Genomic DNA, 115,343 nt, shown 5'->3' with positions numbered 1-115,343 from the left:
AATCATTTCGCCTGTTTTGAAGCGTTTACCGCACAAGAGCGTTACCTATGTACTACGCTATGCGCCTGCTTATCGGCAATCCGCTTTCGATCACTTGAATCAACGGTGTTGATCAAGCCTTAAATCAGCCATATGTACACCCAGTAACCTCCCTCCGTCTGCCCGACGTGTCGGGTACGTTGCTCCTCCCATCAGCTGTTGTCATACTGCTGTCACAACCTGCCCGTGCGGGCAGTTTACCAATCAATTCATTTCGCGATTCAAGCTGAGCTATGTCTATCTGGTAGCCTCCCTGTTGCTGCACATTCCGCTTCAATTCAAAAAATTCAACGTGTAAAACTGATTCAGTTATGTCGATCGATATAAAAAAGGCAAAGAAAGTTGTTGCCAAAGGGGCCAAGGCCGGGCACAAAGTCCCGAAGTACGAACAACGCGAAACCGACTCGGTCGTTGTTGCGCCAAAACCTGCTCCGAAAGGAAGCAAATAGCTTTTCAGCAATGGGCCGGCAGTTAATTGGTCTGCATTGATCTGCCCGGAAGTGTGCACCTCGGCACGCTTCCCCAGGGTCATTCACGTAACTCCGCCATGAATACACTCATCGTAGAAGACGAGCCCGCAATGGCTGAAGAAATTGCTCACTTTCTGCGAAAAGTAGGGTTCGTCTGCGATGTGGCGCGTACTGGCAAAGAAGCGTCTGAACGAGTCTGGATGAACAATTATGATTTCGTACTGATCGACCTGGGCCTTCCTGACTACGATGGCTTCGAGCTGCTGCAGGAAACCATTCTATGTCAGCACGATGCTTCGTATCTAATCCTGACGGCTAGTGGTGAGCTGGGCAATAAGCTGAGGGGACTGAATCTGGGGGCCGACGATTACATGACCAAGCCATTTTCATTGCTGGAACTGCATGCCCGCATGCTGGCCATTAATCGCCGCAAACACGGACTCACGGAACCAGACATCATTTTCTCTGGATTTGTGCTCGATCCGCTGGCTCGTCGGGTTCATTATGGGCTGCGGGAAGTGGAGCTTACCCGTCGTGAATACGATCTGCTACACTATCTGCTTCTTTACCGGAATCGGGTGCTGACGCGATTGCAACTGGCCGAACACATCTGGGGAAATATGGCCGATGATGGGCCTGACTCAAACTATATCGATGTGCATCTGAAAAATCTGCGCCGGAAGTTAGCTGTCTATGCATCGACAGACTGGCTGGAAACGGTGCGGGGTGTAGGGTATCGAGCCAACTTACCCCATTTATCATGAGGTTAGCCGTCAAAATATCGCTTTACAACACATTCGTGCGCCTATTGCTGGCGGCTGGGTGCTGGCTAGCCTGGCCAGCACCAATCCCCTCGCTGTGGTATATAGTGGTAACCGTAACACTTGGGCTAATGATAAAAGTTGACCTTGGTTATGCCCATTTTTTGCTTCGTCCCATGCGCATACTCATCCGCCGGAAACTGCGAATTATTCAGGATCCGGGCCAGTTCGACTTTGTTCCGCTGAAAACGTCAACAACCGATCTACGTCAGCTCGATAAGCGGATCAATAACCTGATGAGTCAGCTTGATATCCGGTTTGCCTGCGAAAAAGCGTTTACCGCCTATGCCTCGCATGAGTTGCTCACCCCTATTGCTGTGTTGCGCAACCGCTTCGACAACATCATTGCCGACGAGGAAACACCCGATCATATTGCAGCACGCCTCGTCGACTCGCAACAGACGCTGCTTCGGCTGAGCCGGATTGTGCAGATGCTGCTCTGTCTGGCGCGGATCGAAAACCACCAGTATCTGAAAAATGAAACAATATCGATCCGGTCTGTCCTGCTGGAAGTGCTCCACGCGCTCGACGATCGAATTGCGATGAAAGAGATCACCATGACCCTGGAACCCGACACCGACATTGTCAGTATCTCGGCGAATCACTCGCTGCTGTACACAATGCTAGTGAATCTGATTGGCAATGCAGTTCGGTATAACACTGACCAGGGGCATGTTACCATTGGTTGGGGACGATTTGGCAATCGGCCAACGCTGACAATCACAGATAGTGGCCCAGGTATGACCCCCGAGCAAATTGCCATGCTCACACAGTATGGTCGACCGGTTAAAGCAACCGGCAATGGCATTGGTCTTCAGGTGATCCAGACGATTAGCCGGTTTCACCACATCGGTATTTCTGTGGATCCGTCAACGACAAAAGGAACGCTCATAACACTTAAATTTACTGACATTCAATAAGTTACAATTCACGTTCTCTTTATGTTTGAGTAGTATGTTTAGTGGATTTAAACCACCTAACAGAAATTGACCGTGAAATTCTTCATTCCGTTTACCGTTGACCCGATTCAGGCAGAGCGTGTCTATCACCGTATTGCCGAACGAATAAAAAGCCTGGGGTACGACATTAAATCTGAGCGTATTTACCAGGTTATTTTCAGACTTGGAGACAAGCTTGTAAGCGAAACCATCGGAGCAGCCTCTGATAATGGAGAGATTGTGCTGACTATTTTCAAGGACCATGTAGGGTACTTCATCTGTACTTATAGCCATGGAGTAGTTTGGGGTGAACCCACTATGGCACGTTATTCTGAAATAGAATCGGTCGATTTTTTCGAGAAAGCAGATATCATTCTGACAGTCCATGAAACCCGCCTCTCGGCCATAGATGTACCGCCCATTTCAGCTGAGTAACCTGATTCATTTATACCAACTCAACCATGGAAACTCTCCCGATACGCTCTCTCAAGTCAATACCAGGTTAGGCACAGAAGGCTACACTCTGTATGCGCTCTCATCTGATCAGTACAACATAAAGGGCATACTTATAAACGGATCTGTTACTCGGCTGACCCGATCACCGCGGCATAGAAGAGCTGCCTCATCGCTGGCCTGTCAGTTAAGAAAGTCAGACATCGTCCCCTCATTGATGGTACTCAATCAGCCTGTTAGCTGACGGGTATCATAGTTTTCCCATTGCTTCAGGCTGATCTTTATCAAGAAAGAAAAGCCGATTACCTGCACACGAATCACTTAACGTCAGTCTACTCATGAAAACCATCCTTTTAGCTACCGATTTTTCGGAAAATGCCACACTGGCAGCCCATTTCGCAGCCCAGCTCGCCAATGACCAGAAAGCCACCCTCGTGCTGGTTCACGCCTATCAGGCATGGCCTGACAATCCCGCCAAGACAGGCGACTTTCCCCTGTCGGTAAACGCAACTCGGGATATCAGCGAGACCGAATTACAAAAACTTGCCCATGAATTGACTAAAAAGCACGGTGCGTATATACCTATCCGTTTTGTGGCTCTGGAGGGGAGCGCCAGAGAAGTTATCCAGCGCGAAACGGTGATTGAAGAGGCAGATCTGCTGATTATGTCAACGGTTGGAACGGCGCCCCAAAGTGCCCAGGTACTGGGAAGTCTGGCAACAGATATGATTACCCAAATAGCTGTTCCTCTCCTGCTCATTCCGCCTGGACGTACATACGAAGGCATTAAAAACGTGGTGTTGGGCATTGACCTTGCCTCGCCACCCAATGCCTTTGCGCTGTCTACAGTACTGGACTTTACGAAAGCGTTCGGATGCGCGCTTGACGTCTTGTGTATCAGTAATAAACTGGACGACCCCAACACCCAGGATCAGGCCGAACACATACGTCATCTGCTGGATCAGCAACATTATTCGCTGACCATTGAAGCCCAGGAAGGCGACATCTACAATACGCTGCTGACCTATGCCCATACATCAAAGGCAGACCTGATCATGATGCTGCCACAGACCCGAAACTGGCTGGACAGTTTATTTACGGAAGGTGAAACCAAACACCTCGCCCGCCTGACTGACATTCCCGTGCTGGCTGTTGTCTAATTCAAGCCTTAACCTACTCAACATGACGATCGCATTCTTCAGCTGTCAGACCTACGAACAGCCTTTTCTGGCAGCGGCCAACAGCAACCACCGCCACGAGTTAACGTTCTTTTCAGAAGCTTTGACAGCCGACACCGTTCAACTGGCGGCGGGTCAACAGGCTATCTGTGTGTTCGTCAACGACCAGCTTAACCGATCAATACTTACGGCGCTTGCCAGTCTGGGCATTCGGTTGGTTGCGCTTCGCTGTATCGGCTACAATCAGGTCGATGTTCCTGCGGCAAAGGAATTTGGCATTCGCATCCTCCGTGTCCCAGCCTACTCGCCCCATTCGGTTGCCGAACATGCTGCGGCCCTGCTACTATCGCTAAACCGGAAAACGTATCTGGCCTATCAGCGCACCAATCAGCATGATTTTAGGCTCGACGGACTGATGGGATTCGATCTGTTTGGCAAACGCATCGGCGTTATCGGCACGGGCAAAATCGGGGCGGCTTTTGCCCGCATTATGCTTGGATTTGGCTGCCGGGTACTGGCCCACGACAAGATGCGCTCGGCTGTTCTCCAGCAACTTGGAGTGGAGTACCTGCCCCTGAATGAGTTGCTGGCCGAAGCAGACGTGATCTCGCTGCACTGCCCGCTGACCCCGGAAACGCACCACCTGATCAACGCCGCGGCGGGCTACTCGATACACCCGCCGTGCTGGATGCCCTTGAAAGCGGCCGGTTGGGCGCCCTGGGAATCGATGTATACGAACTGGAGGACGATTTCTTCTACGCCGACTGGTCAGAAAAACCCATGCCCGACGCCGATCTGAACGCGCTCACCCATCTGTCAAACGTGCTTGTAACGTCGCATCAGGGCTTTTTCACGCAGGAAGCCATGGAACAGATTGCCCGCACTACCCTCAACAACCTAACGTACCTGGAGCAGGAGCACCTGCCAGCCGATTGTGTTGTGGTGGGTTAACAGCCACCGCTCGCTACAGCCAACTATGGAGTATCATCTAACACCAGTTGCCGACGTAGCCCATTCGCTGGGTACGTCGCCGGGTGGCCTCGATACCGATACCGCCCAACAGCGGCGGGCAGACTATGGCCCGAATCAGATCGACAAGGCCAAACAGAACACGATCTGGCGGATGGTGCTGCACCAGCTCTCAGACGTGATGATTCTGGTGCTCCTTGCGGCGGCAGCCATATCCGGCCTGGTGGGCGAGTTGAATTCTGCCTATGTGATTCTGGCTATCGTGGTGCTGAATGCACTGGTTGGTTTTTTTCAGGAATACCAGGCCGAACAGGCCATGGATGCCCTAAAAAAAATGGCACCGAGCCATGCCAAGGTTCTACGGGGCAAGCAGTTAGCAAGTATACCGGCGGCAGATCTGGTACCCGGCGATGTGATCCAGCTGGAATCTGGCAACGTTATTCCCGCTGATGTTCGCTTCTTCGACACGCACGCTCTAAAAGTGGATGAGTCATCGCTTACGGGTGAATCGGAGAATGCCGAGAAAAATGCGGATGCGCTGCCTTCTGGCGACTACCCGCTCGGCGACCGGCTGAACACCGGCTACAAAGGCACCTACGTAACCAACGGCCGGGCATCGGCATACGTGGTGGCAACCGGCATGAAAACCGAGTTGGGAAAAATCGCCAAACTTGTGCAGACTGATGGTATCAGCACACCGCTTCAGAAACGGCTGGGTACGTTCGGAAAAAGCCTGGCAGCAGCAGCCATTGGTATCTGTATACTCTTTTTCCTGGTTGGCTGGCTGCGTGGCGAACCGGTAGTAGCTCTGCTATTGATTGCCATTTCGCTGGCGGTGGCCGCCATTCCGGAAGCACTGCCCGCGTTGGTCACGGTTGCCCTTGCGCTGGGCGCGAAACGGCTGGTAAAAAGCCATGCGCTGGTTCGTAAACTACCCGCCGTAGAAACTCTGGGGTCTGTCACCTACATCTGCACCGACAAAACAGGTACGTTGACCCTCAACAGGATGACGGTTCAGGAAACGTATGAATCGCCGACGGGGAGCCTGCCTGTTTTAGCTGACCAAAATAGTCTGCTTACGGCCATGACGCTGAACAACGATGTCACGGCCGACGCCCAGGGAAGCTGGATTGGCGATTCGACCGAGGTTGCGCTAGTGCAGTATGGCGCTGCCAAAAGCTATGACCGCACAGCACTCGAGCACCAATACCCTCGTATTGCCGAACTGCCGTTCGATGCTGAGCGTAAGTGCATGACCACACTGCATCAGACAGGTAACGGTATTCTGGTGATTACCAAAGGCGCCGCTGGTTCATTGTTCACCCAACTCACTACTGCCGAAAAAGCCAACGTACCTGACTTGACCAGGCGGGTGAATGCGATGGCCGAACAAGGTTTCCGAACGCTGGGTTTTGCGGGTAAACTCCTACCCGAATTGCCTGAAGGTGTATCTCCCGCCACGATCGAATCAGATCTGACTTTTATCGGGTTTGCCGGAATGATTGACCCACCCCGCCCCGAAGCCCAAAAAGCCGTTGCCAAGTGTAAACGGGCGGGTATTGTAACGGTCATGATCACCGGCGACCATAAGCTGACGGCCAAAGCCATTGCCGAAACCCTGGGTATTGTGTCGTCAGCTGATGATCTGGTGCTAACCGGACCGGAATTGACCAACCTGAACGAAGCCGATTTCGATGCTATCGTCGAACGAGTTCGGGTATACGCCAGGGTTGACCCTGCCCAGAAACTACGCATTATCAACGCCTTGCAGGCCCGTCACCAGTTTGTAGCCATGACAGGCGACGGTGTAAATGACGCCCCGGCCCTTAAAAATGCCGATATCGGTATTGCCATGGGCATTACAGGGACCGAAGTAGCTAAAGAGGCCGCCCACATGATTTTGCTCGACGACAACTTCGCCACGATCGTCAAAGCAGTCAAGCACGGGCGGCGCATCTTCGACAATATTCTGAAATTTATTCGCTACATCATGTCGGGCAACGCGGGTGAGATCTGGTCTATCTTCCTGGCGCCTCTGTTCGGGCTGCCCATTCCGTTGCTGGCCATTCATATTCTGTGGATCAACCTCATTACTGATGGCCTGCCGGGGCTTGCACTCGCCTACGAACCCTCGGAGGTAAACAGTATGAAACGGCCACCCGCCAACCCAACGCTGACCATTTTTGCCGATGGCATGGGGTGGTTTATTCTCTGGGTTGGTTTGCTGATCGGGGCGGTAACGATCGGCATACAGGCCTGGGCCATTGCAGAGGGCATTCCACACTGGCAAACCATGACTTTTACCGTACTATGCTTCAGCCAACTGGGCAATGCCGTTGCCATTCGCTCACGACGGGCTTCTTTTTTCAGCCTTTCTGTGCTGGCCAATAAGCCTATGCTCGGCGCCCTGGTGCTGGCAGTAGTGCTCCAGTTGCTGGTCATTTACCTGCCTTTTTTCAACGCACTTTTTCATACGCAGCCGCTCACCTGGTTTGAAATGGGGGTAACCGTTGCAGTATCGAGCCTGGTGTTCTGGGCTGTTGAACTCCAGAAACTGATCGGCAGAAAACGCACAAAAAAACCGGTTCGCAGTCACCATATTCTTCCGGCAAAACGCACCCAGTTTGCTACTGTCTTCGATTCGCTACCATGAAGACGATCACACAAGAACCACAGATCCTGGGACTAACCGACAACGCCGTTGCGCAGTCGCGGGTGGAGCATGGCCGAAATGTACTGACCGTTGACGCTGGTTCTGGGTTGTTGAGCACAGTAAAGGAAGTAGTGCTGGAACCCATGTTTCTGCTACTGGTGGCGGCCTGTACCATCTACTTTGCCGTTAGTCAGATCGAAGAAGCCATAACGCTCATCGCGGCCCTGTTGCTGGTCTCGGGCATTTCAGTTTACCAGTCCATTCGAAGCAACAAAGCGTTAGGTGCCCTGCGCGATCTTACGCAACCGCGGGCACAGGTCCGGCGAAATGGTACGTTGCTTTCTATTGCTGTCGAAGACATCGTTGTGGGCGATGCCGTGCTGGTTGAGGAAGGTGAACAAATTTCCGCCGACGGTTTCCTTGAGAATACCAATGATTTCTCGATCGATGAATCTATACTGACCGGCGAATCTATTTCAGTGTCAAAAACAGCTACCGCTACAGTTTTTGCCGGCACAACTGTGGCGTCGGGTAGCGCCTGGCTAACGGTAACGGCAATCGGTAAGGAAACGGAACTGGGCCAAATCGGGCACAGCATCGAGAAGATCCAGACCGAAAAAACACCTTTACAGATCCAGATCAGCCAGTTTGTGCTGCGAATGGCTTGGATCGGTGCAGGTGCTTTCTTGCTGGTGTGGGGCATCAACTTTGCGCATTCCGGCAACTGGATGACGGCCTTACTCTTCGGCCTGACCCTGGCCATGTCTATTTTACCCGAAGAGATTCCGGTGGCCTTCAGCAGTTTCATGGCTCTGGGAGCCGTTCGCCTCAGTCGTATGGGCGTGCTGACTAAACAGCCCCAAACGGTAGAAAGTCTTGGTTCAGCCACCGTTATCTGCACCGACAAAACCGGCACCATCACACAGAATGGCCTGGCCGTCAGGCAGCTATACGACGGAGCTATTGATCAGCTGGTGCCCCTAAACCCGACACAGCACAACTCCTTATCAGAAACAGCATCAACAGTACTGGCCTTTGCGCGGTGGGCCAGCGAAACCGTCCCCTTCGACCCGATGGAGAAGGCTATTATTGATGCCTGCTCTGCCGCAAATCTGCCCGACGCCCCAGGTACGTACCCGCTGGTTCACGAATATCCGCTGGCTGGCACACCACCCATGATGACGCATGTTCGGCAAGCGCCAGGGGGTGAACTGGTTGTGGCGGGGAAAGGCGCCGTTGAACACATACTGGCCGTCTGCTGCCCAGCTCCTATTGTTGCTGAACGCATTCGACACGTTACCAAATCATTATCTGAACAAGGCTTTCGGGTGTTGGGCGTTGCAGAGGGAACGTACCTGGCACCCGATTTTCCGGCACAGCAGGATGAGTTCAGCTGGACTTTTTTAGGCCTGGTGGCGGTCGAAAATCCACCAAAGCCAAACGCAGCCAGGGTTATCAATGCTTTCACCCAGGCGGGTATTCAGGTAAAGATGATCACCGGCGATTACCCGGAAACAGCCCAGGCCATTGCCAGGCAGGTAGGTCTTGCTGGTGCAGACACGTTTGTGACCGGACAGCAGATCATGGCCATGGACGATGCCACGCTGCAACAGCAGGTGATCACCGAAGCGGTATTTGCCCGCATGTTCCCCGAGGCCAAACTCCGGGTAGTAGAGGCCCTTAAGCGCAATGGCGAAGTTGTGGCGATGACCGGCGACGGGGTGAATGATGGGCCAGCCCTGAAAGCGGCGCACATCGGTGTGGCAATGGGTAAACGAGGCACAGAGGTAGCCCGTCAGGCGGCGTCGCTGGTACTGGTCAATGACGACCTGAGCAGCATGATCGACGCCATTGCGCAAGGGCGACGTATCTACCAGAACCTCCAAAAAGCCGTTGCTTACATCGTTTCCATCCATATTCCGATTATTCTCACGGTTGCTATCCCGTTGCTTGCCGGCTGGAAGTGGGAGAACATCTTTAGTCCAATTCACGTCATTTTTCTGGAACTGGTGATGGGCCCAACCTGCTCGATTGCCTTTGAAAACGAACCCGCTGAACAAGGCCAGATGCAACAACCACCCCGCCTGTTGACCGACACGTTTCTGGCCGGTTCTGCACTGTTTCGGAGCGTCGCGCAGGGAATCGGAATCACGCTGGCAGTGCTGGGTGTATACTACGTGACCATGCATCAGGGTGAGTCGGTCGAGGTTGTCAGAACGCTGGTTTTCACCACGCTGGTAATCAGCAATATCCTGCTCACACTCGTCAACCGCTCATTTACCCGGTCAGTTTTTGAAACAATCAAGACACCAAACTGGCTGCTCTGGCTTATGCTTGGCCTGACACTGGTGCTCTTGCTGGCCACGTTGTTTATCCCGCAAGTGCAGCAATTATTCGGATTTGCGACGGTTTCGTCAGCCAGCTTTGGCTGGTGTTCACTGGCTGCTCTGGCTGGCGTTGGCTGGATTGAGGGCTACAAAGTCTACAGCCATTAGCGTCATTAGGTGGTCCGTTTATGGTTCATAAGCGTGGTCATTCCTTCGTAAATACCCTGTTTCAGCAAGCTTCAATGGCCATGAATCACAACCTACTGACTATAAATGACATTTTCATCATTTCTGTGTTATGAACACGATCCTGGTTGCTACAGATTTTTCATATGGTGCCCACTGGGCTACCGACTATGCGCTCGCGCTGGCTCGACACCTTCATACCCGGCTGGTATTGATTCACGCGTATGATCCGTTGCCCAACGACGCTCCGGCGCAGGAATGGCTCACCTCAACTGCCGAAGCTCAGCACATGCGGGCGTTACACCAGCTAAATCATTTGCGCGAGCAGATGCTTCAGCTTACCGATGGCTTTATCGATATCTCGGTGGTTGCCAGGCCCGGCTCACCATCTGCCAGCGTTGTGGAAGAGGCAGCCAGCCAGAAGGCCGATTTACTGGTAATGGGCGTGGCGGGCGACGAACCAAAACTGGCCAGAGAGTTGGGCAGTCTGGCCACCGACCTGATTCCGCGCACCCACGTACCTATGCTGCTGGTACCACCCTGTGCGCTATTCCAAAAACCACAGCATGCTGTGCTGGCTATTGACTTGTCAGACTCAATCGATGCGCTGGCTTTTGATACAGTCCTGCGGTTTGCAACATTGTTAAACGTATCCCTGGATGTGGTTTGTATCGAAGACGATCCAACCGAATTGGATCAGAACGCGGCCCATAAAATCCGGGATCTTCTTCGCCATCAGCCACATACGTTCAGCTTTTTACCAGGATACGACCTTCCGCTGGCCCTGGAAACCTACTTCGACCAGTACAAGGCAGATCTGATCATGATGCTGCCCAAACCCCATAGCCGGTTACGAACATACCTGCTTGAATCGGTTACTCAGGAAGTGGCCCGCCTGGCTACAATCCCGGTTCTGGCTGCTTTCTGACCCCCTTACGTGTTGAATCCCTCTCCCTAACATACATGAAAAAAGTACTCCTGCTGACCAATTTTTCGCCAGCCTCCCGCCATGCCGTTGCCTTTGCCCGTGCCTTTTTTGGCGATGTCGCCACCGACTTTCACCTTCTGTATCCGCACCCGGATACACCAGACGGCATTCATGAACCCAGGTACGATGCAGACACAACCCGAGTCAGTTACATGTCCAGACTGCACGAGGCAGTTGGTACGTTACGCGATGAAACCATTACCGACTGGCATACCTTCCGGTCTTCCGACAAGCCGGGGCAACCATATGATATTGTGGAAGAATCGGTCGACGCTGAAGCCTACGACATTGTTGTGATAGGGCCCAGCGACGAAGGCACAGACATTGTCTTTGGCAACAGTGCCATTGCGTTGATTCGCAAGCTCAAAGCAAACGTGCTGGTCGTTCCCGATGCGGCACCAATCAGGCCGATCCATCAGATTGTGCTGGCCATTGATTTTGCCAATCTAACTGACTATCAGCTACTAGACACGGTAAAAGAACTGGTATTACGCAAAGGGGCCACCCTAACCTTGCTGACAATCGACACGCCTGACAAAAAAGTCATTCATGTTGAACAGGAGGCACTAATCAGGCACCATCTCCGCCCAATTGATCCGACGATAGCCCATATTCAGGCTTCAAATGCCAAACAGGGTATCGACGATTTTCTGGCTGGCCATACGGTTGATCTGCTTGTAACGATTCCCCGGTATAAAGGTCGACCAAATCCGTCGGCAACAAATAGCCATGTTCGGGCAAAGGCATTTTCGCCCGCTGTTCCACTCCTGACCATATATGACGATGCCCGCACTGAAGCCCCTGAGCATATCGAAGACCTGTCAAATCTCGATTTCGCGCTTTAGACAAGCGCCTTAGGTCGGGCGCGGTTGAACAGGCACAAGCCGCTTAATCAATGAAGTTAACAACAAAAAGCATTCTGACACTTAATGGTGGCTCATCGAGCATCAAGTTTGCCCTGTACCGGGCGGGGGGAAGACTGGAACGAACGCTACACGGCCAGATCAGCCGCATTGGGTTGCCGGGCACTCAACTGACGTATTCGCACTCTATAAATGCTCAGCCATTAAGCTGTGCAATAGCCGGTAGTGATCATCAGTCGGCGGTAATATTCCTGCTCGACTGGCTGGAAAAACTGCCCGACTTCGTTTCGGTAGTTGCCATTGGTCATCGGGTGGTGCATGGCATGAACCATGTAGCTCCCGAACGGGTATCCACTGATTTACTGACCGAACTACGTCGAATCAGTGTGTATGATCCTGATCACTTGCCAGCCGAAATTGAGTTGATCGAAGCATGCCAGAGACGGCATCCGACCCTCCCCCAGATTGCCTGCTTCGACACGGCTTTTCACCAAACCTTACCCCGTGTGGCTCAACTGCTCCCCATTCCCCGCCGGTTCGACAGGCAGGGAATTCGCCGCTACGGATTTCATGGCCTGTCATATACGTACCTGATCCAGGAGCTTGGCCGGGTTGCCGGTGAAAAAGCGGCGACTGGTCGGGTGGTGCTGGCTCATCTGGGCGGCGGTGCAAGTCTGGCAGCCGTATTGGGCGGAAAAAGCATCGACACCACGATGGGATTCACTCCGGCTGGTGGTTTACCCATGGGCACCCGCCCGGGCGATCTCGATCCGGGTGTTGCCTGGTTCATGATGCAGTCTGAACAGTTAACGTCCGGGCAGTTCAATCAGCTCATCAATCACGAATCAGGCATGCTGGGCATCTCAGAAACAAGTTCAGACATGCTCGACCTGCTACATAAACAAGCCGATGACATTCGGGCCGCAGAAGCCGTTGACTTATTCTGTTACCAGACCAAAAAAGCAATTGGAGGTCTTATGGCCATTCTCGGCGGCCTCGACACGCTTGTTTTTTCTGGCGGTATCGGCGAACACGCATCGGAGATCCGGTCCCGTATCTGCGCCAATCTTGGTTATGCGGGCATTGTTCTGAATGAAAAGCAGAACGTTGACCATGCAGCTGTGATCTCAGCGTCAGATAGCCAGGTTACTGTTCGTGTTATCGCCACCGACGAAGAGTTGCTCATTGCCCAAACCGTCTGGCAACAGCTGGCAGACTGACCAATCCTACTACTCATCCTACCTATTTTTATGGAAACCGACTCAACGACACAAAAACACCTGACAGCAAACGAACTGTATCTGATTGATGCGTACTGGCGGGCGGCCAACTATCTGTCGGTCGGTCAGCTGTATCTTCGCGATAACCCATTGATGCGCATGCCATTACGGTTTGAACATGTCAAATCACAACAGCTTGGTCACTGGGGCACATCACCTGGGCAAAATTTCATCTATGCTCACCTCAATAGAGTCATCAAGGCCTTTGACCTAAACATGATCTACCTGTCGGGGCCCGGTCATGGAGGCCCGGCTGTCGTTGCCAATACCTATCTGGAAGGCACCTATTCTGAGGTTTATCCAGCTATTACTCAGGACGAAACGGGCCTTAAAAAGCTGTTCTGTCAATTTTCATTCCCCGGTGGCATATCAAGTCATGCCTCGCCGCAAACGCCCGGCTCAATTCATGAAGGAGGCGAACTGGGCTACTCGCTCAGCCACGCCTTTGGGGCGGTATTTGATAACCCTGACCTGATTGCTGCCTGCGTCATCGGCGATGGTGAAGCCGAAACCGGCCCATTAGCCACCGCCTGGCATTCCAATAAGTTTCTAAATCCTGCCACCGACGGGGCGGTGTTGCCCATTCTTCACCTGAACGGGTATAAAATTTCGAACCCAACCGTACTGGCCCGCATTTCGCACAATGAACTGGATCAACTACTTCGAGGCTATGGCTGGACACCTTATTATGTAACCGGAAACGAGCCCAACCTGATGCACGAAGCTATGGCAACGGCGCTTGATGAGGCTATCAACCACCTGCAACAGTGTCAGTTTGCCGCCCGGCACGAGGGAGATACGACACGCCCCCGCTGGCCAGTTATCGTGTTAACATCGCCCAAAGGCTGGACTGGTCCGAAGAAGGTAGACGGCAAGCCCAATGAAGGCACGTTTCGGGCCCATCAGATTCCCATCACCATATCAGCCACCTCGCCCCCAGAGCACCTAACACAACTCGAAAACTGGCTACGCAGCTACAAACCTGACGAACTTTTTGATGAGCATGGACGCCTGGTGCCCGAACTGGCCGCGCAAGCCCCGCGAGGTAACCGCCGGATGGGTGCCAATCCGGTAGCAAACGGCGGCCTTCTGCTGCGCGACCTGCACATGCCAGACTTTACCGATTTCGGCATTGGCGTACCTGCTCCGGGAAGCGTATTGGCCAGCGATACGCAGGTGGTCGGTCAGTTTTTGGCGAAAATCATTTCCGACAATCAAAGCCCCCGAAACTTCAGAGTATTTGGTCCCGACGAAACCCTGTCGAACCGGCTGGAGGCCGTTTTCGGCGTTACAAATCGTCAGTGGATGGCCGACGAACGGGAGAACGATCAATTTCTGGCTTCATCGGGAAGTGTTATGGAGATGTTGAGTGAACACCAGTGCGAAGGCTGGCTGGAAGGCTACCTGCTCACCGGCCGTCATGGCCTCTTTAATTCGTACGAAGCGTTTATTCATATTGTTGATTCGATGTTCAATCAGCATGCCAAATGGCTGAAGACATCGATGGAGTTACCCTGGCGACGAAAAATTGCCTCGTTGAATTACTTTCTGACATCGACTGTCTGGCGACAGGACCACAATGGATTCACGCACCAGGACCCTGGTTTCATTGACCATGTGATTAACAAAAAGGCATCTATTGTTCGCGTTTATTTGCCTCCAGACGCCAACTGCCTCTTGTCGGTAATGGATCATTGCCTTCGCAGCCGTCATTACGTGAACGTGATTGTGGCGGGTAAGCACCCTGCCCCCCAATGGCTAACCATCGATGCCGCCCGACGACACTGTACCGAAGGTATTGGTATCTGGGCATGGGCCGGTACTGATGACGGTGCCGAGCCAGATGTTGTCATGGCGTGTTGCGGAGACGTACCTACCCTTGAAACATTGGCCGCCGTTTCCATCTTACGCGAACATCTGCCCGACGTTAAAATTCGGGTCGTAAACGTAGTTGATCTGTTAAAGCTGGAACGGAATACAGCACACCCGCACGGCCTGAGCGACGCCGATTATGATGCCCTGTTCACCAAAACCAAACCGGTAATTTTTGCTTTCCACGGCTACCCCTGGCTCGTTCACCGACTCACTTACAACCGGGCTAATAACAGCAACATGCATGTTCGTGGCTATCAGGAGGAAGGCACCATCACCACGGCATTCGACATGACCGTTCTGAACGAACTGGATCGCTTTCACCTCGTGATCGATGTGCTGGATCGGCTCCCTCAACTGGGAAACAGAGGGGCATACCTGAAACAAAGTCTAAAAGACAAACTCGTTGACCACCACTACTACATCACCCGCCACGGCAAAGACATGCCAGAGATTCTTGACTGGCAGTGGAAAAGTTAATTACCGGGCCGGGGAATCAGCCAGGCGGTTAGTGGCAACGTACCTGGCCGGTTCTACACCCAACCTTATACTGAAGGCGACTTATCTGCCCGGTGCAGCCCATCGGTAAACCAACAGCTCGAACTCGTCGATTTTTACACAAACGAACCAATTTGACCTACCTTTATTTGAATTTCACAAATAGAGAAATGGAAACTACGTCGCTGGAAGACTTTTACAATGAGATTGCCACGCTCATTCCGCAGGGCCTCGGTAAAGAGATTGGGCACTTCAATGTATTCAGTGTGGCCGATCTGATTGCCGCAAACAAGAAGAAACCGATCGGGATGCCCTACAACCGGCGAGCCTATTACAAGATCAGCTTTATCAGCGGGCATAACCGGGCGGAATATGCAGACAAGGTCGTCGAGATCGAACAGAATGCGCTTTTGTTTGGCACACCTAAAGTGCCGTATCACTGGCTTCCGCAAGATGACAATCAGGCCGGCCATTTTTGCCTGTTTACGGAAGAATTCCTTGTGCAATCGAAGAGCGGCGTTGTGCTGGATGAACTGCCCATCTTCAAGCCCGGCGGGTACCCCATCTTTCAGCTCTCCGACGAGGAAGCATCAGAGATAGCGTTTATCTTCAGGAAAATGCATAAAGAGCTCTCCTCAGACTATGCGTTCAAGTATGATCTGCTGCGGAATTATGTGCTCGAACTGATTCATTACGGCCAGAAGCTCCAGCCTGCCACATCGATGTATCCGACCCATACGGCGTCGGCCCGCATCTCATCGCTGTTTATCGAACTGCTTGAACGACAATTTCCGATCGAGTCACCGCAACAAAAGCTCAGCCTGCGTACGGCCAATGAATATGCCAACCGACTGTCGGTACATGTTAATCACCTCAACAAAGTATTGAAAGAAAATACGGGTAAAACAACCACCGTTTTAATCGGCAGCCGGGTTGTACAGGAAGCCAAGATTCTGCTAAAACAAACCGACTGGACCATTTCAGAAATAGCCTACTGCCTGGGCTTCGAAGAGGTAGCCCATTTCTCGAACTTTTTCAGGAAGCAGACCTCTTTTTCGCCACTTGCCTACCGGGCTTAAGCGGAAGGATTTGATTTTTGCAAGCAACCGATTGATGTTTGCAACCAATTGACGCCATTCCTGGCTGACCTTTGTTCCATTAATTACACGACTAAAAATGGAACAAAACCCGAAAATTGCCCTGGTAACCGGCGGTAGCCGCGGACTCGGAAAAAACATGGCGCTGAGCCTCGCCAGGAAAGGAATCAACGTTATTCTTACCTACCACGCCAGAGCCGATGAAGCCCTGGCTGTTGTCGCTGACATTCAGCAGCTTGGCCAGAAAGCCGCCGCCCTGCAGTTGAATACCGGCGATGTATCTGGTTTCGATACGTTCGTTAGTCAGTTTACGGCCACGTTAAAGGAAACGTTCGGCACTGACCGGTTCGATTTTCTGATCAATAACGCGGGTATTGCGGCCAACACCCCGATTGGCAAAACCACTACTGATGACTTTGATTTGTTGACAAACATTCACTTCAAGGGCGTCTTTTTCCTAACCCAGCACTTACTTCCTCTCCTGAATAACGGTGGGCGGATTATCAATATCTCAACCGGATTAGCTCGTTTCACCAGTCCTGGCTATGCCGTTTATGCCTCATTGAAAGGCGCTATCGAAACACTGACTAAGTACATGGCCGCCGAGCTTGGCTCTCGCAGCATAACCGTCAACGTGGTTGCACCCGGTGCCATTGAAACCGATTTCGGCGGCGGCATTGTGCGCGACAACGAACACGTAAACAAACACATAGCCTCAGTAACGGCACTCGGTCGTGTCGGTCTTCCCGACGATATCGGCGGCGTAGTTGCTTTCCTGTGTACCGAAGAAGCCCGCTGGATCAACGCGCAGCGTATTGAGGTGTCGGGCGGCATGAATCTGTAAGCAGATGACCAGCCTCACCATGAAACTCATCAGTAGCGCGCTTATTCTGGTCACGGCCTTGCTTAGTGTTAAGCACGGCTGGGGCGGAATATCGGGAAACGTCAGCCCCGAAGAGGCGAAGATGATGGCTGATTTACAGATCAGTAGGCCAATTTTGCTGGTTATCAGCATCGCATCGCTGGCAGTTGGTGGCCTGGTACTGTTTCCGCAAACGTTCTTTGTCGGGAACCTGCTAAATGCCATCATCATTCTGCTCATCATGGCCTATTCCCTGCGGGTTGGTAACCTCAAAATCGCCCTGACCGAGATTCCTTTTTTACTGATGCCCCTACTGCTCATCTGGTTAGGTCATCCATTCAGGAAGTAGTTTTGTGTATTGCTGACGCTGAGCCCTCTGATCAGAGGGCTCAGCGTCAGCAACTCTCTTCAGTGCGAATCAACCATTCTAACCTTGCTTGTGCACATAGTCCGGCTCCATGAAGAATACTTCCCAAAGGTGCCCATCCAGATCCTGAAAGCCATGACCATACATAAATCCGTGGTCTTGTGGAGGGGTCGGCGTTGTGGCCCCGGCATCCACCGCTTTCCTGACCAGTTCGTTCACCGCCTCACGACTATCGGCAGACAGCGCTATGATCATCTCGGCAGTTTGAGTGGTATCGGCAATAGCTTTCTTCGTGAATGACTTAAAAACCGGCTCTTCCAGCAGCATCACATAGATATCATCACTGATAATCATGCTGGTTGTGGTTTCATTGGTAAACTGGGCGTTGAACTGATAGCCAAGTTTAGTGAAGAATTCGACAGAGCGCTTGAGCTCTTTAATGGGAAGGTTTACAAAGATCTTCGTTGCCATGTATCTGTTGTTTAAGAGATTACCTGACAAAAATACCCGTAACGGCCGAAGCGACAGACCTGCAAAAACGCCAACATGAGGGGGGTATCATGACATTCCTGACACCCTTTCTTACTCCTTTGTAAAATCAATGTTGTAGACCAGATTCAGCCGAAAGCCATTATTGATCTCGAAGACCGGCTTGCCAGTCGTCTGGTCAAGGTCAGCATGCTGAACCACCTGATTCAGGTAATTTAGCTCGATCTGCAGGTTGTCGCCGAACTGGTAACCTAGCCCGCCGGAGAGCCGGTTTTGATTGAAAATATTCTGCCCGACGTTTTGGCCAAATCCAATAAACACTTCATCAAAGAAGTTCAGGTAGAACTCCCCATCGTCGATAGTGGGGCCACTCAGCGGCAACTCACCGGCAATCTGGTACCGAATACGGTTCTGAAATTCCCAGTCAGCTACCTGTCGAGGATTTTGTTCCGACAAGGTCGCAAGCCAGCGCTGTTCCAGCCGGAAACGCTGCGTCAGGTCAAGCGTTCCGTAGCTGCTTTTAAACTGAATATCCTCGTGTATGCGATGTTCTGAATAGGGCACACCCGCATCGGCCTGCGGATATTTACCATATGGAAAGGTTGTAAAATAGGTATAGCCCACACCAGCCTTTACGCGGTCACTCAGGCTGCGAACCAGCCCCAACCGGGCCAGCGATTGTTGCCAGGTACGTATCAGCTCGATGCGCCTCCATTGATATTCGGTATGTATTGCCCAGTTCTTGCTGATTTTATGATCGCCATTGTACGTATACCAGCCAATGGCATTATGATCAAGAACACGACTCTGTGCCGCAACAACTCCTCCACTCAGCCACAGCAGTATCAGGAGCCAAAGTTGGCCGATACCTATTCGTTCACTTGTCATTTGTATGCCTCCGTCAGGCGTCGCGGTCCATATCCGCGTTATCCTGGTTTTAGTATCCGAACGATAGCCCCGTTGTATTGTTCAGCAATGCGCGTCAGTGGCGTGTTTATGCAGCCATAAAGCCCATATTACCCCCAGCTACACTACATCAGGCTCTTTAAGTAACGTATCGATACGTACCTGAAGGCGGCGGCGGTCGTGCGTAATATCCAGGAGCGGCAGGTAATTTTTATGCACCACGTGTAATAAGGGTACCGGGCAAAGTGACCTGGGCAGCCATTCGGCCAAGGTCAGCGCTTCTTCGTATAACGCCACCGACTGGCGGCGCTGGCCGTCTCGCCGGTAGGCTTCTGCCAGTCGGACAGCTACTTCTATGCTTAATGGCGACGGGTCGGGCAGGGCGGATGCGAAACGGTGCGTATCCTGCCACACGCGTAAAGCCTGGGGGTGCTTTCCGGCCCGATAGTACGTTTGCGCTTCACAAAGCATGGCCTGAACGCACAGCCAGTCTGCGCCTGGTATCGCCAGCGCATAGGCATCTGAGTAAACTTTGTTTCCCTGCTGATACAGCGTCCGGGCGTCGGCATACTGCTTTTGCCGGAGGAAATAATGGCCGGCCATCATAAACATACCACCGCCCAGGATCGGATGAGCCACCACCTCCATACTCATCAGGCACTGGCCGACCGCCTGCCGTATAGCTGACTCCTTCTCCTGCCCGAGGGCATGCTGAAGGGCTAAAATTGCGACTGGGTACGTTGCCGTTTCCATTAGTTCACCATCACCATCGAGCCTTTCACCGTGGTGATACCCGACGATTCCAGAGTTGCCATGCCCGTTCCTGCCACTTTGGTCATGGCCCCCGTGGCGTTGAGCGTACTCGTGGCTTTTATATCAACCGTTGCCCCTTCAAAAGAAGCTGGCCCTGTGGCTTTTTCGGCAATTTCCCCTCCTTTTACGTCTACTTTGATACTACCATTGATGTTCACATTCTGCCCCTTGATGTTGATGGTCATGGCCTCGATGTCGATCTGGTTGGTGGCCTCGATTCGTATTTTATCGTTTGATTTCACCGTGATGGTACCCATACTGCTGTCGACCTTGATGAAGATCGTATTTTGGGGGTTCACCTCCATATGAAATTCATGTACCGTGGCGGTGTCAACAAAGCGGAGAATGCTGCCACTCATTACGCTGATGTGGTGCTCTTTCACGGCGGGGGTATCCATGCCCGCGTTGACGTAATGAGGTAATGCACCCATTACCACCGGCCGGTCGGGGTCGTTCTGCTCATAGGCAACCAGCACCTGGTCACCCACATCGGGCACGAACTGGAAGCCACGGTTTTTTACGGGTCGTTCTCCTTTGCCGAAACTGGGCATGACCGTCCTGATCCAGGGGGTTGTGCCGCTATCCATCCATTCCAGACGAACCTTTACCCGGCCCAGGTTTTTGGGATCTTTGTTGTCTGTCACCTCACCCAGCTGAGGGCCAACCTGAGGGCGATGGAGCACGTCTGGAGGCATGCGTTTAAAATCGCCCGAGGTAGCTTCAAATTCATTGTAGTAATCGCCCATCTGATCCAAGACATGCCGCACCGACAGCACGTGTAACTCGCCAATCTGATCGCCCGACAAGGTTGCGCCAATCTGAAGCGACGTACCTGGCGATATGCCGGGTATAACGGTTCGTCCAGTGGTAAACTGGGTCAGTGATTTCTGTGACTCAGATCTGTTGAGCGCCAGCGGAGCCACATCAGCCGCTAAATTCGATTTCCGATGCCCCGTCTGAAACAGCTCGTCCATAGTAGCAAACAGGAGTGGATTGGCCATTCCTTCGGCTGTCTGATTCGTGTGTGTTTCGGAGAAATAATCGATCTGTTTATGGTGCAGTGCTACCGCACGGCTCCCGGTTCGTAGCCAGGTTAGGTCGGCCCCAAAAGTCAACTTCACGGGTGGTGCCGAGCCTGGAGTCTGCGTAAAATTCAGCACCTGCCCGTCGTAATAAAACCAGGCACCGTAGTCGTAGGCCAATCGGCGTAAGAAATTCCAGTAGGTCTCCCGGTAACGAACGCAGTACGGAATTGCCGCTGTTGGGCCAACAACTGAGACAACTTTTTTCGTCTTCTTATACCCGGCAAGGCACGCGTTGGCAATATCGGTAGGTGATTTATCGACGTACATACTGATACCGGGCAGGCTATCCAGCTGATACGGTTGCCCGTGCCCCCGAAACACAATCTCACCCCGGAATTCATCATCGCGCTGAAATAGACCTTCCTCGGCAATGATTCCTTCGAACGTTAGCTTGGGCATGTTCCCTTCTCCGGCAATACTTATAGAGATGTTCTTGCCTAGAAACGGACCAAACTTCGGATTAATGGAAAAGTGGTCATTCAGTCGTTCGTGCTCGATAGCCAGTTCAAACGTATGATACGTATGAATCGACTGCTCGATGATCAGATGGCGAATCCCTTCTATCCGGGTACCTTCTATAGAGATGGTTGCGGTCTTGCTCATATCAGAAACAAAGTTCACCTTATTTCCGGTGTCGTTTCAGCGTAAACAAACCGCTCAGTATATACTACCATACCGCCCAATATATATCAGTAACATGGCAACTGTGTTAACCGCAAATAGGCCAATTTAGGCTATTATTTCGGCCATTAGCTGCCACGTAACCTGCCCTCTTCCATCCTATGAGCCACGTATATTACCGCTACCCCATTCGGCTAAGCAGGCTGATGACGGGTACTGATCTGCCTACTTGCGACATCGGCGCGTCGATCGCCCAGTTTCTGAACATGTTGCTGCATTCACGCTTCAACGAGCTGCGAAGCGATCCGGCTTTTGGTAATTCGATCTGGGATACCGAGTTCGACCATACCGTGAACCAATATACCTGGGAGGCTGAACTGACCAAATCGCTGACGGAGGCCATTAAACAGCAGGAGCCCAGACTCCGGGATGTTACCGTGCGCGTTGTCATACAATCGTCAGCCGGTATCGACGGACTACCAGGGAATACCCGTCGGCTGGCCGATGTGAGTGTGTCTGCTACCGTGCAAATGACCAACGAACCTTTCCGATTCACCACCCGTCTGCTGCTGGGCACCCTGTCGGGCCGGTAGCCAATTTCCTGTTTCAGTTATGCCCTTCAGCACCTACCGCGATCAGTTCACGAAAGAATCCATTCGGCAACGGATGCTCCAGCATGTGATGCATCTCTGGGGAGTGCGTAGCCTGAGCCATCTCGATCCGTTCGTTCGCCTGCTGATGGATACGCTGGCGAACGAGCTTAATAAAATCAGTAACGAATACCTCGATTCGGAAGTGGGCCTGCTCGATAAGCTGGCTTCGCTGCTTACACCTGACTTACTGACCGTTCCACGCCCGGCCCATGCCGTTATGCAGGCGAAACCCGCCGAAGCCGTAGGGTACTTATTGCCCGATCATCACTTCTACACGTCGAAACGATTTGCCTCCAAGCCATACGGCGAACTCGACAGTCGGCAAGACCTCTTTTTCAGTCCCGCAGATACGGTTAAACTCATTGATGGAGAGGTGCAGTACATTGCCGCGGCCGATTGCCTGTTTCGCAATGATCCGGAAGTAGGCAAGGTTTTGATGGCCCGGTCCGGACCGAACCGCCAGCGACTGCAGCCGCACACACTCTGGCTCGGACTGCGACTGACTTCAGAACTTACCTCACTCGACCGGCTTACATTCTACATGAACTGGCCCAACCAGACGGGTCCCGTACGCACCGACACTATCTATGACCTGCTGGCTCTGAGCCACTGGTATCTGAACGGCCAACGCATCAAATCAGAAGCCGGCTTCAACTATGATCCATCGCCGAATCTGGTTACGCCCGGAATGGAGATTCCCGCCGTTGAACTGGCAGGTACGTCGAGTTTCGAAAACAGGAGTGCGTCGCACCAGCACGATAGGCTACTGACGCCCTTTGAAGTTGATCAATTGCTGGAAATGGATGTGAAACGTACCTACCATAGCCGGTTCGTTCACCTGCGCCAACCACTCGGCGATTATTCAGAGCAGATCAACGCGGCTCGGCGCATGTATCCTGCCGAGTTTTCAGGCTGCTTCCCGCCTGAAGCCCTGATGAACCTCAACGATCCGGAGATTGTCTGGCTGTCGGTTACGCTGCCGGCACTTTTTGATGAAGATGCCCTGCGATCGGTTGACATTTGCATCAACGCGTTTCCGGTGATGAACCGGAAGCTGAACCGACTCACCTACCGCACCCGGATTGTTCATAACATTCTGCCGCTACCGGTTAATCAGAACGAAACATTTCTGGCTGTTCGCTCACTGATCGACAGCCGGAACCGGGTGTTTACACCCTTTCCCTTCAGGCAGGCAGATCGGTTGCCAACGGGTTGTTACGCCCTTCGGCGAGGTGGCGTAGAGCGGTTCGATGCCCGCGACGCCCGTGAGCACCTTCACTACCTGCTGGAAGTCCTGCGCGATGAGTCGGTAGCATTCACGGCCTACGGACAGGATGCTGTACTATTGCACGCCCGTGATTTGAACGAACGGTTACAGCAACTGGAAATGCTGTTGCTGCAACAGGAAGGAGCCACGCGGGAATTGCCCCATTACCTGATGGTTAAACCTCAGGAAGACGGCGACACGCTGGAAGTCAGCTACTGGACAATTGACGGTGAACCAGCCAATAACATTCCTGCCGGAACCGCACTGCTGCCGCATAATATGGCCGATTTGCTGGTGGACCATTGTCGGCTGCTTACCTCTACCCTCGGCGGCCGCAATCAGCTGAAAGCAGCCAATCAGCTCGATGCATACCGGTATGCGCTGATGAGCCGCGACCGAATTGTGACGATGGAAGATATACGGTCGTTCATCAAAGCAGAACTGTCTGATCTGCTCGCCGACGTAACCATTCGAAAGGGCGTGGCCGTTGGCACCCAGCCTAAAGAGGGGCTGCTCCGTACTATTGACCTCTACCTGACTCCTGCACCAACCTGTCAGCTTACTCAAAAAGACTGGTACACCCTAAACTCCAGCCTGAAAGCCAAGCTTATCAGTCGCTCAGGGCAGGTCAATCAGTACCGCTTCTTTGTGACCGAACCAACTATAGTTTCATGATCGCACTACCGCTACACCGGCTACTGATGCTGGCCTGCTGGCTGGGGTGCGCATCGGTAGCCAACGCCCAGTTTTCAACCGACACCTGTTGCCGACACCTTCCAACAACCGTCGCCGCCGGCCTGCCGCCGTTTCATGGATACTGGGAATTGGGGCTGAACGTGGGCCTGACCAGTCAATACCAGCGCACCATCTATACGAATAAGTTTTTTGGTGCACCGGGGCCATGGCTGGCTTTCTCGGCCGATTATTTCCTGAAACGCAAGTTTGGGCTGGGCCTCGAAGCGGGCTATTTTGGTTTTAGTCTTCAACGGCAGAATGAAGCTTACATTCGTGAGGCGCTGGCTCTGTTAAACCAGCCGCTTGATCAGGTCGGATTGCTGGAACCGGCCAATCTGCACTCTTTTCATCTGGTTACAGGGCCCGTTATTCGCCTGCCGTTGGGAAGACGGATAACAGGGTCGGCAAATCTTCGGGGAGGTCTTTTTTTCAATGATGCACCCATTACCGGGGCCTATGATAAAACCAACGAACGGCTACTTTTTCGCTTTTCACCCGCTGCTGATCGGTTTAGACCCGGCCTCACGGGTGGTCTTGCCCTCGAACGAACCATGTCACAATCAGTTCGGCTGGGCCTTAAAGCCGTTGGATTCCTGAGCAAGCTAACCTACAATGCCGACGGTCCCGAGGGTGAGTTTTTCTCCTTTTCACGAGCGCTCGTTGGCTACTCGGTTCAGGTAAGTGCGTCGCTCGCCATTCGTGGTCGCCGATCGGGTAGCGTACCCCCTATTCTGCCCGGCTGCTATTCACCCATTTTGCCAAATCAGGTGCTTACGTACGATGTGGATAAGCAGCCGGAGCCCAGTTTTGTCTGGTATAGCGGCGCGCCGGTTTACACCTCCGATGAATCGTTCACGCTGCGGCTCTATTCACTGCCCGGCAATAAACTGATTGACGAACGAACCACCAACGGGCGGGCTTTACCCTGGTTATCAGGTATGAAAGTTCCCGACTCTACGGCTCAATTTTACTATACTATTCAGGCCTCCCGTCGCGATCAGACCGGCCAATCCTGTGTTAGCCCGGCGGTATCAGGCACCATCCGTTTTTATAAACGTGAAGCCGTACGCGTTGATATTGTCCGTGAGCGCAGTCCACTGACAGTCGATATTTATGAGGTTCGCCTTGCCAGATCAGCCCCAGCCACGGCCAATCCCAAAACGGCTGTTTCCGGTTCGGGTAACCGGCATTCGACGGTAGTAAGGCGGAGCAAAAAGGGCGCAGCGACGAAAAGCAACGTACCTGCAAAACCGCAGTCGGTTTCGGCCATACCGCCAGTACCCCCAACTATCGACGTGCTGATTTTCAGAGAGATCACGCGGCGAAATGACGTTGTGTGGCCTTCGGGCATTCCGTACCCTGACAAACCGGCGCTCTATCTGTATGTACTCCGAAACGAAGCGGGGGTTATTCAGGAGAAATATACGTTGCTGGTAACGCCTGGTATGCCCGGAACAGTACGTGTGCTTACAGACAGTGAACGGGGCCAATGGCTTCGAAAAGCGGCGGCTTCAAAATCAATAACTCCCTGATAAACAGTAGTATGTTACAAATAACTGTTAAATCCAAGGAAATCAACCCGGTTCGGAGCCGGGGTTGTGGGGCGCTCAGTCAGCACGACTCGCGATACCTCGTTGGTGGCAGGAAGAAAATAGGCCAGCAGATCGTCGATGAGGCGCATGGTGCCGGTGTGGGGCAGGAAATCGACTACACGCTCGTCGGGAACGGGGCCGATCGTCAGCCGAATTCCGTTCCGGCCGTCATCGAACGAATTTCCCATGATCGCATCAATGCCCAGACGACATCCATCGAGCGACGATACGTTGTCGGTAACCGCGGGACGGTTCAGGTGTCGACCGCTATCGAGGCGCATGGGTACCGCAAAGAGCATACTCAAAAATCGGCCAACCCAGTTGAGATTACTTCTGAGCTGGTGGATCAGAGGGAGCAATTGCACGAACAAACCGCGCTGCAGCGGATCCAGGCTGTTCAAAATCGGCCATCCAACCGCAAACTGGTCAATCAGCGTGTCGGCATTTTCGAGACGGTCGTTTTGCTGGTCGCGAAGGGCACGCAGCACCCGCAGGTAATTCAGTTCGGTGTCAAACGGAAGAAAAAACTGCCGTGCCTCCCGTTCAATTTCATGGGTTCGCTGAACCGAATCAAGAATACTGTCGACATCGAACGTATCGCGCATTGTTCCAGCATCACCTGGGCCGGGGGCATGGAACAGGTAAGGAGGCAACTGATCGTAGAGTCCTTCGCGGGGTGTATCAAGCCGCCAGTAGGGAGCCACGGAGCCATCGATAAGCCAGGATGTAAGCGGATTATGGTCTTTCGAATAGGAACGGGCATCCGGACCAGTCGGATTCATAATCAGCTTATCGAGCGGCAACATCCGGCTCAACAGATCAGCAGCGACCAGATCGGCCCGAAGGTCGAGGTCAAGCTGGTCGAGCACATAGTCGGGCTGCGGCGTCTGGGAAGAAGCGGGCTGGGTCATAATCAGAAAGGAAGCCAATTGGATACCGAACTAAAAATACAGTCAATACCCCCAATCCAACGCCGGACGGTGCCAGGCATCGGGCTTTATTCGCTAAACGGTCTATGAGCGCATTGAACAACCAGGCCATCATGAAGGCCTATTGGCATTTTCTCTGGCGATTTATCCTGCTCATCTGTGTGGTGCTGGCCAGCGTCTACGGGTTTCTGCGCGCACTGTCGCAACAGATCAACCAATTAAGCGCCGACAAAGCCCGGTATGATGAAGTGCTGTATGTGCAACGGCAACTAGCCGAACAGACCGACTCGCTGTATAAACACATGCGGTTACTGAATACAAACCTGATTCGCTATGATCGCCCTATGCAACGGCTGATCAGCCAGCAAAAAGAGTCGATTGGTCAACTCATCGCCGATCATCCCGGCAACGAAAAAGCCTTTGCGGTATACCATAAATTAAATGGCTACGTGAACCAGATGCTTTTACTGAAAGATTCGATCCGCAGCGTTGAAACCAATGTACTGGGTATTCGCCGCGAGCTATCGAACTGCGAACAACGCGAGCGACAGGCAAGGTAACCAGTATCAAGTGGTCATCAGGCTGCGCTGTCATTGGTAGCCATGAATCGTTTTGCTACCAATGACCACCCAATGACCACCACCGACAGCGCAGCCTGACGACCACCTAATGACTACGCATTATGCTCACGATTTTTGGATTTCGGGTTAACGAACGGCAATTCCTTTTTGCGTATCTGCTCGCAGGTACGTTGATCCTGGGCGGCCTGGCAGGATGGGTTCTGTATCGTTCCTATGACTTTCCGACAACGAATGCAGTCTATCTGGCCGACCGGATACGGCGGCAGCAGACCATTCTGCAACAGCAGGAGCGATACCTGCCTTTGCTCGACTCGGCCCACCACACGATCGCTACCTACCGCCCTGCCATGACCGCCCTCTTCGTAGAGGCCGACATCGATAACCAGATTGATGATATCCGACGCATCTACGGCCAGAATCCAGACGTAGCATCATACCGGGCCTTTGCGCAGGCGGCTGATTTTTACCGGATGATGTATGATGATAAACGGGTGCTCTGGACCAAGCAAGACAACATCATCCTGTTCAGTAAGCAACTGGAAGAATGCGAAGTGGGTTTCCAGCCCGTTGCCGCCGGTACGGCCTCTGCCCCTGCCGCACCGGCCCCCAGTCTGACACCCCGTTTCCCTGCCCGCTAACCGTTGATATAACCGCCCATGCTTGAACGCAAATGGATACTGACAGGAGCCACGTTTGTGGCAACGGCGCTTCTGCTGGCACTGTTGTACTGGCGTAACCGCGGACCGGTGGTTCGGGCGGGCGTGATGCCGTTAGGCGTGATGGTGAATCAACCGATTTACTTTGCCGACAGCACTTCCGGGGCTACAGACTGGCACTGGGAGTTTGGCCAGGGGGCAGACGACCGGGCGCAACGAGGTCAGTTCTTTTACACCCAGCCCGGCCTCTATCAGATCCGGCTAACGGTCAATGGCAAACAGAAAAAAATGTTTACGGTTAAAGTCCGCCCTGCTCCTACCCGGCGCGATTCGTTGGTTCGTTTGCTGGGGCCCAAAGTGGCTTATCAGGACGAGAAGCTCAGTTTCACCACGTTCGGGGCTAGCCCCGGTAAGTTTGCCTGGCAGTTTGGCGAAACCGGCCTGGTCGACTCCCGCGAACCAACTGCGCTCTACAGCTACCTGAAACCGGGGGTTTATACTGTGACGCTGACAACCGATATAACCCAGCGGCCGCTGACACAGAACGTTCGGGTGCTGCCACGCTATAGCCGGTTTACCGTGCCCGTTGATACCACGGCAGAAGACATTCGCTGGCGACTTCAGCGAATCGCAAACGGCCAGCAGGTGAACTCACAGTACAGTTATCTGGTGGGTCATTACCTCTGCGGCAACCCGGATTTTCCGGTCATTGCCAACGGCCAGCCCGCCCGCGACTTCTATTCCTACTGCATGGCCTTACAATTTGAAGGCAAAAACCTGATCGATGCCGTAGCACTGGAAGGCGGCCTCAACGGAGGTTGCCTGACAAAATTGACCATTACCCAACACAAAAGATAACCTCACGGCCTGTATGCGCCTATTTTACCTGATACTCCTGTTGCTTATTACTGGCTTTACCAGCCAGGCGCAGGGTGTATTACCGCCTTTTGCAACCCTGAAGAAGGCCCCTTCACAGACGACTACAGAGAAAGGGCCGCAAACCCAGTCGTTGGTCAGTCAGGGGAAGTCAGCCCTGGCCGGGCCACCACAATTGGGGGCCGGCCCGTGGATCGTGTATGCCGATCGTAACAACATACCTACCTACCGCTACCCCCGCCCCACAACCCGCTACAAACAGATCAATTTTCTGGATGCTTTTTATGTACTGAAAGAGAAGAACGGCTACCTGAACCTGGTAAAATATGAACCTGCCATGAAAGTGGGGACATGGTACGCTACCCGTCTCCTGAAAGATCGGAAAGTGGCCGTTGGTTATGGATGGGCACCAAAATCTGCTTTTCTGACCAAATCCAAAGCTCAGACAGCCGCCAACAGTGATCAGCCTGCGCTGTATTGTGCTGCCCTTACCAGCGGCCGCCTGTTGAACAAACCCAACCCCTATCTGATACGTGATTCACTGCGTCTGTTCAGCGATCCGGCCGGGCAGAACGTTGTGGGACCAGGCCTGAAACTCTACGATCTGGCCTATATCTACAAGTTTTCCGACAGTGGCAAAGAAGCGCTGATTGGCCGGTCGCCCTGGTTTCCGGCCGATAGTATTCGCAATCACGTACTTGGGTGGGCGCCTACCGAAGCACTCCAGCCGCTTGGCAACGGCCTGTTTTGGGAAAGCGATAGTCTGCTGCAAAACCCGCAACCCTACCCGTTTTTCAGCTCGGCCAACTCAGCCTGGCAAAACCGCCCCGATTCTACCCAGCCCGTTGCAGCCCAGAACAAACAACGGTTCGATTCGGTGGTCTGGCAACAGACCGGCGTTCGGCTACCCGTTTTACAGATTTGCAGTACGAAAGGGCAACAAACTGTTTGGCAACTGGGTACGTTGCTACCAATCTTCCTCACCGATAGTTCAGTACTGAATGTCAACGGGCAACGGCTTTCGTACCGGCAATACAAGAACTGGAGGACCCGTTCACGCAGCGAAAACATTGTGTATGTAATTGAAGGCACCAGGGCCATGCTGCCCTACTGGGGTGACCTGGTGAATACTGTTCAGGCATCGGCAACCTTATTGGCCGACTCGACCAATGTGCGTCGCGGTAGTGTGGGTATTGTCATTTACCGGCCCGGCGAACCCGCTGCCGGCAACCGAACCGGGTACGTTAACAGTCTGCCAATCAGCCCCGACATTGCCCGATCTGTCGACTTTCTGAACCGTGCCAAACCCACCAACGTACCCAGCTTTGACGGGTACGTCCAGCCTGTTCGGGCGGGCCTCGACCGTGCCCTGACTATGTTAGCGACTCACCCGGGCGAAACCAACATGATTGTACTGGTTGGCATCGACGGCGACTCACGTAACATTTCCCAGTTGAGCGACATCCGAAACGGACTGCAGGCATCTGAAGCCCGATTGCTGTCGTTTCAGGTGGAAGCACCTGCCGATACACTGGCCAATAGCTACGTGCTACAGGCTGAACAACTGGTTTACCAATCCGCCGTTGAATCCGGGAAACCCAAACGCGAACGGCTGGTAAGCCCGGCCTTGGTTGTTCCTTCGCCCGGGTATGATTTAACCTACGGCACATCGAATATCTACCGGCTGGCGTTTCCAAACGGCAGCATGTCGCCGGGTTGGGTGCTTTTCCCCCGCAAACGGCAACAGTTACCGTTCAGCCTTCTACATGCGGTGACAGACAGCCTGTTGCAACAGATGCGGTATGATTCGAAACGGGTTGATGCCGCCCTGAATGAAGCCTTTCAGAGTCAGTCTATCTACCGAAGTCGTGTAAACCCGGCAGTCAACCGCACGTTGAAAGCCCGGCTCGAGCCTACGCTGGCAGGCGTTGACCCTAACCTTTTTGCGCATCGGGCGTATCCGTTCTTCGGTCAGACCTACGTTCGTACGGTCGATTCACTACCGTCCGGGTTTCGTCCGGTGCGGCTGTTATCACTGGCAGAATTTGAACGCATCAGTTTATGGATTAACCACTTAGCCGCCGATGAACTTGACCCGATAGCGGGAAAAGACCGGCTGCAACTCATCCGCAGGTATGATGAGTTGGCACGTCAGCAGGGGCAGTCTCGTCTTGATACCGCCACCGTGGCCGATCTGATAACTAACCTGACCGGTTTACCCTGTCGCCATTCGCTACTGAGCAGCCTGCCCGTCCGGACCCTGGCCGATCCTGACGTGGTCAGCGAAGGGGTCTGGTTCCGTCTGCTATACCTTTTGCGTGAACGCCGCGACTATCTGGCCCGATTACCCACTTTCCCGAATAGCCGTTTTATCTCCAATGGGCATACGTATTACTGGTTAAGCAGTGATCTGTTTAAATGAACTACTGATCATACCAATCAAACAGTCCCGTTACTGACCCCAAACCACTCCTCAACCACCATGCTTCCCTCTTTCCTTCTTTCCGAAGCTGTGCAAACGGCTCTTTACGTATCGCAGTCGCTGGCGCGCGAATACAGAAACGAGCGGTATTCAGCAGCCCACCTCCTTCGGGCCTTGGTTCATGCTGATTCGGCCGGCGCCTTGTTACTGACCTCCTTACATAAAGACGTACCCTACCTGCGCGAATGGGCCGAGGTACGTATGGAGGAATCATCCCGCGTGGCCATTCCACCAGACGAACCTGCTGGCGATCAGTCGGTTGACCGGGTAATGGACGAAGCCGACGTTGTTCGTGTACGGCTTGGGCTAGACAAGGTAGAGCCCATTTGCGTGCTAACCGCCCTGACAAAGCCCGGCCTGGGTTTTCCTTCCGAACAATTACGATCATTGCCGCTTCAGGAACGGGACCTACTGGGGCTCTACCTCAACGAGATGAAACCCATTACGCCGGCTGAGACCGGCCGGCCGATAACGCCAGCTAATCCGGCGGCGGGTACTAGTCTGGACGGCGCACCAACAAGCGTGTTGCAAAAATACTGCACCGACAAAACAGCCCTGGCCCGCAGTGGCCATTTCGACCCCATTATTGGCCGTGAGCGGGAGCTGCGCATGATGGTCGAGATTCTGGGGCGGCGCAGTAAACCGAACGTGATGCTCACCGGTGATCCCGGCGTGGGTAAATCGGCGCTGATCGACGGGCTGGCGCAGCTGTTGATCACCGGTTTGGTACCAGGCTGGCTTAAAGGAGCCACGCTGCTCGAACTTGATCCCGGTGCGCTGCTGGCAGGAGCGTCGTATAAAGGCGAGGTAGAAGACCGGCTCAAAAATGTGATCAAGGAGGTAAAAGCTTTTGACAAATGCATTCTCTTCATCGACGAAATTCACGTTTTGCTCGACCCTAAGGGCGGCGCAGGTGGCGGTGCTGCCAACCTGCTGAAACCCGAACTGGCCCGGGGCGAACTGACGCTGATTGGAGCTACCACCCGCGACGAATTTCGTAAGCTGATCGAGCCAGACCAGGCGCTGAGCCGTCGATTTGAGCTTTTGAATGTGGATGAACCCCCCGTAAACGTGGCAGAGCGAATGATCCGCGGGCTGGTAGGCCTGTACGAAAAGCATCATCAGCTCACGGTTGATGCCGACGTGGTCCCCGAATGCGTTCGGCTGGCCAAACGATACGTAAAAGACCGTCGTCTGCCCGATGCTGCACTTGATCTGCTCGATCGCACGATGGCTGCCATTCGCACGGTAACCGAACTGGCGGGTTCTGACCTGGACCAATTCGATAAGGCACTGGCCGAACTGAACGAGAGTGAATTAACCGCAGAAGAACGGCTTGATGATTACCGCTGGTTCGATCAGCAGTTGCAACAGCAGATCAGCCCGGTACTCATGGGACAGTGGGAAGACCCCGTTGACCCAACCGAGCTGGTAACGCCAGAGTCATACCTCCCCTACCTGACCGCCAAGCTCACCCGCCTCCATGAACTGGCCGATGCCCGTCGGGCGCGCGTCAGCAAAACAGACCTGGCGGCCGTGGTAGCCTATAAAACCGGCATTCCGATGGGTAAAGTGCAGGAACGCGAAAAAGAGAAACTGCTGACCATGGAAGATCACCTGCGGCAGCGTGTTGTTGGCCAGGACCACGCCCTCAAGGCTCTTTCCGATGCCATTCTGGAGTCACGGTCGGGCCTGCAAAAAGCAGGGCAACCCATAGGTACGTTCTTTTTACTGGGTCCGACCGGTACGGGCAAAACCGAACTCTCGAAATCACTGGCCGAATTCCTGTTTAACGACGAGCACGCTATGATTCGCTTCGATATGTCGGAGTTCAAGGAAGAACACGCCGCGGCATTGCTGTATGGGGCACCTCCCGGGTACGTTGGCTATGAAGAAGGTGGCCTGCTGGTGAACCGGATTCGGCAACAGCCCTATGCCGTGGTGCTGTTCGATGAAATCGAGAAAGCCCACTCGTCGATCTTCGACGTGTTCCTGCAGATCATGGATGAAGGGCGATTACACGACAAACTAGGCAAAGAAGGTGACTTCTCGAATGCCCTGTTGATCTTTACCTCGAATATTGGCAGCGAATGGATCAGCCACGAATTTCAGCAGGGGCGGCGGCCATCGTCGCAACAACTGATGGAGCGCATGACCGGGAGCTTCCGCCCCGAATTTCTGGCCCGCATCACCGAAATCGTTCCGTTTAGCCCGATCACCGAGCAACACGTACTACACATTTTCGATATTCAGTTGCGGCAACTGACCGAAAGTTTACAGCGGCAGGGAATCCGTCTGGAACTCGACGCCGCCGCCCGGCAACAACTTGCCTTTAGTGGCTATACACCTCAATATGGTGCCCGGCCGCTTGCGGGCGTTATCCGAAACAAATTACGCCGCCCGATTTCGCGAATGATCATTGCCGGACAGATTCACCCGGGCGAATGGCTGCGTGTAACGGGCCGTGCCGATGGTGAACTTAGCTGGCAGGTAGTGACGGATGCCGCCACTCCCGACCCCATTCAGACTGGTCAGATTGAATGGCTCATACCGACCAAAGTGTAGCAAACCAACGTCTGGAAACATGGGTAGCCTGAGTACGTCTTTTTTATTCGTCAATTTTCCGGGCCTACGGCACTGTCAACATTTTATTTAGTCTGTCAAGCCTGAAAAATTCTTTTTGTCCAATATTTATTAGGCGTATCAATATTTTACCACTCAATATATTTGGTAACTCTAAATATACTGAGTGGTAGCTACAGCCAGCTTACTGGTTGCAGTGCGTTTAGGAGTGGTATAGCTTTAGACTGTATTTCAACCTTTTAACAGTCACTGCTATGTTTAACTACGAGATTGGCGGGAACGAGATCAAGCCGATGGCCTCGGAAGGCATTGCCGATATTCCGTTCAATCGGACCCTGCTCGCCCTACAGCTTACTGACGAAGAACCCGTAACTCCTGAGCTGGTTACCGGCCTTAAAACGGTGGAGGATGTCTTCAATCGCTATCAACCCAACGTTGATGTTGAGTTCGAAGATGAAAACGGAACGCCTGTGCAGGAGAACCTGAAATTTGGCAGCATTGCCGATTTCAGAGCCAAAGCATTGAGTCTGCAAAGCCCTTATCTGCGCTCACTGGACGGCCAGTACAGCGAATACACCCAGATCAGCCGCCGCCTGAAAGGCCATCGGATTCTACAGACGGCCCTGGACAATCCCGATGCTAAGGCAGCGTTGGTTTCTGCTCTGAAATCGCTGGTGAGTGAGTTAGACGCTGCCGACAACGAATAGCCCGGCCATTCTCTTCTGATTTTCCCAAACGTTAACGGTTAAACGCATTCTGCCACATGGCAAAAGAACAAAAATCGGCAGCGGCAGACGAAGCTGTTGCCTCCGAAGCGGTAGTTGCCGCCCCCTCAACCGGACTCCCCGGCCTTAGTACCCTTGCAGCGTATGGCGGTTTCCCATTCGTTGAAAGCTTTATAGACGGTATTCAGAATATCAGTCCTGAGCGCAAGGCCCGCAAAACCATTTTCATGACCGATGAGAACAAGAAAGTGGAACGGCAGATGCTGAAGCAAAAGCTGAACCTCTGGATCGAACTCCTCGAATCGAGCAGTAACCAGACGGAGATGCTTGAGAAAACCGAAGAAAAGGCCAATCTCTCTAACGCCCAGTTGCGTAAAAACCTGCTTCGGGCGCTCAATAGCACTCGTGAGTTAGAGCGCAGCTACCGGGCCCTGTCTCTGTTCTACAAGAACACCGACATGGACCGGGTGCCGAACGTGACCATCCTGAATGCATCGCTGACGCAGTTAACTGATCTTGATAACCCGATCTTTATTGACCGGGTGAACGAGGAGTTCAAGCAGAACTACGACCGTCTCGATCTGCGCACGAACTATTCGTTACTGGTGGTGCCCGGCTTCATGCGGACCAACGGTATTCTGGAAAAATGGGCACGCCTGGCGCACAACAGTAAAGTGATGCTGATCACCGACTTCGCCGATCTGGAATCGCCGGAAGATACCATCGAGCTCTTCAGCACGGCCAATATGAGCAGCGGCGATCTGCATTGCTCAAACGTGATCATGGCTTGTAACTGGATGGTTGGCCGGGGAAAAGTAGCTGAGGTTGGCGAGACGGACAACCTATACGTACCACCCTCGGCAGCGCTGGCGGGCAAGATCTATTACACGCTGATGTCGCAGGTGACGGCGGGTAAGAAGCATGGCGGCATGAACGAAGTTGACGGGGTACGTTATCCGCTGAAGAAAAGTGAGATTTCGCACCTGGAACGCCTCGGTCTGGTACCGATGGTATTCGAGTATGGCAAGGTAATGGCTTTCTCTGCTAAAACACTTTTCAACGGCGACAACCCTGGTTTGCAGACCTATTCGGTTGTGCGGGTATTCGACCACGTAGTTAAGGTGCTGTTCGACTTCCTAAACCGGCGGGCTTTCGAAAACTGGACACCACGCATGGAAGCTGACCTGCGCCGTCAGATCGTGCAGTTCCTCGATAGCATCATGGGCCCGGACCGGCTTATCGAAAAGCACAGCATTATGCGGTTCGAGCGCGATAAGAACATCAAAGATCTGATTCACCTCGACCTGTTCATCAAACCGTATTTCCCGGCCAAGAGCTTCGTGATCCGCCTCGACGGACGCCGCGGCGACGACGTGGATAGCCCGGAGTGGGTATCTGACTACGGCGTAATGGCCTAACTACCAATACTATTCACTTTAACCAAAAAACGAAATGGCAAAGGCAGTATTAGACATCGCCGGCACAAAGTACGACGTATTATCTTACAGCATCGGGTATTCACGCGGCGTCGACAGCAAAGGCCGCCCCGGTGGTAACGTACAGGGTGGTGAGTTAAACATGACCATCGACGCTCCGTTCACTACCGATCTGGCGGTTCAGATGGTTAACAAAGGTCACATCCCCATTCCTACGGGAACGATCACCATCAGCAAAAGCGAAGAAGATGGCGGCAAACTGAAAGACATCATGTTTACAGATGGCTTTCTGACGGGTTACAGTGAGTCTTTTTCGGCCTTCGGTGGCGATAACATCACGCTTGGCATCACGATTCACGCCCAGAAAATCAAGAATGGCGAGGCCGAACAGGTAAACGACTGGCCAGTCGATACATACAAGTAAACCAACGCATTCGTCTCCAGATGACCCAGCCTTTTCTCACCCGCCTGACTGCCTTGTGGCTATTGGCTGGACTTTGGTGGGCGGGGTCGGCGGCGGTGCACCTTTTTTACATCAAACGCGTGGGGCAGCAGGTTATCGAACCGCTGCCCCCGCTTGTACTACAGCACGGCCCCGATTGGCACACCACGCTTCCGGGTGCCTTGTTTGGCCGGGCAGGCAATGAATTGGCCCGTTCGGCGCACAATCCGATTGACCGGTTAAGTCTGCACCTACTGGCTAATCCGGGTTTGGCGGTTGCCATTACTGGCCAGTATACCCTCGACGAAGCCTCAGCAACCGTAGCGCCAGACCTGGGAAAAGCCCGCGCTGCTGCGCTTGCCGATCGGCTGCTCACTGATGGAATCAACGAAGGGCAGGTTCAGGTACGTAGCGAACGGGTACCAACGCTCAGGTACGTTAACGATTCAACTGGGGCACTAGTAGTTGAGTTCACCAAAGCATTGCCCACAACTGCGCGCTCGCTGGCTGATGCTCAGCGCTATATCGATCTGTTTCATCCGATGGAATTGTATTTCGAGAGCGGCCAGACCACCTTTATCCGTACCCCGGAAACAGATCGGTTTGTGGCCGATGCCGTACCTTTTCTACGGCAACCGCACGGAGCAGCACTGCGCGTAACGGGGCATACCGACAGTGTTGGTTCAGTAACGGCCAATCAACGACTATCGATGCGACGGGCAGCAGCCGTACGGCAGTTTCTGGTTAACTCAGGTGCTCGGGGCGGGCGAATCATACCACTGGGACGAGGCTCAAGCGAGCCAATTGCCCCTAATGCTACGCCCGAAGGCCGGTTAGCCAACCGCCGCGTCACCGTTGTGATTAAACGCTAAAGCATGTTCCAGCTAAACCCGTTCCACCTGCTTCACGCCAGTCTGCTGCATTTTCTGATGCTTCAGGGTGCGTTAATTTTTGGGTATCTGATTGGGCAGCAGCTGTATAAACGGCGTCAGCTAACGCTTCTTCAGCAGTTGCAGCAGTTGCAGCGACGGATTGATCAACTCCGGAAAAGCCGCCTGCCTATTATTGATCCGGACAACCTCCCCGGCAGTGATCGACTCACCGAAATTCTTGGTATAACAGATCCCGTTGAGCGAATTCTGCTGATGACAGGTATCAGAACATTTGCCCATCTTTCCAGACAAACACCCGGCACTATTCAGCGCATTCTGACCAACAACGGTCCGCTCATGCATCCGTATGACCCGGCCACCTGGCCCGACCAGGCGCGGCTGGCCAATGACGGGCAGTGGGGTGAGCTACGGGCCTGGCAAGGTCGGATGCGGCGTGGGCTGGCCGAAACAGACCGTACCCAGACGACCCTTTCCTCATGAACCCACTATCACCCTGGGTGGCCATCACCGAAATTAGCCTGATGCTGGTAGCCACTTTTCTGCTCGGCCTTAGTGTGGCCTGGGTACGTGCCCGGCCGGCAATCAGGCGGGTGAAGACCAGTATTCGGGAAGCAAAGAAAGCCTTGCAGGGCGAGTCATTGACCAGTGACCTCTGATCTGGCTCCCTTCTTTAACTCATCGTCGATATGCCAACGGTCCTTGATTTAACGAATCGATATAACGTCCAGTATTCTGCCAAAGCTGGCCGTAATGTACCCACAACCACCGGCAAACTTGGGATCCTGCCGGGTCAGTACACATTGCAGCGGGATGGTATGACCGGCGCATTCTCGCTGGCTAATGCGTTTGGCACGTTACCGGGCAGCACGCTAGCAGCTGCTACTGCTGCCACAAATGCCACCACGCTGGAAACCCTTCATTTTGCCAATCATCTACACGTGAAAACCGATCTGCGCTGGAGACGTATGTATCACTACAAAAATCGTCCTTTCAGGTTTAAACGGGCCAATGGAAACTATATAACTCAGCAACTTCCCAGCTTTCCGTGCCATTATTGCGGCATCTACCTACCAGAAGAGTTTATTGAAGTAGACCACAGGCAGCCTCAGGCTTCTCCCGGCTCGGCGATAATCAAAGTCTTACGCAGCATCAATGCGGGCTATACAGGCGGGGCTAGCGTGGGTACTAAAGCAGGGCAAATTGCCGACCTTGAAGCCAACAATGTCGGGGTATTAAACACCGTAGATGTAAGCGAATACGACTGGAATGTGGCCTGGCAGGCAGGAGTCGGCTTTATGACTCCGCGGGCGGCCCGCTACACGCTATCGAGTCAGGGGCAAACATTCCTGACCATTTGTTGCATGCTCTGGGGGAGTTTGGCTGTAGAAAAAAGGTGCCTCAACTCCATTATCAACTTAGTGCCAGCCTGCCGGATGTGCAACGGCGCACAGGGTAAAGGCAGCAAACTGTACGCCGTTCAATAACCGACCCTCTTTAACCGAATCCTAATGGCAACTTACGTATGCACCCGTTGTAGACGTGAATTTACACTACAACGTACCAGTTCATCTACTGCCAAGTGTCATACTTGTGGACAGATGTGTACTCAGAAAGCAGTGGCAAAAGCGCCCGTTCAGGTAGTAGGCCGCCCACAACCACATGTCGTTACTACCCCCCCGTCAGTGGTGAACAACACGGCTCTGGTAGTCAAACCAATGGCACCAAAGCCACTTCCTCCCGATCCGTTTCAGTTGGTGCCCGGCAACGTACTGAACCTCATACTTCAGTATTGTGATGAACGAACGCTTGGCATGTTTGGCATGGTTTGTAAACGCTTCAAGCCATTTGCCTACAGTGTACTTACCAGACTGGTGCCCCATATGGCAGCATACGGGTCAACAACGCACAATTTGAAGGAAGTTGTGAAGCACTATATCACGACCAGAAACGATGTGCAACACAGCCTGAGACTTGCCGTAGACAAATTTCCGTACCCTCACGGGAAATCGTATTCGGACAGCATCCTTGATTATATACTAAAAAACAGGATTCCGATCGATCTGATTCTTGGCACAAGAGACCAGCATACGATTAATGCATTCAAAAAAGCAAAGCAACGGTCGGAGGCATTCCTTCCCTCGGGCGAGATCCAGAAAATGCACAATAAAGTATGGACGATTGACGCCGAAGGAATCATAATTGGCTCGCCAAATATCAGTTATTCAGGCCTGGAAGATATCAACTTTGAAAGCTGCATCTATATTAAAAGTCTGCGCCTTGGGCATTTGATCGGGCAGTACATGGATCTACTGAAACAGCCCAATCCGTCGGCCAGTCCGCTATGGAAAGAAATAGGCCAAAAACTGATTGATTACAACAGTGAGGATCATCACCTACAGGTTGCGCTGGCCCCAATTATTGATATTCAGGATTTCGTAATAACTCACCTACAAGATGCCTCCAAGATCATAATTCGGCAATTTTTGGTGAGCCCAAGTAATGAACAAAAAGGGCTGAAAAGCATTGTCGATTTCCTGTGTACATTAAGTTGGAAGCACCGGGTCGATATTGAGCTGTTCATTGATGAAAGTGCCTACTACAGCGAGGCCACCGGATACTTTGTCAAGAAGGCGGTTAGACAGCTCATTTACAACAAAGTAAAAGTGTATCTACAAAAACCAGTGACAGTTGTAACCGCCCACGAAGCACTTCAGCATGACAAATTGATTCTTGCCGAATTACGGTCGGGCAAACAAATAACACTACTGGGAAGCGCAGGTTTTACCAGTGCAGTTATCGCCAATAATAATGCAGAAAGTTTTATTTACACCGATGTGGCCTCGGTTTATAATAGTATGATGAAGCATCATAATTCCACTTTGAAAAAAGAAAAAGGCGTCACGTTGACATTCGATTAATTCCCCTTTTTGACGAATATTGGATTTATTACTCGTTCACGTAAACTTATTTTCAGGATGTCCTTTGGTGTGTTTGTCAGACTTGAAACGGCGAATGTAGCTACGCCGGTACGAGAAGTGTTACCCTACGGAGCCCCAGATAAACCGAAGGCAGAATTACTCCCGGGTGCACGGTCGAAATTAACGCAGCGCTGTCATATTATTGCGTGGGATGTTTTCGCCCGCAATTTTGCGACCCGCTATTTGGGAAAGCCAATCAATCAGATTGCTCAGTCATTTGGTTATACAGGACCAACTGAATTGGTACCGATGCTTTCGTTTGTTGAAGCATCGATTTCCGAACAGTACAAAAAGATGAATAACGATTTAACGCTTTATTATAATGGTCCGGCCAGAGAAAATATGAGTGCCGGAGCGAGCTACAAAAATGCAAAAGAGAGTTGCGAACGAGTGTACACCCAGTGGAAAATTTGGAGTGTATCGAATATGCATCTCGGCGATAAAGCAAGAGTGGAGACACTCGCTGCCAATATCCGCGAATCACAATGGCGAATGTTCATGCATGGGTTTGACAATCCCCCCTCAACCCTGTTTACTCAATCTCAGATACAGGCCTATCAAATTCAGTACATCCAGGTCTACCAGGATGTAGTGACTGGCCACAACCCGGATTTGTACTATACCTACATGTATGGTATTGATACGTTCGATTTCGTGCAAAAAGCCCAGCAATGCCTGAACACCAGGCAAATCCCAGTCTAACCCAATAACTACTTTTTCGGATGGCCCGACTTCTGAATATCTCCCTTCGCTCCGAAGCCTGGCAGCACATGGCCGATAGTCTTACCGATCGCATTTCGATCCTGAAGAGGCTCTGCAACGAATCGTTCGTTCAAAGCTCCATTGATGCAAACCCGCTGCACATTGTGGTGGTACCCGAATATTTTTTTCGAAAAACGCCCGCGCAGGTAGTTACGCAACTCAACGATACGTTTCATGGCTACCGGGGGCCAGCCAACGAAGCAAACCGGCTCACACAGGGACAGTTAGCTCTTTTTAATGGGCAGAAACGCAAGCATACACTGTATTCGCAGCAGGAAAAAGACCTGCTCGTAGCCTCATTGCGTGCATTAACGGCTGGCACCAATACGTTGATAGTGGCTGGCACCACGTTCTGGGTTGAGCGGGAACCAGTTATCCGGGCGGCCACTTTTTTCCGCGCTCAACAGATCACGAAAGGCATTGCCCGGAACAGTTGTTTCATGGTTCATAACGGAGTGCTGATGGCGACCTACCACAAAAATGTAGATCGTGAAGAACTGGATACGTACGAACAAAACCTCTTCACGTTTATGCCAGGTACGTCAGCTGCCGCTGTCGTGATCGACGGAATACATATTGGTGTAGAGATTTGCGCCGATCACGGCCACCGCGATCTGATTCAGCGGGTCGAAACAGGTACGTTAGCCCGTTTAGACGTGCATATCATCATTTCGGACGGTGCATCCCCGCTGGCCTCCAATGTGGGCACGCACGCCAACGGGCTGGTCATCCACTGTGATACAAGCAGTTCTCAGATTATTCAGCTAGCCAGAAACGCCATGGGCATGGCTGTCAGAACGGTGATCTGCCCTATGGCCAGAACGGTGAAACGGAGTGTTGTTTTTGATACGGCCGCGGCACCCGGCAGCCTGCACGGTCCCGTGATGCCCACCTGATCAGTTGCTCCGGGTACGTTGTGATTTTACCTAATCGCTATCCTCATCGCCTCCTGCCAGATTACCAACGTGCCCAAAGCGGGGATCGAGCCTCAATTTGGCAGCTAACACATCGACACTGGTGATTTTGGCATCCACCTTGAACGCATCCGGCATGGTGGCATCTATCCCCAATCTAATTGACCGCAACGAGGCAGTTGCTGCTGCGTAAGCCATGGCGTTGTGTAACTGGTTCAGTAACAGGCGGGAGTTAATTTCCTGTATCACAACGCGCGTTAGCGCATGACGGGCAACAAGCAGGGCAATACTGGCGGCCTGGTAGGTGTAGGTAATAAATTGTGAGCAGGTAACACCCTCTATGGCACTCAGTGGCTGATTATTGATAACCCGACAATATGCCCGAACGGCACGTACCCGGGCTTCATTATCCCAATGCCCGCCATCTCCCCCCAAACGATCCTGACTGAAGCGAGTCATCAGACTCAGTTCATCAAGATTGTTTTTGGCAAATATGTAGCGGGCATCATTACTTGATGTAGCCCATATGGCCGCAAACTGGCTCACTTTGGCGCCCAACGCATTGTTCAGGCTCCTGTACACCTCAAAACAAGGCGTGCCCTGCCCCCCAAACCCTCTCGCCGACTGCCTGAGTATTCCGCTGAAGGTGGCCTCGGCACTGTGAACAATGGGCTTACCCCCCCCAAGCCACATGAGTGAGTGCTCTGGCGAATTTTCATATTCAATGAGTATATCACCGGGAACCAGTTGATCGGTTTGAATGAGCGGCGCATGGTGAATAGGCATGGTCTGAGCGCGTAAAACAATACCTGATAACTGAAAAAGTTAAGCCATACTTTCCAGCCACTTGGCAATTTGCCAGGGAGCAACATGTTGCGGAAGGGCACTAAAATTATTCCACAGATTTCGGTTCTGAATATTGATCTTATTGGTAATGGCATCAATATCTTTCTCGTCAATTTTTATGATTTTCTTCACCCCATGGCCTGCCGATGCGTTCGTTTTATAAACAACACTGCCTAATTTATTGGCGGTGTGACTCGCATCGAACGTGTCGCCCCCCCAACTTGTTGGTGTCCCTGTTGGCCGTATCTGACCAGGGTTGTGAAGTATGGATTTCAGAGTCGACTCAAAGTTTTCCGGATGCGTTAGTTTGTACCACTGGGCAGCCGCAAACGAGTCATATTTCCACGAAGTTAGAAACAGAAGTTTCGACGGCACGGTCTGCGTACCCTGCCAGTGAAAAATAATCCGGCCATTTCCATGGCCAAAGCTCGCCTCAGAATGCCCGGGTTTGAAGTATTGAAATAAATCAGCCGCCTCCAGTTCGGTATCGCCAAACCTGGCCGATTCATTGAATACCTGGTCGTAATACACATCAACGCCTTCGAAAATAATGGTACCCCCGAATTCGCCCACGCACCAGCGGATAATTCGTGACAACTCTTTTGTACCCGTCATATCATGCCCGCGGAAGGTATCCTGCCCATACGCCGCGGTCGTTACGGCGTTTTTTTCCCACGCTTTATCTACACCAATTGCTTTGAACAGAGCAAAGGGATGGTTTTCGTGCGTTTGAGTTGCCGATAGCTGTTCTGAAGAGCCTGGCGTTGGAAGCGGCTTTAGTTTTGTCGCGTAGAGTACAAATTCCATAATGAACGGATCAGCCCGAAGCCCAACGTTTCCACCGTCTCCGTAATACATATCCATCATCTGGTAATTATGCCTTCGCTGAACCGTTTGCCGGGTACCAGTCTGAAAGGCATACCCCTGGCTACCTGCTTCAAAAGCTGGTTTACCATTTTTAAACGTAACCTTATTGTTGATAGATGCCGCCATGATACCACCCAGTTTCAGGCCCCCGCCTCCCTTGCCCTGGGTTCCGTAGATAAACGGTTTGGTTTTAAAGGCCTGTTTCACCCCATCGATGAGCGAGACACCGTTCATGGAGATTTGTGTAGCGGCCAAGGTTCGAACCAATGCCCGTAATTCGGTTTCCGTATAGCCTGTCATACTAGAGCGGTATCATAATATTTTGAAAATAAAGGCATTACAACAATAGAGTACCCTTACTGGCCCATCAGTCCAGCACACTCCAGCCCCGGCGGGTGGCGGGCCGGGCACCAGATTCTTCGCGTACAACGATGTTATCTTTTCGCTGGCCAATGTATTCAAGCGTACTGAGTTTGTTCCAGAGCCGGGTTATTACGTCCAGAAACGTTTCAACGCTCCGCATCGCTTCACCAATTCGGTTGTGGTTGTAGTCGAGTTCAAGCAGGCTGAGCAACATCCCTTCAAAATGGTTAGGCGTAACGTCTGTCCATTCATAAAAATAATGGAGGAGCTCCTCTTTTTCCCGCGTCGGAATACAGTACAGATTAGTGTAAATGAGGCTGGTCAGATTCGCGAAATAATCTAGGATTTTTACGGGCGGGTGCTGATAATCGAGATTGCGATATTCAAAAAATAACTGACCCAGCGAATCAAGTAATTTTATACAGAGCATCTGTACGTTTTTGGCAATATCAGACGGCTGATTTCTATCAAAAACTTTACGTACAATCTTGAATGAACTAATCTGAAGATCATTCAGACTCCAGCCAAATCCTTTATAATACGCCATCAATTTCGGGTGGCTCGATAGGCTCGTACAAGGGGGAATGAAGCTCTCTTCCACAACGTACCTGCCTTCCTGACAAACAACCCGGCCAATGGTCAGGTAATGCTGACCTAGCTCATCCGCATTGAGTTGCGCTGTTGGAATAGCCTGCAACTGGTAGTGCGTGTCGGTAAACGGGTGCCTTAACGGCGATTCCTCCGGGTCGGGTTCGCCCATGGGTACCCGTTCAAATGGATTAACCAGCAGCACTATATCGTAGGGCGGTCGGTCAATATCGTCAAGCTCGGTCTCTACCGCAAACGATGCCGTCAGGGTACGAAAGCGAAGCACTTCCGGGTTAATCGCTACGCGGCAACCGCCCGACGTAATGGCGTTGCACCGCAGCAGACGTACCTCGACGTGATTACCGATTTTCTCCAGAAGCTCAATCTCATTCGATGATACACTACCACGTTCGGGTGGTAACAGGCCATAATTATAATTGGTCAGAAAGAGTGAAAGTGCATCACGAACCATATCCTGAACGTTCTGGTCTGTATCGAGGAAATGGCTCTGCGAGAGTTTCATCCCGTTTACCCAGTTAACGGGGTGGTAGGTCCGGGCAACAAGCATAGTTGGGCGACATTCGTCGGGTTAAAAGCTGATAAAGAAATAACTACCGGGCGGGCAGTTGATGAACTTCTACCCGTTTTGCCTGAATGGTGTGCCGTTCCGTGAGTCGATTCTGAGCCACACTTACGTCAAAATCAATGTAACGCCGAAGGCTGAATAATGACGGACGGACGTAATAGAAAAGCCACCCATACGCAGCCTGGTCGGGCGATTCGGTCACGATCGGATCATTGGGAAACTTGTAGTTGTAATCGTCGATGAATTTCTGGAACCACAAACCGAACGAGAGGTCCTGCGTGGCCCGGGCTTTAACCTTTACCGGCCCTTCGGCCGTGTTGGCAGGATTCTTCCTCAATTCGACCTCCAAGATCATAAGTCGATAGTAATCAACGCCTTCAAACTCAATTTCTTTGGCCTGGCGGGGATAATACCAAACCTTGTGTACTTCGTTTGGAATAGCAACCAGGGCGTCGTAGGTGCGGGCAAATACCAGCGGAATAGCGAAGGGAACCAGACAGGTTGCTGCCCAGAAACCGTATTTCAGCGTACTGAAGAAGTTAAATACCCAACCGAATGAGTAGCCACCAATGAGCAGGATAAGCAAGGTAAGTAAGGCGACAAAAAGTGGTTCGGTTCGTTGCTCGTCGCCCATCAGCCGAACGAGCTGCCGTACATACAGCATTCCTTCCAGCAGAAATACCAGAGCCATCAGCAAATAATAGAGCGGCATAAACCATAGGTCGATCATACCAAACAGACCTGCCAGCGCCATTGGTAACGTAAACTGAGCTACGCTTATCAATAACTTCCGGCCACTCAGCAGTGATTTTTTCTGGTTGATAGCCGCCAATGATACGCCCAACACCAGGGTCACGATGGGAACCAGCAGATAAGTCAGGAAAAACTGAACAGGCGATCCCATACCACTCAACCCCCAATCATAACGGTGGGAAAACCTGACACGATTACGCCTCCATGAGCCGTATTATCTCCCATCCGTGCGGCCGGTCGCCCGCCGATCAGCACGGTAGCCGAGCCTCTGGCAATGGCCGCTGGCGGGCCAACACAAATGGATAGATCGCCAACACAGGCAGCAGGAAGTTTTCCTATTAAGACGGTTGGCGCTCCGGGGCCTGATATTGGTCCGCCAACATGGGGCACAGGGCCGGTTGATAGCGGGCAGGTCGTCATATCGGTGAGTCGGGCAGCTGGTGGCATCTTCCTGAGTTAGTTAGTTCAGGTAGCACAACGGAGTGGACCTTGTTGTGCTACCTGAACAGCAAGTTAACGCGTGGGTAGTGCCAAGCCTGTAATATTTACTGGACGCGTATATAGGGGCTGGTTATCTGGTTTTATCCCCCGCCAACTGAACAGCTCCGTGGCTCAGTTACTCGAAAAAAGTCCGTTGGATTATTAATACTGGATTATTTTCTTTGGAAATAGTAGACAGTCTTCAAAATATATAGTTTTACTTGTTCTTCCTCTTTGCTATACTCAACCATCCTATCGCCCATCTATCTGGCAACTTGTCATGGCGACCTCTCATTTAACCACGGAACGATTTGCGCTTTACCAGCACGAACATCAGCAATGGCTACGGGCACTTGCCCTTTATACCGACCAGGAGTCGTACTTTAGTTCACTCCTGTCGCATGTGTGCGACAGCACGGCCGATTATTCGATCGTAAACCAGTCTGTGTCTTTCAGGCAGTGGTTTACGGGTCTTCGGGCGCAGATGGCCGAACTCTCCGAACTTATTGAAATGGAAGAACGGTCAACGGCAAAAGGAACACCGAACTGGCAACGCCGGCAGGAGATCGACGAGCGCCACCGACGTATGCGCAGTGGCTACCAGATGCTGGAGCAGCAGTTCATTACGGTTCGCCAACAATTTTACGCCTTCATCACTCCTTACGTTCAGTAAGCAATCCGGGCTTAACTTGCCCCGCTATGCTGACTGCCACCCATCTCTCTAAATCATTTGCCGACCTTGCTGCCATACGGAATGTCTCGCTGACACTTGCCGCCGGGCAAATTATGGCCCTTGTGGGTGCCAGCGGCTCTGGAAAAAGTACATTACTGAACATAATCGCCGGCTTGCTCGACGCCGACCGTGGCGAAGTACGACTTGATGGCGGGCTGGTTATCGGCCCCAAAGACGTACTCGTGGCCGGGCATCCGCAGATCCGGGTAGTACCGCAGGAATACCAGTTGATGCCGAACATATCCATCCGCGAGAACATCAACTATGCCCTGCGCTTCTACGAACGTACCTACCGGAGCGCCCGCGTTGATGAACTCCTGAAACTTTGTCGGCTGGAAGCGGTGCAACATCATAAACCACGCGAGGCATCGGGTGGCGAAAAGCAGCGTACGGCCATTGCCCGCGCAGTTGCAGAGCCCGCCCGCGTACTACTTCTCGACGAGCCGTTTAGCCATCTCGACCTACCCAACCGATTAATCATCAGGGATTTACTTTTTGAACTGGTCAGGCAACAGATAGGCGATCAGCCGCCGCCTGCCTGTCTGTTTGTGACCCATGATGCCACCGACGCACTTTCCATTGCCGATCAGATCGGCATTATCCAGCAGGGGCAGTTGAAGCAGATCGGAACGCCGCGCGAGGTCTATTTTAGCCCCAAAACGACCTACGCTGCCCGGATGACCGGTCCCGTAAACGTGTTTCGGGGTAAACACCTGTCCGTGTTGGGGTTACCGCCTACCCACCCGTCCGAGGCGTTTATCGGGCTTCGGCCAGAACATATTTCGCTGGCCGACGACGGGCCCGTTGCCGGCACCGTTCAGGCCGTCTTTTTTCAGGGACGTCAGAGCGAACTGGATGTCAGAGTAAGCAGGTACGTATCGGTACGGCTTCTTACCGAACGCGATGATGTGCAGGTAGGTGATCAGGTTCGTATTCACCTGAACGGCAACCGACTCATGTCCATAGGGTAATGTTTGGATTGGTCGTTTCGGTCGAATCGCTTAACTTTCCCTTCATACACGTCAGCACAGCCCATAAATTGGCGTTGACGAGCCAAACTCAACCTTTATCTCCGATTTTATGCCCGAATTCACGCTTGGGATTGAAGAAGAATTCCAGACCATTGATCCCGAAACCCGCGAGTTACGCTCGCACATGTCGAAACTAGTTGATGGCGGGCAAATTATCCTTCAGGAACGGGTAAAGGCAGAAATGCACCAGGCCGTGGTTGAAGTAGGTACAAACATCTGCCACAACATTCATGAGGCCCGTCAGGAGGTAACGTTTCTTCGTCGCGAAATAATCGAGCTGGCCGAACGTCAGAACCTGCATGTAGCCTCGGCTGGCACCCACCCCTTCTCCGATTGGCAACATCAGCTCATCACGCCCAATGAGCGCTACGACCGGCTCATCGAAGAAATGCGCGATGTAGCCCGGTCAAACCTGATTTTCGGCATGCACGTTCACGTGGGTATTGCCAGCCGAAACGAAGGAATCCAGATCATGAATGCGGTTCGGTATTTTCTGCCCCATATCTACGCGCTCTCGACCAATTCGCCGTTCTGGTGTGGCCGTAATACGGGTTTTAAATCGTATCGCTCGAAAGTATTCGATAAGTTTCCCCGCACCGGCATTCCCGATTATTTCAGCAGCGCCGCCGAATACGACGAATACATTGCCCTGCTGGTGAAAACAGGTTGTATCGACAACGGTAAGAAGATCTGGTGGGACATTCGCCTGCATCCCTTCTTCGACACCATCGAATTCCGCATCTGCGACGTACCCATGCGGGTAGATGAAACTATCTGTCTGGCAGCAATCATGCAGGCACTGGTGGCGAAAATTTACAAACTCCAGCGGGCTAACCTCAACTTCCGTCCCTACCGCCGGATCCTCATTGCCGAAAATAAGTGGCGGGCAGCCCGCTATGGCATTGAAGGTAAACTGATTGATTTTGGCAAACAGGAAGAGGTACCAACTCATCAGTTGATCTACGAATTACTGGAATTTGTTGATGATGTGGTCGATGAACTGGGCAGCCGCCAGGAGTGCGAATATGTGCATCAGATTCTTAAAAATGGCACAGGAGCAGACCGCCAGCTGGCTGTTTTCAATGAAACAAACGACCTCAAAGCGGTGGTCGATTACATCGTTCGGGAAACTTCATTCGGCGTCAGGTAGTTAAAATCAATGAACAATATCCAGTGAACAGATATCAGTTGTCAATTTCTTGGCTGATACCTGTTCACTGAGTATTGAAAACTGTACCATTGAGATGAAAATTGCCATTCTAGACATGTACAACAACGTAGCCAACGAAGGCATGCGTTGTATTCTGCACGCCATTCAAACGGTTGAAGCCAATGACGGGGTGCCACTCCCTTATACGGTTTTCAACGTCCGGGCCGAGAACCAACTGCCCGATCTTTCCTACGATGTCTACATTTCTACGGGTGGCCCCGGCATTCCGCTTCCCCTTGGCGAAGCCTGGGAAATTCCATTTTTCGGCCTGATCGACTCCCTGTTCGAGCATAACCTGACTCAGGACAACAAAAAGCATCTGTTCCTCATCTGCCACTCGTTTCAACTCGTTGCGGGCCATCTGCACCTCGGAACGATCAGCAAGCGCAAATCCACTTCATTCGGCATTTTCCCGATTCACCGTACCGACGAGGGCATGACCGAGCCGTTATTTAGTGCGCTGGGCGAACCATTCTATGCCGTTGACTCGCGGGATTATCAGCTTACGGAACCCAAACTGGCTGAATTTGAGGCTCAGGGCGCGAAATTGCTATGCCTGGAAAAGATCCGCCCACACGTAGACCTGGAACGGGCAGTCATGGCCATTCGCTTTACCGATGAAATTTTCGGTACACAGTTCCACCCTGAAGCTGATGATGAAGGAATGTTACGGTATTTTTTACTCGACGAAAAACGTACCCAGATCGTCAGTAATTATGGGCAGGCCAAATACGATGAAATGGTAACGTACCTGCAGGATCCTCAGAAAATTGCTCTGACCGAGTCGGTTATTTTACCCGGCTTTTTACGAAACGCCATCCGTGAACTGACGCCCGCTTAATTTTTCTGCCTGATCAGCCCGGTCGGGAATCCGAAGCTTACCACTCAAACGCCTTATGATTGCATCCATTCGCTGCCAATACAACGCGCATTTTAGCCCTGAACGGTACAAAGCGTTCTTAGCTCAGATCAACACTGAATTCCCTGACCAGTTGGATTTTCGGGTAGCCGAAACACCCGTTTTCGTGCCCAAACTGCTGACGGATAAAATGCTGACGGCCTGCGATGATATTGTCAGAACGATTACGAAACCTGATTTCAAATCGAAAACAGAAGCGGCCATTCCGGCCCATCAGTACGTACCCGGCGAAGGAGCAAATAGTCATACCACATTCATGGCTGTTGATTTTGCGGTTTGCCGGAATGAAACGACAGGCGAGCTGGAGCCTCAACTTATTGAACTTCAGGGCTTTCCATCACTTTATGGATTCCAGCCCTACCTGTCGGAAAGTTTCCGGTCGCACTTTCCGATACCCGATTCGGTCAACCATTTATTCGGCGTCTCTACTAACAATGAATACATCAGCGAACTGCGTAAGCTGATCGTGGGCGACTGCGATCCGGAAGAAGTTATTCTGCTGGAAATTTACCCCGAGAAACAAAAAACGCGCATCGACTTTGCCCTTACCAAGCATTACATCGGTATCGACGCCGTTTGTTTAACCAAGATCAAAAAACGGGGGCGCGAACTGTTTTACGAAAAAGACGGGCGTGAGATACGCATTCGGCGTATTTACAACCGTCTGATATTTGATGAACTGGAGGCGATTATTGACCTGAATACAGAATTCAAACTCACCGACGATGTTGACGTGTACTGGGTTGGTCACCCCAATTGGTTCTTTCGAATCAGCAAATACACGCTCCCGCTCATCAACAGCGCCTACGTACCCAAAAGTCATTACCTCAGCGACCTGACCGACGTACCCGGCGATCTGGAGCATTATGTTCTGAAACCACTTTTCTCGTTTGCGGGCAGCGGCGTGAAGATCAACGTATCGCCCGCTGATATCGACGCCATACCAGCTGCAGAGCGGGGCAACTTTCTGCTTCAGCGCAAAGTACGGTATGAGCCGGTAATCACCGCGCCTGACGGCCAGGTCAAATGCGAAATCCGGCTGCTGTTCATCTGGCCGGACAATGCCGACAAGCCTCAACTGATCACTAATTTGGCTCGACTCAGCCGCGGTGAAATGATTGGCGTACGGTTCAACAAAGACTTTGACTGGGTGGGTGGTACCATCGCCTACTTCGAGCAATGACCTACTTCCCGAGACGGACCTGATAACTAGCCGTTGGGAATAGAACTACGTTAGAGCCCGATACGATTCCATCGGGGCCAAAAGGAATATTTGCCGACAAATCAAAGGAGTGACGGACCCGGTCGAACCGAAGTCCCGCGCTGAGCTTTCCGATTGAATACCTTGAGTTAGACCCGCCAAACAAGAGGATATTTTCACTGATAAACGTAAGTGATGGTCTCAATTTGCGCACAATACTCACAGAGCCGATCTGGCCAATGGAGTAACGGCTTGTGCCAGTTCCAAGCCCAACGGTAACGTTATTCTGGGAGTCTCCAATCGATACGATCCCCTGAATCAGACCGGTCGATGCTGTTCTGTCGAATAGGGAGCCATACAGTAACTGCGCCTGTATGCCGAGCCTGACACGCACCCCAACGGGTACAGACACTTTTGTCGATAATGACCCGAATAAACTAGGGACGAACGTAAAAAAACTGGCGCCCACACTCCAGTTGTCAGTTATGCCTACGTCGAACTGGCTAATGTACACGGACGAGTTTCTGAAATAGACTCTGCCACGCTCTGCCTGATAGGCCGATGGTAAAAAATTAAGATATTGCGGAAACAGGTTCGGGCTCCCAGACGATCGCTTGCGTTGTTGAGCCGCTTGTTTGTCAGGATTTTGTACGCGCTCCATACGAACAATTCGCCTGGCTGGAATATAGACGGTACCCAACGCTTCTGTTTTCACAACTACTCTGCTGGAGTCCTGGCTTAGCACAACCGCATTGAGCGTTGTTCCGTCGGTCAGGGTAATCTCATACTGACTGGGTGAAACCGTTGTCTGCACTGGTGGCGATGCATTGGGCCGGGCATACGATTGTTGGGAGAAATAGGCGGCAGTATCAGTCATCGTCGGCGCAACACTGCTTATCTGGCCAAACAGTGCTGTTTCCACGTAAGTCAGTTGCCCGTTTTTCATCCGCACCGTATACATCGTACTATCACGTTTGATGATTCGCCCCTGAATATGAGAGCCATCTTTGAGCAAAATGTAGTAGGGCTTTCCGTTCGACGTGTCAACTGGAATCGTTTGCGCACAGACGGGCGCCATACCTGCCAGCAGGAGAAAAAGGCGTAAAAGAACTGTTTTCATCGTCAGCATGGTTTAGGAATAAGAACCGCATACCGGTTCGTCGACGGGGCTACTTAACGAACGTTTGGCTTCAGAACGGCGCGCATTGTAACACCAAACTACTTAATTGCTACTAAAAGCGTGACACATCGGCAACTTTTCTTCCAGCATATTGCTCAGACCACCGATTTCCCGCTAGCGTTGGAAATTGTGCGGGCCGAAGGCGTTTATTTATTTGGTCTGAATGGTGAGACGTACCTGGATCTGATTTCTGGCATTGGCGTCAGTAATGTTGGCCATAGGCATCCGGCTGTTCTGGTTGCCGTTCAGGCTCAGCTCGACAAGTATATGCACCTGATGGTGTACGGGGAATACGTGCAGGGGCCACAGGCAGAACTTGCCCACGCGCTTGTTGCAACACTCGAAGGGGCTAAGACTACCTATGGTCCTATCAACAACGTGTATTTCACCAACTCGGGGACGGAGGCGGTTGAAGGGGCGATGAAAGTGGCGAAACGATTTACGGGACGTACCGAGTTGATTGCCTGCCACAATGCCTACCACGGGTCGACGCAGGGAGCTCTCTCCTTGAGCGGTGATGAAAATTTCAAGCGTAACTATCGGCCGCTACTCCCCGACATTCGACACATTCATCACGGCGATTGGGATGATCTGGCGATGATTACCACCCGTACTGCTGCGGTCATTATGGAGGTGATTCAGGGTGAAGCGGGCGTTCGCGTACCCGATGCTGCGTACCTGCACGCCGTACGGGAGCGCTGCACAGCCACAGGTACGTTGCTGATCTTCGATGAAATACAAACCGGCTTTGGCAGAACCGGCTCTTTCTGGGCCTTTCAGGGCATCGATCCGGACGGAGCAGCCATAGTGCCCGACATCCTGCTGAGTGCAAAAGGAATGGGCGGCGGCATGCCTATCGGCGCTTTTATGGCGCCGGAACCGCTCATGGCGGTCATTAAAAACAACCCGATGCTGGGGCACATCACCACGTTTGGCGGCCATCCGGTTTCTTGTGCGGCGTCGCTGGCTACGTTACAAACCATTCAGAACGAACGCCTTTTTGCCGATGCCGAACGGAAAGGACAGCTCATCCGATCATTACTGGTACATCCGCTGATTCGGGAGATTCGTGGCAAAGGCCTGATGCTCGCCGCCGAATTCGACTCCTTCGAGGTACTTAAACCAATCATAGACCGGTCTATTCTGCCTCATAGCAACGTACCCGGACTATCAATCGGATGGTCGGACCAGTCGGGCGAATCCACGCCGGGCGAATCCACGCTGGGCATCATTACCGACTGGTTTCTATTTTGCAATAACTCGATGCGCATTGCTCCGCCACTGACGATTACGGATGACGAAATCCGGTTGGCCTGCCAAGTTATCTTGTCAAGTATTGATAGCCTAGACACTCGACTTGCTGCGGCTTAATCAGGTAATCACACCCTAATTTGGCATAAACCAGAACGGGTATACTTCGGCCTTTTTTCAGTCGAAGTATACCCGTTCTGGTTCAGCAGTATACGTTAAGTGCAGTCTTTTTCCAGGCTAAGCCACTACTTCAGCAGACTGCTCTTCTAACTTTTTCTGATCAGGCGATTCGTGCACAGATTGACCCGGTTTGCGGCGAGACATAAAAATGTACATGGCCGGTATAACGAAGAGCGTTAGTACGAGAGAGAACAACAGCCCGCCAACAATAACAACCCCCAGCGGCACACGGCTTTTTGAGGCCGAACCTAGTGCAAGCGCGAGTGGCAATGCACCGAAAGCGGCCACAAGCGTAGTCATTAAAATTGGACGTAGTCGCATAGCGGCCGATTCGAGCGCGGCAGCTACTTTGTCTTTCCCTTCGGCCATCTGCTCATTGGCAAATTCAACAATCAGAATCCCGTTTTTAGTAACCAGACCAACCAGGACGATGATCCCGATCTGGCTAAAGATGTTCAGCGTCTGATTAAAGAGCCATAGCGAGAATACAGCACCGGCCAGCGCCAGGGGCACCGTAAGCATGATAATGAACGGATCAACGAACGAGTCGAACTGAGCGGCCAGAATCAGGTAGACCAGAATCAGAGCCAGACCGAAGGCAAACAAGGTATTGGACGAACTTTCCGAAAAGTCACGCGATGAGCCGGTCAGGGCGGTCTGGAATGTATTGTCGAGCAACTTGGCGGCAATGGCATTCATAGCCGTCACCCCATCGCCAATCGTCTTGCCTGGTGCCAAGCCCGCTGAAATAGTAGCCGACTTGAATCGATTATAATGGTAAACGCTCGGCGGACTACTTACCTCGTCAAATTTTACGACGTTATCTAGCGGGATCAATTCCTGCCGGTTGTTTCGCACGTAGAAGGTTCGCAGGTCAGTAGGCTCATCCCGGTTCTCCCGGTCAACCTGGCCAATTACCTGATACTGCTTTCCATTCATCAGGAAGTAGGCCAGACGACGGTTACTCAGAGCCAGTTGCAACGTATTCGAGACATCAAGTACGGAAACGCCTAAGTCGGTTGCTTTTTCCCGGTCAACACTGATGTTTAGTTCAGGTTTATTGAATTTCAAGTCAACGTCTGAGTTCTGGAAGGTGGGGTCTTTTTTTACCTCTTCCATAAACAACGGTAGCTTCTCCCTAAGCTTCTCGAAACTCAGGTTTTGCAACACAAATTGAACGGGTAGCGACGAACCCGAACGGCCACCAGTGGAGATCGTTTGTTCCTGCGTGGGGAACATACGAGCATCGGTAAAGCTTTTGAAGTTCTTCGTCAGGTTATCAACTACCTGCTGCTGGGTACGTTTCCGATCCTGCGGGTCAACCATGTTTATGAAAACGAACCCGGAGTTCACGGCTCCTGCACCGGAGTTACCCGGAGCCACCACGCTAAACGTAAGCTTCGTTTCAGGTACTGAGTCAAGAACCAATTTAGTCACGCGGTCGGCAATCGAGCTCATCGCTTCGTAGCTCGTTCCCTCAGGTGCTGTGATGGGAATGCGGATTCGCCCCCGGTCTTCCAATGGAGCCAATTCTGATTTGAGCGTGGCGCCCAGCCCAAACACCAGTGCCAGACAGGCGATCATCATAGCCCACGCCCATCGACGTTTCTTCAGAAAGCTACCCAGTGAGTCGCGGTAGGTCGTATCGAGCCAGACAAAGAATGGTTCTGTTTTTTCATAAAACCACGACCGCTTATCCGGGTTTTTCGACGTCATTTTTACGCTTAACACTGGTGTCAGTGAAAGCGAGACGAACGCTGAAATCAATACCGCACCCGCCACCACAATACCAAATTCACGGAATAGTCGTCCCACGAATCCCTGCAGGAAAATGATAGGCAGGAACACGATCGCCAGGGTAATAGATGTGGCAATAACGGCGAAGAAAATTTCTTCCGACCCCTCTTCAGCAGCCTTTTCAGGCTCCATGCCTTTTTCAATCTTCTTGAAGATGTTCTCGGTGACTACAATTCCGTCATCCACCACCAGACCGGTTGCCAGCACAATTCCTAACAGTGTTAGGATATTGATACTAAAGTCGGCAATGTACATAATAAAGAATGCACCGATCAGCGAAACCGGAATATCAATCAATGGCCTGAAGGCGATGAGCCAGTCACGGAAAAAGAAGTAGATAACCAGTACAACCAGCACAAATGAGATCAGCAGCGTTTCCTCAACTTCCTCGATGGCCTTACGAATGAACGTACTTCGGTCAATACCAACGCTGACAATCAGATCTTTAGGCAACTCTTTCTTAATCTCACCGAAGCGTTTATAAAACTCATCAGCAATATCGACGTAGTTGGCACCAGGCTGAGGAACCAGGACCAGAATCACGCCCTGAACACCGTTTTGCTTCGACGATGTTTCTTCATTCTCCGGTCCGAGCGTGGCATAACCAACATCGCGCAGTCGAAGAATCTGACCGTTCGTCTGGCGGAGGATCAGGTTATTAAAATCCGCTTCTGTAGTCAGTCGGCCAACCGATTTAACAGTCAATTCAGTATTGTTACCATAGATTTTACCACCGGGAAGTTCCACGTTCTGGGCGGCAAGTGCCGTCTGGATATCCTGCACCGTGAGGCGGTATGCGGCCAGTTTGGCTGGGTCTAACCACATCCGCATGGCGTAGCGTTTCAAGCCGTAGATGCTCACCTGCGATACGCCCGGAATAGTCTGCAAGCGTTCCTGCAACACGTTCTCGGCATAATCCGACAACTCCATCGGGTTACGGGTTGTGCTCTGAACCGGCATGAAAATAATGGGGTCAGAGTTGGCATCCGCTTTCGTCACAACCGGTGGCGCATCGATATCCTGTGGCAACTGCCTTTGCGCCTGCGACACTTTGTCACGCACGTCGTTGGCGGCCCGCTCCAGATCGGTATCGAGGTTAAACTCAACGGTGATGTTACTGACCCCAAGCGCCGAGTTCGACGAGATCGTGCGAATACCTTCGATGCTGTTCAGCGTTTTTTCGATCGGTTCGGTAATCTGCGACTCAATGATTTCGGGGTTCGCACCGGTATAGCTGGTTCGCACCGAAATAACGGGCGGGTCAATGGCAGGGTATTCGCGTACACCCAGAAAGGTGTACCCGATTACGCCGAACAGCACAATGACGATGGACATTACCATCGCAAAGACCGGCCGTTTTAGTGAAAGAGAAGAAAGGCTCATTCTGTTGAGTTTACAGGTTTAGCTGCTGATTTTAGTCACCTTGACGGGCCCATCTTTCTTAATAAAGAGCAGACCTGTGGTTACGACGGTATCACCGGCACTGAGTCCTTTGGTGATCTGAATGTTGCTCTTGTCCCGAATGCCGGTCAGTACGTCTACGTACGTGGCTTTACCGTTGCGAACAACAACTACTTGTTTACCGCGTGTCTGTGGAAGTAACGCTTGAGAAGGAATAGTAAGTGCCTGATCTTCGCGGAAAACCAAATTTACCTTCGCGAAGGCACCCGGACGCAAGTCGCGGCTGGTATTGGCTACGCGCGCCCGGATACGCAGGCTGCGTGTTTCAACGTCGACGTCTGGCTCCACCGCGTAGATCTGCCCCGTGAAACCCTGCTGAACGCCATCCAGCGTGAAGTTTACCCGTTCGCCGTTCCGAACAGATGCGCTGTAGCGCTCAGGCACAGAAAAATCTAGTTTGAGCGGGTTAAGTTGCTGAAGACGAGCAATAAGTGTTGATGGCGTAATAACGGCTCCGGGGCTGACATTCCGAATGCCAATAGTACCAGCGAAGGGTGCTCTGATTTCCGTACGGCGCAACGACGCTTTAGTCAGGTCAATATCGGCCAAGGCACCTTTGAGGTTAGTAACAATGATGTCGTACTCCTGTTGGCTAATCCCCCCGCGCTGAAGAAGCTGCTTGTTACGTTCTTCAGTACGGCGGGCGTTTTCTTCAACAACCCGAAATTTTTGCAACTGAGCCTGCAAATCACCATCATACAGTTTCACGAGCAGGGCACCCTTGGCAACGGGCTGCCCCTCTTTGATGTTCAGTTCGACGATACGTCCGCTGATCTCGGCGAAGATGTCGACCTGTTCGTTGGCAACGAGCGAGCCCGTGGCTACTACGACATTGGCAATTACGGTTGGTTTGACAATAAAACCGCTGACAATGGTTGGTCCGCCAGCTCCTGCGGCACCGCCGCCAGCACCACCTTTACCGCCGCCACCCGCAGCAGGAGCAGCACCGCCGCCCCCGCCAGAACCACCTGCACCCGGTGCGGGATGTAAAAATTTATTATAAACGATAAGGCCCCCCAGGACCAGCACTACGAGACCAATAGCAACCCAGCGTTTCAAAATTTATGTTGAGGTTAGTAAAATGTTTGTTTGTCAACTAAAAAGACGTCAAGAGTGGCGCAAAATAGCGTGTTATGAAGGAAAAAGGCAGTTTATCAATGACACTACCCATGACAGAACAGCATTTATAGAACAACTCCCGCGCCAAACAGCACTACAAAGAGCAATGTAGACATGGCTAACTGGCCAAGTCTGGGGTTTAATTCAGCAGGATTCGTGTGTGTTGCCACTGCCCGACCATTCAGAATGAAAAGCGGGAAAGACAGCAGGTACAGGTATGGTGTCCAGCTTTGTGCTGTTAATAATGAGTAGGCCAACGCGCAGGCCATGCCGGCAATGAGTAAAACCCAGTGATAACGGACCGCTCCGGCTCGGCCTAACCGAACCGGAATTGACTGCTTCCCTGTTTTCGCGTCGGTCTCGATATCGCGTATATTATTGATATTCAGTACGCCTGTAGCAAAAAAACCAACCGCACTGGCAGGCAACAATAGCAACGTACCCAGCGTCTGCGTGTGCAGGTAGTACGTACCCAGCACGCCTGTCCAGCCAAAAAACAGCAGTACCGCAATATCACCGTAGCCAGCATAGCCATATGGTCGTTTACCGTTCGTGTATGCTACCGCCGCTGCAATACAGAGTAGACCGAGAATCAGAAAAGACCAGAATAACCAGGCCCCGGAGTCGCGGGTTGCTTCTACCAAAAGCCAGATACCAGAGAGTAACGAAAGGCCAGCCGTGATCAGGATAGCATTCAACATGGCTTCTTTCGTCAGGTCACCCGTTGCCACCGCCCGGCGGGGCCCTACCCGTTCAGGAGTATCTTTTCCTGAAACAGCATCGCCGTAATCGTTGGCGAAATTAGACAGTATCTGAAGGAAAACAGTTGTAAGTGCAGCCAATGCAAAGATGAGCCAGCTAAATCGTCCAGTCGATGCCGCCAGGAAGCTACCGAGAATTATACTGGCTAACGAAAGGGGTAATGTTCGCGGTCGGGCCGCAGCAATCCAGGCTTTCATAAAGAGTGAATAGGTAAGTAGATAAACAAGTGAAAGGTGCGCTGGCAATGAGAGCAGTGCACCTTTCACTCGTTCTGCATGTCACTCATTAAATGCCTACTGCCTTCCTGAAAGAATCGTCGTTAGGCTTCACACCCGATGCAAAAAAGTGGGTGAGCTTGCCATTCTCGTCAACAACATATTTGCAGAAGTTCCACTTAGGCGCCTGTTCATTCCAGCCGTTCATGCTTTTGGTTGTCAGCCACTTGTAAAGCGGAGCCTGATTCTCGCCCACCACGTCGATCTTTTCAAAGAGCGGGAAAGTTACCCCGTAGTTCTTCTGACAGAACGACGCGATCTGTTCGCTGCTGCCTGGCTCCTGACCGCCAAAGTTATTGGCTGGAAAACCCAGCACGACCACTTTGTCTTTATGCTGCTTATAGAACGCCTCCCAGTCAGCATACTGCGGTGTGTAACCGCATTCTGAGGCGGTGTTCAGAATGATCACCTTCTTACCCTTATACTGGCTAAGCGATACCGTTTTGCCGTCAAGGCTTTTCATGCTGAAGTCGTAGAGTGACTTGGTCGGTGCCGAATCAAGTGTTACCGGGGCTTCGAAGGCGGCCGTTTTATCGCTGAAAACGTGCTTAACTAATCGTGAAAAAGACATAGAAACGACAAGGATAACGGCCGCTGCAAGAGCAAGACCGATTTTTGATGAAGTACGCATAACTGGATTGTTAGGGGTTATTGGAGCTACAAGTCTGATTTGGTGCGTTGGTGTTGCGAAAACTACAAGCATGCAATACTAAACCCCATCTATCAAACCAATCTACTTACATTTTATCAGGTACGCCGATACCTAGTAAACCCATGCCTTTACGGATGGTTTCAGCCACCTGCGCCGATAGGGTAAGCCGTAATTGCGTTTTTACCGGATCTGGCTCCGACAGAATAGACAGTTCAGCGAAAAGTCGATTGTAGGCCTTCGCCAGGTCGTATACATATTGAGCAATTGAAGAGGGTGCGAAATTGTCGCCTGCTTCTTTCACCCGCTTCGGATACTGCCCCAGTAAGACAATCAATTCCTGCTCTGTTTCGTGCAATTCCACCGATTCATCGGCTGGTGCATCGAAAACGAGTCCCGATTCCTGCGCCTTGCGGAGTACCGACCGAATCCGCGCATGCGCATACTGAATGAAGGGTCCTGTATGGCCGTGTACGTCAACCGATTCTTCCGGGTTGAAGAGCATCCGTTTCTGCGGGTCTACTTTCAGCAGGTAGTATTTCAATGCTCCAAGGCCAATCATGTGAAATAGTTCCTGCTTCTCGGCCCCAGTAAATTCATCCAGTTTACCTTTCGCAGCGGCGTCTGCCGCTGCAGCCGCCACGTTCGTCACTTCATTGACCAGATCATCAGCATCGACAACGGTACCCTCGCGTGATTTCATTTTTCCCGATGGCAGGTCAACCATGCCGTAGCTCAGGTGGTAGCAACCAGCAGCATACGGCCGACCAAGACGTTTCATGATGGCAAACAGTACCTTGAAATGATAGTCCTGCTCATTGCCCACTACCCAGATTGACCGGTCTGAGTGAAAATCGCTGAATTTCAGGTCTGTTGTCCCCAAATCCTGCGTGATATAGACCGATGTGCCGTCGCCCCGCAGAACGAGCTTCTGGTCAAGGCCTTCGTCTGTCAGATCGATCCAGACAGATTTGTCTTCTTTTTGATAAAATACGCCAGACGCCAATCCTTCTTCTACGACATCTTTACCAAGCAGGTACGTGTTCGATTCGTAATACGTCTTATCGAAGCTGACACCAATATTGTTGTAGGTATCGGCAAAACCAGCATACACCCAGGTGTTCATCTGTTGCCAGAGCGCCACCGTTTCGGCATCGCCCTGCTCCCATTTCAGCAGCATTGCCTGCGCCTGTTGCATCAGTGGAGCTTTTTTCTCCGCAACATCCTGGGCCATTCCTTCATCAACCAGTTGCTTCACTTCGGCTTTATACGCCTTATCGAACAGAACGTAGTATTTACCGATCAGGTGGTCGCCTTTCAGGCCAGCCGATTCGGGCGTTTCGAATGTGCCGTCTTCCTGACGACCAAACTTTTGGTACGCCAGCATCGACTTACAGATATGGATTCCCCGATCATTGACCAGACAGGCTTTCGTTACAGCAAAGCCATTGGCAGCCAGAATACGACTGATTGAATCGCCCAGGAAGTTATTCCGCAGATGGCCCAGGTGGAGCGGCTTGTTGGTATTGGGCGACGAAAACTCAACCATCACTGACTGCCCGTTATTGGGTGTTACGCCGAAATCGGGCTGTGCCAAAATACCGTTTAAGGCCTGAATGTAAGCCGCATCTGACACGCTGATGTTCAGAAAACCCTGCGCTACGTTGAAGCTGCGAACCACGGGCGCATTTGATTGCAGCCAGTTTCCCAGCGCCTGGCCAATCTCGGCGGGTGATTTTCGGAGCGATTTTACCAGTGGGAAGAAAACGTAGGTGTAAGTTCCTTCAAACTCTTTTTTGGTAGGCTGAAGGGTGACGTCATCTACCGACGTGTTGTAGAGGGTGTGAATGGCCTGCTGAATAGCCGCTTTTAAATCTGCCTGTAAATCCATTGCTGTGTGGCCATCCTGTTGGGCCGGAACGTTCCGCCTGTGCGGTAGTATTGAGTTACAAAAGTACGAAAGGGCTACGCATTTGGGCAATTCAGGCAGAAGATGTAGCTTTCGGTATATCGAGCATTTCCAGACTGGCTGTTCGACACTCTATTTCTATGCGCCTTATTCTCCTGTTTTGTTTTTCGCTCGCTACCGGGCTTGCTGTTGCTCAGATGGTGCCAGTAAAGCGTGCCGATTACTCGATCGAAGAGTCGGCTGACGAAGAGTACCATGTGCTGCCGCTTGGCGAACAGGGAGCGCTCCTAACCTATCATCTCCACGACGACTACAGCCGCCATCCACATTCGTATACATATACCCGGTTAGACACTGCCCTGACCACCCGCTGGAAGGTGGAGCATACCCTGACTGAGCATTTCTCTCCGTCACACACGTTCAATAATGACAGGTACGTATTTCAGCTTGCCCAGGAAACCGATACCGACAATTTTACCATCATGCGCCTCAGTCTCGACGATGGTACGGTAGATACCTACGCGGGGAAATTGCCCTCAAGTCTGACGACAACAAATTTTAAAGTGATGGGGAACATGGCGTACATGGCGGGCTATTACCGGTCAAGGCCCGTCGTGATGGCTTATTCGTTGTTCGATAACAGCATTCGGGTCTTTCAGGGACTCTATGTAAACAACGTTGAACTGGAGAGTATGGAGGTTGATGAGTTCCGGCAGGAAATTCACGTGGTAACCCATACGCTGAAGAAAAACTGCCAGTTTACGCTGCGTTCCTACGCCCCAGATGGCCGGCCCTTACGGGTTATCGAATATGGCGGAACTGAATATAGCCTGATTTCCGGCAAAATCTTACCGATCAGCGTCGATGAATCATTGCTTGTGGGCAACTATTCTACCGACTGTACACCTTACTCGCAGGGCATTTTCATCACCCGCATACGGCATAACGAAACAGGAAAACTGACCGTCACCACCAACCGTGGCGAAGCGATCAGGTACGTTGATTTTTCGAGCCTTAAGAATTTTTTCAACTACCTAAAACCCAGGCGACAAAAGAAAATGCAGGCTCGTCTGGCTGAACAGAAGCGGCTGGGTAAAGAATTCACGTTCCGCTACCGGCTGCTGGTTCATGACCTGATTCCTACCAAAAATGGCCTTCGGCTTGTAGCTGAGGTGTATTATCCGCAGTACAGAGGGTCTATCTCAAGCTATACTAACCGGTCATGGCGGTCAGTGTCAACGCCACAGTCCAGATATCGTTCAGTCATCGGGTCTCCCGGAAGTAGCAATCAGTTGTCATCTGATGGATACCGCTATACACATGCGTTTGTCTGCGAGTTTGACCAGCAGGGTAACTTACTTTGGGATAACTGTTTACCGATCGATGACCTGACCGACATGGATCTTACGCAAAAAGTGCAGGTATCGGCGCAGGGCGATCGGATGGTGATGGCCTACGAACAGGACAGTGAAATTGCGACCGAAGTCTTTGAACGCGACTCGGTCGTGACCACCGCCGAACCGTATAAAATGACTGCAGGTTCACTGAAAGAGAAAGTTCAGGAAGCGGCCGATGAAGGTATTGTTGCCTGGTATGGACCTTATTTTCTGGCAACTGGGTATCAAAAAGTTGGGCCGGAACGAGGATATACCAGCAAAAGCCGCGAGCTTTTCTACGTCAATAAACTGATTTACAACGCCTTTAGCCACTCAATTCCTACGCCGGCATCCAGAAAATCAGCCACCGCAAAATCATCTGGTCCAGACTGATCAGGTTTTGTTGCCGTTCACTAACCCCGGAACCCAGTCCCTGCTTTGTGGGTTCATTTAGCTTATGATACCCAATAATCGCGAACTGATTCATGCGCTCCGGCAGGGGCAACTCCTCGGCATAGCCGACGAAACGGGTTGGTCGGTAGCCGCCGATCCGCTGAACGAAGCCGCTGTGCAGCAATTGATTGCCCTGAAAGCTGCCACCAAAAATCCGTATGACCTGACTGTTCTGGCCAGAAATACCGACCAGGTGGTGATGTATGTTCAGAAAATGCCCGACGTTGCTTTTGATCTTGTCGAATTCACGGATATACCGCTGACTGTACTGTTTCAGAAAGGCAAAAACGTGGTTGCCGGCGTGGGCGAAACTGAGATTGCCATCCGAAAATCACTGAATGAAGATGTGCAGTTTCTGCTGGGTGGCTTCGGTAAAGCGGTACTAACCCTTCCATTCGAGAGTTTTGCGCTTCCCGATGCAGCCCGTAAAGTGGTGACTCATACAATCGGTGAGGCCTCGCGTAACTTCCGCAAGCCCCGGATCCTGCGGCTGGGTATGGGCGGCGAAATTGAATTCCTCAGGAAATAACTGTTAAGTCGTAGGTAGTACAGGAAAAGCGCCACGAAATCAGTATCGCGACTTAGCACTTGCCTATATACGACTCTGTATCAATGAATTTCGCTGATTTTCTTACTAGTAAGCCTGTTTTCGCGCGCATTGCCGAGGCAGCTCAGACGCTGAACATCCCAGCCTATGTGGTGGGTGGGTACGTTCGGGATCTGGTGTTGAAGCGCCCCTCGAAAGATATCGACGTTGTCTGCATTGGCAGCGGTATCGCCCTGGCAGAAGCGGTAGGTAAGGCTGCCGGTGTCAATGTTGCCGTGTATCAAAACTTCGGAACGGCTATGTTGCGAATGGATGACCCGGTAGATGGGTACGTTGATGTTGAGTTCGTGGGTGCCCGTAAAGAATCGTACCGGTCCGATTCGCGTAAGCCGATCGTGGAAGATGGCACGCTGGCCGACGACCAGAACCGTCGTGATCTGACAATCAATGCCATGAGCATTAGACTGAACCAGGCGGGTGCAATCGGCAACGTACCTGGCGCGGCATACGGCGATGTAATTGACCCCTTTGACGGTCTAACCGATCTGAAACGCCGATTGATCCGCACGCCACTGGCGCCCGATCTGACGTTTTCCGACGATCCACTGCGCATGATGCGGGCCATTCGGTTTGCAACGCAACTCAATTTTGATATTGACCCGGATACCTTCGATGGCATCATTCGGATGAAAGACCGACTGGGGATTGTCTCGATGGAGCGGATTATCGACGAGCTAAACAAGATCATCCTGGCCCCTACCCCGTCTTACGGCTTTAAACTGCTCTACCACGCGGGGTTGCTCGACCTGATTCTGCCTGAACTCGTGGCGCTGAAAGGCGTTGAAACGGTGGATGGGAAAGGACATAAAGACAATTTTTTCCACACGCTTCAGGTCCTCGATAATGTGGCGCGGATGAGTAACGACCTTTGGTTACGCTGGTCGGCCATTTTACACGATATAGCCAAAACACATACCAAGCGCTTCGATAAACGCGTTGGCTGGACCTTCCATGGTCACGAAGAAGTAGGCGCACGGCTTGTTCCAACCTTGTTCAGGCGGTTGAAATTGCCGCTCAACGAGCATATGAAGCAGGTTCAGAAATTGGTTCGGCTTCACATGCGCCCCATTCCGCTGGTCAAAGAAACCATTACAGATTCGGCCCTGCGCAGGTTGCTTTTTGAAGCTGGACCCGATCTGGAGTTGCTTTTAACCCTATGCCGGGCGGACATTACCTCGAAAAACCACGAAAAGGTACAGAAGCACTTGAGTCGGTTCGATCAGGTAGAAAAAAAATTACACGATCTGGAAGAACGTGACCAGTTGCGAAATTTTCAGCCCATCATTACGGGCGAACTGATCATGGAAACGTTTGATCTGAAGCCCTCCAAAGAAGTCGGCGACATAAAGGTTGCCGTTCGTGAAGCGATACTGGAGGGTCTGATTCCCAACCGGTACGATGTTGCTTATCCGTTTATGATTGCTGAAGGGGAAAAGCGCGGATTTGTCGTAGCAAGACACGTACCTGAACCCGAAGCTCCCTCAGCGGATACAGAGTAATCTTATTTGTTTGTTTCTTGCAACCACTATGGAAAAAAATAACTTTCGTCGTTCATTCGGAGCGGGCCTGACAATTCTGGGAGCCGCCGTGATTCTGTTTGCCTGTGTGGCGTTCCTGTCAAACGGCAAGCCTACATTGGGCCTTGAAGTGACGCGTGGAGCCGCTGCCGCCCCATTTCTGGTAGGGCTAATCTTTTTCGGAGCCGGTATCAATCTGATCAACAACTCATAGAGGAGTTAAAAAATAAGAGTTAAAAGTCAAGAGTTGTTTCGCTAACTATAAGCCTGTAAGCTAGCGAGGCAACTCTTGACTTTTAACTCTTAATTTTTAACTCCTTTACCGCTTTGCTGTCAGCAGCCAGGCGTAGGTATTTTGAGGCAGCGGCAACCCAGTTGGCTGAAGTTGCAGGTACATAAGGTGCAAATGTGTTGGAGACCGGGCTTTGTACGCGTTTAGCCCCGTGCGACCTACTTCGGATATCTTCTGTCCGGCACGTACCCAATCGCCCATTGCCACGTTGACAACGTTGTTATGGGCGTAATAGAAAAGCCCGTTACGGACGGGGTCATACACCCATATCCAGTTTCCGCCGCGGTATTCCTGGGCGGGCGTCCAGCCGGTTTCAACGGCAATAACCAGTCCATCAGACATCGACAGCACATCAACGGGTTTGCCGTTTCGGTCATCTACTGAGTCCTGGTTCTGATCGCGAATGAAAATATCCTGCGCCGGGTGGCTACCCCGAACATTATAATCAAAGAGGTCAAATCCAGTGCCCCGGTAGCCTTCGCCGTGTGTGCCGCCAATGGCACTTGTTGAGTAACCTTTCAGTGGAAACCACATGGCCGTCCGATCGCGTCCTTCTTCCGACGTGGTATCGGTGGGAAAATCTACGTTTGTTCGAAAGCGCTCACGCAGGCCAAGCATGATCCGGCTAAAGGCGGCTCTGGCCGAGTCTGGCAGGATGGTCTCTTCCCGAATCTGAATGTATAATGTGTTGAATCGCTGACAGTACTGATAAGGTGTCGGCTCGGGATTTTCTGAAAGGGGTACCTGCGACGAGGCGATGTTCAGCCCGCCCACAAGCAAAGCAATCAGAAAGCCAATAAATCGTCGCAAAATGGAGGCAGGGGTAGAAATTGTCAGCAAAACAGGGAATCTTTTTGCCAAAAATAACGAATAGTCGTCAGGCGACTACGGCACCACCCGTTTTCAATTACTGCCAGGTGGGCAAAAAACCCGATAGAACGTGTAGCTCACCGTCAGGAAAACCATGGTGTAATGGTCTTTTCGGTCCGGGTCACTCTGGTTCAATTTAGGGGCTCCGGCGGGTGGTGTTCCTAAACCATCCAGATTATCCGTCGTCGTAAACCGAGTAGTGTACTCCAGGCCAATACTCCAGGGGCGGGCAATTTCGTATTTCACGCCAACCCCTAACGGGAATGCTATCTGAACGGGTTTGTCGCCAGGCTGTCGTAAGCCATGCGAAAAAACAGCCAACCCGCCGAAAACGTAAGGGGTCCAGTTCTTTACGTTGCGAAGGGGCGTGTAGTTTCGAAATTTATATTCGCCCAGCAGTGCCACCTCCCGTATCGTATTTCTAAAAGCAGCCCCACGTGCCAGTTGATAGGCATCATTGGTAATACTATCGGTGCCGATAATTCGACCGAGCGATACTTGAGCCCTTGCCGCAAACGAGCGGGTAGGATTGTACCTGAAGAACAGACCGCCGCCCGGCCGTACAAACTTCGGATTAAGCACGGGCGCAACATCTCCCGTATAGAGCATGCCTCCAAATGCGCCACCTACCTCGATCAACTGACTAAACCCCAGCACCGGGGTCAGAAAAAGCCCGACTACCAGGAGCCGGGCCATTATACCTTTTACTTGTCTAGACACAGGTTAGCGGATCGGAGGACACTTGATTTTTGCCGGAATAATATAGTGTATCTGGAAACTGGTTAACAGATACGAGTCTTTAAGCGGTATGCGGCTTCCGCCCCCCCGTTGTAAAAATTCATCCGGATTGATACCCGCAGCTGTCAGCTGATTGAGACCAGCCTGTCGGCTTTCACCAGTTCGGGCTGCATACAGTTCTTTTATGGTTGCATTTCCGTTTGCATCTATGGTAAAGCCCCGGTTTGAAAACGCCCGGGCCAATGGGGTTGCCAAATCAGCTGGGTTCGGATAATTACCGCCCACATCGTCCAGATAATCTGAGAAGGTAGGCGTCATCCGTATTTCAGCTGCCAGATCTAGATACTCGCTTAATTTATACCGTACGCCAATGCCAATAGGCACTGAAATGGTTACCAGCGAGTAGGGTTTAGCGTAGCCAGGTTGCCCTTGTCCTTCTGTTCCCAGCGGTTGCAGGGCTACCCACCGTTGTGTACTGTCGGGTTGCCCCTCAGCTGCACGGCCGGTCAGCGCTTTCGGGTTATGCGCAACCAGGGCAACTCCCAGCAAGGCATACGGTGTTAGTTTCGGACGGTCTCTGGGCGTTCTACCACCCGGAATAAAATCGTAGGTACCAATCAGGGCAAACTCTTTCAGATCGTTCCTGAAATGCAGGTTTCTGACAAATTGCGGCGAATACGTCAGCGGATCACTTTTCGAATAGGTGTAGTCATCGCCAGTGATCCGTGCCCAGGTGAAGGAAGCGCGAACCCCTATGCGCGGCGTGAACTGACGCCCGTACATAACTCCAACATTCCAGCGTGGCAATGTGAAAAGCGACTTTAATGGCCGACTGTACCCAGCAAGATCACCAAAATAGGTTGAGGTACCTAACCCGAAACCTACTTTAGAGTAGGGTAAAAATTGGGGATTCGATCGACTCTGCGCGTACCCCTCGTGTCTGCTTCCGCCTACCAGCAAAGCCGACAGAATCCCCAGCGTAAAAATGGGTCTATAAGTCATGGAATTGATTACGAAATTAAATCGGTTAGCCTGTCACTCCATCACCAGCCCGCTCCGGATGAACGGATGCCTGCGCCGGTGTTATGTTCTCAAAACGGGCTTACGTTTAAAATATTGGCCTGCTTACTGTTTTTCTAACGATTGTCAGTTTCGCACATCGAAGCCCCAATTTAGTTTACTTCGGAGTGTATTCAGAAAATTGTCGTCACTTAACTTCACCAAACGTGCCGAAAACCGTTCACGCTGAACATGAAGTTTCGTAGCCACATCCACCGTCTTCGAGCGCGAATCCAGTGCAACCAGAAAGTTGCCACTGCGACTTTCTACTTCAAATGACAGCTTACACGAGTCCATGATCACCATCGGCCGCACATTCAGATTGTGCGGGCTGATTGGCGTGATAATGAAATTATTCGTTTGCGGCAGTAAAACCGGCCCGCCGCAACTCAGCGAATAACCGGTTGATCCGCTGGGCGTACAAACGATGATCCCGTCTGCCCAGTACGAATTCAGGAATTCTCCGTCCAGGTACGTATGTACGGTGATCATGGACGAGCTCTGGGTACGTGTGATCGTGAAATCGTTCAACCCAAATGGGATACCATCAAATATATCGGTATCGGCCTGTACACTGACCAGCGAGCGCTCGTCGATCGTGTATTTTTTATGGATCAGCGCATGGAGCATGAACTGAATGCCTCCGGGCGATACGGTTGCCAGAAACCCTAATCGACCGATGTTGATGCCTACGATTGGAATTTCGCGGGGCCCAACGTGCGAGACCACATCGAGTAATGTGCCGTCACCACCCAGGCTAAACGCGAAGTCGGCGTCGAAAATCTCCTGTGGTGTGTGATACGTGAGCTGACTATTATGCGTAATGCCAGCCGATTCCAGAAATTGACGGTACGTTTCAGACAACTGAACTTCGGCTCCCCGAGCTGCCAATGTATCGAACATTGACTGAACAAAAGGCCGCGCTGCTTCCTGAAAGGTACGTCCGTGAATGGCAATTTTCATGAAGGAATAAGTTGTATGTTACACATGGCAGGTTGTAGGCTACGTTTGGGTATCCGGGTTGGAAACGCGTGGGCCAGCGTGCAGGTGCAACTACAACTCAGTTATGTATTCAAAAAGCGCATAAGCGCATTCAGGCGTTCCTGATCCAGGCTATCAATCGGGGCGCTGGCATAGGCCGCATCAATGGTGTAGCCGAACCGCTCCAGCGTTGATACTACGGCCGTGATGTCACGCCGATTCAGTTTGAGGGTTAGCCGCGCCTGATCAGTAAGTCCGTATGCCGGGCTGCTATAATAGCTGCTGATAATTTTAACGTTATTCGTTTCGATCAACCGGCTGATCTCGGCCATTGAATAGTCGTGTTCGTCTAAGGCAAGCACCAGAATGGCACCCGATTCCTGAATGCCGAGTTCCCGAGAAAACTGACGCAACAGGTCTGTAGTCCCTACAGAGCCCATAAATTCATTATCAGCGTTCAGGATGGCCAGCACATCGAGCCGGTGCTCTGTTGCCAGCGCAATCAGTTCAAGAAGGTGCTGATTTTCGGTCGCATAAACAGCTTCGGCCAACCGCATGACCTCGCTGATCGGACGTTCATCGTCGGGGATGTTCAACAGTAAATCCTCACTCACAACACCAAGATACTGGCTATTGTCGACCACTGCCAATTGGGTCAGGTGGTGTTCCTGCATCCAGTCCAGGGCTTCTGCAACAGAGTCTGCCGGCTTGAGCGCGGGAATCATAGGGTCGATAAGTTCAACAGCTAGCATACGAACGGTAAAATGAGTGTCGACTGAAAACTAAGAAGAATTTTCGATAGTTTCAGCGATCTATGAACAGTTATCAATAAACGGGAATCAGTGTTGATCAGGTACGTTCATTTCGGAACACTGATCCCTGTTTATTAATAACTGATAATTGACCCAATTGGATGTTTCTCCAGCCACTGGCTCAACAAGGCATTAAAGCGGGCAGGGTTCTCCATCATCGGGGCGTGGCAGCACTTATCGATAAAATGGAGTTCTGTATCCTCGATGAGCCGGTCGAACTCATGCGCTACATGCGGCGGCGTAATCGTATCGTTCAGGCCCCAAACGAGTAGGGTGGGCACTTTAATCCGGTAAAGCTCTTTAGCAATGTTGGTGCGTTGCGCCGACTTGGCTATCTGAACGATATTCAGACACTTGGGAATGCTGCTGGTTACCTCAAACACTTCGTCGATCAGCTCCTTCGTGGCCACGGTTGGGTCGTAAAACGTGTAGGCAACGCGCTCAGCCACGAAATCATAACTTCCTCGCTTAGGGAATGACCCTCCCATTCCGTTCTCGAAGAGGCCAGAACTACCGGTCAACACCAGGCGTTTTACTTCTTCCGGGTGTTTGAACGTATAGAGCAAACCAACGTGCCCACCCAGTGAATTGCCAAGCAGCGTTAGATCTGACAGGTTACGGAACGCCACAAAACGCTCAACAAACGATACCAATCCATCTAAACTCGCCTCCCGCATGGGCATGTCGTAGATGGGCAGCACTGGAATGATAACCCGGTAGTTGGGCGAAAATGTATTGATTACATCGTCCCAGTTACTGAGCGCACCAAACAGCCCATGCAACAAGAGCAGGCAGTCGCCCTGCCCTTCGTCGATGTAGCGAAATTCGCCTTCCTGATGTATGGTCGCATTCATAGGGTGGATACTGGTTTTGTTGATTGAATAAAGTTGCGGAGCATTGATAATCCGGATTCCGTTAAGACGGCTTCCGGATGGAACTGCACGCCCCATACTGGATACTCCCGATGCCGAATGGCCATTATCTCGTTCACGCCATCTTCGTTACTCACAGCCGTAACAAGCAACTCGGCTGGCAAGTTTGTAAGTGTCAGCGAATGATAGCGCGTCACCCGAATCTGCGAGGCTACCCCCTGAAATAACGCATCATTCGTATCGACCTGAATGGTTGAAACTTTACCATGCATTGGTTTGGCACTTCTGACGAGCGATGCACCAAAATACTGGCCAATGGCCTGTTGCCCTAAACAGACGCCCAACATCGGTAACCGGTTATGATAGTGGTGAACGACATCCATTAAACAACCCGCCTCAGTGGGTGTACCCGGCCCGGGAGATAAAACCACGGCATCATACGCATCCCCAATCAGCGTTTCGAGCAATACGTTGTTCCGACGAACCACGCAGTCTGCCCCCGCCTGTTGAAGATAGTCGACGAGCGTATACGTGAAGGAATCGAAATTATCGAGCAGCAATAATCGCATTAGCGAAGGAAAAGTATTGGCAAAATAGGCACTTCTAAGAATAATTGTCAAACTATAAAATTTAATAACTTGATTATCAACACGTTATTTTTTTATTAACCAGATTAAATGCAATTTTTCACTAAAAAATCATACCGTACTTATTCCCCTCTGCGGGGTTGACTATCTGTTATAAACGACCCGCAGGCCGATCGTATTCCGAACTACAGCAAATTTCACTGTGCATGTATGTTGAAGAACGCTTTTATTTGTCGAAAGGCTTCCCATCTAGTCTACATAATCTATGCCTATAGTGATTATCGGCGCCGGAATGGCTGGCCTGACCTGCGCCAACTACCTGCACCAGAAAGGCCGTGCCGTGCTACTGCTCGACGCCCAGGACGTACCCGGCGGTCGGGTTCGTACCGATGTTGTTGGTGACTTCCGGCTCGACAGAGGCTTTCAGATCCTGCTCACCGCCTACCCTGAGGCACAACGGATGCTGAACTACACCGCGCTGGATCTTAAACCGTTTCGGTCTGGCGCAGCCATCCACCACGAGGATTCGGCGGGTACGAACTGGATGACCTTAGTCAATCCATTCAGCGAACCGATGAGTGTCTTTAAAACCTTGTTTTCGTCAGTAGGTACGTTGTCTGATAAACTCCTGATTGCTGACCTGATCCGACACGTAAACGCGTTGTCGACTACCGAACTATTCAATCAGTCGGCCACCACTACGGCAACGTACCTGCGGAGCAAGGGCTTTTCGGAGCAGATCATTGAGCGCTTTTTTCGGCCTTTTTTCGGGGGTGTTTTTCTGGAAGACGACCTCACCACATCGAGTAATTTTTTCGAGTTCTGTTTCAAAAACTTTTTCCTGGGCGACGCCGCCATTCCTGCACTGGGAATCGGCGAAATTCCCAGGCAGCTAGCCAGCCGGTTACCCAATGAGGCGCTCCGGCTAAACACACCGGTCGACCGAATTTACGGCAGAACGGTACACCTGGCGTCTGGCGAACAAATTCAGGCCGAGGCCGTTGTCCTCGCCGTTGATGCACGTGCTGCCGCCAGGTTGCTGGGTAAAGAGTTACCTGCCCTTACCCGGTTCAATCATACGACATGCACCTATTTTTCGGCACCTGCGGCCAATCGGCCCCACAGTCTGAAAGCCGACAAGTTACTGATGTTGAACACCAGGCGTTCTTCAGCAGTCCATAACCTTGCCATACTGAGCGATGTGGCTCCGGCCTATGCGCCAGCCGACCAGCTATTGATTTCGGTAAGTACCCAGGGCCTTGTTCAGGTCGATGAAGAAGCACTAACAAAGCGCATACGTACCGAACTGACTGGCTGGTTTGGCGAATCGGTTCAGGAATGGCGACACCTGCGAACCGATCATATTCCCGAGGCGCTCCCCTCCTACGGGCCGGATGTGCCCGTACGCCCCCTTAAACTGGCGGATGACCTCTACCAATGCGGCGACCAAACGGCATATCCATCGCTGAATGCAGCCATGCAAACAGGCCGCCTGGTCGCAGAGATGCTTTGATATGTAGTGACGCCGGATGTTTGACGTAACTCACAGAACGTTTTTCTTTTATCAGCTTATTTCATCCACCTTTCACTTCGGTCCATGCCCCGTTTTTTCGTTGCTCTCCTGTTCATTTGCTGTCTGCTTCCTGAAACAGCTTCTTTTGCACAAACAACTGATAATGAATACAATTTAATCCCGTTCCCTGCCCGTTTTACCGGATTACCGGGGCGCTTTGCCTTGGCTGCCAGTACGCGTATTCTGACGGCAGCAAAAGACCCTGCCCAAACGGCCGCCGCCCAGCTTCTGGCCAGTCAGCTAAAACTGACCAGCGGGTTACCTATTGCCGTGACAGCTTCAACGCCAGCCCTGGCAAAAGGGAAAAACATCGTTTTCGAGAAGCATACCGCTGGCCGTTGCGGCCCCGAAGGCTACACCCTTCGGGTAACTCCTGAGGGAGTGCGCGTTGGTGCCGAAACGCCCAAAGGTTATTACTACGCCGTGCAGACGCTGATGCAGTTACTACCAGCCGATGTGTACGGGTCAACCCGTGTTGAGTCGGCCAATTGGTCGATGCCCGCCTGTGATTTGCTCGATCGGCCGCGATACGCCCACCGGGGATTGATGCTCGACGTTGGCCGGCATTTTATGCCTGCGGCTTTCGTGAAGAAATTCATCGACCTGCTGGCCATTCACAAAATGAACACCTTTCACTGGCACCTGACCGATGATCAGGGCTGGCGGATCGAGATTAAGAAATATCCCAAATTAACGCAGGTTGGATCGACCCGGAAGCAGACACTTGTTGGCCATTACGCCGAAAATTACCCGCAGCAATATGATGGTAAACCACACAGCGGATTCTACACGCAGGATCAGATTAAAGACATTGTCAAGTATGCTGCCGTCCGCCACGTAACGATCGTTCCTGAAATTGAACTGCCGGGTCATGGCCTGGCTGCACTGGCCGCTTACCCGGAACTCGGATGCGACCCGGCCAAAGGCTACGAAGTGGGTACGCGTTGGGGTGTTATTCGCGACGTGTATTGCCCAAGTGAGAAGACGTTCACGTTTTTTCAGGACGTACTGACTGAAGTGATGGCGCTCTTTCCCGGCAAATACATTCACATTGGCGGCGATGAATGCCCCAAAGACGCCTGGAAGCAAAGTGCGTTCTGTCAGGACCTGATCAAAAAACTGAAGCTGAAGAACGAAGATGAGCTGCAGAGCTATGTCATTCGTCGGGTTGAGAAGTTTGTGACCAGCAAAGGGCGGGCCATCATTGGCTGGGACGAGATTCTGGAGGGGGGCCTGGCCCCCAACGCTACCGTCATGAGCTGGCGGGGTATTGCGGGCGGTATTGAAGCGGCCAAGCAGAAACACAACGTGATCATGACGCCAGGTACGTTCTGTTACCTCGACAAATATCAGGCAGACCCGAGCACCGAGCCCCTGTCGATTGGCGGCTACCTGCCCATCGAAAAGGTGTATACCTATGAACCGACACCGACCGAGCTAACGCCCGACCAGCAGAAGTACATTATGGGCATCCAGGGAAATATCTGGACAGAATATATTCATACCCCTGACGAGGTAGAATACATGGCTTTCCCGCGAGCGATAGCCCTGGCCGAGATTGGCTGGATACCCGCCGGGCCACGCAACTTTGAAGATTTTGCGTCCAGGCTGAAAAACCACCTGAAACGCCTGGACCGATTGACTGTCAACTACGCCAAACGCCTGCTCGATGTGCGGTCGGAGACACAGTTCACTGGCGAAGGTCAGTTGCAGGTACGTCTCAGCAAGCTAGATTCCGACGGCAAAATCTACTTTACGACCAACGGCAGCGACGCCTCAGCGGCATCAACGGAGTATATCGCTCCGATCACACTCACCAAGACCACAACCATTAAAGCCGCGACTGTTCCGGCCAACGATAAACCCTACGCCGAGACGTTCTACATACACCGCGCAAAAGGGAAACCGTATACGTATACAACGCCTAAAGCGGAAGCTGCCGATGAAGGTCGCAAACGCCTGACCGATGGCCAGGTTGCTGCCAGCCCCCGCGACGACCGTCCGTGGGTGCAGGTATCCGGGGGCAATGACATTGCACTCACCATTGACCTAGGCGAGGTAAAACCGGTAACTAAAGTGACAGCCTCTTTCCTAAAAAAGGTGATGTTTGGTATCATGCCGCCCAAGTCGGTTGAGGTGGCCCTGTCGAAAGAGGGCGATTCATTCAAGGATGCCATTGCCCAGCCTATCGACGAGCCGCTGGAAGGGCCGTGGCGCATTGTACCTGTGGTAGCAGATTTTAAAACAGCCCGCGCCAGGTACGTTCGGATAACGATCAAAAACTATGGCAACGTACCTGAAAGCAAGGAAAATGAACGCTCAGGCAAACCCGCCTCGCTGGCCGTCGACGAGGTGATTGTTGACTAATCAAAGTCTAGTATAATATAGGGATAAAAGACCTTTCAGGCTTGGAAATGACCAATTTTCCTGAATGAAACTGCGCGTTTTTTTGTTTTAAAATCATGGAACAAACAGCAAATACGTTAGATAAATTAACCCAGCCTATTCAACCCGATGAAATTGAATGGCGCGTTCAGATGCAGACCAAAACCGGCAAGTTGATTGTGGTCCCCTACATCACAAACCGTTGTGTGATGGACCGTTTCGACAGGCAGTTTGGCTGGTTCGGCTGGCAAAACGAGATCACCGAAATCCAGGGTGGTTTCCTGTGTAAGATCACCGTTACCATCCCCGCAACCCATACCACACCCGTTCAAATCCTGTCGAAAACAGACGGTGCCAGTCGCACTGATATTGAACCGGTGAAAGGTGGTATCTCTGACGCTATGAAACGGTGCGCTGTTCAGTTTGGGCTGGGACGAGATTTATATACGTACCCTCGCGTGTTCATCGATACGCCCGACAAATTCATTCCAGATTGGGCGCATCCACAACTGGAAATGCTCGTAAAAAAAATAAATGATGGAAGCTACAAAGGTGGCGATATCGTTACCCTCCGCGCTTCGTATCAAAAGGCGTAAAGTGACTGTATGTGAACAATCACACAATAAGTTGCTACTAGCTTAAGTTCAGTATCAAAAAGCCGGTCGATTTTGCCAGTCAGGCATAATCATCCGGCTTTTTGACGCTTATTCACCATCTCCCACAACCTTGATCTGCGTTAGCGACATCAATTTTGTTTAAGATTTACATGCAAACATTAAACAAAACTTCTCGTTCGACAGTTGAATTGTATATATCTGCAAACGTGGCAGCGCCAAGGCTACTTGTTTCACTTGGTTATTGGCAAATACAAGCTCAACGCTGGCCGATACGGATATGCAGTTTATTGATACTGATGAGTACACTGTTTTCCTCGTGTAAACACGTAGATACGCCAGTAGCAGTTACGCATACGATTACAGACATTCTGGTAGTCAACAACAGTTTTACTTTCCTGCGGGCTGCCGTGCAGCGGGCAGGCATGACAGATATGCTTCGTACTGGCACATACACCGTTTTCGCCCCCACCGATGATGCATTCAGAGCAGCGGGGTATGCTGACGTGGCAGCTATCAACCAGCTTCCAGTTGCAGCGGTAACGGCTCTTGTTCAGTACCATGTCATTGACAAAAGCGTTCCTGCTTCCGCTATTCAGGGCGGGCAGACAGTAGGCTTACAAACGCTGCTGCCCGCAAACGGCATGGTGTATATCAGTAAAGTGAACAACTATCTGTCGGCCAACGGTCATCTGGTGACTACCTCCGACGTGGCAGCAGACAACGGGGTGATGCATGTGGTCAGCGCGGTACTGTCGCCGCCAAACGCAGACGCCATCAGCACGATCCTCAGCGACCCTCAAAATTTCAGCCTGCTGGCAGCGGCAGTGCAGCGGGCCGGAGCTGGTTTACTGACCGTGCTTCAGTCAACCACTGCGGCAACGATTTTTGCGCCTACCAATGAAGCATTCATTGCCTCTGGCTACACACCATCGGCCATTGCCGGAGCGAACCCTGCGGCGTTGCAACGATTGCTGAATTATCATCTACTGCCTGGCCGCTATTTCTCGAATCAGTTCATTAATGGCCAAACCCCCAAAACGGTGCTGGGTTCAACCATTCGGATGAACGTATCGGGCAGTTCAGTTTCGATCACCGCTCTGGGCGACACGACAACGGCAGCTACGGTAGTACGACCCGATATTCTATCAACAAACGCGGTTATTCACCGCATTGATCGGGTGCTGATACCACCGCCCTGAAGACCTTACACCTACCGTTAACCTGGATAGCCCCGGTCTGGCCCTGCGTTGTTGCCTTTCGTAACATGCGGGCCAGACCGGGGCTTTTCCGTGGCTGGATGGGTGTACTCCAGGAATCAAAAGTAGGGGTCACCTGTTGTTAAGTAGGCATCATTTATAGTCATTTGTGCGGTCTATGCTGCATTCATTCATTGTTATATTGTAAGACAATGAGTGTCAACGAATGGCTATCGACGACCACTGCTGCAGACGGCACAACTGACTTTTCCATAATGGCTAAACCACAAAAGAAACTCTTCCTTTTAGACGCCCTGGCGTTGATTTATCGGGCACATTTTGCGTTCAACAAAAACCCGCGCATCTCCAGTAAAGGCGTTAATACCAGTGCCATTTTCGGGTTCATGAACTCGATGATGGAGGTACTTCAAAAAGAGAAACCTACCCACATCGGCGTTGCTTTCGACCACTCGAAAAAGACCTTCCGGCACGAGCAGTTTCCGATGTACAAAGCCACACGTCAGTCGCAGCCTGAAGACATTTCGGTGGCCATTCCCTACATCAAAGAGATCATTGCGGCCATGAACATTCCGATGCTGATCATGCCGGGATACGAAGCCGACGACATCATCGGGACGCTGGCCCACCGTGCCTGCGCCACGGGCGAGTTTGAGACCTACATGATGACGCCCGATAAAGATTACGGGCAGTTGGTCAACGACTGCGTGTATATCTATAAGCCCGCTTTCATGGGCAAGGCCGCCGAAAAACTGGGAGTTGCTGAAATCTGCGAACGATGGGGTATTGAGAAAATAAGTCAGGTTGTAGACATGCTGGGGCTGGTTGGCGACGCGGTCGATAACATTCCGGGCATTCCGGGTATCGGCGAAAAAACGGCGCAGAAGCTCATAACTGAATATGGCAGCGTAGAAAACCTGATTGCCAATGCCGATCAGCTAAAAGGTAAGCTCAAAGAAAATGTGGTGCAGTATGGTCAGCAGGGGCTGTTGTCGAAAGAACTGGCCACCATCCACCTGGAGGTACCCGTCGAATTCGACGAAGCTGCGCTGTTGCATACCGATTACGATAAAGAACGCCTTGGCGCTTTGCTCGATGAGCTGGAGTTCCGGCAAATGAAAACCCGCTTGTTGGGCGACGCGCCTACGCCCCTTAAAAGTGAATTCGTAAAGTCGCCGGGCGGGCAAATAGGGCTGTTCGATCCGTCACCTGCTTTTATGCCGATGCCCTCAGGCAATGGCCAGTCGCCCAGCGGTGCCGATGATCTTCCTTTTGATTTTGGCGACAGCACCACGGCCAGTTCTCCCAGGAAAACACGTACGGCAAAGGCAACGCCCGTCACGGTTCCTACGAGTTCGGGCGAAGCGGCTACGCCTGGCCTTGTTACCGACAACGCTCCGACTGAAGACGCACCCGGTGCCGACGTACCCAGGGCTATAGAGTCAGCTAGCTGGGGCGATGATGCACACGAATCAGAAGTAGATACCGCTTTTTCAACTGAACGCCGAAAAACGATCAATTCTGTTGTTCATGATTACCGGCTCGTTGATACGCCCGAACTGCGTGCCAGTCTGGTAACGTACCTGAGTCAGCAACCCAGCGTCTGTTTCGATTCCGAAACCACCGCCATTGACCCCGTTGAGGCGGATCTTGTCGGACTGTCGTTTTCGTATCTGAAAGGCGAAGCTTTCTACGTACCCGTTCCGGCTGATCGGGAGGAGGCTCAGGCGGTTGTCGATTTATTCAAGCCGTTCTTCGAAAACGAATCCATCGAGAAAGTGGGCCAGAATCTGAAGTACGATCTGTTGATGCTGAAGAAGTACGGCGTTCAGGTACGTGGTCCACTCTTCGATACCATGCTGGCCCACTACCTGATCGAGCCCGAGCAACGGCACAACATGGACGTGATGGCCGAGGTTTACCTCAACTACCAGCCCGTCGCTATTGAGTCGCTGATTGGCAAAAAGGGGAAAGGGCAATTGACCATGCGCGAAGTCGACATTCAGCGCGTAGTCGAATACGCCGCCGAAGATGCCGACGTGACAATGCAACTGCGCGATACCTTTGCGCCAATGCTCAATAAAGACAGCCTGCACAAGCTGTTCGATCAGGTTGAAATGCCGTTGGTACAAGTGCTGGCCGATATTGAGCTGGAGGGCATCACCCTGGATACCAGCGCCTTGGCAGAGCTTTCGTCTACCCTGGACATCGACATGAAGCAGGTGCAGGCCGAGATTTACGAGATTGCAGGCGGAGCATTTAATATTGGCTCACCGAAACAACTGGGCGAAATTCTGTTTGATAAGCTAAACCTCGACAAGAACGCCAAGAAGACTAAAACGGGGCAGTATGCGACCGGAGAAGAAGTACTCTCGAAGCTGGAAGCCGAGAACCCGATCATCGGCAAAATTCTCGACTATCGTGAACTGATCAAGCTGAAGAACACCTACGTCGATGCATTGCCTTTATTGATCTCGCCCCGAACAGGACGGGTGCATACATCGTTCAATCAGGCAGTTGCGTCAACAGGTCGGTTGTCGTCCACGAATCCGAACCTGCAAAACATTCCGATCCGTACACCACGTGGACAGGAAATTCGGAAAGCATTTGTGCCCCGCTCCGATGACTTCCTGATCATGTCGGCCGACTATTCGCAGATCGAACTGCGGATCATGGCAGCCTTCAGCGGCGACCAGACAATGCTCGATGCATTTAACAATAACATCGACATTCATACCCAAACGGCGAGCAAGGTTTTCCACGTACCTATTTCGGAAGTAACGAGCGAGATGCGCCGGAAAGCCAAGACAATCAACTTTGGTATCATTTACGGCATTTCCTCGTTCGGTCTGTCGCAACGCCTGAAGATCCCGCGTAAAGAGGCCGGGCAAATCATCGAAGAATATTTCCAGGAGTTTTCGGCGGTAAAAGCCTATATGGATCAAAGCATCGATAAGGCACGCAACTGCGGCTATGCCGAAACAATTCTGGGACGCCGCCGCTACCTGCGCGACATCAATTCGCGTAACGTGACCGACCGGATGTTCGCCGAGCGTAACGCCGTCAATGCACCCATCCAGGGCAGTGCGGCCGACATGCTAAAGATTGCCATGATCAACATCCATCAGTTCATGCTCCGCGAAAATCTGAAGTCTAAAATGATTCTGACCGTGCATGATGAATTAGTCTTCGACGCCCACAAATCAGAACTCGACTTCCTGAAAGAAAACGTCGATCGCATTATGAAAACCGCGATTCCGATGGCCGTCGCTATGGAAACCGGCGTCGGCTTCGGCGAAAACTGGCTGGTAGCGCATTGATGGTAATTGGTTGATTGGTTGGCTGGTAACATCCTGCAGAGCCAACCAATCAACCAATTAACCACTCAACCAACTAATCCCCTCCTAATATACCCCCTTATACCGGTGATCATTCCGTTTCTGCCGAATCGGGTGTAGCGGAATTTGCAGACCACCCGTTGATTCGAGCCAATCGAAAACCTTGCTTTTCATTTCTTTGGCAATTGCCTGATGATCAGCACTTCGGATCAGGTTGTTCACCTCCTGCGGGTCATTTTTCAGGTCGTACAGTTCGTTGGCGTCCCAAACGCCGTGGTTGAAAATGTACTTGTAGCGATCAGTTCGTACGCCGAACATCGTTGGTGTCTGCGGGAAATCGGCTTCCCAATAATATTCGTAAAATGCCTGTTCGCGCCAGGGGATAGACTTGCCCTGAAGCAGGGGCAAAAATGAATTTCCCTGCATCTGAGCAGGCTTGGCAATGCCGGCATATGCCAGCAGTGTGGGCGCTATATCCACGTTCTGCACCACCTGATCCAGCTTCGTGCCCGCCTTCACCCTTGTTGGGCAACGCACCAGCAACGGCACCCGCATCGATTCTTCGTACATATGGCGCTTGTCGATCAGGCCGTGTTCGCCGAAGCTGAACCCATTATCGCCCATGTACACAACCAGTGTATTTTCCAGTTGACCATTGTCTTCCAGCCACTTCAGTACCCGCCCAACACTATTGTCGACGCCCATCAGTGTTTCGCAGTATTGGCGGTAGAAATCGTTGAAGCCTATCTGGCCGTGATACATGTAATCGACGCCGTGCCAGCTGTACCGTTGCTGCTTCACCCAGTTGGGCATATCGGCCATATTGACCTTCAACGGCCCCATCTCCGGATTGACCGCTGGTTTTGATCCCCACTGCCTACTGGAGTCTGTGGCCGTCAGGTACATGGTTTGCGGGTAGTTGATCGGCATGTTTTTGTACATTCCCCGGTGCCGTTTTGCCGGTTGGAACTCAGCATGGACCGCCTTGTGCGACAGGTAAACACAGAACGGCTTCGACTTATCGAGCGAACTGAGCCACCTCAACGCATAATCGGTGAGCAGATCGCTGGTGTAGCTGCTGTCTGTGTAGCTGACGCGCTTGCCATTGATATTAAACGTGGGATTGTAATAATCGCCCTGTCCTTTAAAACTGAGCCAGTAATCGAAACCGGGCTGGGGCGCATCGTCCGTATTTCCCATGTGCCACTTCCCCAGGAATGCTGTTTTATAGCCTGCTTTCTGGAGGTATTGCGGAAAGAATTTCAGGCCGGGCGTCAGCGGAGCAAAATTATCTACCACCTTGTGCGTGTGTGCGTACTGCCCGCTCAGGATACTCGCCCGGCTAGGCGAGCAAAGCGCCGTGCTGACAAACGCATTTCTGACATGTGCCCCCTCTGCCGCCAGTCTGTCAAGGTTTGGTGTTTTCAGGCCAGCTACTTTGCCGGTAAACCCCATGAAATCATAGCGGTGATCATCGGCCAGGATGTAGATGATATTCTTCGGCCGAACAGGCGGTTTGGGCTTTGCCGATGCGAATGAAACCGCGGCGTCCGGTTGCGGTTTCAGCGCCAACAACGTACCTGTCAGCAACAAAACGCCAGTTATACCAACCAAATGATTCTTCATATATGTATTGGACTAAAATAGGATCTTGACTGGATAAAGATTTTGTCTATTCATAACCGCAGTTTTTCTCCGGCTTATCTCCCGGAGCTAAAGCACTGCTGGCCTCATCAGCTCCTTTCAGCAGATCGGTTTGTATACCGGAGAAAAGCCCAGATACGTACAAACGCCCGCCCGGTCAACGTACCTGAGCCACAGAGCCGGCAACCCTGTTGTTACGCCCTGTTCGCTTTTGGAGATCGTCGCCTAAATCATCCCGAGCTTCTTCGGCCAGCTTTTCAAGTTCAGCTACAATCTCAGGGTGTTGTTCACGCACGTCGTACCGTTCGCCGGGATCGCGGCGAAGGTCGTAGAGAGCCAGCGGGAAGGCACGATTCTCCGTGTTCGGTCCTGGCTTCCCGCCCTGCCCGGGCATGAACCCTTCGTAGGTACGTCCCGGATGGGCAAATATTAGCTTCCAGTCACCTTTCCGAACGGCCTCGAGGCTGTTTTTTCGATAATAGTAATAGAAGTGATCACGCGGCGTCACTGATTCATCGCCTTTCAGCAACGCACGCCAGTCGACACCGTCTATGCGCTGGCTTGGTAGCCGGGCACCACCTAGTCTGGCAACTGTCGGCAGAATATCCATCGTAGTCAACAGCTTATTGCTCACTCGCCCGGCTGGCACCACACCGGGCCAGCGTACCAGACATGGAACGCGGTGACCGCCCTCAAATGTGGTTCCTTTTCCCTCCCGCAAGCCGCCCGCCGAGCCAGCATGATCACCGTAGTTGAGCCAGGGGCCGTTGTCGCTGATGAAGATCACCAGCGTGTTCCGATCAATTCCCTGTTGTTTTAATTCCTGCATCACCTGCCCAACCGACCAATCGAGTTCCATCAGTACGTCGCCGAACAGGCCAAGCCTGCTTTTTCCACGAAACCGCGATGAAGCGGCCAATGGAACGTGTGGCAGCGGATGCGGTATGTATAGGAAGAATGGCCTGTTTTTGTGCCTGCGAATAAACGAAATAGCCCGGTCGGTGAAGCCAGGCGTTAGCTGACTGGCGTCGTCCAGGGTTTTCACCTCCTTCGTTGGCTTATTCCCATCGATCAGAAACAACGGCGGGTAGTTGGCCCGTGCCTGATCGGGATGCAGTGGCCACATATCGTGCGAGTAAGGCACGCCATAATATTCGTCAAAGCCATGTTGCAAGGGTAAAAATGCCGGCTTATCGCCCAGATGCCATTTGCCGAAAATGCCCGTCGCGTAACCCTGCTCTTTCAGTAATTCAGGCAGCGTTTCTTCAGACGGATTCAGCCCAACTGGCGACAACGGACCCAGCGCCCCCGAAATGCCGATCCGGTTTGGATAACATCCTGTCAGCAACGAGGCCCGCGAGGCACTGCACACGGCCTGAGCCGCCAGAAAGTTTGTAAACCGACTTCCTTCAGCCGCCATCTTATCCAGGTTAGGCGTTGTGTAGCCCATAGCACCCGTACATGAGAGGTCACCGTAACCGAGGTCGTCAATAAAAAACAAGACCACGTTCGGCTTGTTGGCAAGAGATACTTCCCCGGCGCCAACAAGCAGAAAACAGGCCGCAAGCATCGATCCTGTTATAGAAATGCGAATGAAGCGAGATAGAAGCATAACTGTAAGGGTGGATTCATTACCGTAGCGTGTGGCGCGAAACAGGTCAAGCTAGAATGAACAAAAATAAACGTCTGTTTCTACTCATCCTGACGATGGCAGATACGGCCACGATCGTACCAGCTCTTCTCCCTGCACGTCAGATTGTGGCGGTCAGGATTTATCCTGTTGAACACCAGACTTTATAGGCTTTTGGCAAACTAACTTGTTCACTGTCACCGCAACCCTACACGTTTAAGGGAAATGAATATCCTTTTTTATGACTTTTCCGGGAATTTTCGCCAGTATGCATCGATAGCCGTATTTTTAGGTCTTGATCAGTCACAAAGAACTAATCCGACCGATCTTCAGGAGACTGTATGCCTGCCGAAGCTGAGAAACTACGTATATATGACCGAGCCGATAATAAGGGCTGGAAAAAGTGGGGACCTTATCTGTCTGACCGAGCCTGGGGCACTGTACGTGAAGACTATAGTCCCTATGGTGATGCCTGGAACCACGTTAGCCACGAGATGGCCCGCTCAAAGGCATACCGGTGGGGCGACGAAGGTATTGGGGGTATTTCTGATAACAAAGGGCATATCTGCTTTGCGCTCGCTTTTTGGAATCACCGCGACAATATCCTGAAAGAACGCTTTTTTGGCCTTACCGGACCGGAAGGAAATCATGGCGAGGACGTGAAGGAATTGTACTATTACCTTGATAGTACGCCCACACACTCGTACATGAAAATGCTGTACAAGTATCCGCAGCAGGAATTCCCATACAATAAACTGGTCATCGAAACCATGCGCCGCTCGCGGCAGGAGCCCGAATATGAGCTTCTTGACACCGGCATATTCGATACCAGTGAATACTTCGATATTGAGATCGAGTATGCCAAAGCTGACCAGAACGACTGGCTCGTGAAGGTGACTGCCCACAACCGTGGCAACCTGGATGCCCCCCTTACCCTGCTGCCAACCATCTGGTTCAGAAACACCTGGTCGTGGGGCTACGAGCAATACAGCACTCGCCCAATGCTGACAGGCATTTCGACCAGTCAGATCGAGGTGAATCACAAGCAGTTGGGCAAGTACAAGCTCTATTGTGAAGATGCCGACGAGTTGCTTTTCTGTGAGAACGAAACGAACACTGAACGTCTGTACGGCCGGCCAAACACCACATCGTACCCCAAAGACAGCATCAATAATTACATCGTAACGGGTAAACCTGAACACGTCAACCCGAATCGGATTGGCACGAAGGCATCGGCCCGCTACACCCGCAACGTACCCGCAGGCGGCAGTGTCACGATCAAACTTCGGTTCAGTGATCAGACCCATCAGACCCAACCATTTGGCGACTTTGATGCGTTGTTTGCCCAGCGCCACACTGAAGCCGACGTATTTTACCAGCAGTTACAGGCAAGCACCGTCAGCGGCCCGAATGCCAATACTGAACTGGCCAATATTCAGCGGCAGGCCTACGCGGGTATGCTCTGGAGCAAACAGTTTTACTACTACAATGTAAACGAATGGCTAAAGGGTGACCCCAAAATGCCGATTCCGTTCCAGGGACGCGTATATGCCCGCAATGAATCGTGGCGGCATATGTACACGGCCAACATCCTGAGTATGCCCGACAAGTGGGAATACCCCTGGTTTGCTGCCTGGGATCTGGCGTTCCATACGCTTACCCTGGCCCGGCTTGACCCCCACTTCGCCAAGCGGCAGCTCGCCGTTATTCTTCGCGAATACTATATGCACCCGAACGGGCAAATTCCGGCCTACGAATGGAATTTCTCGGACGTGAACCCACCCGTCCACGCCTGGGCCACCTGGAAGGTCTACGAGATCGACAAGCAGATGAACGGCGTCGGCGATGTAAACTTCCTCGAACGGGTCTTTCATAAGCTCCTGCTGAACTTCACCTGGTGGGTGAACCGCAAAGACGTTGAAGGCAACAACATTTTCGGTGGCGGCTTCCTGGGCCTGGATAACATCGGCGTGTTTGACCGGAGTCAGCCGCTACCCATGGGCGGCCGCATTGAGCAGGCCGACGGAACGGGCTGGATGGCCATGTACACGCTGAACATGCTGCGCATTGCGCTCGAGATCTCGCTGGTGCGCCCCTCCTATCAGGACATGGCCAGCAAGTTTTTCGAGCACTTCCTGCACATTGCCTCGGCAATGAACAACCTCGGCAAACAGCATATCAGCCTGTGGGACGAGCAGGATCAATTCTACTACGACATTCTGCATACACCTGATAAACAGGCACGTCTGTTGAAAATCCGGTCGATGGTGGGCCTTATTCCGCTGTTTGCCGTTGAGATCATCGACGATGAACTGCTGTCTAAACTCCCTGATTTTCGCCGGCGGCTGGAGTGGGTCCTGACCAACCGGCCCGACCTTGCCTCGCTGGTATCGCGCTGGCACGAGCCGGGTAAAGGCTCGACTCACCTGCTGAGTCTGCTGCGTGGTCACCGCATGAAAATGCTGATGCGCCGAATGTTCGACGAAGCCGAATTCCTGTCTGATTACGGCATTCGGGCGTTGTCTAAATTCCACGAAAAGCAGCCATACGAACTGCACATGAACGGCGAGTTGCTGCGTGTGAAGTACGTACCTGCCGAGTCGGAAACGAGCATTTTCGGCGGTAATTCCAACTGGCGCGGCCCAATCTGGTTCCCGCTGAACTTCCTGCTGGTTGATTCACTGCTGAAATTCTACCAGTATTACGGCGACGATTACGAAGTGGAGTACCCAACGCATTCAGGCCAGGTTATGAGCATTAAAGATGCTGCCCTGCTGGTTGCCGAACGGCTGATCAACCTGTTCCGCGCAGACGAAGCCGGCAACGTACCTGCCATGGGCGATCTGAACCGGTTTGGCGACGACCCGAATTTCAAAGGGCTGATCCTGTTCTACGAATACTTCAACGGTGATAATGGCAGCGGCCTCGGCGCCAGCCACCAAACCGGCTGGACCGGACTCGTTGCTGACCTCATTGAATACGTGTCTCAATCGGTAAAAAAAGACACCGTGGTTATCGCGAAGTAAAGAATCAGTTTATGGTTTACTAGAAAGGCCCGGTAGAAGTTACCGGGCCTTTCTAGTAAACCATAAACTGATTACGCTCACTCGTTGCAATCAACCTTCAAGAGCGGGAACGTCTGGCTGAACGTAAGGCTTTTCAGTGATGAAAATCGAACTGCCTTTCCATTTTTCTCCTCAATCGGGCCAAAGCCTTCGATCAGTTTGTCTCCACTCACCAGAAAGGCTACCTCCCGTTGCGACTCTACCCCTTCCGACTGAAATGTATAGTCTGCCACCAGGGTATCGCCCCGCATACGGCCAGCAAACGTACCTGAGTTGCGGTCTTTTTCTGCCAGCCGATAAAGCAACGTACCGGTGACCGTCGTGTCGTTCCGAAGCAGGGTAAGCTGGATGGTATCGGCTGCTGACGTGTAGGCGTAACAAGCCTTCACCGGAGTTGCAGAGGCCGTGTTGTCCGTGTCAGCTTTCTGCCCGTTCTGGCATGCGATCACGCCTATAAAGAGTAAGCCTGTTAGTAGTTGTTGGGGATGTTGGGTTATTACCATTTTTCTCACGCTAAACTATTGTTGTACAGTTAATTACTTCCGAACGAAGCGCATCAGCTCGACATCACCCGTCAGCAGGCTAAGGGTGTTGTCGGTTATTGAAAAGCGATTTACCTTTTTGATCATGGCCAGAAACGTCTCTTCACCGGGCCCGGGGCACATCATCCGGGTCATCACTGCGGCTTCCGGAAAGGTGAAAATATGACCATTTGTTGAGAACGGCCCGCTGAACGAATTGCAACCAGTTGACCCTGCAATACGATGATTCGTCGCGTCAAACGTGAGCGACGGTTTTCGATTGGGGTACAGGGTCACCAGATCGGCACCGGCTGAAGCCAGGTAATTGAGTTCCCATGTTCCAGTCAGTTCCGACGTTTCCTGGTTCGCCATCGATTCGCCGGATTGCGACAGGGTCCGTTCAGTCAGGTACAGATACGGCGGGTGAAAATGATGGGTAAACACATGATCTCGGCTGTCAGGATAACGGTTGTAATAAGCTGAATCGGCTAGCAGCACGATCGTATTGCCCGTACGTACGTAGTGATTGCTGTTGTAATAGTTGGGCGGAACGTACCCGGTCAGGTTTTTCTTGACGGTGTTTGCCGCTATTTTCCCCAAGTACCTCTGGTAATTCTTCTGTGCTTTGAGCGACGGTCTGCTGAGGTCACTATACACTTTACGAAGCACCAGCCGCTTAAAAAAAGGCTGTTTCTTAATCAGCTGATTAGCCCCGGCAAACGGGTTTGTCAGGTTCATGTCGTTCACCGTCTGAACGGAAAACGGCACCTCTGGCACCCAATCGGCCGAGTTCAGCACGTTATAGGCCCATCCGCCCTGCGTCATGGCTTCATACTCGTAGGCGTAGTACAGATTCCCCGGTTTTGGCCCCGCACTGCAGTACGTTTTGAACCGGATATCAGCGGGAATTTTTCCCCGACGCTGCAGATCATACAGGTAACTTGTCAGTAAAAATGCGATGCCACCACCCTGACTGTGACCCATGATCAGCATGTTTTTAATGCCTCTTCGGTACGACGAATCAATTTTAGGCAGGATATCGTTGGCCAGAAACGCCATGCTGACCAGCCAGCCAACATGTACCGCTGCCCGTGGATTATCGGCCAGGTGGTACGTAAATTTTTCGGTATCGGAAAGCTGCAGTTCGCCCTTTGCAGGTACCATAGCGGCATAGAAGTTCGCGAGCCAGCTAACGCTGTTTGCGGTTGTTCCGCGCAGACTGATCACGGCTGTTCCACCCGAATCGGTCCAGAGATCCCACCGGTTATCTAATCCCATAACGGCTGACCGGTACATCAACTGGAATCGTTGTGGTTTGGGAAAACTGGCTACATAGGTTGAATCGCCAAATTGGGCCGAGACCTTCATCAGTTCCATGTATTCGGCCTTATCAAACCCAGTTCTGAGCGATTGGGCTGATGCCAACGTTGTCAGCATGTCCAGGGTTACCATCAAGCTCAAGCAGACTGATACAACTGGAATCCGGACAGGTAGCATAACGTAGTGTACTGATGGTAAGGCTTTAACCTGGCAAAGCGCTCATTGTTCGGGTAGATCCAACGTTTTGCTCAAACGGTAACTGTCTATACGCAGGTGTACTCCGGTAAAAAAGTTAATCAGCCACTCCGGGCAATTGATTCCAGGATGATGTAAGTTGCATACCGGCCGGATGCTCTCCCCTTTCCGAACAGAAACGTATGGTCATGTGGCCAGTTTCGAGACGTATTAACCTGTTTGTCAGCCTGTTCCGAATGCGGAAAACGGCCAAAAACGCACTCTATCTGCTCCTTAACATCCTGTAAATTCGGCAGAAGGAGCAATCAGAAACAGCTCTATCAGGCTGATTGTCTGACGCTTACCCCAATCAACGAGTTAACGTACCTGTCCATGAAGAAGATGGATTGAAACGGCGTTGTTACTAGTTGAGTCGGTCCTACTTCATAGGGTAACGTAGCCCTTCTCAACGATGAAGGATTGCCGCTTTCGCTTATAAATCGTTATTGGCAACGTTCCCGGCAACGATTGCACAGAAATAGTGTGTGCCAGGGTATTATGTTACACTACCCTTTCGACTTTACAGGTAGACATGACAACAAACACGCTCCTGTGGAGACTTGCTTTCTCAGTGATTGCAAGTATACCGGCTCAAGCACAACCGGCACCCACCTATAGCTGGACAAATCTTCCCCGAATCGCCCAGCCTTCTTTCAGAAAAGATACCCTGAATGTACTAGCCTTCGGGGCAAAGCCCGACGGAATTACGCTGAATACCAACGCCATCAATTCAGCGATAGTAGCTTGCAGTAAAAAAGGGGGCGGTGTGGTGCTCGTTCCGGCCGGTCTCTGGATGACCGGGCCAATCGAGCTGAAAAGCAACGTCAATCTACACCTGAAAAAATCGGCTACCCTCCTGTTTACACCCGATAAAAGCCAGTATGCACTGGTTGAAGGCGTGTATGAAGGCAAACGCGCCGCCCGGAATCAATCGCCCATTTCGGGCAAAAATCTGGAAAACATTGCCATTACTGGTCAGGGTATACTGGATGGAAACGGTGACGTGTGGCGGGCTGTCAATAAAAACCAGCTTACCGAGAGCCAGTGGCAGGAAAAAGTGGCGTCGGGCGGTGTCTTGAAAGATGATGGCAAAACCTGGTACCCAAGTGAGCAGTTCAAGAAGGCAAGCGTCGGTAACCGTAGCATGCTGCTAACCGACGGCAAAACGCCGCAGGACTTTGCCGACATGAAAGACATGTTACGGCCCAACCTGGTTGTGCTAACCAATTGTAAGAACGTACTACTCGAAGGCATTACCTGCCAGAATTCTGCCGCCTGGTGTTTGCACCCACTCATGTGCCAGGACCTTACCCTGCGAAACCTGACGGTTAAAAACCCGGAATACGCCCATAATGGCGACGGCATGGACGTCGAGTCATGCAAGAACTTCTTGATCGAAGGGTGTACGCTCGATGTGGGCGATGATGCCATCTGCATCAAATCAGGTAAGGATGAAGAAGGGCGCAAACGCGGCATGCCCACCGAAAATGGAATTATCCGGAACAACACAGTATACAATGGCCACGGCGGTTTTGTGGTTGGCAGTGAGATGAGCGGTGGGGCGCGTTACATCTTCGTCTCCAACTGTACGTTCATGGGAACCGATAAAGGGATTCGTTTCAAATCGGTGCGTGGCCGGGGTGGCGTTGTCGAACACATCTACGCTAAAGACATATTCATGAAAGACATTGCGCAGGAAGCGATCTTCTTCGATATGTATTATTTCGTGAAATTCGCTACAGATGGCGAGCGAGACGTACGCCCGGTCCTGAACGAGGGTACGCCCATCTTTCGGAACATGAAATTCGAGAATATTGTCTGCAATGGAGCCACTAAAGGCGTGTTCATTCGCGGATTACCCGAAATGCCCGTCCGCAATATCGTCATGGCCGGACTTGTGCTAAAGGCCGAGAAAGGAATTGAACTAACTGATGCACAGGGCATAACGTTTACCAATGTGCAGCTGATCACCGAACAAACAAAACCTGTGATTGCACTCGACAACAGTAGCAACCTCACGTTCGATACCATACAGTACAACGCTGGAACAAGTCAGCTATTCGCGGTGAAGGGGGAACGGAGTCAGGCGATACGGATGTCGAATACCGATCTGTCGCGAGCCCAAACGAAAGCGGAGTTCAGCCAGGGCGCCACAGAAAAACAGCTGGTTTTCAGCGCAACGAAGTAAACGCCCGATCGTCACTCATGGTCAGATTCCTGCTGCTTTTGTGTCTGTTTGCCTGTTCAACGAAGTTGGCAGCTCAGACCACAACACCAACATCGGCAACGTACCCAGCTTCGTTTACCGTTGCCGCTGACGGCAGTGGTCAGTTCAAAACGATACAGGAAGCCATTAACGCCTTCCGCGACCACTCTCAGGTACGTGTCACACTCTACTTGCGAAACGGCATCTACGCCGAAAAGCTCGTGATTCCATCCTGGAAACCAACTATTCATATCATTGGCGAAAGCAAAGCGGGTGTTATCATCACGGGCGATGATTTCTCGGGCAAGGCGTATCCTGCGGGGAAAGACGCAACGGGTAAAGACAAATTCAGCACCTACACCTCCTACGTGGTGCTGGTTGACGCCCCCGATATCATTCTCGAAAACCTGACCATCAGAAACACGGCTGGCCGCGTCGGGCAAGCCGTTGCCCTACATGTCGAAGGCGACCGGTTTGTCTGCAGAAACTGTATACTGCTCGGCAATCAGGATACGTTGTTTGCCGCCGCAGAAGGCAGTCGACAGTATTACGACAACTGCTGGATTGAAGGGACAACCGATTTCATCTTCGGAAAATCAATGTCCGTCTTTCAATCGTGCACCATTAAAAGTCTCTCCGATTCGTATATCACGGCGGCGGCCACGCCAGCCTATCAGCGCTTTGGGTTTGTTTTCCTCGATTGTAAGCTCATCGCCAGCGAGACGGCCAGGAAGGTGTTCCTGGGGCGTCCATGGCGGCCACACGCTAAGACGGTCTTTATTCGTACCGACATGGGCAGTCATATTGTACCGGAAGGCTGGGACAACTGGCGTAACCCGATGAACGAAAAAACCGCCCTTTACGCTGAGTTCAAGAGCACCGGGCCGGGCGGCGACAAGTCAAAGCGGGTAACCTGGTCGAAGCAGCTTACGGCCAAAGAAGCCCAACGTTTTACGCTGGCAACCATCTTTTCGGGTACATCAGCCTGGTTACCTTAGCTCATTTTTCACTTTCGCTGCCGTGAATCGCCTTTCTCTGTGTGTGCTGATTGCTTGCCTGAGCCACGCTATCTGTGCTCAGCCCAATCTGCATAACGTCGACCAGGCATTGCAAGGGCCGATTTGGCGTGTGTGAGTTTCCTATTTGGGCAAACGCTCCTTTAAGAATCCGGTTCTCAACGCCGACTACTCCGATCCCGATGTTTACCGGGCAGACAACGATTTTTACCTGGTTGCGTCTAGTTTCGATGCTGATCCGGGCATGCCCTGAAACGTCAGCCGCCGATTGAGCACTTCGAGAAAACGCAACATGGCAATGGGGTTTGGGCTCCCGCTATGCGATACCACCAGAACGAATTTTACGTCTAACCCCGACCCAGACTTTGGCATTTACCTTACCAAGGCAACCAATCCTGCGGGCCCATGGTCGGCACCTGTGCTGGTCGAAGCAGGCAAAGGGTTAATTGATCCCTGCCCCTTGTGGGATGATGACGGGCAAACGTACCTGGTTCATGGCTGAGCTGGCAGCCGGGCCGGCATCAAAAGCATACTCACGGTTAAAAAGCGAAGTATCAGTGGCCAACAGGTGCTTGACAAAGGGGTTAATGTCTACGACGGCCACGAACTTGACCCAACATTTACAGCACAGACGGTCAAGTTTTTGCAAAGGCGGGCAGCGAATTTCGGGCTGAAGTTGGCCGCTGGATCGGAGCCAAAATGGGCATTTTCTGCACAAGAACCACGCAGATTAACGATTCAGGCTACGCCGATTTCGACTGGTTTCGCATCGGACCAGCACCGGCAACTGGCCAGTAAGTATTCTACACTACTTTGTGTCGGTCAGGAAATTCATCTCCCGCAACCAGCTTTCACATAAGGTAACCCATTGCTGAGTAGAGCCGGGATTGTTACGGAGTGCGATGGCATGCGCCCCCTGCGGAAATGTATGCAGACTTGACGATACCTTCATATCGACAAGCGCCTGATAAAATAACAGGCTATTGCGCTGGTCGACGCCCGTATCATTGAACGCATGGACCAGAAAACACGGTGGTGTTGAGGCGGTTACTGCGTTCTCCAGCGAGTACGTTTTCAGCTGGTCGGCCGACGGGTTTGGGCCCAGCAGGTTTTTCCGGCTTCCCGCATGGGCATACTGCCCCATGGTTATGACCGGGGAAACCAGAATCATGAAATCGGGACGAACTGGAAGGCGGCTGATGGAGTCACCAATCGCGGCTATGTTGCTGGTTGAGGTGCCTAATAACGCCGCCAGATGCCCGCCAGCCGACGTACCCTGGATTCCGATTTTGTCGGGCCTTATTCCCCATTTCTGTGCATTAGCCCGAATGACCTGCATCGCCCGCTGGGCATCCTGCAATGGTCCCAGTTCACGCTGTATCAGATCAGGTGAGTTGGGCAACCGATAGTTGAGCACGAATGCGCTGATACCCATTGTGTTGAACCACTTAGCCAGTTGCTGCCCACTGATAATATAGGCCAGGCGTTCGTATCCGCCACCGGGGCAAATGACAACCGCTGCACCTTTATTCTCCTGTATCGACGGAAAGAACGTATACATCCCCGGCGTTCCGACCCTGTATATCCGCTCATTAGCAATACTATCCGTTAACCGCATCCCCTTGGTGTTTGGCATTTTACCGGCTGGCCACAGAGGCATAAATGCCTGCGCACGCAGGGAACCAGCCGCCAGGATCAACAGCGTACTGAACAGATAGATAAGGCGCATGGCGTTTAATGTTCGTTCTTCTCAACGAAGCTAATCTACTTTAGACTACAAAGCCATATCCATCCTCAAACCCTTTTTGATCGTCTGTGAGTCGATGCGAGCAGACGTGCAGGTTCTCTTCTTCGCGCCAAACGGTCAGGTAGTGGAACATCGGCTTGTACTCGAGTGCACGATCTTCGAATTTGAACGGATTCGTGTGTAACGGCTGTTTTAGTCCGCCCCCGCCACCAATGACCAGAAACACCTTGCCGCCCACTTCAAACTTCTCAAACGCATGCGCATGGCCCGTTATGAATAGTTTAGCTTTTTTTGATGCCTGATACGGTGCAACGAAGCGTTGCTGTACCGGTTTGCTCGACCCCACGAGCCGGCTGTTTGAAAAAGGCGCGTAGTGAGTAGTGACGATAACCGATTTTATGTCGGGGTCGTCGTCGTAGGTACGTAGGGTGTCCTCGTAAAATGCCTGCTGTTGCTTTTGCTGATCCAGCGTAAGGGTGCTAAAGTTCGAGTTCAACAAGATGACGCCCACGCCGTCGGTAACGTGCGCATAGCCCGTAGGCACGTGGTCTGGAAACCGTTTCTGGAAATTCCGCTGTCCTTTCTTCGGTCGTCCCATTACATCATGATTGCCCATAATGGCCTTCACGTCAATGCCGGCTTCTTCGCAGTTTGCCAGAAACGTATCGACCATAGGCCAGGCTCCGTTTTTGTAGCCCAGCACAACCACATCGCCCAGCCAGTAAAGCGTTTCCGGGCACCGTTTCAGGATTTCGCGAAAGATCGCCTGTGTGGCCTTCACATTATTACGCTGTTTTAAAAACAAAGCTTCTATCCACATAGGAGCTTGTGTATCAGCAAGAAAAGCTAAAATTGGAGCGTCCAAGATATAATTCAGGTTTTAACTTTCAGGGATTCAGGTGCGCTGCTGATTAGCAAGGTGGTGCTGTTGTAGTGCACTTGAATCCCTGAAACTTATGACTACTTTTTACCAGGTCAGGGCCCGCCAGACAAGCGTTGCCTGAAGCATCAGGCAGGCATCGTCGGTTTGAGTGGCATCGTACCATTTTACTTCAGCAGCAATGCCCAGATTCCTGGAAATCGGCTGCGTATAGGTGCCGGCAGCCATCCAGCCAATACTGAACGTACTGCCCCGGGTAACACCACCATAATCGAGGTGCGAGTTGATCAGATAGGGGCCTGTACCAGCATATAATGCAAAGCGCTTCACCACCGACATTGAAAAAACAGCGAGGATGGGAATGGCCGAGACACGTACCCGGGCAACCTGGTCGTTGGCGGTTCCCGAATACGAATACATGTTCACGAAACCAGTTTCAACGCCCAACCGTAAGCGGTGATCTGTTTGCCACATCACGCGTAACGAGATCGGCGCCGACCAGCGGTTCTGGTGTTCGTCTGACAGGCTGCCAGGCGTGCGGATAGGTGCCGAATAGACCGATGTGCCGGTGCTGGCATACACCAGCAATCTGAACGGCCCTCTGTTTGGGCGTGTCGAATCAGGTTTGGCATCCCAGAGTTGGTCAGGACTCAACTTCCGGGGAGCTCCTTTTCGGGTAAACGCTGGTTTATAAGCATTTATAACGGGCTGCGGTCGACGAGGCCGCCTGGCACGTACTGACTTTTTATCATTTTTTTTCGGAGAGGGAGTTGGCTGCTGTTGCTGGGCAAGAGCCAGCGTAGTGACACTGAGCCAAAGCAGTAAGACAACTGACCAGCTACCCATCCAGTTTCTATTGTTGGTGTACATAATGGTAGTAGGCCACAATTGGCGCATAGTTGGAAAGGATGCCATCGAAGGTGTCGTTCTGCACAAACTGTTGTATAAACTCAGGTACGTCGAGCGTCCAGATAAACACCTTGCGACCCTGTTGTTGCATGGCCAATGTTGATGGAATCTGTTCGCCAAGCGTCCAGCGAGGTGCCCACACCTTGGCGTTGATGCGCCGGGCAACGCTTGTGTCAAGTTCGCAGATCGATTGTAACTGTGCATGATCTGGCAGGGCCTCAAATTGAGCCACTCGTTCTTCAGCAGGCAGACCAATGTAAATTGTCAGTTTTCGTCCCTGCTGGCTGGCGCGCTGCTGATAGGTCTGCTGAATGGTTCGAATCAGATCCATATCACGCACATCTTTCGAATCGAGCCAAACGGTTTGCAGATTCGTCTCGTTCAGCACGGCATCGAGCACCTGTGTTAAGCGGGGTATTTTTTCGCCGTTCCGGAGCCGCACGAACGCATCGAGTTGATCGAACGTGTAGTTTTCAACGGCACCGATCAGACCTGTTTTCTGGGTTAAACGCAGGTTCAACTGGTTATCGTGGTAAATAATGGGTACACCATCCTGCGTTTGGCGAATATCAATCTCAACACCTGTTGCACCAAGCCGCTCGGCCAGCCTGATAATCTCGACGCTGTTTTCCGAGGCAGGCAACAGATCTGAGGTACGCCCGCCTCCCCGATGCGCCAGAATCTGAAAGTCTTTTGGGTTCAATGGCCGGTCATAGGTCAGGGTCAGCAGTTGATTTCTAACGCCATCGCCATCGCCATACACTCCCTTAAAGATCACCTGTCCTTTTTTTAGAGCTGTACAGCAATCGGGTGCCAGTAGCGCACTTGCCCCGTTGGCTTCCACCACCACAAAACGGGCAGTACCCGTTTCGGCATTAACAAGTCGGCGCCAGAACCCTTCAAACACCAATGAATCGCCAATCTGGCGTCCCTCCAGCACGAAAAACGCAGCCTGAGGTTCGCAAAACAACGACATGTAGTAGGTTGTATCGCCAGGCTTTTTCGCCAGGTAACTCCATTTGGCGGCAATCTCGCCACCAAAAATGGGCGATCCTTCGGCCACACTGTACACCCCCTCGCAGGCTTTGCGGGTTTGGCTATACAGCAATTTGGCCCCGGCTACGTTCAGGCCGTCGGTCAGTTGCTGTGGAATAAGAACGGTATCGTTCAGACCGGGGCGACAACCGGCCAGATAACCCGCCCAGGTAACGAATAGGCTGTAAATGATAAAGCGAGAGAACGTCATGCTAGTTGTTGAGTAAGGTTTCATAAAAAGAAACCAATAAATGCTTCCGGGTAGAAGATGTTCCGGTCGAAGGTGTCGTAGAGCGACCAGAACTGCCAGTTGAAGTTTGTGTAGAGTGCCCTGAAACCAAGCGCTACGTGGCGTTGTCCAAAAAAGGCCTGCTCTAGTGTAACGGTTCCTCCATACCCGTTCAGCAGGATCTCGCCGCGATCGCTAACCGTTTGCCCCACCCTGGATCGGTAATACAGCCCCAGGTCGACTTCGCCCCGTACGGTAACCAATAAATTGCGGGATGACCGGAAGCCGATGGCCAGGTTGGGGGCGCTTTGGATGCCAAAACCACGGTTATTGAACTGCGCCAGTTGCAGGGAGCCAAACCAGGCCCCCACGTCGGCACCTGCCGATCCATAGAACTTGCCTTTGATGGGCGTGCTGTACCGAAGCCCCACTGACGCATTATTCTGCAGGAACTGAAACGTAAACCGTCCGGTCAGGGCCAGTTTATCGGTTAAACCGTGAAGCACAATCAGATCACCGGCCGGTATACTGATCTGAATTTCTTCGGTAATGTCGCGCGGTGACGTAGTGAAAGTAACTCCCAGCGTAGCCCGGCTCGTCCCCTTCGCCAGCGGACCCGGAAAATGCACGAAAGGGATTTGTGGTGAGGTGGAGTCGACAGGGACAAGGAATTTCCCCTGCTGATACGTCCGCCGATACGGGTTAACGGGTTTCTTGGGCCTACGGGGCGTTCGCTGCTGTCCATACACTGAATGAAAGCCAAGTCCAGTCAGGATTAGCAGGAAAGTAATAATACGCACCATAGCGGATAATCGGGTTTACGAAAGGTTACCAGTAACGTAATAACACGATCATCCTAAAAAAGTTAGTTGACCTATCGTAGCGCCGATTGTGGTTCAGCTGTTGATACAGGCACATTCAACGACAGCAGCCACATGCCGACATACGTAAACAATCCGTTGAGTAACAGACGCTCAAAGCTGAACGTGTAGCCATTGAACCAGGCCGCCGAATGGGCATTAACGTAGTAGGTAACCAGGGGCGATAATACACAGACGATTGGTACGAATTTGTCTCGAACGGATCGATTATTGAACAAACCAAATGAATATAAGCCCAACAGTGGCCCGTAGGTGTAGCCTGCCAGATCAAAAACTGCCGTGATTACGTCACCACTATTGAGCCGGTTGAAAATAACAATGACGATCCAGAACAGGACTGAAAAGCCGATATGTACCCAGTGTTTGATGCGAGCCCGCTCCACTTCGGGTTTCTTTTCCACGTTCATGAAGTCGATACAGAACGAGGTAGTCAGGGCCGTCAGTGCCGAGTCAGAGGAGGCGTAGGTTGCGGCAGTGATGCCCAGCAGGAACGTGATACCGACAACCGGCCCGAAGTGATTCAGCGCCAGTAACGGGTATAATTCGTCGGTTTTGGCAGGAAGTGCAATGCCTTTCGTTGTGGCATAGATATACAGCAGCGCACCCAGGCACAGGAACATGAAATTGACAATCGTCAGCGTAATAGTGAACCAGAACATATTCTTCTGGGCCTCCCCAATATTCTTGCAGGTCAGGTTCTTCTGCATCAGATCCTGATCCAGACCGGTCATCACAATGGCGATGAAAATGCCCGAGATAAACTGCTTTAAAAAGTGACGAGGATCATTGATGTTCTCGAAATAAAACACCTGCGAGTACGGGCTGCTTTTGATGGCCGCGGTTACCTGACTGAAACTCATATTCAGTTCGCGGGAGATCAAAACGATTGTCAGCATTACGGCTGTAACCAGGAAGGTGGTCTGCAGTGTGTCTGTGATAATGATCGTTTTCACCCCGCCTTTAAACGTATAGAGCCAGATCAGCAGGATGGTAATTGCCACGGATACCGAGAACGGAATACCCAGATCATTGAAGATAGCGAGCTGCAAAACGCCCGCAGCCACGTAAAGGCGAACCGCAGAACCTACTGTACGGGCCAGCAGGAAAAAGCCCGCACCGGTCTTGTATGACCAGAACCCGAACCGCTTTTCCAGGTAGCCATAAATTGAAATCAGGTTCAGCCGATAGTACATCGGCATGAGTACCGTGGCGATGACGTAATAACCAATAATATACCCCAGCACTACCTGAAAATAAAAGAACCCTTTATACCCCTCGAACCCCTTAAAGACGCCCCCTACGGCCCCAGGGACAGATATAAACGTCACGCCCGACAGCGATGTACCGATCATGGCAAAGGCAACCAGGTACCAGGGTGACTGCCGGTTGGCCGTGAAGAAAGTGTTGGTATCTGCCCCCTTTGAGGTGTAGTACGACACCGTGATAAGCATGGCAAAATAGGCAATCAGAATAATGAGGGCGATGGTTGAATTCATGCGGAATGGGCAACTTTTAGCAGGCTGATGGGGTTATTTTAACGGGTAATAACCGGTCAAATTTCCGTAAATTTGCCAAAGAATCAACTACCAATCTCTGTTGTTATGATGCCGTTTTTTGAACCCGAGGTGACTGTCATGGACGAAGTTGTAGAAACTGAGGTATATAACCTCGTAGTCTTCAACGATGAAGTCAATACCTTCGAATACGTCATCGATACGTTGATCGAAGTGTGCGAACACTCGCCCGAACAAGCCGAACAGTGTACGCTGCTGATTCACTACAAGGGCAAATGCACCGTCAAGAACGGCGGTTTCGAGGAATTGGTCCCCCTCCGTAATGAGATATGCCGACGCGGCATCTCGGCGGAAGTCTTAAACTGATTTCGGAGTTGGGATTGCGGATATCGGATTTGCTACGCTGTCAGTATCAACGGCAGTTTCACGTTCGAACGCCGCAGTCCGATATCCGCAATCCCAAATCATACATCCCTTGGAGTTTCCCTCGAAGCTTATTGAAGACGCGGTAACGGAGGTGGCCAAGTTGCCGGGCATTGGCAAGAAAACGGCCCTGCGGCTGGTATTGCACCTGCTGAAACGCGACGAAGAACAAACCCAGACACTAGCCCACTCCCTGACCGAGATGCGGCTGAAAGTGCAGTATTGCAGGAAATGCCATAACCTCTCCGATGATACGTTGTGCGGCATCTGCGCCAACCCCCGCCGCGATGGCTCGATTGTCTGCGTGGTAGAAGATACACGCGACGTGCTGGCCGTTGAAAATACCGCGCAGTATAAGGGCCTGTATCATGTGCTGGGCGGTATTATTTCACCCGTCGAAGGCATCGGCCCCAGCGACCTGCACATCGACTCGCTCATTCAGCGACTTACGCAGCAATCTGAGGCCGACGAGCCCGTCAAAGAGATTATTCTGGCCCTCAGCCCAACGATGGAGGGCGACACAACGGCGTTCTATCTGCAGAAAAAGCTACGCCCGTTCCAGCTTAAAATCTCAACAATTGCCAGGGGGATCCCCATCGGGGGTGATCTGGAGTATGCCGATGAAGTCACTCTTGGCCGAAGCATTTTGAGCCGGATCGCCTACGAATAGTAAGCAATACTGATCAGACAACGTACCTGATACTCCCAGCCTGAACACTTCAGGCTGGGAGTATTCGTTTACACCAGACCGCAGGCGATCTTTTTATTCTATTTCTCCCGTAGAGATAGCTATAGCACATACTTCGCCGGGAAATGTTCGGTTTTCCGGGCAAGCCGAAGGGAAACGACACTCACACGCTAACGATCCATACCCGATGCGTACCGTTGCACTTGAAGAACATATCAGCCTGCCCGAACTGACCAGCCGAATTCCTGAAGAATTGATAATTGCCCGAGGATGGCCTGCGCCGGATAGCCCGAACTCACCAACGAAGCGGGTTGGGCCTGAGCTGAGGGAAGTGGGGGAAGCACGCTTGAAGTCGATGGATGAGGCAGGTATAACCGTGCAGGTTTTGGCTGGCATGCCGAAACAGCTATTCATGTGTTACGGCTGATCTTGTCAGGTACGTTCGAGCGGTTTAAGGAACTACAAGTAATCATCGGCCATATGGGCGAAACGCTACCCATGATGATGGCGCGTTGCGACACGATTTTTAAGCCCGAAACGACGCATCTGCCGCGCACGATCAGTCAGACCCTGCAAGAGCAGGTATTCATCACGACCAGCGGCATCTTTACGCAGCCTCCCCTGATGGCAGCCATCGCTACGTTCGGTATCGACCGCATTCTATTCTCAGTTGACTATCCGTTTAGCACGAACGAACAGGGGCGTTCATTTCTGGCCGAACTGGCACTTTCTCCTGACGAACTTGACAAGCTCTCGCACGGCAACGCAGATCGATTACTTAATCTGAAGCAGATGGCGCTGTGAGCTACGGCCTGTCTGGCAACGTACCCATAATAGCAACGTACCCGGATGACCAAACCAATTCAGGTGTAGCCATCCGGGTACGTTGCTGTTAGAACTTTCCCGACTAGGAGTTGCCGTGGCCGCCTTTTGTGCCGCCAGTTGAACTTCCGGCGCTGTTACCGCCTTTGCTGTGTTTGCTACTCTTGTGTGATGTCGAGTTTCGGCCCGCGCCAGCACTTCCATGACCCGCACCATTATCAGCTTTATCGCCCGCTGGCACGTCTTTGTACTCTTCTTCGACCTGCTCCAGTGCTTTCTCGTTTTTCGTTGCCATACCGTTAGATGTTAATTACAGCGGATTAACCAAGTTAACAAGTAGAGTGTTTAGAGCCATGCCGGGTTCAGCGGCCAAATCTGTATCTTTGAGAGACTATGGCAACCCAACCCAGTACCCGTTCCGCTGCTCTGACAGCCCCTACCCTCGCCTTCCTGTCTGACCTGGTTCAGAACAATTATCGTGACTGGTTTCACGCCAACAGAGCCCGATATGATGCCGCCAAATCAGAGATAGAAGCATTTACCGCCCGACTCATCGACGGAGCATCGACGTTCCATCCATTACCGAATACCAATCCGAAAGATTGTATTTTCCGGATCAACCGCGACATCCGATTCTCGAAAGACAAGGCTCCGTACAAATCAAATTTCGCCATTGCGCTTGGGCCCGGTGGGCGGCATTCAGGTCAGATCGATTACTACCTGCATATTCAGCCGGGCAACGAATCTTTCCTGGGTGCGGGGATGTGGCAGGCAACACCCGCTCAACTGGCTGCGTTCCGACAGGAGATCGACTATAATCCTGATTCACTCAAAGACATTATCGAAGCCGACGAGTTCAGGAAATATTTTCCGGAAGTATCTGGTGAAAGCACGAAAACGGCCCCCAAAGGCTACTCGTCCGATCATCCCGACATTGACCTGCTTAAACGCAAGCAGTTGTTCTTCATGCACCGGTATACGGATAAAGAAGTGCTTAAATCCAATTTCGCCGATGAAGTACTCCGGGGTTGCCGACTGGTGAAACCATACTGCGATTATCTTAACGAGCTGTTTTTCAGTCAGGAAACGCAGGATATCCAGTTGTAGTCCAGGCTGTTCTTCCATCAAAAACGGGTCAGGTACGTTGCTGTAGGTGTAAGCAACGTACCTGACCCGTTTTTGATAAGCGTCGACTTTACTTAGTTGTCGCGCTGGCAGAAATCAGGTTGGCGAACAGGCGATAGGCACCTGGAACGCCGTTGGGGAGCTGGCGGAAGAAAGCTATACCAGTGTAAATGAAGTGACCTTTCCCGTAGGCAGTATAGATCAGGCTACCTAACTTAGGCGCCTCGCCGGTATCGTTCATTGAGAAGAGCGATTCATAGGCCTGCCCGTAGTCCTGCGCAAAATAAAGGCCCCGCTCCTGCACCCAGCCTTTAAAGTCTTCTTCAGTAATTTTGTTGGGTTTATTCAGCAAAAACTGACTTGGATTCAGTAGCGTAATGGTCGCGTCTTCTTCGGTCACACGATCTCGGCCAACCGCGAAAGGAAACGGACCGATCTGATCCACTTTCAGACCCGATTGCAGAACGGCATTCCCTGGCGTCACATACTGCACCACCATCGTTCCGCCTTTTTTCACGTAATCGAGCAGTTTTTCCTGTGAATACCGCAGCCGATCTTCGGTATTATAGGCCCTGATCCCAACCACGATGGCGTCGAAACGGGACAGGTCTTTGCCCAGTTCAACTTCATCGAGTAGAGTAACCGTGCAACCCATCTGGCGAAGCGCAGCGGGAACTTCATCGCCAGCCCCCGCGATGTAGCCAATATTTTTGGCTTTCACCGTTACGTTCAGGCGTTCAACGGTTGCTTCGGCGGCGGGAAACAGCGTCTGTGGTGGAATGTGCGGGTAACTGATCGTGCGGATTCCATTCATAAACCGGGCGCCATCAACAGTAGCCACGGCTTTTAATTTACCCGTTGCGGCATTGCTGTTCAGGGGAGTCAGTGTAAACGTAACCCGTTGCTCCTGGAGTTTTTCGGTCATCGCAAAGGCTTCTGACGAAGGGGTTGCCCGCCAGCCTTGTGGCAACTCAAGACTCACCGTTCCTTTCACCCCCGCCCGGTTGGCTTTCACCACGACATCCACGGTCTTAGCCACGTTATCAGTAAAGGCATATACACGCTCAGTGAGGTTCACCGTCACGTCGGGCCGAATTTCGAATGAGCGGAATAATTCCCCTTCGACCGGATCCGTGTATTTATACAACCAGGGTCGCGTATACGTAAATGATTTTCCTTCCAGTTCAATCGTGAACTCGGCCGTCAACTGAACTGGCGCTTCCGGCAATCCAATCAGTTGCTGGTCGGTCACGGTAAACAATCCTTTCTGTTGTGGTTTTTCGAGCCAATAGGGCTGGGTGTAACGCAGGCTAGCTGGCAGTTTGGCTGGGATGGCAAACGAAATCTGCTCGTTCGGCTTCATCAGCAGATTCATCGTTGTATCCCGCCCCGACTGTGGCAACCGGATTTTCACCAGCTTGACGGGAAAATTGAGCCGGTTGATCGCGTTGAGCCGCACATCTATTTTCCCGCCCGGTGTTGCTTCAAAATCAGCGGGCAGTGCTTCAAATACCAACCCTAAACACTGTTGAATCAGCGTTTCGATCTCCGCCAGTTTGGTACGCACATACACCTGCGAAGTATCCAACTGGCTTATTTCCTGATACAGGGCAACCAGCGCCGGCACGCTGGCCGCTGGCTGGGCCGGATTGAACTGGCTGCTCAATTTATACACCTGCTCCTGAATACGTTCTGTATTGGGGATCCGGTTCCAGCTCATGTCAATACCATCGATCAGATCGGCCTGCGGTTTGTCGCCTTCTTTCAACAACAGGTAATCGATCTTATTGCCCCGGTTGGCGGCTACACCAAATCCCTGGCTCTTGTGCTGGCTCCGGCTCTCTGCCGCCAACTCGCCATACGATTTTCCGAGTAACGGATTGTATAAACCGGTTTCAACGCCGATCACGGTACCAGTCTCGCTTGGGCGGTTATTGCTCATGAACTGACCCGGTATAAAGGCATTCCAGAACAACCGCCGGGCCTGCCATGGTTTTACCAGTTTCAGTTGTTCAGGATATGCTTTGGGGTCATTCGCCAGTTTGAAGGCTTCTTCGGCCAGATAGCCTGATGCCGAATGGTGACCATGTCCTGCCCGGCTGTCGGGCGGAAAGCGGGTCACGATCACATCGGGCTGAAATTTCCGGATCAGGTAAACGATATCGCTCAATACCTGATCACGTCCCCAAACCTTCACCGCCTCGTCTGTCGACTTTGAGAAGCCAAAATCATATGCCCGGCTAAATAATTGATCGGGGCCATCAACCCGGCGGGCGGCCAACAATTCCTGCGTCCGGATCACGCCCACGTACTCGCCCTGCTCGGCACCGATCAGGTTTTGCCCACCGTCACCTCTGGTCAGCGACAAGTAGGCGGTGCGCAGGTTTCGTTCATTGTGCAGGTACGTCAGGAAGAGCGTATTCTCATCGTCGGGGTGGGCGGCGATATACAGGACACTGCCCAACACATTTAGCCGACGAATACCCAACTGAATATCGCCGGGGGTAGCCGTTCGGGGCTTACCAAAGGGAACCTGAGCGTGGGTGTCAAAAGCAAACAAACCGATCAAGACGGTCAGTAAAAGTAAACGGATAGGTCTCACAGGATGAATGTCAATGGGGTTTCAGAACAAATAAACAGTTTGTTCTGTACAGCGTCAACCCAATTGACAATAATGGGGTTCACTACCCGCTTATCAGGCCCGGCTCTGGCACCAGCGCAACGTGGGCCATTACACATCTTGCCAACAGGAAACTACCGCCAGGCGGGTTGTTCGCCTGGACAGATTCGGCAGAAAAACGGGTTTCAACTTCTACAGGCAGGTACGTTCTGCTCCTGAATCACATAGTTGACACGCAGCCTTAGAGACAGGGATGAGGCTGGATAAGCTACACCGATCTGAACGGATTTCCCCTGATTTAGCTCGAATGGACACTGTCTGATGAGCTGTAAACGCGGCCGCTAAGCATAAACAATGAACCATGGTGTATACTAAAAAACGCTTTATCGTTAGGGATCAGAACACTAGGCTGAGCAAACTGGCAGTTAGTTACGGTAATAGGTGCCAAAACCATCCTTTTTGTATTAAAAATAACCAAAATAAACCTGTAAAAAGTCAAGAATGGGCGTTTCCAAACGTGTTTATGATACGGCAAATTCTATCTTTGCGACCATTCTAACAACCTTTTCTAAGTCAAAGCATGAATAACAGTCTTTACATCGTACCGCTGTTGGGTTTAGTGGGATTGGTGGTGATGATCGCCAAATTTAGTTGGGTAAACCGGCAGGAAGCCGGCGATGCCCGAATGCAGGAGATTGCCGGTTACATTGCCGATGGTGCCATTGCGTTCCTTAGGGCCGAGTGGCGGGTACTTATCATCTTCGGAGCGGTCGTTGCGGCCGTGCTGGCATTTGCCGGTTCGCAGGTTGAAAACTCACACTGGTTCATTGGGGTCGCTTTCGCCATTGGCGCTTTCACCTCAGCGTTTGCCGGTTACATTGGAATGAAAGTCGCCACCAAAGCGAACGTGCGTACGGCCCACGCAGCCCGTACCAGCCTCACACGTGCTCTCGACGTCTCGTTTACGGGTGGGTCGGTTATGGGTATCGGGGTTGCCGGTTTGGCCGTACTTGGCCTGAGCGTGCTGTTCATCCTGTTGTATAATTATTTCGTGGCCAAATCGGGCGGAGCCTTCGGCGATGTCAACGGTGTTCCAATGGAGCGCGCGCTGGAAGTGCTGGCCGGTTTCTCGCTGGGAGCCGAATCAATTGCCTTATTCGCCCGGGTAGGCGGCGGTATCTACACGAAAGCAGCCGACGTAGGGGCCGACCTGGTTGGCAAAGTAGAAGCGGGTATCCCCGAAGATGACCCGCGTAACCCGGCTACCATTGCCGATAACGTAGGTGATAACGTGGGTGATGTGGCCGGTATGGGCGCCGACTTATTCGGTTCGTATGTAGCTACCATTCTCGCCACTATGGTGCTGGGGCGTGAAATTGTTATTCCTGAAGCAAGCAATATCGTTGGTCACGCACCAATCGTTTTACCTGTACTGATTGCTGGCATGGGCCTGATCTTCTCGATCCTGGCCTGCTACCTTGTGCGTGTAAAAGATGACAATGGTAATGTACAGGGAGCGCTCAACCTGGGCAACTGGGGGTCGATCATCCTGACCGTAGTAGCCTCTTATTTCCTGGTGAACGCGGTACTGCCAGAGGGTATTATGAAGATTCGTGGCGTTGAGTTCACGCGTATCGATGTGTTCTTCGCCATCCTGACGGGTCTTATCGTTGGTGCCCTGATGTCGATCATTACTGAATATTACACGGCAATGGGTCGTCGTCCGGTCCTGTCGATCATCCGGCAATCAGCTACGGGTGCGGCTACTAACATCATCGGCGGTCTGGCCGTTGGTATGGAATCTACCGTATTACCTATCCTTGTTCTGGCAGCCGGTATCTACACCTCCTATCACTTCGCTGGTTTGTATGGTGTAGCTATTTCTGCCGCCGGTATGATGGCCACTACCGCCATGCAACTGGCTATTGACGCATTCGGTCCGATTGCCGATAACGCTGGTGGTATTGCCGAGATGAGCTACCTGCCCGAAGAAGTTCGTGGCCGCACTGATATTCTGGATGCCGTAGGTAACACCACCGCCGCCAGCGGCAAAGGCTTTGCCATCGCATCGGCAGCCCTGACTGCTCTGGCCCTGTTTGCCGCTTTCGTGGGTATCTCGGGCATTTCGGCCATCGATATTTATAAAGCTGATGTATTGGCAGGTCTGTTTGTAGGTGCTATGATTCCCTACATCTTCTCGTCGCTGGCCATTGCAGCTGTGGGGCGTGCGGCTATGGCCATGGTGGAGGAAGTTCGTCGTCAGTTCCGTGAGATTCCGGGCATAATGGAAGGCACGGGCAAACCCGAGTATGAGAAGTGCGTCGCCATTTCAACGCAGGCGTCTATCCGTGAGATGATTCTGCCTGGTGCTATTGCCCTGTCAGTTCCCATCGTTGTTGGGTTCATTTTCGGTCCTGAAGTACTGGGGGGTCTGCTGGCTGGCGTAACCGTATCAGGCGTTCTGATGGGGATCTTCATGAATAACGCCGGTGGTGCCTGGGATAACGCCAAGAAATCGTTTGAAAAAGGGGTGCTGATCAATGGCGAGATGTACTATAAAAAATCAGAGCCACACAAAGCATCCGTAACGGGTGATACCGTTGGTGATCCGTTCAAAGATACGTCTGGCCCATCCATGAATATCCTGATCAAGCTGATGTCGATTGTATCGCTGGTTATTGCGCCGTATATCGCTATCAAATCCTCGGATGTAGCTGGCTTTAACAAAGAAGGCAAAGTTGCTGCGGGTACAGAAGTACCGCTGGAAGAATCTACAGCGGCCGACAACAAGCAGGTCAGCACACCCAATAATCAGTTCACTCCTATTGATATTAATCTGGGCAAGGTGTCGCTGACAGGCGTTGATGTTGATGGCGTTGAAGCAAACCTGCTGACGTTTATCAAGTCGGAGAAGCCCGTTGATAAAACGACCTGGTTCGACTTCGACCGGCTGACGTTTGAAACGGGAAAAGCCACGCTGAAGCCGGAATCGCAGGAACAACTAAAGAATGTCGCCGAAATTCTGAAGGCATACCCAGCCGTGAACATCAAATTGGGCGGCTATACCGATAATACGGGTAATGCCGACGCGAACCTTAAACTCTCAGGCGATCGTGCCCAGTCGGTGAAGAAAGAACTGGTAGGTCTGGACATTGCAGACAACCGTCTGGAAGCTGAAGGATACGGTCAGGAGCATCCGGTTGCCTCAAACGATACGGAAGAAGGCCGATCACAAAATCGGCGTATATCTATTCGTGTTACGAAGAAGTAAAGCGTGCTGTTATCGCCTTATGTATAGACCAGCCTCGCAGGGGGCTGGTCTCTTTTTTGCGTAATAATGACCACTGGCGTTGCTTCATCACATAAAGGGGCAACCTTTGTGGTAACATACACCTCGTTCCCCTCCATGTCGGTACCGGCTTTGTGAACTCAAAGTGGTTCAGATATGTACTTTTTGAAAGAACTAATTATGACAAAAGAAACGTCTTACGGTATCCTGGCCGCAATCGATTGGAATTCTAACGATTGGCAGGGTCCTTCAACTCCTGAAGATTTAGAGAAAGCTAACTTCACTTTTGTCAAAGAAAATGATATTGCCAATGCGTCACTGAATTTTGGACACAACGTATTTCCAGCTGATGAGCAGGGGAATTACCGTGGTTTTTTGCCGCACCTGTTTGCCAAAACACCAGACGCGGAAAAATCAAAAACCGTGAAAATCGTCATCCTTAAATCTAAAGACTGGCATGACGGTAATACCTACATCGTCGGTTTCTACGCGTTTCCAACCTTCAAAAAAGAACGGATAAAATCACCGACCGAGGCCATCCAGGAAGATATTGATACCAACATAAAGTCGCTGGTAAAGAATATTCATTTCCTGGAAAATCGGGTCAACCTGAGCGTTCCATCAGAAATAACAAAGTCGCTACCGAAAGACAAAAAGCCCGGCAAAATGGGCTATAATTACCTGAATCAACTCAGCATCGAACGCCTGCTCGACGTTATGAGCGCGTTGAATCCTGATGATAAAAAGCTAAGTTCGATCAAGCTGAATTTGTTCAAAGCGATGGGCTACAGCATGGTCTAGCTACCCATTCAATGAAACGGATTCCTTTCTACATCGTCGACGTTTTTGCGTCCAACAAGTACGAAGGCAATCAGCTGGCTGTGTTTCTCGACCTCAGTAACGAGGTGTCTGATGAGCAGATGCAGCATATAGCCCGTGAAATCAATTTTGCGGAGACGACCTTCGTCAAAGCCAACCGGAATAATCAAGCGTTTGTTGTCAGGATTTTCACTCCTGAACATGAGGTGCCCTTCGCGGGGCACCCTTCCATTGGCACCAGTTACATCATCGCCAGGTTCCTCTTACCGAACGTACCTGAATCGCTGATACTGACCCTGACGCACAGCGACATAACGATTCGCATCGTTGAACCCGACGCTTTGGACCAAAGCCTGCTTTTTATGCGTCAGGCTCAACCGGAATTTCGCGAATATATCCCCCATCAGGAAATCGCGCAGGAACTTGGCATCCCCTTTGATCAGCTCGACGTCTCACTGCCAGTTCAGGAAATAAGTACCGGGCTACCGTACATCATTATTCCACTGATACATAAGGAGGCGATGGATACCCTCACCCTTCCCTACAATCGGTTTCGTGATTTCCTGTACAAGCGCAAAAAGTACCGGACCAACAGCAACACTGGCCACTCAACCTCACTGTTCTTCTTTACAACTGAAACCTACGAGCCAGCCAGCATGTACAATACACGCATGCTCTTGCTCGAAAACGGACGCCTGTCTGAGGACGCCGCAACGGGCAGTGCCAATGGCTGTTTGCTGGCTTACCTCCTCGCCCATCGGACTAACGCCGTCGACGCACTGGTTGAACAGGGCTTCCAGATGAATAGAAAATCGTACATCTACCTCAACGGCTCCCGCACTGCAGACACCTACGAACTAAATGTGGGTGGACATACCCAACTGGTGGCTGAGGGGCATTGGTACGTATAGCCACCCATTTCCTGGTCTACCCTGCCTCGACCACGGATACGCCGTCACGTACACGGTTGATTGCCTCTGACTGATGGCGCCACATCTCCTGAAAAATGACGGATCGCTGACGAAGTTCAAGGAACGTTCCTTCATCCACGATGGCCCCATTGCGCATAATGTAGATGTAGTCGAACATGGGCAGGAGATGCAACCGATGCAGCGACGAAATCACGGCTTTATCGGCAAAGGCAGCCAGTAGGTTATGGTAGATGTGGTATTCGGTTTTAGGATCAACGCTACTGGTTGGTTCATCCATCAACACGATGTCGCTCTCACGAGCCGCCAGAATTCCGCGGGCCAGCGCAAGCCGTTGCCTCTGACCGCCCGACAGATTCACGCCTTTCTCCTGAATGGGCGTATCAAGGCCATCAGGCAGGTACCGGACAACGTCTGCGAAGTGAGCCAGTCGGCATACGTCTGCCACATCCTCCTCCGGGAAAGCAAGACCCAGCGTAATGTTATAGGCTACTGTATTTTCAAATATTTCGGGTTCCTGCGGTAACAGTGTAACTGTATTACCGATGGCTGACCAATCCCGTTGTTTCTGTCCATCTACGTTCCAGTGTAGACCATTGGCTGGTGCGTAAAGCCCTCGCAAGAGAGTTAGCAACGTACTTTTTCCGGATCCGCTTTCGCCAATCAGTGCAATTCGTTTTCCACGGGTAATCTGCACAGACAGATTCTTCAGTGAGGCTGGTCTGAGCAAAGACGAATTCGGCCTTGCCTCATCAACAGGTACGTTGCTGGCTGTGTGTTCAAACGAGAGCCCCTGGATAGTTACTGACTGCCAGCGATCTGGTAAGGTTGCCGCCTCTGCTTCGGCATGACCGCGGTATTGCAGATACGTGTCACTAATAGTCCGGGCGGTCTGCACGTCGGTGTTGTACTGCACGATCTGGGTGTATTGCCAGGCCACATCGCTGAATACGCTGGTGAACTGATTCACGTACCCCAGGAGTGTCACTAGTCCACCAACCAGAAACACGGTTCCAGGTACGTGATGTTCATGAACGTACCCAACCGTAATGACGATGTACACGATGGCAATCATCATGGTGGCTACAAACCATTTCCATTCGTTGATACGTATTTCACGGCGGAATGGTACGCGAATCGCCCCTATTTTGTCGTGCAGTTTTTCTTCCATTCGCCCTTCGAGCCGGAGCGTAATCACCGTAACGATGTTAGACAGGCTATCAAACAGCGATGAAGCCATACTGTGTTCGCGTTCGTTGGTTTCTTCGAGCGCTTTTACGAACGGTTGATCAAACCGGCGGATGATCCAGACGGTAAAGGCGCCCAGCACCAAACCGATAGCCCCGTAGAGTGGCGCAAAATAAAGCATTGCACCAAACGAGAACGTAAACTTGGCCACCACGTGCAGGTACGTGAATCCGTTCTGGAAGAACGACTTCAACGCCCCATACGCCTTGTTGATCCGATTGATCGTGGCTCCGCTATGGTGTTGCTTGTGCCAACTGACAGGCAGGCGGAGTGTCTGATGGTATAATTCATTCAGGAAATTACGGCTGACATCAAACGCCAGTTGCCGCTCCATAATTCGGGCGGGTCCATGGAAAGCCCACTCCAGAAGTTTCAGGGCCAGAAACAAGCCGCCGTATTGTAAGGTCACGGTCAATACCGCACCGGCATCACGCTGAATGCGATCAACGAACCAGCCAAAAAGAAGCGGATGGACGGCGCCTATCAGATTGGCGCAAATGAAAAGCAGGTAGACGGCCAGATAACGTCCTTTCTGATTACGAGCATACTGCCACGCAGTGCGCAGTAGTGCCACGTAGGGGTTTTTCATGTAAAAAGTAGTGTCGTTACGGTGCTACGAAGTTCAGAAAAATGTATCGAATTCACTACTTACTCTATCGTAGTGTATACAAAATTAATCTCGTTTTTAGAGCAGGCCAGCAGCCAGCGCAAACGGGCCGCCGACAATACCCCAGCAAGGGCAAAAATCGACCCAAACCGGACAAATTAGGCCTCTACGTGGATTTATGGCCGTTTTTTTGTATCTTTAGGGGGTAAACACAATGCCAGAATACACCACTCCACCGACCTATTCAGTGTAGGTATGTCTGGGTATTTTTAACACCTCGCTGCTACATGGTGAACGACGAACATCAGGAACCGTCTGACGACACAACAACAAACACTCATGAAACCGAAGCGGTCCTCCACGATCAAACCGTGGTTTCGGGCCTCTACGAAACGTACTTTCTCGATTACGCTTCCTACGTTATTCTGGAGCGGGCAGTACCAGCTATTGAAGACGGTTTGAAACCCGTTCAACGCCGGATTCTGCACGCCCTGAAGGAAATGGATGATGGCCGCTTCAATAAGGTGGCTAACGTAATTGGGCAAACGATGCAGTATCACCCCCACGGTGACGCCTCGATTAATGAAGCCCTCGTCAATATTGGGCAGAAAGAACTCGTCTTTGATACCCAGGGAAGCTGGGGCGACGTACGAACCGGCGATGGTGCGGCGGCGGCCCGTTATATCGAGGTCCGGCTGTCGAAGTTCGGGGCCGATGTGGTGTTCAATAACGATACTACCGAATGGCAACTGTCGTACGATGGCCGGAAGAAAGAGCCGGTCACGCTACCTGTCAAGTTCCCGCTGCTGCTGGCAATGGGCGTCGACGGTATTGCCGTCGGACTTTCAACCAAGATTCTGCCGCACAATTTCAACGAGATCATTGACGCTTCGATCGCCATTCTGAAGGATAAGCCGTTCGCGCTCTTTCCCGACTTCCAAACAGGTGGCTACATCGATGTCAGCAACTACAATGATGGTCACCGGGGCGGTAAAGTTCGGATACGTGCCCGCATTGAAGAAATCGACAAAAAAACGCTGGCGATCCGTGACGTTCCGTATGGCGTTACTACCACATCGCTCTGCGATTCGATCGTTAAAGCAGCCGAGCTTGGTAAAATCCGGATCAAGTCGCCCGGAAAGAACATTGCGGCAGTCGTTGATAACACGGCGAAAGACGTAGAGATTGTGGTGCACCTGCAACCCGGTGTTTCTCCCGACGTAACGATCGATGCCCTTTATGCCTTCACCGATTGTGAAGTAAGCATCTCCCCCAACGCCTGCGTGATCATCGGCGACAAGCCGCATTTCGTCAGTGTTTCAGAGATTCTGAAATACAATACCCAGCAAACGGTAGCCCTGCTGAAACAGGAACTGGAGATTCGCCGGGGTGAGTTGATGGAGAAACAACTGTATGCATCGCTGGAAAAGATCTTTATCGAAAATCGCATCTACCGGAAAATTGAAGAATGCGAAACATTCGAAGCCGTACTTGAAACGATCGACAAGGGCCTGAAACCGCACAAAAAGCTGTTTTACCGCGACATCACGCAGGACGATCTGATCCGCCTCACCGAAATTCGGATCAAGCGGATCTCAAAATATGATGGATTCAAAGCCGATGAACTGATGCGGCGGCTGGAACAGGAACTGGCCGAAGTAGAAGATAACCTGGCTAACCTGACCCGTTATGCCATCAATTACTTCAAAGACCTCCAGAAAAAATATGGTAAAGGCCGCGAGCGCCGCACGGAAGTCAGGGCATTCAACACCATCGCGGCCAATGTAGTAGCAGCGGCCAATCAGAAACTGTACGTCGACCGCGAAGGCGGTTTCATTGGCTACGGCCTGAAGAAAGACGAGTTTGTCAGCGATTGCTCCGATATTGACGATGTGATCGTGTTCAGGCGCGATGGCAAATGCCTTGTCAGCAAGATTCAGGAGAAAACGTTTGTTGGCAAAGACATCATTTACGTCTCGGTGTTCAAGAAAAACGACGAACGGAAGGTCTACAACCTGATCTATCTCGATGGCAAATCGGGTATTTCAATGGCCAAACGTTTCCCCGTTACAGCTGTTACCCGCGATCGGGAGTACGACCTGACGATGGGTAATCCGAAATCAAAAATCACCTACTTCACCGCCAATGATAATGGCGAGGCCGAGGTGATCACGGTGAACCTGACGGCTCAGAGCGCGGCTAAACTGAAACA

99 protein-coding genes and 1 pseudogene (1 of these 100 only partly in view) are annotated in these 115,343 nt (G+C 51.8%); 64 read left to right on the top strand and 36 right to left on the bottom strand.

What is annotated here, in order from left to right; genetic code table 11:
• Window positions 1–350: 350 nt before the first annotated feature.
• From J2I46_RS01125 to J2I46_RS01055, 15 genes and pseudogenes are all read left to right on the top strand, one after another.
• The gene (locus tag J2I46_RS01125) at window positions 351–488 is read left to right on the top strand and encodes a hypothetical protein (protein WP_207327085.1); all 138 of its coding nucleotides are present in this window, start codon (window positions 351–353) and stop codon (window positions 486–488) included.
• Between the two features lie 98 nt (window positions 489–586).
• On the top strand, window positions 587–1,273 hold the full coding sequence (locus J2I46_RS01120) for a response regulator transcription factor (protein WP_207327084.1): 687 nt from the start codon (window positions 587–589) through the stop codon (window positions 1,271–1,273).
• Between the two features lie 173 nt (window positions 1,274–1,446).
• Window positions 1,447–2,250, top strand: coding sequence for a sensor histidine kinase (locus tag J2I46_RS01115; RefSeq protein WP_207327083.1), 804 nt, complete (start codon window positions 1,447–1,449; stop codon window positions 2,248–2,250).
• Between the two features lie 72 nt (window positions 2,251–2,322).
• Window positions 2,323–2,703 (top strand): hypothetical protein, encoded by a 381-nt coding sequence (locus J2I46_RS01110; RefSeq protein ID WP_207327082.1) that lies wholly within the window; start codon window positions 2,323–2,325, stop codon window positions 2,701–2,703.
• 356 nt (window positions 2,704–3,059) lie between these two features.
• A complete protein-coding gene (locus J2I46_RS01105) occupies window positions 3,060–3,881 on the top strand; it encodes a universal stress protein (RefSeq protein ID WP_207327081.1) in 822 nt (273 codons plus the stop codon).
• A gap of 22 nt (window positions 3,882–3,903) precedes the next feature.
• Window positions 3,904–4,850 (top strand): annotated as a pseudogene (locus J2I46_RS01100) (2-hydroxyacid dehydrogenase).
• A 25-nt stretch (window positions 4,851–4,875) separates the two neighbouring features.
• A complete protein-coding gene (locus J2I46_RS01095) occupies window positions 4,876–7,521 on the top strand; it encodes a cation-translocating P-type ATPase (protein WP_207327080.1) in 2,646 nt (881 codons plus the stop codon).
• Window positions 7,518–10,016: a cation-translocating P-type ATPase gene (locus tag J2I46_RS01090; protein ID WP_207327079.1), complete on the top strand. Its 2,499-nt coding sequence runs from the start codon at window positions 7,518–7,520 to the stop codon at window positions 10,014–10,016. The genes J2I46_RS01095 and J2I46_RS01090 overlap by 4 nt, the downstream gene beginning before the upstream one ends.
• Window positions 10,017–10,146: 130 nt before the next feature.
• Window positions 10,147–10,962 carry a universal stress protein gene (locus tag J2I46_RS01085; protein WP_207327078.1) on the top strand — a complete coding sequence of 272 codons (816 nt, stop codon included), beginning with the start codon at window positions 10,147–10,149 and terminating at the stop codon, window positions 10,960–10,962.
• Between the two features lie 35 nt (window positions 10,963–10,997).
• Window positions 10,998–11,867, top strand: coding sequence for a universal stress protein (locus tag J2I46_RS01080; RefSeq protein WP_207327077.1), 870 nt, complete (start codon window positions 10,998–11,000; stop codon window positions 11,865–11,867).
• A 50-nt stretch (window positions 11,868–11,917) separates the two neighbouring features.
• Entirely contained in the window at window positions 11,918–13,105 is a 1,188-nt protein-coding gene (locus J2I46_RS01075; RefSeq protein ID WP_207327076.1) for an acetate/propionate family kinase, read from the top strand.
• A 30-nt stretch (window positions 13,106–13,135) separates the two neighbouring features.
• Window positions 13,136–15,517: a phosphoketolase family protein gene (locus J2I46_RS01070; protein WP_207327075.1), complete on the top strand. Its 2,382-nt coding sequence runs from the start codon at window positions 13,136–13,138 to the stop codon at window positions 15,515–15,517.
• A 188-nt stretch (window positions 15,518–15,705) separates the two neighbouring features.
• Complete coding sequence (locus tag J2I46_RS01065; RefSeq protein ID WP_207327074.1) at window positions 15,706–16,614, top strand: helix-turn-helix domain-containing protein; 909 nt, start codon at window positions 15,706–15,708, stop codon at window positions 16,612–16,614.
• 97 nt (window positions 16,615–16,711) lie between these two features.
• A complete protein-coding gene (locus J2I46_RS01060) occupies window positions 16,712–17,476 on the top strand; it encodes an SDR family NAD(P)-dependent oxidoreductase (RefSeq protein WP_207327073.1) in 765 nt (254 codons plus the stop codon).
• A gap of 19 nt (window positions 17,477–17,495) precedes the next feature.
• Complete coding sequence (locus J2I46_RS01055; protein WP_229379429.1) at window positions 17,496–17,843, top strand: hypothetical protein; 348 nt, start codon at window positions 17,496–17,498, stop codon at window positions 17,841–17,843.
• Window positions 17,844–17,921: 78 nt separating this feature from the next.
• Here the strand turns inward: J2I46_RS01055 and J2I46_RS01050 are convergent, their stop codons facing one another.
• From J2I46_RS01050 to J2I46_RS01035, 4 genes are all read right to left on the bottom strand, one after another.
• Window positions 17,922–18,332: a VOC family protein gene (locus J2I46_RS01050; RefSeq protein ID WP_207327071.1), complete on the bottom strand. Its 411-nt coding sequence runs from the start codon at window positions 18,330–18,332 to the stop codon at window positions 17,922–17,924.
• A 111-nt stretch (window positions 18,333–18,443) separates the two neighbouring features.
• On the bottom strand, window positions 18,444–19,238 hold the full coding sequence (locus J2I46_RS01045; RefSeq protein WP_207327070.1) for a DUF2490 domain-containing protein: 795 nt from the start codon (window positions 19,236–19,238) through the stop codon (window positions 18,444–18,446).
• Window positions 19,239–19,376: 138 nt separating this feature from the next.
• Entirely contained in the window at window positions 19,377–20,009 is a 633-nt protein-coding gene (locus J2I46_RS01040) for a tetratricopeptide repeat protein (protein WP_207327069.1), read from the bottom strand.
• Complete coding sequence (locus J2I46_RS01035; protein ID WP_207327068.1) at window positions 20,009–21,757, bottom strand: type VI secretion system Vgr family protein; 1,749 nt, start codon at window positions 21,755–21,757, stop codon at window positions 20,009–20,011. The genes J2I46_RS01040 and J2I46_RS01035 overlap by 1 nt, the downstream gene beginning before the upstream one ends.
• Window positions 21,758–21,936: 179 nt before the next feature.
• On the opposite strand from J2I46_RS01035, the gene J2I46_RS01030 reads away from it, so the two are divergent.
• From J2I46_RS01030 to J2I46_RS01020, 3 genes are read left to right on the top strand one after another with little or no spacing between them, the layout of a single operon-like run.
• Complete coding sequence (locus J2I46_RS01030; protein ID WP_207327067.1) at window positions 21,937–22,368, top strand: GPW/gp25 family protein; 432 nt, start codon at window positions 21,937–21,939, stop codon at window positions 22,366–22,368.
• 19 nt (window positions 22,369–22,387) lie between these two features.
• On the top strand, window positions 22,388–24,370 hold the full coding sequence (locus J2I46_RS01025; protein ID WP_207327066.1) for a type VI secretion system baseplate subunit TssF: 1,983 nt from the start codon (window positions 22,388–22,390) through the stop codon (window positions 24,368–24,370).
• Complete coding sequence (locus J2I46_RS01020) at window positions 24,367–25,962, top strand: hypothetical protein (RefSeq protein WP_207327065.1); 1,596 nt, start codon at window positions 24,367–24,369, stop codon at window positions 25,960–25,962. Before J2I46_RS01025 ends, J2I46_RS01020 begins: the two co-directional genes overlap by 4 nt.
• Before the next feature lie 14 nt (window positions 25,963–25,976).
• Here J2I46_RS01020 and J2I46_RS01015 read toward each other — a convergent pair whose 3' ends face one another.
• Window positions 25,977–26,933: a type VI secretion system baseplate subunit TssG gene (locus J2I46_RS01015; RefSeq protein WP_207327064.1), complete on the bottom strand. Its 957-nt coding sequence runs from the start codon at window positions 26,931–26,933 to the stop codon at window positions 25,977–25,979.
• A 104-nt stretch (window positions 26,934–27,037) separates the two neighbouring features.
• Here J2I46_RS01015 and J2I46_RS01010 point away from each other — a divergent pair, with 104 nt between their 5' ends.
• The 15 genes from J2I46_RS01010 (at window position 27,038) to J2I46_RS00940 (ending at window position 42,261) form a co-directional block, all read left to right on the top strand.
• Window positions 27,038–27,511 carry a type VI secretion system TssO gene (locus tag J2I46_RS01010; protein WP_207327063.1) on the top strand — a complete coding sequence of 158 codons (474 nt, stop codon included), beginning with the start codon at window positions 27,038–27,040 and terminating at the stop codon, window positions 27,509–27,511.
• A gap of 122 nt (window positions 27,512–27,633) precedes the next feature.
• Window positions 27,634–28,170: a type VI secretion system TssO gene (gene tssO, locus J2I46_RS01005; RefSeq protein WP_207327062.1), complete on the top strand. Its 537-nt coding sequence runs from the start codon at window positions 27,634–27,636 to the stop codon at window positions 28,168–28,170.
• An 18-nt stretch (window positions 28,171–28,188) separates the two neighbouring features.
• On the top strand, window positions 28,189–29,046 hold the full coding sequence (locus J2I46_RS01000; RefSeq protein WP_207327061.1) for a PKD domain-containing protein: 858 nt from the start codon (window positions 28,189–28,191) through the stop codon (window positions 29,044–29,046).
• 13 nt (window positions 29,047–29,059) lie between these two features.
• Window positions 29,060–31,486, top strand: a complete 2,427-nt coding sequence (gene tssR / locus J2I46_RS00995; protein WP_207327060.1) for a type VI secretion system protein TssR domain-containing protein — start codon at window positions 29,060–29,062, stop codon at window positions 31,484–31,486.
• A 60-nt stretch (window positions 31,487–31,546) separates the two neighbouring features.
• The gene (locus tag J2I46_RS00990; protein WP_207327059.1) at window positions 31,547–34,111 is read left to right on the top strand and encodes an ATP-dependent Clp protease ATP-binding subunit; all 2,565 of its coding nucleotides are present in this window, start codon (window positions 31,547–31,549) and stop codon (window positions 34,109–34,111) included.
• A gap of 272 nt (window positions 34,112–34,383) precedes the next feature.
• Window positions 34,384–34,836, top strand: coding sequence for a hypothetical protein (locus J2I46_RS00985; RefSeq protein WP_207327058.1), 453 nt, complete (start codon window positions 34,384–34,386; stop codon window positions 34,834–34,836).
• Between the two features lie 56 nt (window positions 34,837–34,892).
• Entirely contained in the window at window positions 34,893–36,272 is a 1,380-nt protein-coding gene (locus J2I46_RS00980) for a DUF5458 family protein (protein ID WP_207327057.1), read from the top strand.
• Between the two features lie 34 nt (window positions 36,273–36,306).
• Window positions 36,307–36,714, top strand: coding sequence for a type VI secretion system tube protein TssD (tssD, locus tag J2I46_RS00975; RefSeq protein ID WP_207327056.1), 408 nt, complete (start codon window positions 36,307–36,309; stop codon window positions 36,712–36,714).
• Between the two features lie 20 nt (window positions 36,715–36,734).
• Entirely contained in the window at window positions 36,735–37,604 is an 870-nt protein-coding gene (locus J2I46_RS33295) for an OmpA family protein (RefSeq protein WP_207327055.1), read from the top strand.
• 3 nt (window positions 37,605–37,607) lie between these two features.
• Complete coding sequence (locus J2I46_RS00965) at window positions 37,608–38,105, top strand: hypothetical protein (RefSeq protein ID WP_207327054.1); 498 nt, start codon at window positions 37,608–37,610, stop codon at window positions 38,103–38,105.
• A complete protein-coding gene (locus tag J2I46_RS00960; RefSeq protein WP_207327053.1) occupies window positions 38,102–38,281 on the top strand; it encodes a hypothetical protein in 180 nt (59 codons plus the stop codon). The genes J2I46_RS00965 and J2I46_RS00960 overlap by 4 nt, the downstream gene beginning before the upstream one ends.
• A gap of 30 nt (window positions 38,282–38,311) precedes the next feature.
• Complete coding sequence (locus tag J2I46_RS00955) at window positions 38,312–39,109, top strand: hypothetical protein (RefSeq protein ID WP_207327052.1); 798 nt, start codon at window positions 38,312–38,314, stop codon at window positions 39,107–39,109.
• Between the two features lie 24 nt (window positions 39,110–39,133).
• Window positions 39,134–40,543, top strand: a complete 1,410-nt coding sequence (locus J2I46_RS00950) for a phospholipase D-like domain-containing protein (protein ID WP_207327051.1) — start codon at window positions 39,134–39,136, stop codon at window positions 40,541–40,543.
• Window positions 40,544–40,600: 57 nt separating this feature from the next.
• Window positions 40,601–41,305 (top strand): hypothetical protein, encoded by a 705-nt coding sequence (locus J2I46_RS00945; RefSeq protein ID WP_207327050.1) that lies wholly within the window; start codon window positions 40,601–40,603, stop codon window positions 41,303–41,305.
• Between the two features lie 20 nt (window positions 41,306–41,325).
• The gene (locus tag J2I46_RS00940; protein ID WP_207327049.1) at window positions 41,326–42,261 is read left to right on the top strand and encodes a hypothetical protein; all 936 of its coding nucleotides are present in this window, start codon (window positions 41,326–41,328) and stop codon (window positions 42,259–42,261) included.
• Between the two features lie 30 nt (window positions 42,262–42,291).
• On the opposite strand, the gene J2I46_RS00935 is transcribed toward J2I46_RS00940, so the two are convergent.
• The 5 genes from J2I46_RS00935 to J2I46_RS00915 form a co-directional block, all read right to left on the bottom strand.
• Window positions 42,292–43,065 (bottom strand): hypothetical protein, encoded by a 774-nt coding sequence (locus J2I46_RS00935; RefSeq protein ID WP_207327048.1) that lies wholly within the window; start codon window positions 43,063–43,065, stop codon window positions 42,292–42,294.
• Window positions 43,066–43,104: 39 nt separating this feature from the next.
• The gene (locus J2I46_RS00930) at window positions 43,105–44,292 is read right to left on the bottom strand and encodes a hypothetical protein (RefSeq protein WP_207327047.1); all 1,188 of its coding nucleotides are present in this window, start codon (window positions 44,290–44,292) and stop codon (window positions 43,105–43,107) included.
• A 67-nt stretch (window positions 44,293–44,359) separates the two neighbouring features.
• Window positions 44,360–45,511 carry a hypothetical protein gene (locus J2I46_RS00925; RefSeq protein ID WP_207327046.1) on the bottom strand — a complete coding sequence of 384 codons (1,152 nt, stop codon included), beginning with the start codon at window positions 45,509–45,511 and terminating at the stop codon, window positions 44,360–44,362.
• 43 nt (window positions 45,512–45,554) lie between these two features.
• Complete coding sequence (locus J2I46_RS00920; RefSeq protein WP_207327045.1) at window positions 45,555–46,433, bottom strand: TssN family type VI secretion system protein; 879 nt, start codon at window positions 46,431–46,433, stop codon at window positions 45,555–45,557.
• Between the two features lie 5 nt (window positions 46,434–46,438).
• Complete coding sequence (locus J2I46_RS00915; protein ID WP_207327044.1) at window positions 46,439–46,729, bottom strand: PAAR domain-containing contractile injection system baseplate protein; 291 nt, start codon at window positions 46,727–46,729, stop codon at window positions 46,439–46,441.
• A 313-nt stretch (window positions 46,730–47,042) separates the two neighbouring features.
• Between J2I46_RS00915 and J2I46_RS00910 the strand changes: the two genes are divergently transcribed.
• The 5 genes from J2I46_RS00910 (at window position 47,043) to J2I46_RS00890 (ending at window position 51,838) form a co-directional block, all read left to right on the top strand.
• Window positions 47,043–47,435 (top strand): hypothetical protein, encoded by a 393-nt coding sequence (locus tag J2I46_RS00910; protein ID WP_207327043.1) that lies wholly within the window; start codon window positions 47,043–47,045, stop codon window positions 47,433–47,435.
• Between the two features lie 26 nt (window positions 47,436–47,461).
• Window positions 47,462–48,466, top strand: coding sequence for an ABC transporter ATP-binding protein (locus tag J2I46_RS00905; RefSeq protein WP_207327042.1), 1,005 nt, complete (start codon window positions 47,462–47,464; stop codon window positions 48,464–48,466).
• A gap of 109 nt (window positions 48,467–48,575) precedes the next feature.
• Complete coding sequence (locus J2I46_RS00900; RefSeq protein WP_207327041.1) at window positions 48,576–49,676, top strand: carboxylate-amine ligase; 1,101 nt, start codon at window positions 48,576–48,578, stop codon at window positions 49,674–49,676.
• 94 nt (window positions 49,677–49,770) lie between these two features.
• Window positions 49,771–50,577, top strand: a complete 807-nt coding sequence (locus tag J2I46_RS00895; RefSeq protein WP_207327040.1) for a type 1 glutamine amidotransferase — start codon at window positions 49,771–49,773, stop codon at window positions 50,575–50,577.
• A 55-nt stretch (window positions 50,578–50,632) separates the two neighbouring features.
• Window positions 50,633–51,838, top strand: coding sequence for an ATP-grasp domain-containing protein (locus J2I46_RS00890; protein WP_207327039.1), 1,206 nt, complete (start codon window positions 50,633–50,635; stop codon window positions 51,836–51,838).
• 1 nt (window position 51,839) lies between these two features.
• Here the strand turns inward: J2I46_RS00890 and J2I46_RS00885 are convergent, their stop codons facing one another.
• On the bottom strand, window positions 51,840–52,976 hold the full coding sequence (locus tag J2I46_RS00885; RefSeq protein ID WP_207327038.1) for a hypothetical protein: 1,137 nt from the start codon (window positions 52,974–52,976) through the stop codon (window positions 51,840–51,842).
• Window positions 52,977–53,096: 120 nt separating this feature from the next.
• On the opposite strand from J2I46_RS00885, the gene J2I46_RS00880 reads away from it, so the two are divergent.
• Complete coding sequence (locus tag J2I46_RS00880; protein WP_207327037.1) at window positions 53,097–54,407, top strand: aspartate aminotransferase family protein; 1,311 nt, start codon at window positions 53,097–53,099, stop codon at window positions 54,405–54,407.
• A gap of 117 nt (window positions 54,408–54,524) precedes the next feature.
• Here the strand turns inward: J2I46_RS00880 and J2I46_RS00875 are convergent, their stop codons facing one another.
• From J2I46_RS00875 to argS, 5 genes are all read right to left on the bottom strand, one after another.
• Window positions 54,525–57,647: an efflux RND transporter permease subunit gene (locus J2I46_RS00875; RefSeq protein WP_207327036.1), complete on the bottom strand. Its 3,123-nt coding sequence runs from the start codon at window positions 57,645–57,647 to the stop codon at window positions 54,525–54,527.
• A gap of 18 nt (window positions 57,648–57,665) precedes the next feature.
• Window positions 57,666–58,784, bottom strand: a complete 1,119-nt coding sequence (locus J2I46_RS00870; RefSeq protein WP_207327035.1) for an efflux RND transporter periplasmic adaptor subunit — start codon at window positions 58,782–58,784, stop codon at window positions 57,666–57,668.
• Between the two features lie 125 nt (window positions 58,785–58,909).
• Window positions 58,910–59,803 (bottom strand): 1,4-dihydroxy-2-naphthoate polyprenyltransferase, encoded by an 894-nt coding sequence (locus tag J2I46_RS00865; protein ID WP_207327034.1) that lies wholly within the window; start codon window positions 59,801–59,803, stop codon window positions 58,910–58,912.
• Window positions 59,804–59,891: 88 nt separating this feature from the next.
• Window positions 59,892–60,512: a glutathione peroxidase gene (locus J2I46_RS00860; RefSeq protein ID WP_207327033.1), complete on the bottom strand. Its 621-nt coding sequence runs from the start codon at window positions 60,510–60,512 to the stop codon at window positions 59,892–59,894.
• 106 nt (window positions 60,513–60,618) lie between these two features.
• Window positions 60,619–62,421, bottom strand: a complete 1,803-nt coding sequence (gene argS, locus J2I46_RS00855) for an arginine--tRNA ligase (protein WP_207327032.1) — start codon at window positions 62,419–62,421, stop codon at window positions 60,619–60,621.
• A 158-nt stretch (window positions 62,422–62,579) separates the two neighbouring features.
• Between argS and J2I46_RS00850 the strand changes: the two genes are divergently transcribed.
• From J2I46_RS00850 to J2I46_RS00835, 4 genes are all read left to right on the top strand, one after another.
• Entirely contained in the window at window positions 62,580–64,208 is a 1,629-nt protein-coding gene (locus J2I46_RS00850; RefSeq protein WP_207327031.1) for a hypothetical protein, read from the top strand.
• Between the two features lie 64 nt (window positions 64,209–64,272).
• Complete coding sequence (locus tag J2I46_RS00845) at window positions 64,273–64,797, top strand: L-threonylcarbamoyladenylate synthase (RefSeq protein ID WP_207327030.1); 525 nt, start codon at window positions 64,273–64,275, stop codon at window positions 64,795–64,797.
• 83 nt (window positions 64,798–64,880) lie between these two features.
• Complete coding sequence (locus J2I46_RS00840) at window positions 64,881–66,374, top strand: CCA tRNA nucleotidyltransferase (RefSeq protein ID WP_207327029.1); 1,494 nt, start codon at window positions 64,881–64,883, stop codon at window positions 66,372–66,374.
• Window positions 66,375–66,402: 28 nt separating this feature from the next.
• The gene (locus tag J2I46_RS00835; protein WP_207327028.1) at window positions 66,403–66,606 is read left to right on the top strand and encodes a hypothetical protein; all 204 of its coding nucleotides are present in this window, start codon (window positions 66,403–66,405) and stop codon (window positions 66,604–66,606) included.
• Between the two features lie 105 nt (window positions 66,607–66,711).
• Here the strand turns inward: J2I46_RS00835 and J2I46_RS00830 are convergent, their stop codons facing one another.
• The 7 genes from J2I46_RS00830 to J2I46_RS00800 form a co-directional block, all read right to left on the bottom strand.
• Window positions 66,712–67,494, bottom strand: a complete 783-nt coding sequence (locus J2I46_RS00830) for a M23 family metallopeptidase (RefSeq protein ID WP_207327027.1) — start codon at window positions 67,492–67,494, stop codon at window positions 66,712–66,714.
• A 93-nt stretch (window positions 67,495–67,587) separates the two neighbouring features.
• Window positions 67,588–68,274 carry a type IX secretion system protein PorG gene (porG, locus tag J2I46_RS00825; protein WP_310588972.1) on the bottom strand — a complete coding sequence of 229 codons (687 nt, stop codon included), beginning with the start codon at window positions 68,272–68,274 and terminating at the stop codon, window positions 67,588–67,590.
• A 3-nt stretch (window positions 68,275–68,277) separates the two neighbouring features.
• A complete protein-coding gene (locus tag J2I46_RS00820; RefSeq protein ID WP_207327026.1) occupies window positions 68,278–69,294 on the bottom strand; it encodes a DUF6089 family protein in 1,017 nt (338 codons plus the stop codon).
• A 144-nt stretch (window positions 69,295–69,438) separates the two neighbouring features.
• Window positions 69,439–70,314: an NAD kinase gene (locus tag J2I46_RS00815; RefSeq protein WP_207327025.1), complete on the bottom strand. Its 876-nt coding sequence runs from the start codon at window positions 70,312–70,314 to the stop codon at window positions 69,439–69,441.
• A 101-nt stretch (window positions 70,315–70,415) separates the two neighbouring features.
• Window positions 70,416–71,084 (bottom strand): CBS domain-containing protein, encoded by a 669-nt coding sequence (locus J2I46_RS00810; RefSeq protein ID WP_207327024.1) that lies wholly within the window; start codon window positions 71,082–71,084, stop codon window positions 70,416–70,418.
• 134 nt (window positions 71,085–71,218) lie between these two features.
• Entirely contained in the window at window positions 71,219–71,998 is a 780-nt protein-coding gene (locus J2I46_RS00805) for an alpha/beta fold hydrolase (RefSeq protein ID WP_207327023.1), read from the bottom strand.
• Entirely contained in the window at window positions 71,995–72,585 is a 591-nt protein-coding gene (locus J2I46_RS00800) for an anthranilate synthase component II (protein WP_207327022.1), read from the bottom strand. Before J2I46_RS00800 ends, J2I46_RS00805 begins: the two co-directional genes overlap by 4 nt.
• 283 nt (window positions 72,586–72,868) lie before the next feature.
• On the opposite strand from J2I46_RS00800, the gene J2I46_RS00795 reads away from it, so the two are divergent.
• From J2I46_RS00795 to polA, 5 genes are all read left to right on the top strand, one after another.
• Window positions 72,869–74,116 (top strand): NAD(P)/FAD-dependent oxidoreductase, encoded by a 1,248-nt coding sequence (locus J2I46_RS00795; protein WP_207327021.1) that lies wholly within the window; start codon window positions 72,869–72,871, stop codon window positions 74,114–74,116.
• A gap of 84 nt (window positions 74,117–74,200) precedes the next feature.
• Entirely contained in the window at window positions 74,201–76,543 is a 2,343-nt protein-coding gene (locus J2I46_RS00790; protein ID WP_207327020.1) for a glycoside hydrolase family 20 protein, read from the top strand.
• A 95-nt stretch (window positions 76,544–76,638) separates the two neighbouring features.
• A complete protein-coding gene (locus tag J2I46_RS00785) occupies window positions 76,639–77,157 on the top strand; it encodes a Rad52/Rad22 family DNA repair protein (RefSeq protein WP_207327019.1) in 519 nt (172 codons plus the stop codon).
• Between the two features lie 317 nt (window positions 77,158–77,474).
• Window positions 77,475–78,377 (top strand): fasciclin domain-containing protein, encoded by a 903-nt coding sequence (locus J2I46_RS00780; RefSeq protein ID WP_207327018.1) that lies wholly within the window; start codon window positions 77,475–77,477, stop codon window positions 78,375–78,377.
• Between the two features lie 272 nt (window positions 78,378–78,649).
• The gene (gene polA, locus J2I46_RS00775) at window positions 78,650–81,712 is read left to right on the top strand and encodes a DNA polymerase I (RefSeq protein ID WP_207327017.1); all 3,063 of its coding nucleotides are present in this window, start codon (window positions 78,650–78,652) and stop codon (window positions 81,710–81,712) included.
• A gap of 84 nt (window positions 81,713–81,796) precedes the next feature.
• On the opposite strand, the gene J2I46_RS00770 is transcribed toward polA, so the two are convergent.
• Window positions 81,797–83,356, bottom strand: a complete 1,560-nt coding sequence (locus J2I46_RS00770) for a sulfatase family protein (RefSeq protein WP_207327016.1) — start codon at window positions 83,354–83,356, stop codon at window positions 81,797–81,799.
• Between the two features lie 175 nt (window positions 83,357–83,531).
• A complete protein-coding gene (locus tag J2I46_RS00765; protein WP_207327015.1) occupies window positions 83,532–84,986 on the bottom strand; it encodes a sulfatase family protein in 1,455 nt (484 codons plus the stop codon).
• A 359-nt stretch (window positions 84,987–85,345) separates the two neighbouring features.
• On the opposite strand from J2I46_RS00765, the gene J2I46_RS00760 reads away from it, so the two are divergent.
• Complete coding sequence (locus tag J2I46_RS00760) at window positions 85,346–88,030, top strand: MGH1-like glycoside hydrolase domain-containing protein (protein ID WP_207327014.1); 2,685 nt, start codon at window positions 85,346–85,348, stop codon at window positions 88,028–88,030.
• 77 nt (window positions 88,031–88,107) lie between these two features.
• Here the strand turns inward: J2I46_RS00760 and J2I46_RS00755 are convergent, their stop codons facing one another.
• The gene (locus J2I46_RS00755; protein WP_207327013.1) at window positions 88,108–88,518 is read right to left on the bottom strand and encodes a hypothetical protein; all 411 of its coding nucleotides are present in this window, start codon (window positions 88,516–88,518) and stop codon (window positions 88,108–88,110) included.
• Between the two features lie 87 nt (window positions 88,519–88,605).
• Window positions 88,606–90,027 carry an META domain-containing protein gene (locus tag J2I46_RS00750; RefSeq protein ID WP_229379426.1) on the bottom strand — a complete coding sequence of 474 codons (1,422 nt, stop codon included), beginning with the start codon at window positions 90,025–90,027 and terminating at the stop codon, window positions 88,606–88,608.
• Between the two features lie 688 nt (window positions 90,028–90,715).
• Here J2I46_RS00750 and J2I46_RS00745 point away from each other — a divergent pair.
• From J2I46_RS00745 to J2I46_RS33425, 5 genes are all read left to right on the top strand, one after another.
• Window positions 90,716–92,332 (top strand): glycoside hydrolase family 28 protein, encoded by a 1,617-nt coding sequence (locus J2I46_RS00745; protein ID WP_310588971.1) that lies wholly within the window; start codon window positions 90,716–90,718, stop codon window positions 92,330–92,332.
• Window positions 92,333–92,349: 17 nt separating this feature from the next.
• Entirely contained in the window at window positions 92,350–93,348 is a 999-nt protein-coding gene (locus J2I46_RS00740; RefSeq protein WP_207327010.1) for a pectinesterase family protein, read from the top strand.
• Window positions 93,349–93,493: 145 nt separating this feature from the next.
• Complete coding sequence (locus J2I46_RS33290) at window positions 93,494–93,619, top strand: family 43 glycosylhydrolase (protein WP_310588970.1); 126 nt, start codon at window positions 93,494–93,496, stop codon at window positions 93,617–93,619.
• 45 nt (window positions 93,620–93,664) lie between these two features.
• Window positions 93,665–93,868 (top strand): family 43 glycosylhydrolase, encoded by a 204-nt coding sequence (locus J2I46_RS33285; protein ID WP_310588969.1) that lies wholly within the window; start codon window positions 93,665–93,667, stop codon window positions 93,866–93,868.
• 197 nt (window positions 93,869–94,065) lie between these two features.
• Entirely contained in the window at window positions 94,066–94,164 is a 99-nt protein-coding gene (locus tag J2I46_RS33425) for a hypothetical protein (RefSeq protein ID WP_374758071.1), read from the top strand.
• A gap of 10 nt (window positions 94,165–94,174) precedes the next feature.
• Here the strand turns inward: J2I46_RS33425 and J2I46_RS00725 are convergent, their stop codons facing one another.
• The 6 genes from J2I46_RS00725 to J2I46_RS00700 all read right to left on the bottom strand — a co-directional run bounded on the left by J2I46_RS00725 (window position 94,175) and on the right by J2I46_RS00700 (window position 100,543).
• Entirely contained in the window at window positions 94,175–95,095 is a 921-nt protein-coding gene (locus J2I46_RS00725; protein ID WP_207327009.1) for an alpha/beta hydrolase, read from the bottom strand.
• Between the two features lie 40 nt (window positions 95,096–95,135).
• Window positions 95,136–95,978 (bottom strand): metallophosphoesterase family protein, encoded by an 843-nt coding sequence (locus tag J2I46_RS00720; RefSeq protein WP_262897987.1) that lies wholly within the window; start codon window positions 95,976–95,978, stop codon window positions 95,136–95,138.
• 102 nt (window positions 95,979–96,080) lie between these two features.
• Window positions 96,081–96,890 (bottom strand): hypothetical protein, encoded by an 810-nt coding sequence (locus J2I46_RS00715; RefSeq protein ID WP_207327007.1) that lies wholly within the window; start codon window positions 96,888–96,890, stop codon window positions 96,081–96,083.
• Window positions 96,847–98,148 (bottom strand): glycerophosphodiester phosphodiesterase, encoded by a 1,302-nt coding sequence (locus J2I46_RS00710; RefSeq protein WP_229379424.1) that lies wholly within the window; start codon window positions 98,146–98,148, stop codon window positions 96,847–96,849. The genes J2I46_RS00715 and J2I46_RS00710 overlap by 44 nt, the downstream gene beginning before the upstream one ends.
• Window positions 98,149–98,168: 20 nt before the next feature.
• Window positions 98,169–98,969, bottom strand: coding sequence for a hypothetical protein (locus J2I46_RS00705; protein ID WP_207327005.1), 801 nt, complete (start codon window positions 98,967–98,969; stop codon window positions 98,169–98,171).
• Between the two features lie 71 nt (window positions 98,970–99,040).
• Window positions 99,041–100,543 (bottom strand): sodium:solute symporter, encoded by a 1,503-nt coding sequence (locus J2I46_RS00700; RefSeq protein ID WP_207327004.1) that lies wholly within the window; start codon window positions 100,541–100,543, stop codon window positions 99,041–99,043.
• A gap of 105 nt (window positions 100,544–100,648) precedes the next feature.
• On the opposite strand from J2I46_RS00700, the gene J2I46_RS00695 reads away from it, so the two are divergent.
• The 4 genes from J2I46_RS00695 (at window position 100,649) to J2I46_RS00680 (ending at window position 102,476) form a co-directional block, all read left to right on the top strand.
• Window positions 100,649–100,927, top strand: coding sequence for an ATP-dependent Clp protease adaptor ClpS (locus J2I46_RS00695; protein ID WP_207327003.1), 279 nt, complete (start codon window positions 100,649–100,651; stop codon window positions 100,925–100,927).
• A gap of 109 nt (window positions 100,928–101,036) precedes the next feature.
• Window positions 101,037–101,654, top strand: a complete 618-nt coding sequence (gene recR / locus J2I46_RS00690) for a recombination mediator RecR (RefSeq protein ID WP_207327002.1) — start codon at window positions 101,037–101,039, stop codon at window positions 101,652–101,654.
• Between the two features lie 205 nt (window positions 101,655–101,859).
• Entirely contained in the window at window positions 101,860–102,099 is a 240-nt protein-coding gene (locus tag J2I46_RS00685; protein ID WP_207327001.1) for a hypothetical protein, read from the top strand.
• The gene (locus J2I46_RS00680) at window positions 102,087–102,476 is read left to right on the top strand and encodes an amidohydrolase family protein (RefSeq protein ID WP_207327000.1); all 390 of its coding nucleotides are present in this window, start codon (window positions 102,087–102,089) and stop codon (window positions 102,474–102,476) included. Before J2I46_RS00685 ends, J2I46_RS00680 begins: the two co-directional genes overlap by 13 nt.
• A gap of 103 nt (window positions 102,477–102,579) precedes the next feature.
• Here J2I46_RS00680 and J2I46_RS00675 read toward each other — a convergent pair whose 3' ends face one another.
• Entirely contained in the window at window positions 102,580–102,789 is a 210-nt protein-coding gene (locus tag J2I46_RS00675; RefSeq protein ID WP_207326999.1) for a hypothetical protein, read from the bottom strand.
• A gap of 98 nt (window positions 102,790–102,887) precedes the next feature.
• On the opposite strand from J2I46_RS00675, the gene J2I46_RS00670 reads away from it, so the two are divergent.
• Window positions 102,888–103,601, top strand: a complete 714-nt coding sequence (locus J2I46_RS00670; RefSeq protein ID WP_207326998.1) for a DUF2461 domain-containing protein — start codon at window positions 102,888–102,890, stop codon at window positions 103,599–103,601.
• A gap of 88 nt (window positions 103,602–103,689) precedes the next feature.
• Here the strand turns inward: J2I46_RS00670 and J2I46_RS00665 are convergent, their stop codons facing one another.
• Window positions 103,690–106,221, bottom strand: a complete 2,532-nt coding sequence (locus J2I46_RS00665; protein ID WP_207326997.1) for a PIG-L family deacetylase — start codon at window positions 106,219–106,221, stop codon at window positions 103,690–103,692.
• A gap of 72 nt (window positions 106,222–106,293) precedes the next feature.
• Between J2I46_RS00665 and J2I46_RS00660 the strand changes: the two genes are divergently transcribed.
• The 4 genes from J2I46_RS00660 (at window position 106,294) to J2I46_RS00645 (ending at window position 111,258) form a co-directional block, all read left to right on the top strand.
• Window positions 106,294–106,458: a hypothetical protein gene (locus tag J2I46_RS00660; RefSeq protein ID WP_207326996.1), complete on the top strand. Its 165-nt coding sequence runs from the start codon at window positions 106,294–106,296 to the stop codon at window positions 106,456–106,458.
• A 361-nt stretch (window positions 106,459–106,819) separates the two neighbouring features.
• On the top strand, window positions 106,820–109,510 hold the full coding sequence (locus J2I46_RS00655; RefSeq protein WP_207326995.1) for a sodium-translocating pyrophosphatase: 2,691 nt from the start codon (window positions 106,820–106,822) through the stop codon (window positions 109,508–109,510).
• 198 nt (window positions 109,511–109,708) lie between these two features.
• Window positions 109,709–110,329 (top strand): hypothetical protein, encoded by a 621-nt coding sequence (locus tag J2I46_RS00650; protein WP_207326994.1) that lies wholly within the window; start codon window positions 109,709–109,711, stop codon window positions 110,327–110,329.
• Window positions 110,330–110,340: 11 nt separating this feature from the next.
• Entirely contained in the window at window positions 110,341–111,258 is a 918-nt protein-coding gene (locus J2I46_RS00645) for a PhzF family protein (RefSeq protein ID WP_207326993.1), read from the top strand.
• Window positions 111,259–111,274: 16 nt separating this feature from the next.
• Here J2I46_RS00645 and J2I46_RS00640 read toward each other — a convergent pair whose 3' ends face one another.
• Complete coding sequence (locus J2I46_RS00640) at window positions 111,275–113,113, bottom strand: ABC transporter ATP-binding protein (protein ID WP_207326992.1); 1,839 nt, start codon at window positions 113,111–113,113, stop codon at window positions 111,275–111,277.
• Window positions 113,114–113,418: 305 nt separating this feature from the next.
• Here J2I46_RS00640 and J2I46_RS00635 point away from each other — a divergent pair, with 305 nt between their 5' ends.
• Window positions 113,419–115,343: the 5' portion of a DNA gyrase/topoisomerase IV subunit A gene (locus J2I46_RS00635; protein WP_207326991.1), read on the top strand. The gene runs 718 nt beyond the window's last position; the window shows 1,925 of its 2,643 coding nt (coding positions 1–1,925); its start codon is at window positions 113,419–113,421; its stop codon lies off the right edge, out of view.

The sequence above is a fragment of the Fibrella forsythiae genome (assembly GCF_017353175.1).
GTDB lineage: Bacteria > Bacteroidota > Bacteroidia > Cytophagales > Spirosomataceae > Fibrella > Fibrella forsythiae.
This window is presented reverse-complemented; position numbering and strand designations above follow the sequence as displayed.

Bases quoted from the DNA above. Each gene is read 5' to 3' on its own strand.
- J2I46_RS01125 (WP_207327085.1), top strand. From the start codon at position 351: ATGTCGATCGATATAAAAAAGGCAAAGAAAGTTGTTGCCAAAGGGGCC.
- J2I46_RS01120 (WP_207327084.1), top strand. From the start codon at position 587: ATGAATACACTCATCGTAGAAGACGAGCCCGCAATGGCTGAAGAAATT.
- J2I46_RS01115 (WP_207327083.1), top strand. From the start codon at position 1,447: ATGCGCATACTCATCCGCCGGAAACTGCGAATTATTCAGGATCCGGGC.
- J2I46_RS01105 (WP_207327081.1), top strand. From the start codon at position 3,060: ATGAAAACCATCCTTTTAGCTACCGATTTTTCGGAAAATGCCACACTG.
- J2I46_RS01095 (WP_207327080.1), top strand. From the start codon at position 4,876: ATGGAGTATCATCTAACACCAGTTGCCGACGTAGCCCATTCGCTGGGT.
- J2I46_RS01090 (WP_207327079.1), top strand. From the start codon at position 7,518: ATGAAGACGATCACACAAGAACCACAGATCCTGGGACTAACCGACAAC.
- J2I46_RS01085 (WP_207327078.1), top strand. From the start codon at position 10,147: ATGAACACGATCCTGGTTGCTACAGATTTTTCATATGGTGCCCACTGG.
- J2I46_RS01080 (WP_207327077.1), top strand. From the start codon at position 10,998: ATGAAAAAAGTACTCCTGCTGACCAATTTTTCGCCAGCCTCCCGCCAT.
- J2I46_RS01075 (WP_207327076.1), top strand. From the start codon at position 11,918: ATGAAGTTAACAACAAAAAGCATTCTGACACTTAATGGTGGCTCATCG.
- J2I46_RS01070 (WP_207327075.1), top strand. From the start codon at position 13,136: ATGGAAACCGACTCAACGACACAAAAACACCTGACAGCAAACGAACTG.
- J2I46_RS01065 (WP_207327074.1), top strand. From the start codon at position 15,706: ATGGAAACTACGTCGCTGGAAGACTTTTACAATGAGATTGCCACGCTC.
- J2I46_RS01060 (WP_207327073.1), top strand. From the start codon at position 16,712: ATGGAACAAAACCCGAAAATTGCCCTGGTAACCGGCGGTAGCCGCGGA.
- J2I46_RS01055 (WP_229379429.1), top strand. From the start codon at position 17,496: ATGAAACTCATCAGTAGCGCGCTTATTCTGGTCACGGCCTTGCTTAGT.
- J2I46_RS01050 (WP_207327071.1), bottom strand. From the start codon at position 18,332: ATGGCAACGAAGATCTTTGTAAACCTTCCCATTAAAGAGCTCAAGCGC.
- J2I46_RS01045 (WP_207327070.1), bottom strand. From the start codon at position 19,238: ATGACAAGTGAACGAATAGGTATCGGCCAACTTTGGCTCCTGATACTG.
- J2I46_RS01040 (WP_207327069.1), bottom strand. From the start codon at position 20,009: ATGGAAACGGCAACGTACCCAGTCGCAATTTTAGCCCTTCAGCATGCC.
- J2I46_RS01035 (WP_207327068.1), bottom strand. From the start codon at position 21,757: ATGAGCAAGACCGCAACCATCTCTATAGAAGGTACCCGGATAGAAGGG.
- J2I46_RS01030 (WP_207327067.1), top strand. From the start codon at position 21,937: ATGAGCCACGTATATTACCGCTACCCCATTCGGCTAAGCAGGCTGATG.
- J2I46_RS01025 (WP_207327066.1), top strand. From the start codon at position 22,388: ATGCCCTTCAGCACCTACCGCGATCAGTTCACGAAAGAATCCATTCGG.
- J2I46_RS01020 (WP_207327065.1), top strand. From the start codon at position 24,367: ATGATCGCACTACCGCTACACCGGCTACTGATGCTGGCCTGCTGGCTG.
- J2I46_RS01015 (WP_207327064.1), bottom strand. From the start codon at position 26,933: ATGACCCAGCCCGCTTCTTCCCAGACGCCGCAGCCCGACTATGTGCTC.
- J2I46_RS01010 (WP_207327063.1), top strand. From the start codon at position 27,038: ATGAGCGCATTGAACAACCAGGCCATCATGAAGGCCTATTGGCATTTT.
- tssO (WP_207327062.1), top strand. From the start codon at position 27,634: ATGCTCACGATTTTTGGATTTCGGGTTAACGAACGGCAATTCCTTTTT.
- J2I46_RS01000 (WP_207327061.1), top strand. From the start codon at position 28,189: ATGCTTGAACGCAAATGGATACTGACAGGAGCCACGTTTGTGGCAACG.
- tssR (WP_207327060.1), top strand. From the start codon at position 29,060: ATGCGCCTATTTTACCTGATACTCCTGTTGCTTATTACTGGCTTTACC.
- J2I46_RS00990 (WP_207327059.1), top strand. From the start codon at position 31,547: ATGCTTCCCTCTTTCCTTCTTTCCGAAGCTGTGCAAACGGCTCTTTAC.
- J2I46_RS00985 (WP_207327058.1), top strand. From the start codon at position 34,384: ATGTTTAACTACGAGATTGGCGGGAACGAGATCAAGCCGATGGCCTCG.
- J2I46_RS00980 (WP_207327057.1), top strand. From the start codon at position 34,893: ATGGCAAAAGAACAAAAATCGGCAGCGGCAGACGAAGCTGTTGCCTCC.
- tssD (WP_207327056.1), top strand. From the start codon at position 36,307: ATGGCAAAGGCAGTATTAGACATCGCCGGCACAAAGTACGACGTATTA.
- J2I46_RS33295 (WP_207327055.1), top strand. From the start codon at position 36,735: ATGACCCAGCCTTTTCTCACCCGCCTGACTGCCTTGTGGCTATTGGCT.
- J2I46_RS00965 (WP_207327054.1), top strand. From the start codon at position 37,608: ATGTTCCAGCTAAACCCGTTCCACCTGCTTCACGCCAGTCTGCTGCAT.
- J2I46_RS00960 (WP_207327053.1), top strand. From the start codon at position 38,102: ATGAACCCACTATCACCCTGGGTGGCCATCACCGAAATTAGCCTGATG.
- J2I46_RS00955 (WP_207327052.1), top strand. From the start codon at position 38,312: ATGCCAACGGTCCTTGATTTAACGAATCGATATAACGTCCAGTATTCT.
- J2I46_RS00950 (WP_207327051.1), top strand. From the start codon at position 39,134: ATGGCAACTTACGTATGCACCCGTTGTAGACGTGAATTTACACTACAA.
- J2I46_RS00945 (WP_207327050.1), top strand. From the start codon at position 40,601: ATGTCCTTTGGTGTGTTTGTCAGACTTGAAACGGCGAATGTAGCTACG.
- J2I46_RS00940 (WP_207327049.1), top strand. From the start codon at position 41,326: ATGGCCCGACTTCTGAATATCTCCCTTCGCTCCGAAGCCTGGCAGCAC.
- J2I46_RS00935 (WP_207327048.1), bottom strand. From the start codon at position 43,065: ATGCCTATTCACCATGCGCCGCTCATTCAAACCGATCAACTGGTTCCC.
- J2I46_RS00930 (WP_207327047.1), bottom strand. From the start codon at position 44,292: ATGACAGGCTATACGGAAACCGAATTACGGGCATTGGTTCGAACCTTG.
- J2I46_RS00925 (WP_207327046.1), bottom strand. From the start codon at position 45,511: ATGCTTGTTGCCCGGACCTACCACCCCGTTAACTGGGTAAACGGGATG.
- J2I46_RS00920 (WP_207327045.1), bottom strand. From the start codon at position 46,433: ATGGGATCGCCTGTTCAGTTTTTCCTGACTTATCTGCTGGTTCCCATC.
- J2I46_RS00915 (WP_207327044.1), bottom strand. From the start codon at position 46,729: ATGCCACCAGCTGCCCGACTCACCGATATGACGACCTGCCCGCTATCA.
- J2I46_RS00910 (WP_207327043.1), top strand. From the start codon at position 47,043: ATGGCGACCTCTCATTTAACCACGGAACGATTTGCGCTTTACCAGCAC.
- J2I46_RS00905 (WP_207327042.1), top strand. From the start codon at position 47,462: ATGCTGACTGCCACCCATCTCTCTAAATCATTTGCCGACCTTGCTGCC.
- J2I46_RS00900 (WP_207327041.1), top strand. From the start codon at position 48,576: ATGCCCGAATTCACGCTTGGGATTGAAGAAGAATTCCAGACCATTGAT.
- J2I46_RS00895 (WP_207327040.1), top strand. From the start codon at position 49,771: ATGAAAATTGCCATTCTAGACATGTACAACAACGTAGCCAACGAAGGC.
- J2I46_RS00890 (WP_207327039.1), top strand. From the start codon at position 50,633: ATGATTGCATCCATTCGCTGCCAATACAACGCGCATTTTAGCCCTGAA.
- J2I46_RS00885 (WP_207327038.1), bottom strand. From the start codon at position 52,976: ATGAAAACAGTTCTTTTACGCCTTTTTCTCCTGCTGGCAGGTATGGCG.
- J2I46_RS00875 (WP_207327036.1), bottom strand. From the start codon at position 57,647: ATGAGCCTTTCTTCTCTTTCACTAAAACGGCCGGTCTTTGCGATGGTA.
- J2I46_RS00865 (WP_207327034.1), bottom strand. From the start codon at position 59,803: ATGAAAGCCTGGATTGCTGCGGCCCGACCGCGAACATTACCCCTTTCG.
- J2I46_RS00860 (WP_207327033.1), bottom strand. From the start codon at position 60,512: ATGCGTACTTCATCAAAAATCGGTCTTGCTCTTGCAGCGGCCGTTATC.
- argS (WP_207327032.1), bottom strand. From the start codon at position 62,421: ATGGATTTACAGGCAGATTTAAAAGCGGCTATTCAGCAGGCCATTCAC.
- J2I46_RS00850 (WP_207327031.1), top strand. From the start codon at position 62,580: ATGCGCCTTATTCTCCTGTTTTGTTTTTCGCTCGCTACCGGGCTTGCT.
- J2I46_RS00845 (WP_207327030.1), top strand. From the start codon at position 64,273: ATGATACCCAATAATCGCGAACTGATTCATGCGCTCCGGCAGGGGCAA.
- J2I46_RS00840 (WP_207327029.1), top strand. From the start codon at position 64,881: ATGAATTTCGCTGATTTTCTTACTAGTAAGCCTGTTTTCGCGCGCATT.
- J2I46_RS00835 (WP_207327028.1), top strand. From the start codon at position 66,403: ATGGAAAAAAATAACTTTCGTCGTTCATTCGGAGCGGGCCTGACAATT.
- J2I46_RS00820 (WP_207327026.1), bottom strand. From the start codon at position 69,294: ATGACTTATAGACCCATTTTTACGCTGGGGATTCTGTCGGCTTTGCTG.
- J2I46_RS00815 (WP_207327025.1), bottom strand. From the start codon at position 70,314: ATGAAAATTGCCATTCACGGACGTACCTTTCAGGAAGCAGCGCGGCCT.
- J2I46_RS00810 (WP_207327024.1), bottom strand. From the start codon at position 71,084: ATGCTAGCTGTTGAACTTATCGACCCTATGATTCCCGCGCTCAAGCCG.
- J2I46_RS00805 (WP_207327023.1), bottom strand. From the start codon at position 71,998: ATGAATGCGACCATACATCAGGAAGGCGAATTTCGCTACATCGACGAA.
- J2I46_RS00800 (WP_207327022.1), bottom strand. From the start codon at position 72,585: ATGCGATTATTGCTGCTCGATAATTTCGATTCCTTCACGTATACGCTC.
- J2I46_RS00795 (WP_207327021.1), top strand. From the start codon at position 72,869: ATGCCTATAGTGATTATCGGCGCCGGAATGGCTGGCCTGACCTGCGCC.
- J2I46_RS00790 (WP_207327020.1), top strand. From the start codon at position 74,201: ATGCCCCGTTTTTTCGTTGCTCTCCTGTTCATTTGCTGTCTGCTTCCT.
- J2I46_RS00785 (WP_207327019.1), top strand. From the start codon at position 76,639: ATGGAACAAACAGCAAATACGTTAGATAAATTAACCCAGCCTATTCAA.
- J2I46_RS00780 (WP_207327018.1), top strand. From the start codon at position 77,475: ATGAGTACACTGTTTTCCTCGTGTAAACACGTAGATACGCCAGTAGCA.
- polA (WP_207327017.1), top strand. From the start codon at position 78,650: ATGGCTAAACCACAAAAGAAACTCTTCCTTTTAGACGCCCTGGCGTTG.
- J2I46_RS00770 (WP_207327016.1), bottom strand. From the start codon at position 83,356: ATGAAGAATCATTTGGTTGGTATAACTGGCGTTTTGTTGCTGACAGGT.
- J2I46_RS00765 (WP_207327015.1), bottom strand. From the start codon at position 84,986: ATGCTTCTATCTCGCTTCATTCGCATTTCTATAACAGGATCGATGCTT.
- J2I46_RS00760 (WP_207327014.1), top strand. From the start codon at position 85,346: ATGCCTGCCGAAGCTGAGAAACTACGTATATATGACCGAGCCGATAAT.
- J2I46_RS00750 (WP_229379426.1), bottom strand. From the start codon at position 90,027: ATGCTGACAACGTTGGCATCAGCCCAATCGCTCAGAACTGGGTTTGAT.
- J2I46_RS00740 (WP_207327010.1), top strand. From the start codon at position 92,350: ATGGTCAGATTCCTGCTGCTTTTGTGTCTGTTTGCCTGTTCAACGAAG.
- J2I46_RS33285 (WP_310588969.1), top strand. From the start codon at position 93,665: ATGGGGTTTGGGCTCCCGCTATGCGATACCACCAGAACGAATTTTACG.
- J2I46_RS33425 (WP_374758071.1), top strand. From the start codon at position 94,066: ATGGGCATTTTCTGCACAAGAACCACGCAGATTAACGATTCAGGCTAC.
- J2I46_RS00725 (WP_207327009.1), bottom strand. From the start codon at position 95,095: ATGCGCCTTATCTATCTGTTCAGTACGCTGTTGATCCTGGCGGCTGGT.
- J2I46_RS00715 (WP_207327007.1), bottom strand. From the start codon at position 96,890: ATGCGCCAATTGTGGCCTACTACCATTATGTACACCAACAATAGAAAC.
- J2I46_RS00710 (WP_229379424.1), bottom strand. From the start codon at position 98,148: ATGACGTTCTCTCGCTTTATCATTTACAGCCTATTCGTTACCTGGGCG.
- J2I46_RS00705 (WP_207327005.1), bottom strand. From the start codon at position 98,969: ATGGTGCGTATTATTACTTTCCTGCTAATCCTGACTGGACTTGGCTTT.
- J2I46_RS00700 (WP_207327004.1), bottom strand. From the start codon at position 100,543: ATGAATTCAACCATCGCCCTCATTATTCTGATTGCCTATTTTGCCATG.
- J2I46_RS00695 (WP_207327003.1), top strand. From the start codon at position 100,649: ATGATGCCGTTTTTTGAACCCGAGGTGACTGTCATGGACGAAGTTGTA.
- J2I46_RS00685 (WP_207327001.1), top strand. From the start codon at position 101,860: ATGCGTACCGTTGCACTTGAAGAACATATCAGCCTGCCCGAACTGACC.
- J2I46_RS00675 (WP_207326999.1), bottom strand. From the start codon at position 102,789: ATGGCAACGAAAAACGAGAAAGCACTGGAGCAGGTCGAAGAAGAGTAC.
- J2I46_RS00670 (WP_207326998.1), top strand. From the start codon at position 102,888: ATGGCAACCCAACCCAGTACCCGTTCCGCTGCTCTGACAGCCCCTACC.
- J2I46_RS00660 (WP_207326996.1), top strand. From the start codon at position 106,294: ATGGGGTTCACTACCCGCTTATCAGGCCCGGCTCTGGCACCAGCGCAA.
- J2I46_RS00655 (WP_207326995.1), top strand. From the start codon at position 106,820: ATGAATAACAGTCTTTACATCGTACCGCTGTTGGGTTTAGTGGGATTG.
- J2I46_RS00650 (WP_207326994.1), top strand. From the start codon at position 109,709: ATGACAAAAGAAACGTCTTACGGTATCCTGGCCGCAATCGATTGGAAT.
- J2I46_RS00645 (WP_207326993.1), top strand. From the start codon at position 110,341: ATGAAACGGATTCCTTTCTACATCGTCGACGTTTTTGCGTCCAACAAG.
- J2I46_RS00640 (WP_207326992.1), bottom strand. From the start codon at position 113,113: ATGAAAAACCCCTACGTGGCACTACTGCGCACTGCGTGGCAGTATGCT.